The sequence below is a fragment of the Mycobacterium pseudoshottsii JCM 15466 genome (assembly GCF_003584745.1).
Taxonomy (GTDB): domain Bacteria; phylum Actinomycetota; class Actinomycetes; order Mycobacteriales; family Mycobacteriaceae; genus Mycobacterium; species Mycobacterium marinum.
Genome location: NZ_AP018410.1, coordinates 1,382,631 through 1,497,973, shown reverse-complemented (window position 1 = coordinate 1,497,973; position 115,343 = coordinate 1,382,631). Strand labels below are relative to the sequence as shown.

The window sequence follows — 115,343 nt, the reverse complement described above, 5'->3', positions numbered from 1 at the left end:
GCAATGCAAACCGACGGATAGCATCTTCGGGCTGCCCGCACGCCCCTCGGCATACAGCACATCGAACGCGTCGCGCAGATGGGCGAAGAACTCATCGCCGTTGGAGAACCCCGCCGGTGAGGCGAATCGCATGTCGTTGGTATCCAGGGTGTACGGCACGACCAGGTGATCGCTGGCGCCGACCCGCACCCAGTACGGCAGGTCGTCGGCATACGAATCGGAGTCATAGAGGAAACCACCGTGTTCGACCACCAGCTCGCGGGTGTGCGGTGAGTCGCGACCGCCGTACCAACCGCGCGGCGCGGACCCGGTGAGCTCATGGTGGATTCGCACCGCCTCGGACAGGTGGGCCCGCTCGGTATCCCGGTCGATCTCTTGGTAGGACTTCCAACGCAGCCCATGGCAAGCAATTTCATGACCGAGCTCACGAAAAACCTTTGCCACCTCTGGGTTTCGCTGCATCGCCTGGGCGACGGCGAAAATGGTCAGCGGCACGCCGGATTGCTCGCAGACCCGCAGCACCCGCCACACGCCCGCCCGAGATCCGTATTCGTAGAGCGACTCCATGCTCATGTGCCGGTTCGGAAATGACTGTGCGGGCACGATCTCGGACAAGAAGGTCTCTGACCCCGAGTCGCCGTCGAGGACGCTGCTTTCGGCCCCCTCTTCGTAGTTCAGCACGAATTGCACCGCGATCAGCGCACCGCCGGGCCACTGGGGATCGGGCGGCGTGCGACCATACCCGGTCATATCCCGCGGATACCCGGTCACGCCAGGTCCCCGAACAGCCGCAGCCGCGATAGCCCGCCATCCGGATAGATCTCCAAACGAGCCTGATCCACAACATCTTTGGTGCTGACCAGAAACCGGTGCCGGGTGTCGGGCAAGAGGTTGGTGCGCGGTAGCAGCTCGATCCATTCGCCAGTGGGCTGCCGACCAACCACCGCCGCCGCGCCCGGACTATTCCCGACGAAATACGACGTGTCGATTTCGACCAGCCGCACCACGCCGGGGCCGGCCAGCTTGATCAGCACCCAGTCGTTGCCATCGTCACGACGCCGGGCAGTCTCCCAACCGTCACCCATGACTCGCGCCAGGCCCGGGAAGATGACGTGCTGCGGCGAGCTGTAGAAGCGGTTCGAGCAGTCCAGCACCAGCCCGCCATTTTCCAGCGCGGCCAGATCCAGCGGGCCGGCACCTAGGAACCGACGGTCGGGACGTCCCTCTCCGTGTACCCGCAACCGCGCCACGCCGCCGTCCGGATAGATGCTGAGCCGCACATGGGTCCAACGCTTTTCGGAGCTGACCACAAAGGGATTGTCGGCGTCACCGACCACCTTGGCACGGGCCACGATCGTTTCCCAGCCACCGTCGCTGGCCAGCTGCTCGGCCGGCGGATAACCGTCGACCGCTAACGCCTCGATCGAGACTTCGGGCGGGTAGTTGCCCTTGAACCACGCGGTGTCGACCACCACACCGCGGATCACACCCGGGACACCGAGTCGCACGATCGCCTGGTCGTGACCAGGCTCACGGCGACGGCGGGTCTCCCATCCGTCATAGACCTGGCCCTTGTGCCCAAAGGAAGCCGGGCGATAGCTTGCGGGGCCCGGATTGATCAGGTTCTCTTTTTCGGCGAACGACTCATCGTTGGCCCAAATCACCGCGCCGCCAAGCGGTCGCAGCGCCAGATCGGGCAGCCAGGTGAAGTCCGGGGTATCTGTCATGAAGGGTTGTACTCCTGCGGTATTCGCATTTTTAGGGCTCGCAGCACTGACTCAGTGGCGCCAGGTGCGGCGTCGCGCACCTGGTCGGCACTGAAGGCTCCACAATCAAGGCCACGCAGCACGACCGCCGCCAGTGCCTCCGCGGTGGCCGGCTCGTCGATGACACCACCACCGGCGCGCTCGAGATAAGCCTGCAGCCGCGGGGCGGCAACGCCCAGCGCCGCCCGGAAAAAGGTGAAGGTGGCAAGCCATCGGGTGACCAGGTGGCCGGGATGCATGTCCCATCCCTGGTAATAACCGCGTTCCAGCGACCGGGTGACCAACCGGTAGTGACTCCGAAACGCCTGCACCACTTGCTCTTCGGTTCCCTCAGGCACCACGTTGGTGGATCCGTCGGAGACCCGGACACCGGTCTGCGCGGCCGCGGCAAGCATCACCGCCTTGGCGTGGTCGGCCACCGGGTGATCGAGCGCCTGGTGCTGAGGTGCGATCCCGCACGCGGCACTGTAGTCGTAGGTGCCGTAGTGCAGGCCGGTGCAGCGGCGCTGCGACATGTGGATCGCTCGTGCGAGGGTAGCGGCGCCGTCCGGGCCGATGACTGCCTGCGGGCTCTCGATCTGCAATTCGAACTTCAGAGCGCCCGTCGGCAAGCCGTGCGCTGTTTCCAGGGCCTCACACAATTGCACCGCCGCGCCGACCTGGTCCCCGGCGCGAAGCTTGGGCACGGTGAAGACGAAACCGTCCGGAACACCACCCGCACCGTCGAGCACCAGCTCCAGTGTGCGTAGCGCCCGACGCCACTCGGAGCTGGTCAAGCCCTTGATCCGGACGCCGCAGACAGGCAGTCCCAGCGACCGCAACGTCTGTCCGGCGCGCACGGCGTCGTCGTCCTCCACGTCGTCACCGCGTATCCCGTACCCGTCCTCGAAGTCCAGCCGTAGGTCCTCGATGGGGCCGGCGGCCAGACGTCGCTGGACCAACCCAAGTGCCGCATCGTCGCCAAGTTCGCTCAATAGGTCGACATGGCGCTGCAGCAACGCGGCGGCGGCGGCACCCCACTGGGAAGGCGTCTGGGAGGTAGCTTCGGCGGCGCTGACGTACACGGTGTGCACCGGTTGCACGCCGGGGCCGTCGCCCGGGTAGCGAGCCGCCAACTCCTGGTCAACCTGCGCCAATACCGCATCGATGTGTGCGAGAGCCGGCGAGTCGACGGGTCTAGACCCCGATTTGGGGTTTTCGGTCGCTGCTGCCACCCGCCCATCATCACAGATGCCCCGCACCCGGCTGACAGCCAATGGCGGGCAAGCACGACGGGGCGTCCATGAATTGGACGGGGCTTCAGCAAATCATATGAATCACAATCGAAACGCCCGGATGCCACCATGCGCTGTCGATCTTGTTGATGGGGAATCCGACTTGGAGGGCAGCGATGGCGTTTGTGTTGGTGGCTCCGGAGATGGTGACGGCCGCGGCGTCGGATTTGGCGAATATCGGCTCGGCGATCAACACGGCCAATACCGCGGTCGCGGCACCCACCGCGGAGCTGCTGGCCGCCGGGACCGATGAGGTCTCCGAAGCCATCGCCTCGCTGTTTTCCGGCCACGCCCTGGACTATCAGAGCCTCGGCGCCCGGATGACAGCGTTTCACGATCAATTCGTGGCGGCCCTGACCGCGGGTGGCGGCCTGTACTCCAGCGCCGAGGCCGCCGCCGCCACGCCATTGCAAGACCTGCTCAATGTCGTCAACGCCCCCCACCCAAGCACTGTTGGGGCGCCCGCTGATCGGCGACGGCGCCGACGGAACCGCGCCAGGGCAGGCCGGCGGAGCCGGTGGACTGCTCTACGGCAACGGCGGTAACGGCGCCGCGGGCACCAACCCCGGAGTGGCCGGCGGGGCCGGCGGGGCGGCCGGGTTGATCGGCAACGGCGGTGCCGGCGGGATCGGGGGCTGGCTCTACGGCAACGGCGGCGCGGGTGGTGCCGGTGGGGCCGGCGCGCCGGGGCCGGTGAGCTTCAACGGCAACAACGGTGGCAACGGCGGCAACGGTGGCGCGGCCGGCTGGTGGGGCACTGGTGGGGCCGGCGGCGCGGGCGGCGAGGGCGGGGCAGCCGGCGGCGACCCGGCCGATATCGCCTACGGCCAAACGGGCGGGGTCGGTGGCAACGGCGGCAACGGCGGCAACGGCGGATGGTTCGCCGGCAACGCCGGTGCCGGTGGCAACGGCGGAGTCGGCGGAGACGGCAACGCCGCCGACCATGGCCTGGTTGCCGGTGCCGGCGGGGTCGGTGGGGCCGGGGGCGCCGCCGGGCTCTTCGGCGACGGCGGAGCCGGCGGACAAGGCGGCGACGGCGGACCGGCGGGATTAGTCGGCGCGAGCGACGGCGGCGCCGGTGGCGATGGCGGGCGCGCCGGGTGGCTCAGTGGTAACGCCGGGGCCGGCGGGGCCGGCGGGGTCCTGGACAGTACCAGCCCCGTCTTTCCCGGCAACGGCGGCGCGGGTGGCAGCGGTGGTGCCGCCGGATTGTTCGGCGACGGCGCCGCCGGTGGCGCCGGCGGGGCCGGCAGGGCAAGCCAGACGTTTACCGGCGACGGCGGGGCCGGCGGGACCGGTGGCGCTGGCGGGTGGCTCTACGGCAACGGCGGCGCCGGCGGCAGCGGCGGTAATGGCGGCACCGGCAGCATCGGCGGGCTGATCGGCAATGGTGGCGCCGGCGACGCCGGCAATACCAACCAAGTCTCGGGCTACAGCGGCAACGGCGGCAACGGCGGCAACGGCGGCAACGGCGGGGCGGCACAGCTGATCGGTGCCGGCGGTGGCGGCGGGGAGGGCGGGGTCGGCGGAACCGGGGCCGCGGGGGTGACCGGAAGCGCCGGCGCCAGCGGCGTGGGCGGACGACTGTACTCGGGCAACGGGATCCCCGACATCTTTGGCCGCCCACTAATCGGCGACGGCGCCGACGGGGCACCGGGCACCGGGCAAGCCGGCGGCGACGGCGGCTGGCTCTACGGCAACGGCGGCGCCGGCGGCTCCGGCGCCGCCGGGCAAGCCGGGGGGCCGGAGGTGCAGCCGGGTTGATCGGCAACGGCGGCGCCGGTGGCACCGGCGGCTCCGGTGCGGCCGGCGGCAACGGCGGCGCCGGTGGCTGGCTGTTCGGCAACGGCGGAACCGGCGGAGACGGCGGAGACGCCGTCGCCGGCTTGCCCGGTGTCAACGGCGGTAACGGCGGCAACGGCGGAGCCGGCGGAGCCGCCGGCTGGTGGGGCCGCGGGGGCATCGGCGGCCAAGGCGGCACCGGCGGAGAAGCTGGTGGCGGGACTGGAATCCATGCCGGAAATGGCGGCAACGGTGGCAACGGCGGAGGCGGCGGCTGGCTGTCCGGCGACGCCGGGGCCGGCGGGCAAGGCGGCGCCAGCGTGGCGTCAAACTACATCGCCGGCGGTGGCGGGGCGGGAGGCAATGGCGGTGCCGCCGGATTGTTCGGAGCCGGCGGGGCTGGTGGGACCGGCGGAACCGGCGGCAATGGCAACGCCCCCGCCGGTGGCGACGCCGGTCACGGTGGCCAGGGCGGCTACGGCGGTTGGTTGGCCAGCAGCGGAGGTGCCGGCGGGACCGGTGGTGTCGGCGGGTTGGGGGATTCCGCAAGCGGGACCGGTGGTAGTGGCGGTGGCGGCGGGGCCGCAAGGCTATTCGGCGACGGCGGAAGCGGCGGAAACGGCGGAGTAGGGGGGGCCCGGCACCGTAGTGTTCGCCGGCGGCGGCGGCAGCGGCGGCACCGGCGGCGCCGCCGGATGGTTGATCGGCAACGGCGGGGCCGGCGGACAAGGTGGAGTAGCGGGTACCCCGGATGGGGTCGACGGTCTGCTCGGAGGCACTGGCGGAGCCGGCGGCACCGGCGGCACGGCCGGATGGCTCTACGGCTCCGGCGGTAGCGGCGGCGCGGGCGGAGCCGGAACGGCCAGCTTTTACCCGGGTAGCACCGGCGGCAACGGCGGAAACGGCGGAAACGGCGGAGCCGCACAGGTCATCGGCTCCGGCGGCTCCGGCGGAGCGGCGGGGACCGGCGGGGCCGGCGGGCCCGACAGTCCGCCCGACATCCCGGCCGGAAACGACGGACAGGACGGAGTCGGCGGTGCCGGCGGGTCCGGCGGACTGGTGTTCGGCAATTCCGGCGGGTAGCCGCCCGGCTAGCCGATCAGCACCGCGAACCGCGGCTTGATCACCTCGTCGATGATCTCCAGGCGCTCGTCAAAAGCAATGAACGCCGACTTCATGGCATTGATCGTGAAGCGTTGGATATCGCTCCACCCGTAGCCGAACGTCTCCACCAGGCGGTACATCTCCTGGCTCATCGATGTGTCGCTCATCAACCGGTTATCGGTGTTGACGGTGACCCGGAATCGGCTGCGGGCCAACAGGTCAAAGGGGTGCTCGGCGATGCTGGCCACCGCTCCGGTCTGGACGTTGGAGCTGGGGCACAGCTCCAACGGAATCCGCTTGTCCCGCAGGATTGCCGCCAGCCGGCCCAACTTCACATCGCCGTCGGGACCCACCTCGATGTCGTCGACGATCCGCACCCCATGACCCAACCGGTCCGCTCCGCAAAACGCGATCGCCTCGTGGATGGACGGCAGACCGAACGCCTCACCAGCATGAATCGTGAAGCGCGCGTTGTTGTCCCGCATGTACTCGAATGCGTCCAAGTGCCTCGACGGCGGGTAGCCGGCTTCCGCGCCGGCGATGTCGAAGCCCACTACCCCTTTGTCGCGGAACCGGATCGCCAGCTCGGCAATCTCGCGCGACATGGCCGCGTGTCGCATCGCGGTGACCAGCAGGCGCACCTTGATGGGACACCCGGCACCGGCACAGGCCCGTTCGCCGGCGGCAAAGCCCGCCAACACCGCGTCGACGATCTCGTCGAAGGTCAATCCCTGATTGATGTGTAGTTCTGGCGCAAAACGAATCTCGGCATAGACCACCGCGTCGGCGGCCAGATCTTCCACACACTCGTAGGCGACCCGATACAGCGCTTCGGACGTCTGCATCACCGCGACGGTGTGCGAGAACGGCTCCAGGTAGCGCTCCAGCGAGCCGCTGTGCGACTGCGTGCGAAACCAACTCGCCAGCTCCCCGGCATCGGTGGAGGGCAAGCCGTCGTACCCGACCTGGCCGGCTATGTCGAGCACGGTTTCCGGACGTAACCCGCCGTCGAGGTGGTCATGCAGCAGGGCCTTGGGCGCCTGCCGGATTGCGTCTAGCGTCGGCATGTCTGTCATCGGCTGATCCGATCAATGATGAGAGGCCGAGTGGTCGGCGCGCTGTCAGCGACGTTGAAGCCGGCGGCCAGCTCGGCTACCGCGGCGCCGAACCGCTCGGGGGTGTCGGTATAGAGCGTGAACAAGGGCTCACCGGCCGCCACCGGCTCCCCCGGTCGCCGATGGATCCGAATGCCAGCGCCGTGCTGGACCCGTGCGCCGGGGCGGGACCTGCCCGCGCCGAGCCGCCATGCCGCCAACCCCACCGCCATCGCATCGATGTCGCCCATTGTGCCGCCGCGGCCGGCCCGGACGGTTTCCGAATGCGCACCAATCGGCAACGGTTTGGCCAACTCTCCCCCCTGGGCCGCGATCAGCCGGCGAAACCGGTCCATCGCGGAGCCGTCGCGCAGCGTCTCGGCCGGGTCGCGGCCATCGATCCCAACCAGGTCGAGCATCTCGGCTGCCAACCGCACCGTCAGTTCCACCACGTCGGGCGGCCCACCGCCGTCGAGCACCTCCAGCGCCTCGGCCACCTCGAGCGCATTGCCGACGGTCGAGCCCAACGGACAGTTCATGTCGGTCAGCAGCGCTCGGGTGGGCACGCCGTGTGCCGCGCCCAGCTCGACCATGGTGTGTGCCAATTCACGTGATTGGGTTTCGGATTTCAGAAACGCTCCCGAGCCGACCTTCACGTCCAGCACCAGCGCGCCCGCCCCCTCGGCCAGCTTCTTGCTCATGATCGAGCTGGCAATCAACGGCAGCGATTCCACGGTGCCGGTGATGTCGCGCAGCGCGTACAGCTTGGCATCGACGGGCGCCAGCTCACCAGCGGCGAAGATCGCGGCGCCGACATCGCAAAGCTGTTCACGCACCTGCTGGTTGGACAGCGTCGCGGTGAATCCACTGATGGATTCCAGTTTGTCCAGGGTGCCGCCGGTGTGGCCGAGCCCACGACCCGACGCCTGCGGGACAGTGCCCCCACAGGCGACGACGACAGGCACCAGCGGCAGCGTGATCTTGTCCCCCACCCCGCCGGTGGAGTGCTTGTCCACGGTCACCAACGGCGCACCGCCCGCGCGCAGATCGGAGAAGTCCAACCGCGGGCCCGACGCCAGCATCGCCGATGTCCACCGGGCGGTCTCACCTCGGTCCATGCCCTGCAAGACAATCGCCATCAGCAGCGCCGACATCTGTTCGGGCGCGACCCGGCCCTCGGTGTAGGCGTCGATCACCCAGTCGATAGCGGCATCGGACAGCCGACCGCCGTCACGCTTGATGCGGATCACCGTCGGTGCATCGAACTCGAAGTCGGTCAAGTTGGTTCCCCGGTGAGGTCGGCGTGGAAAGGTTCGGGCAGCAGATCGCCGAGCCGGCGAGGCCCGGCGAGATGGTCGACGAGCAGCTCCGGGCCACCGTGCTCGAACAACAGCTGGCGACACCGGCCGCACGGCATCAGCGGTGCTCCGCGGCCGTCGACACATGCCAGCGCGACCAGCCGACCCCCACCCGTGGCATGCAGGGCGCACACCACACCGCATTCCGCGCACAGGGCAAGCCCGTATGAGACATTTTCCACATTGCACCCGGTAACGACCCTGCCGTCGTCGACCAGCGCGGCGGCACCGACCGGGAACCGCGAATAGGGTGCATAAGCCCCGGCCGCAACCTGGGTTGCTTTGTCGCGCAATTGTTTCCAATCAATATCGGGCATTCCCAACCCCGCTCGACGATGGCCTGTTTCAGGTAAGTCACCCTAACTCCCGGTAGCCGACACATGATCTGGATCGCAGAGTGCGGTATCGCGCGCATCGCGGTCAAGATAAGCTCAATTGCCCGACAAGAGCTGTTCGACCGTGGTTTTGAGGGGCTTTTAGGGGTGCTTGAAGGGCTTGGAAGGGGTCAGTAAAAGGTGAGCACAACGGTGACAATCGTGGATCCGGCCGCCGCGAAAAAGGCGCCGGGATCTTCCCGTAAAAGGCGACCGCCACGCACCCTGTATCGGGGCGATCCCGCAATGTGGTCGTGGGTGCTGCACCGCATCACCGGCGCCGCCATTTTCTTTTTCTTGTTTGTCCACGTTCTGGACACCGCCCTGGTGCGGGTGAGCCCACAGGCTTACAACTCGGTAATCGACACTTACAAGACACCGATCGTCGGCCTGATGGAATTCGGGCTGGTGATCGCGGTCTCCTACCACGCACTGAACGGGATCCGGATCATCTTGATCGACTTCTGGTCAGAGGGGCCGCGCTATCAGCGGCTGATGTTGGCGGTCGTCGGCGTGGCCTGGCTGCTGATCCTGGTGCCGTCGGCGGTGGTGCTGGGCATTCACATGGCGGAGCACTTCCTATGAGCGCCCCAGACCACCAGCTCGGCCGGGGCGAGCACGCTCCGGTGTTGCAGCGCAGCCACGACCGGCCCGCCAGCCTGGACAATCCACGTTCGCCGCGTCGCCGCGCCGGCATGCCCAACTTCGAGAAATACGCCTGGCTGTTCATGCGATTCTCCGGCGTAGTGCTGGTGTTCCTGGCGCTGGGGCACTTGTTCATCGGGCTGATGTGGGAAAACGGGGTCTACCGAATCGACTTCAACTACGTGGCGCAGCGCTGGTCGTCCCCCTTCTGGCAGACCTGGGATCTGCTGCTGTTGTGGCTGGCACAGTTGCACGGCGGCAACGGGCTGCGAGTCATCATCGACGACTACAGCCGCAAGGATTCCACTCGATTCTGGCTGAATTCGCTGCTGGTGGTGTCGATCGTGTTCACGCTGGCCCTAGGCAGCTACGTGCTGTTGACGTTCGACGCGAACATCTCCTGAAAGTCCAGAAAGTCCGGAAAGGCAAGCCTTGATCCAGCAACACCGATACGACGTGGTGATCGTCGGCGCGGGCGGTGCCGGCATGCGTGCGGCGGTAGAAGCGGGTCCGCGGGTCCGCACCGCGGTGCTGACCAAGCTGTATCCGACCCGCAGTCACACCGGCGCGGCCCAGGGCGGCATGTGCGCCGCGCTGGCCAACGTCGAAGACGACAACTGGGAATGGCACACGTTCGACACCGTCAAGGGCGGCGACTACCTCGCCGACCAGGACGCCGTCGAGATCATGTGCAAAGAGGCCATCGACGCGGTGCTCGACCTGGAAAAGATGGGGATGCCGTTCAACCGCACCCCCGAGGGCCGCATCGACCAGCGCCGCTTCGGCGGGCACACGCGCGACCACGGTAAGGCTCCGGTGCGCCGGGCCTGCTACGCCGCCGACCGCACCGGGCACATGATCCTGCAGACGCTGTACCAAAACTGCGTCAAGCACGACGTGGAGTTCTTCAGCGAGTTCTATGCGCTCGATCTCGCGCTCACCGAGACCCCGAGCGGTCCGGTCGCCACCGGAGTCATCGCCTACGAGCTGGCGACCGGCGACATTCATATCTTCCACGCCAAGGCCATCGTCCTGGCGACCGGCGGTTCGGGCCGGATGTACAAGACCACCTCGAACGCGCACACGCTGACCGGTGATGGCATCGGCATCGTCTTCCGCAAGGGACTCCCGTTGGAGGACATGGAGTTCCATCAGTTCCACCCGACCGGCCTGGCCGGCCTGGGCATCCTGATCTCCGAGGCGGTACGAGGCGAGGGCGGCCGGCTGCTCAACGGCGAAGGCGAGCGCTTCATGGAGCGCTACGCCCCCACCATCGTCGACCTGGCGCCCCGCGACATCGTCGCCCGCTCGATGGTGCTGGAAGTGTTGGAGGGCCGCGGCGCCGGTCCGCACAAGGACTACGTCTACATCGACGTCCGCCACCTGGGCGAGGACGTGCTGGAGGCCAAGCTGCCCGACATCACCGAGTTCGCCCGCACCTATCTGGGGGTGGACCCGGTGCACGAGCTGGTGCCGGTCTATCCGACCTGCCACTACGTGATGGGCGGCATCCCCACCACCGTCACCGGACAGGTACTGCGGGACAACACTCACGTCGTTCCCGGCCTGTTCGCCGCGGGTGAGTGCGCCTGCGTCTCGGTGCACGGCGCCAACCGGCTGGGCACCAACTCGCTGCTGGACATCAATGTGTTCGGCCGCCGGGCCGGTATCGCCGCGGCTCGCTACGCGCGCGGGCACGACTTTGTGGACATGCCGGCGGAGCCGGCCTCGATGGTGGTCAGCTGGGTAGCCGACATCCTGTCCGAGCACGGCAACGAGCGCGTCGCCGACATCCGCGGTGCCCTGCAGCAGACCATGGACAACAATGCCGCGGTGTTCCGCACCGAGGAAACCCTCAAACAGGCACTCACCGACATCCACGCGCTCAAGGAGCGGTATTCCCGCATCACCGTGCACGACAAGGGGAAGCGGTTCAACAGCGATCTACTGGAAGCCATCGAACTGGGCTTTTTGCTGGAGCTGGCCGAAGTCACCGTGGTCGGCGCATTGAACCGCAAGGAGTCCCGCGGCGGGCACGCCCGCGAGGACTACCCCAACCGCGATGACGTCAACTACATGCGCCACACCATGGCCTACAAAGAAGGCACCGACCTGCTCAGCGACATCCGGCTGGACTTCAAACCCGTCGTGCAGACCCGCTACGAACCCAAGGAACGGAAGTACTGATGTCTTTGGACACTGAGAGGGCCTCCTCCGACGACGTCACCGACTCGCTGGCCCCACCGTTGCCGCCGGTTCCGGACGGTGCGGTGATGGTGACGGTGAAGATCGCGCGGTTCAACCCGGATGCCCCCGAGGCCTTCGCATCGACCGGCGGCTGGCAGAGCTTCCGGGTGCCGTGCCTGCCCAGTGACCGGCTGCTGAACCTGCTCATCTACATCAAGGGCTACCTGGACGGCACCCTGACCTTCCGACGTTCCTGCGCACACGGAGTGTGTGGCTCCGACGCCATGCGGATCAACGGCGTGAACCGGCTGGCCTGCAAGGTGCTGATGCGTGACCTGCTGCCCAAGAAATCGGGCAAACAGCTCACCCTCACCGTCGAACCGATCCGTGGGCTGCCGGTGGAAAAAGACCTGGTGGTCGACATGGAGCCGTTCTTCGACGCGTATCGCGCGGTGAAGCCCTATCTGATCACCAGCGGCAACCCGCCCACCCGGGAGCGCATTCAGAGCCCCACCGACCGCGCCCGCTACGACGACACCACCAAGTGCATCCTGTGCGCGTGCTGCACCACCAGCTGCCCGGTGTTCTGGAACGAGGGCAGCTACTTCGGCCCGGCGGCGATCGTCAACGCGCACCGCTTCATTTTCGACAGCCGTGACGAGGCGGCCGCCGAGCGACTCGACATCCTCAACGAGGTCGACGGCGTGTGGCGCTGCCGCACCACGTTCAACTGCACCGAGGCCTGCCCGCGCGGCATCGAGGTGACCAAGGCGATCCAGGAAGTCAAGCGGGCGCTGCTGTTCTCCCGCTGAGCCGGTCCGTCTCAAGATAGGGAGATGCCGAAGCCACCGGCACCGCCGCCGCCGCCATCGATGCCATTGGCGGCGCCGCCGTATTCGCCTTGCGCACCCGGAATGACCCCCAGAGCACCAGCATTACCACCGTTCCCGCCGCTACCGGCCAGGTAGTCGCCACTCCCAAATGGGGGCGGGACCCCTGGTAGGCCGGTGCCGCCGGCACCGCCCCTACCGCCATCGCCCGAGTGGACGTTGCTGGCCCCGCCGACCCCGCCGTTTCCGCCATTTCCGGCGTTGTGGCCGGCATAGGCGTCGCCGCCCCGGCCGCCGGCGCCGCCGTCGCCCGCTGTCCCGTACAGGCTGTCACCGCCACGCCCCCCACGTCCGCCGGCCTCGCCGCCGGCACCGTCGGCGCCGTTTCCGCCGTTCCCACCGTTGCCCCAGGTACCCGCCGCGCCGGTAGCACCGTTGGCACTTGTGGCTCCGTTACTGTCAGCGCCGCCACTCCCGCCCGCACCCCCTGCACCGGAGGCGCCAGCGTTACCGCCACTAGCGCCGTGGATGTATCCACCCGTTTGCCCGTTGGCGCCGTTGCCGCCGTTGCCGCCGTCGCCGCCCTGGCCGCCGGTTCCACCGACCCCGCCGGCACCCAAGCTGCCCGCGTCGCCGACCGGTGCCGCACCCGCGGCCCCGCCCGCACCGCCGGTGCCACCGGCACCGCCCGCCATTCCGAATACACCGCTGGCACCGGCGGCCGAATTATCGCCACCATCGGCGCCCCGGCCGCCGACCCCGCCCGTGCCGCCGCTACCGCCGGTACCGCCGGAGCCCCCATCACCTGCGAGGCTTCCGCCCATACCACCGTTGCCACCGGCACCGCCGATCCCGCCGGTGCCGCCGTCTTCGCCGTTCGTTGGGCGACCGACGGAGCCATCCGCGCCCGCAGCGCCGGCCACGCCGCTGGCGCCGTTACCTCCGTTTCCACCGTCGCCGCCGTCGCCAGCCAGGCCGCCGTTGCCACCAGCGCCGCCCGCGCCACCGGCGGCCCCGGCAGTAGTGGCGGTTGCGCCGTTGCCGCCGTTGCCGCCGTGATCGGCGGCGGCGCCTGAGACGCCGGACGCACCTCTCACGGAGCCCGCGCCTCCCTTGCCGAGAGCACCACCGGCGCCGGGATCGCCGCCGTTACCACCGGCCCCACCGGCTTGGCCCGGGTTGACGGCATTGGCGCCGTCGCCCCCGTTGCCGGCGATGCCACCGGTCCCGCCGTCACCTCCCACCCCACCGTGGCCCTGTTCGCCGGCATGACCTGCTGCCGCGGTGCCCCCTTTCCCGCCAGCTCCGCCAGACCCGCCAGCCCCGCCGGTCCCGCCGTCACCGCCAGTTCCGCCGCCGATATCGTTCGACAGCGTGTTGCCGACCGTCCCGTCGGCGCCAGTGCCGCCAACACCGCCGTCGCCGCCGGCCCCGCCCGCCCCGCCGTTACCGCCGTTGCCGAACTCGGAACCGCCCTTGCCGCCGGCGCCACCGGAACCGCCGGTCCCGCCGGCCTGACCAGCGCCGCCGCTATCGCCCGCGGCGAGCCCGCCGCTGCCCTCGGCACCGACCCTCCCGGCTCCACCGGCCCCACCGGTGCCGCCGTTGCCGAGCCGCCCGCCATCGCCACCTACCCCGCCGTCACCGCCGTTGGGGGAACTGGCCGACCATCCGGAATCAGCGCCCGCCCCGCCGTTGCCGCCGTTGCCACTGCCTGCAGTGAGCGTGGTCGAGCCGCTGAAACTGATGCCGGAACCGGTTCCGCCCGCGCCGCCGGCCCCGTTATACCCGGAGTCACCGCCGGAGCCGCCGGCGCCGCCCGTGGGGTCGACACCATATGTCCCCCCCCTCCGGATCCGTCTCCCCCGCCGATCAGCCTCGAGTCATAGGTACCCCGGTGGCACCGTCTCCGCCGTCACCAGCAGTCCCGGCCAGTCCACCGTTACCACCGTTGCCGCCATGACCCTGGGTGCCCGCCGCCGCCGTGCCGCCGTTGCCGCCCTTGCCGCCGGAGCCACCAGCGCCGCTGTCTCCACCGTTACCGCCCGCGCCGTTGTGGACCGACATCAACTTGCCGTCAGCGCCGTCCCCGCCGTTGCCGCCGGCCGCTCCGTTGCCGCCGACCCCGCCATCGCCGCCGTTGCCGGCACCGGCGCCGCCCTTGCCGCCGTCCCCGCCGGCACCACCGCTGCCGCCAGCACTGCCATCGCCGCCGGATCCGCCGACAACGGTGGCATCCGCACCCGAAGTTCCCGCCATACCGTCACCACCGGCACCGCCGGCACCGCCAGACCCAATGCGCCCGCCATCGCCGCCGGCCCCACCAGCGCCGCCGGCGCCACCGGCCACGGTCGCGTCGGCACCTCGACCTCCAGCCCCGCTATTACCGCTGATGCCGCGGGTCCCGGTGCCGTCATCACCGGCGGTGGCACCGCTAGCGGCATGGGTGCCGTTGCCGCTGTCACCGCCAATGCCCCCCTTGCCGCCCGCGCCGGGATCACCACCGGCGCCACCAGCGCCACCGGCGCCATCGTTGACCGCCGCGCTACCGGCGGCCCCGGCACCACCGTCACCGGCGGCCCCGCCCAGCGCTCCGTCACCGCCAACGCCGCCCGCGCCATGACCGCCGGAGACATAGCCAGCCGCTACCGCACCGCCGCCAGCCCCACCGGCACCGCCGGAACCACCAGCACCGCCGACGCCACCATCGCCACCATCGTCTCCATTGGCACCGGCCTGCGTACCGGCAGCACCGGTGGCGCCGTGCCCGCCAAGACCGCCGGCCCCGCCCTTGCCGCCGATGCCACCATCTCCGCCGTTGCCGGCATGCGTGCCGCCACTGCCGCCGTCCCCGCCGGCACCACCGCCGCCGCCGGCACCACCGGCCACGGTCGCGTCGGCACCTCGACCTCCAGCCCCGCCATTACCGCTGATGCCGCGGGTTCCGGTGCCGTCATCACCGGCGGTGGCACCGCTAGCGGCATGGGTGCCGTTGCCGCTGTCACCGCCAATGCCCCCCTTGCCGCCCGCGCCGGGATCGCCACCGGCACCGCCGGCACCACCGTCACCGCCCGTCGGTCCCGCGGCGCCGTTGCCGCCGGAGCCACCATCACCAGCAGCCCCGCCCAGGGCACCGTCACCACCGATACCACCGGCACCGGCACTGCCGTGCAGCCCGAACAGTCCGCGCGCACCCCCACGACCACCGGCACCGCCCGCACCACCGTCACCGCCCGCACCACCGGCGCCACCGACACCGCCGTCACCCCCACTGAGACCACTCGAGCCCGTAGCACCGGGGTCAGCGACCACCGCACCGGCCGCCCCCGCTACCCCGGTGCCGCCGACACCCCCGTCCCCGCCCCAACCGAACAGCAGCGCGGCGCTACCGCCAGCGCCGCCGTCACCGCCAACACCACCAGCACCGCCCGCACCACCGAGGCCGAACACCAGCCCGCCGCTACCACCAAAACCGCCGTCACCGCCAACACCACCAACACCGCCCGCACCACCGCGGCCAAGCATCAACCCGCCGTTGCCCCCGCCGCAACCGTCACCGTCCACACCACCAACACCGCCGGCACCGCCCTGACCGATCAACCAACCACCGTTGCCACCGCGACCCCAGCGACTCCATCGACGTCGGAATCCCCACCCTGGCCGCCACTGCCGTACAGTCCCGCGGCGCTGCCCCCGTCACCCCCATTGGCGCCGCCGGCGCCACCATTGCCGATCAGCCAGCCACCGTTGCCGCCGACACCACCCGCACCGGCCGCCCCGCTGAGCCAGTTCCCGCCGTTTCCGCCCAATCCGCCGTTGCCGAACAGTCCGGCGTTTCCACCGGCCCCGGCGTTTCCGCCGATACCGGTGACGCTGTTCCCGCCCCACCCGCCGGACCCTCCGGAGCCGTAGAGCCACCCGCCGGAGCCGCCGGCACCGCCCGCGCCGCCCGGGCCAGCCGCACTCGCGCCACCGGCACCGCCGGCACCGCCGTTGCCGATCAGTCCCGCGCCACCACCCCTACCACCGGCTAGCCCACCCTCGGTTTGGCTGTAGCCGTTTCCGCCGTTGCCATAGAGCAGCCCGCCGGCCTGGCCGTTCGGGCTGGCCGCTGTCCCGTCGGCGCCATTGCCGATCAATGGGCGCCCGATCATGGCCTCGGTTTGCGCGTTGACCGCTCCCAGCAGAGTCTGCAGTGGCGACGCGTTGGCGACCTCGGTGGCCGAATACCACTCGGCAGCCGCGTTCACGGCCTGAACAAACTCGGCGTGAAACCCAGCCGCCTGTGCGCTGATGGCCTGATAGTCACGGGCGTAGGTGCCAAACAGCTCCGCAATGGCTTCCGATACCTCGTCGGCGGCCGCCGACAGCACCGAAACGGTCGGGGTTGTCGCGGCCGCGTTGGCGGCCTGAAGCATCGACCCGATGTTTGCCAGATCAGACGCGGCGACCGACAAAATTTCCGGCGCGGCAACCACATACCCCATTCGGGACCTCCAGGACGTCTTAGCTACTCACCGGAGCCATCCGGTCACTTTGTTGATTAATCAATAGAGTAGACGCGGCGGTCTCGCCCGCAGTACATTTTAGAATTTCATTCTAGAATGCTTGGGATGGCGCGGCCAACGGGCAAGTGACGCAACTGGCCCCGGGGTATCGGAGCCGCTCCGGCACGCACCAACGCACGGCGCTGGTTACCTCATGCGTTCGACGTTTCAGACCTTAGGACGTCCCCGTCACACTCGCGCACCAACTCGTCGACCACCGACTGCCACCCCGGGCCGTCGATGCAGAGTTGGCTGGCGGTGAGCACCAACCGCTCGGGTGCCCCGGGAAGTAGCGACGCAGCGAACAGCCGGCCGGTGCACATGTCGAAGCTGGACCGATGCCGTGCGACCACCTCTGCCACCGCCGCGCCCGGGGGTTCCACCGCCCAACCCCAGCCGCCGCCGGGCCGAGACGTCCAGGTATCCACCCGGGGTTCGAACATGGTGCCGAGGGCGGGATGAGCGTCGAAGACCGTGTCGACCGCGGCTCGTATGCGCGACTGATCCACCCGCGAGTGTGCGACCAACACGTTGGTGTGTGCGCTGGGCTCGATGTCCTCGAGCCGGGGCAGCTCCGCGAAATACGAGTACGACATGACCCGAGGCTCCGGCACAGTCCTCGATGAATTCTTGGCAGATTCTTGGAGCGCCGCCGCGCCGGCCTGTCACATTCGGGCGGCCCGTCTCGTCTGAGGGGTATGACACAGAAAACCCGTATCGAACCCTTGCCCCCAAAGCGAGCCGGCCTGCTGGTCGGCGCCCTTTATCGGATAGCCAAACGGCGCCTCGGCGAAGTTCCCGAGCCATTCAGCGTGGTGGCACAGCACCGGCGTCTGCTGGTTGCCAATGCCGTGCACGAAACCATGGTCGAGCGAGCGTCACGGACGCTGCCGGCCGGCGTGCGAGAACTGGCCGTGTTCTGGACCGCGCGCCAAATCGGCTGCTCATGGTGTGTTGACTTCGGATCGATGCTGCAGCGCCTCGACGGCCTGGACGTGCACCGGCTCGAGGACATCGACGAGTACGCGACGTCACCGCTGTTCAGCGACGACGAGCGCGCCGCTATCGCCTATGCCGAGGCGATAACCACCGACCCGCACACCGTCACCGACGAGCAGGTGGCCGAGCTGCGGAGCCGCTTCGGTGACGCCGGAGTGGTCGAGCTGACCTATCAGATCGGCTTGGAGAACATGCGGGCGCGGATGAACGCCGCGCTGGGCATCACCGAGCAGGGCTTCAATTCCGGTGACGCCTGCCGCGTGCCATGGGCCACCGCCGAGCCGCAGTTCGGGAGGTAAGCGCAGTCAGACGCCGGTGGCACCCGGTGCGCCGGGGCTGCCGCCGCGCTGCCCGCCGTCCCCGCCGGCCCCGCCGGCCGCGCCGGTGCCACCGGGACTTCCGCCATCGCCACCGGCTCCCCCGCTGCCGCCATCTCCGGTCAGCTCGGCGTCCCCGCCGGCCCCACCCGCCCCGCCATTACCCCGGTACCGCCGGAAAGCGCGCTACCACCGTCGCCACCGGCGCCACCCGCACCACCAGTGCCGTTGAGCAAACCACCATCACCGCCGGCCCCGCCGCCGCCACCGGCTCCGCTCTGCAGCCCGACGCTGTCCCCACCGCCGCCGCCTGACCCGCCGGCTCCGCCCAAACCGAACAGACCGGCATCCCCGCCGGACCCGCCGACACCACCATTTCCAGCGTTACCGCCCGCAAGAGGACTGATGTCCCCGCCGTTGCCGCCGGCCCCACCGGCGCCGCCGTTACCGCCAGCCCCGTTCAGCAGGCCCCCGAGGGCGCCGGCACCGCCGGCGCCGCCGGCCCCGCCATTTGCGTTCCCGCCCGAGCTGGACCCGCCGGCCCCGCCAGCCCCGCCAGCCCCGGACAGCAATCCGGCTGCGCCACCAGCGCCGCCGCGTCCGCCGATGCCGCTGTCGGCGCCGTAGCTGTCACCACCGGCCCCGCCGGCCCCACCATTTCCGCCGGCACCGAACCACCCGGCAGCACCGCCGGCACCGCCGGCCCCCCGTAGCCTCCATTCCCGGCATCTTGATCGTTTGGTTGACCGCCGGAGCCGCCGTCGCCACCGGCCCCACCATTCCCGCCGGCGCCGTACAGCGACCCGCCGGCCCCACCGGCCCCGCCCGACTGCACAGTGGCACTTGTCGGTCCACGACCGCCGGCCCCACCGGCCCCACCATCGCCGATCAGCCCCGCTGAGCCGCCGGCACCACCGATGCCGCCGGCGTGCTGGGCAGTGGCGTACCCGCCGGCCCCACCAGCACCACCGTCGCCATACAACGACCCGCCGTGGCCGCCCGCACCGCCGGCCCCGCCGGGCCCGGACACGTTGCCGGTCGAACCTTGGGCGTTCCCACCGGCCCCGCCGGACCCGCCGGCGCCCCATAGCCCGGCGTCTCCCCCGGCACCGGCGGTGCCGCCGCCGCCTCTGTTGCTAAGCCCGCCATCGCCCCCAGCGCCGCCATTGCCATGCACCCAGCCGCCGTGGCCGCCCGCCCCGCCGGCGCCACCGTCGCCGGTTTGGCCGCCGCCGGTCATGGCCCCGCCGGCACCACCGGCCCCTCCTGAGCCCCACAACCCCGCGGCCCCGCCCGCTCCGCCGGCACCTGCGACCACGCCTGCGGAAATTGCGGCGCCCGATCCGCCATCGCCGCCGGCACCGCCGCTGCCGTACAACAACCCGCCCGCCCCGCCATTCGGATTGGCGTCCATCCCGTCGGCACCGTTGCCAATCAGCGGGCGCCCCAACAGCGCTTGGGTCGGCGCATTGATCACAGCCAGCAGGTCCTCCTGCACGGTGGCCAACGGCGACGCGGCGGCCGCCTCGGCGGCCGCATAGGCGCTTCCGGCATTGCTGAGCGCCGACACAAACCGGCTCTGAAACTGCGTCGCCTCGGCGCTGAGCGCTTGATAGTCCTGGGCATGGGCAGAAAACACCGCCGCGACCGCCGCCGACACCTCATCGGCACCCGCGGCCAGCACCCCTGCGGTCGGGACCGCCGCCGTCAGGTTTGCTGCGTCCAGCGCCGCGCCGATTCCCCGCACATCCCTGGCCGCTGAGGTCAGCGCGTCGGGAATCGTTAGAACGTATGACATCGCCGACCTCCGCGCAGGCACTGTTGGCTAGGTACAGAAAGCTCAGGCTAGCCAGCGGTTTGGCGAAGTTTCGGCTTTCAGCCAAGCCTTTACACGCGCGAAAAATCGGCTGCCATGCCGGTCAGGCGGGGCGCGCCGCCGCGACTAGCCGACGAGGTCGCGCAGGGGTGAACCGCTGAACTTGTCCGGGTTGGCGATATCCCAAAGGGCGCATACCTTTCCGTCGCGCACTGTCATCGCGGTGATGCGCGGCAACATCGCCCAATGCCCGCCGTCGCCGGCCGTGCCCAGTGTGTAGGAACCCAATTCGCCGTTGACCAAGGCCAACTGATTCGCCGTGTAGAACGCTGGGCCGTAGCGCCGAGCCAGGCCGAGCATGAACCGGGCCACCTTGTCCGCGCCGCAGATCACCCGAGCCGCGGTGGGGGCGCGGCCATTTGCGTCACCGGTGAAGGTCACATCCGGATGCAGCAGCGACACCACCGAATGCAGGTCACCGGAGGCCATGGCCGCCATGAGCCGACCAACCACCTCGTCGTGGGTGGGGTCGGGCCGAGGCGGGGGCGCCGCCGCCACGGCCTTGCGCGCCCGCGATGCCAGTTGGCGCGCGGCGGCCTCACTGGCCCCGATCACCCCGGCCCCCTCGGCGAACGGCATGGCGAACCCGTCGTGCAACACGAACGCGACCCGCTGATCCGGGCTGAGCCGCTCCAACACCACCATGACCGCAAAGCGGGCATCCTCGGCGGCGACCACCGCCGACAGCGGATCAGCGCCCCCGCGTCCCCGAGCCCGGTGACCACCGGTTCGGGCAGCCAATGCCCGGTGTAGGTCTCGCGCCGCCGGGCCGCCGAACGCAACTTGTCCAGGCCAAGCCGGCTGACCACGGTGGTCAGCCAAGCACGCAGGTCGGCCACGTCGTCGCGGCCCGGTGCCGCGTCCCAGCGCAACCAGGCTTCCTGCACGATGTCCTCGGCGTCGGCGACGGTTCCAGTCAGCCGATAGGCGACCGACATGAGATGCGGTCGCAGCGACTCGAATGTCGACGCCGCCTGCGCCCCAAGCACAGCCATCACCCGAGTGTAACGCTCCCAGAACCCCGGCACTGGGCACCGCAACGGCCAGCTTCGGCCTGTTTGCCAGCCGCGCAATAGCCGGGCCCTGCTGCCCCGCGGAGGGACATTGCGGTAGGCGCGAGCCGCCTCGCCGAGGACGAAGTCCGCACCGTGGTCCAGACGAAAAAGGATCAAGACAATGACTTTGGCGATAGCCACGATCGGCGGCCCGGTCCGCTCTAGGGTGCTAATTAACGAAGATGTCACCGGTGACCGGCCGTTTGCTCGGTGGTGCTGACCCTGTCGGAGGTTTCGGGAATGTCGTTTGTGATCGCAGTACCTGAAGTGGTGGGCTCGGCCGCCAGCGAGGTGGCCGGGATCGGCTCGGCGCTGGGTGAGGCCACCGCGGCCGCGGCCGCCCCGACCGTACAGGTCCTGGCCGCGGCGCAAGATGAGGTATCCCAAGCGATCGCGGCGGTGTTTTCCACCCACGCGCAGGCCTACCAGGCCGCCAGCGCCCAGGCTCAGTCGCTTGGGCAGCGATTCGCCCAGGCCCTGGCCGCCGGGGCGGGCTCTTATTCCAGCGCCGAGGCCGCCGCGGCGGCGGTGTTGGCCAATCCAGCCCAGGTGGTGTCTGGGGATCTGCTCGCGGCGATCAACGCACCCGTGTTGTCGTTGACCGGACGCCCGTTGATTGGCAACGGCGCCAACGGCGCCAACGGCGCCCCGGGCACCGGAGCTAACGGCGCCGCGGGCGGCTGGCTGCTCGGTGACGGCGGAGCCGGCGGCTCGGGAGCACCCGGCATGGCCGGAGGCAACGGCGGGGCGGCCGGGCTATGGGGTACCGGCGGCGCCGGCGGAGCCGGCGGCCGAACCTTCAACGGGGACGGCGGAAACGGGGGCGCCGGTGGGGCCGGAGGCTGGCTGATGGGGACCGGCGGAGCCGGCGGAGCCGGCGGGTTCTCGGGCGCCGGGGATGGCGGGTCCGGCGGAGCCGGTGGCGCCGGCGGACTGTTGGGCGGTGGCGGAGTAGGCGGCGCTGGCGGACTTTCCAACGGCGGGACTGGCGGTGTGGGAGGAACCGGCGGGGCCGGCGGGGTGCTGTCCGGTGTCGTCGGTGCCGGTGGCGGCCATGGCGGTACCGGTGGGTACGGAGCGTTTGATGGTGGCGCTGGTGGAGTCGGCGGCCATGCCGGGTTGCTCGGCGGGCCGGGGGGCGCCGGCGGCGACGGTGGGGACACCTTCGGCGGTGGCTCCGGGGGCGCGGGAGGCGCCGGTGGTGATGGCGGGTGGGCATTCGGCAGCGGCGGCACCGGCGGCACCGGCGGGTACGGCGGTGCCGGTGGTGCGGGTGGGTCCGGTGGGGATGCGGGACTGTTGTTCTCCAACGGAGGCGCCGGCGGTACCGGCGGCTTCGGCGAGACCGGGGGCGAGGGTGGTGCGGGGGGTGGTGCGGGCTGGCTGGGCGACGGCGGCGCCGGGGGCACCGGGGGAGCCGCCAACATCGGGAGTGGCGGTGACGGTGGTGGCGGCGGCACCGGCGGGACACTGCTAGGCAATGGCGGTGCCGGCGGCGCAGGCGGGCACGGCCCCACTGGCGGAGGTGCCGGTGGCACCGGTGGCAATGCCGTGGTAGTCGGCAATGGCGGCAACGGCGGCATCGGAGGAACCGGCCCCACCACCGGCACTACCGGCGCCGGAGGCATCGGCGGGCTGCTATTGGGGCTGGACGGATACAACGCCCCCACCAGCACCTCACCCATCCATGTCGCCCAGCAGCAGGCGCTGGTGGCGATCAACTCCCCCGTCCAGGACCTGACCGGACGGCCGCTAATCGGCAACGGCACCCCCGCACCCGCCGGCAGCGGCGCCGACGGCACCCCCGGCGGCTGGCTGCTCGGCGACGGCGGAGCGGGCGGCTCCGCCGTAGCAGGCTCGGACGGGGCCGGCGGCTCGGGCGGCGCCGCCGGACTATGGGGCACCGGCGGCACCGGCGGGGCCGGTGCGCGATCCACCACCGGTAATGGCGGAGCCGGCGGAGCCGGCGGCTGGCTATCCGGAGACGGCGGCACCGGCGGCACCGGCGGCGCCGCCACCTTCAACGGAGCTACGGGCGGCAACGGCGGGGACGCGGGCAACGGCGGGCTGTTCGGGGCCGGCGGGAACGGCGGCGCCGGCGGGGCCGGCTTGGGCAATCCCGGGTTCGGGGGGCCGGCGGGAACGGCGGGGCAGGCGGGCTGTTGTCCGGGCTGGTCGGCGCCGGTGGAGGCCACGGTGGCGCCGGCGGACTCGGCGTAAGTCCTTCCACACCTGCCGCTCTCGCTGGCGGGGGATTGGCGGCGCCGGCGGGGACGCCGGATTGCTCGGTGGGGCCGGCGGAGCCGGTGGCACCGGTGGATCTGGTGCTTTCGACGTCACATCCACGGGCGGAACGGGCGGGGCCGGCGGGAATGCCGGATTCTTGTTCGGTAGCGGCGGGATCGGCGGGCCCGGCGGGTTCGCCGTCGCCGCGAGCGGGAACGGGGGGCAGGGGGGTCACGCCGGGCTGCTGTGGTCCAGCGGCGGGGCCGGCGGAGCTGGCGCGTTTAGCGTCAGCGGCCCCGCCGGTGCCAGTGGACATGGTGGTGACGCCGGCTGGCTAGGCAACGGCGGTGCCGGGGGCACCGGCGGGATCTCCCGCAACGGCAACGGGGGGATGGCGGGGCCGGCGGCAGCGGTGGAGAACTGTTGGGCGTCGGCGGAGCCGGCGGCCAGGGCGGCCAAGCCAATGCCGGCGGCGGCACAGGCACCGGTGGCGAGGGCGGCGACGGCGGCGACGCAGGCCTGATCGGTGACGGAGGCAACGGCGGTAACGCCGGCACCGACACCGACGGCACACCCACCGGCGACCCCGGCACCGGTGGCACCGGCGGCACCCTGCTGGGCGCCAATGGAAACGCCGGGCTGGGCTAGCAACCCCGCCACTGCCCCATCTACTCCCAGAACCGCAGCTTGCTCACCAGCCGGCCCCGATGTTTGGGAAGGCGCGCATCGACAACCTGCGTGACCACCTCGAGGGCGGTCTTCACCTGCTCGGCGTTTTCCTTCGTGGCGGTGCACAGGTAGCGGTTGAGGGCATCACAGAGCACCGTGAGCGCCGAAGCCAACACCGGATCGGTTGCCCGGTCGCGATGAACGGTCAACGCCGACCAGACGTCGTCGAGTTCCGGGTCGAGTTCGGCGCCGTCGCTACCGATGCCCATCTCCACCCGCCGCAGCAGATCCCGCAGCGAGGGCACCGGAGCAGACTCCGCGGTGGGCATCGGGGCGGCGGCCGGCAAGACCATCGGCGGGCCGGCAGCCCCGCCGCGGGCAACGGCGGCGACCGCCCCGACGAAGCCGCCAGTGACCGGCGCCCACCCGGACGGCAGCTCGACGGGCTGCATGACCTCGGCGATCGGCCCGGCCTCGGACCGTTCGGGGTCGATGGCCACGAACGCGGTGAACCGCGACAACACCCCGAACCGGATGGAGTGCGCGACCAGCCGCTGTTCCAGCTCGTCGGTGCCGCGACCGCAGGCGTAGGCGTCCTCCAGATCGCGGACCACCGAGCGAGCCCAGATCGTCTGTACCGCGAGGGCATCCGTCACCGGCCTGGCGGTCACCGTCGCGGTGTAGCGACCGGTGGCCCCGTCGGCTTCCACGTGCAGCGCGGCGTCGGCGGCGGGCCCGCGATAGCGCCCGGAGATCACGCATGGCACGCCGGCGAAGGCGTCGGGAACCCGGTCTGGGGTGACGGTGTCCTCGATGGCCTCGAATCCTTCGGCGCGCACCCTGATCGAGGTCAGCGCCGGGCGCCCGATGGTGCGAGCCAGTCGGGCCATCACCTCGTCCAGGCGGTCTTCGGACTCGACCAGCTCGGCTCGACCGCTGCCCAATCCGGCCAGCCGCTCCAGGAAGCCGGCGTTGACGGCACGGTCGACACCCACGCAGTAGATCCGGGTTCGCCCCACCGCGGGCGCCAGCGACCGCAACAGGTGGTCTTCCCCGCTGATCTGGCCGTCAGTCACCAAGACCACGCTGGCCTGCCGGTCTTCGCCAGAGTCGGCGAGCATCTCGACGGCATTGGTGAGGGGTTGCGCCATGACGGTGCCGCCGCGGCTGCGCAACGAACCCAGCCACGAGGACGCGGCGAACCGGTTGCGGTCACTGGCTGGCACCAGCCCATCCGGCATCGCCGGCGGCGTTTCGATCCGGTCGTCGAAGGCCAGCACACAAAACCGGTCACCGACATCGAGCATGTCGACGATGCGCCCGGCCGCGCGCCGGGCGGTGACCATCTTCCAGCCGCCCATCGATCCGGAGCGATCCAGCACGACCACCACATCGCGTGGGGCGCTGGACGGTTCGGCCGGCGGCACCAGGGTCAGCGACCAGGTGCCTTCTTCGGCATCGGTGGCATCCGCACCGGCCGCGTCCGCAACCAGCAGCGCCGACGACGACAGCCGGCCCTGGTCCAGGCGGAAACGCAGCACGAAATCGCGGTCGGCCCGCGCACCCGACTCGACGCGCAGCCGGGCCAGGCCGTCGGCCGCGGGCGCCAGCACGGCGGTCGGCAGCGAGGCCCGCAGGTCCGAGACGGGCAGGCCGGCACCGTCCACCGATAGGGAAATCTGCAGATCGGGACGTTCGTCGGCGTCGGTGAGCAGCGGCGGTGTCACCCGCGATGCGTCCGGTACGGCATCGGTGTCGCGGGCCACCCCGGAACCGGTCTGGTCCCCGCCCACCGGGTGGCCGGTGGTGTAGCGCGGCGCGACCACAAGCGGGAATCGGTAGGTGGCCTCGCCGTCCTCGAAGGCCAGCGGGCCGGTCAGGCACATCTCGATGGTGGCCTGCTCGCCCGGCCCGAGATTGCCGACCCGCACCGAAAAGACATCCGGGCGGTCCTCTTCCACGATCGCCGCGCGCTGCCCGGCGGCCAGCGCCTGCTCGTAGTCTTCGCGCGCCTGACCGCGTTCCTCGAGGACGCCGACCACGCGCCGTCCCGCCAGATCGGCGACAAAGTCGGTGACACCCGCGCGCGCCGGCAGCGGGAACACATAGGTGGCCTCGATCGCGGTATCGCCGGTGTTCACGAAGCGCTGGCGCACGGTTGACGTCGCGGTCACGCCGACCACGGCGGTCTGCACACTCACCGCCTTCAGCGGCAGCCGGCGGCCATCGGCCGCGCTGAGCTCACCGCAGGTGGGTGCACCCGTGGCAGCGGGCGCCGCGGGTTCGGAGGTGATCAGTGGCAGTAACTCAACGCTCATGGCGAATCCTTTCCTGGGCGTCGTTGGTGGCACCGTCGGCGCCGTTGGTGGCGGCGGTAAGCAGATCCAGCAGCGGAGCGGCCGCGCGACGCAGACTCTCCAACTCGGGCAACGGGTACGCATGGCCGTCGATCAGCAATGTGACGGTGTCGGAGAGCCGGATGGCCCGCAGATCGGTGACGCTCGGATGCTCGGCCGACCCGTCGGCGACGGCTTGGGTGGCGATGGGTTCGGGGACCTCTCGCCAGAATCGGCCGGCGGCGCGGCTGGACTCGGTGGTCGTCTCCGGGTCGCCCAGGCCGGGCGGCATCGCGCTGGGCGGGATAGCCGCCAGCGACTCCAGCTCCGCCGGTGACAGCGCCTCCAGACGCTCGGCGATCTCCCCAAGCGACAGGCCCTGGCCCTGCAACCGCTTGATCGCCACCAGCCGCAACAGGTGAGTCCGGCCATAGGTGAGCGCGCGTCCGCGGGTTCCGGGACGGGGCAGCAACCCGCGCGCGGTGTAGTAGCGGATCATCCGTTCCGCCGGTATCGGCTTGGCCTGGCGATTGTCGGGCACGGCGCCAGATGCCTGCACGGCCAAGCCAGCCGCCGCGGCGAATTCGGAGAGAGTCAGTAACGATTCTATAGTTATTTGACAGTGTCATACCATTTTCTGACACTGTCAAATAACTATTTATAACTTCCGCCACATCCGTAACAGCGCGGCTCCCCCGGATCGAGGCGGCGATCGCCTAATCTGCACAACGATGTACCTATTACGCGCCGCATCGTGCCTGGCCGCAGCCGTTTTCATGGCGGCCGGGCCGGCTGTGGTGGGCATGCCCGCCGCCCTGCCGTCGGCGTCGGCCGAGCCCAATGCCGAAGCGAACAGCGGAGCCCAGGAGTGCCCATATCGGGTCACCACCCCGCCCGCGGTGGACTCGTCGGAGGTCCCCCAGGCCGGCGAACCTCCCCTGCCGCTGGCGGTGCCCTCGGCGCCGGTCGGCGGCAACGCGCTGGGAGGCTGCGGGATCATCGCGGCGCCGGACACCCCGCCGGTACCCGGCGATGTCTCCGCCGAAGCCTGGCTGGTGGGAGATCTGGATAGCGGCGCCATCATCGCCGCCCGCGATCCGCACGCCCGGCACCGCCCGGCCAGCATCATCAAGGTCCTGGTCGCGATGGTCTCCATCAAGGAGCTGAACCAAAACAAGGCCGTGCCCGGAACCAACGACGACTCGGCGGCCGAAGGCACCAAGGTCGGCGTCAACGCCGGCGGCATGTACACCGTCAACCAGTTGCTGCACGGTCTGCTGATGCATTCGGGCAACGACGCCGCACACGCGCTGGCCATCCAACTCGGCGGCATGCAGACGGCGCTGGAAAAGATCAACATGCTGGCCGCCAAGCTGGGTGGCCGCGACACCCGCGTCGCCACCCCATCAGGCTTGGACGGGCCCGGCATGAGCACCTCGGCCTATGACATCGGCCTGTTCTACCGATACGCCTGGCAGAACCCGATCTTCGCCGACATCGTCGCGACCCGCACCTTCGACTTCCCCGGCCATGGCGAACATCCCGGCTACGAGCTGGAGAACGACAACCACCTGCTGTACAACTACCCGGGCGCGCTGGGCGGCAAGACCGGCTACACCGATGACGCCGGCCAGACCTTCGTTGGTGCGGCAAACCACAACGGCCGGCGCCTGTTCGCGGTGCTGCTACACGGAACTCGCCAGCCGATCGCCCCCTGGGAACAGGCCGCGCACCTGCTGGACTACGGGTTCAGCACCGCCCAGGGCACCCAGATCGGTTCGCTGATCGAACCCGATCCCAGCCTGGTGGCCCCCAAGGAAACTCCCGAAGCGCGCCGCCTCGCCGACGCTCAGGCCGCCGGGCTGGTGTCATCGGCCGACGCCCTGCCGGTGCGAGTCGGTGTCGCGGTGATCGGTGCCATCATCGTGTTCGGTTTGATGCTGGTCGCGCGCTCGCTGAACAACCGGCCGCAGCACTGAAATTCACGGCCGACGGGTTGTTGATTAGCCCCGGCTGCTGTGTCACGGTATCGGGATGACTGCCCTTTGCGAGGATGCCGGCTCAAGCCGGGATGGCGAAGCAATTCGCACCGGCCGCCGCCAATTCGGCTTTGCTTTCACCGATCCGGGCAGCGTTGCTGAGCCGCCCACGGTCCAGGCCACAGCCGGCTGAGCACGGACGTGCAACGGGGCATCCTGGTCGCGCTGACCGCGGCCAGCGTCGGGCTCATCTACGGATACGACCTATCCATCATCGCCGGCGCGCAGCTGTTCATCACCGAAGAATTCGGCCTGAGCACCCACCAGCAGGAGCTGCTGACCACGATGGTGGTGATCGGTCAGATCGTGGGAGCGCTGGGCGCCGGCGTACTGGCCAATGCGATCGGGCGCAAAAAGTCGGTGGTGATGCTGCTCGTCGCCTACACGATGTTCGCGGTGCTGGGCGCGCTGTCGGTGTCGCTACCGATGCTGTTGGCGGCGCGCTTCTTGCTGGGTCTGGCCGTCGGCGTCTCGATTGTCGTGGTGCCGGTCTATGTCGCGGAATCCGCTCCGGCCGCGGTGCGCGGATCGCTGCTCACGGTCTACCAACTCACCACCGTCAGCGGACTCATCGTCGGCTATCTCACCGGGTACCTGCTGGCCGGTACGCACAGCTGGCGCTGGATGCTGGGACTGGCCACCGTCCCCGCAATGCTGTTGCTGCCCTTGTTGATCCGCATGCCCGACACGCCCCGGTGGTATGTGATGAAGGGCCGCATCCAGGAGGCCCGCGCGGCGCTGCTGCGGGTGGACCCCGCCGCCGATGTCGAGGAAGAACTGGCCGAGATCGGCACCGCGTTGAGTGAAGGTAGCGGCGGCGTGTCCGAAATGCTGCGACCGCCCTTTCTGCGCGCCACCATCTTTGTGATCACGCTGGGCTTCTTGATCCAGATCACCGGGATCAACGCCATCATCTACTACAGTCCGCGGATCTTCGAAGCCATGGGCTTCACTGGCGATTTCGCCCTCCTGGGATTGCCGGCGCTGGTTCAGATCGCCGGTGTGGCGGCCGTGATTACCTCCCTGCTGCTGGTGGACCGCGTGGGCCGTCGGCCAATCCTGTTGTCGGGCATCGCCATCATGATCGTTGCCGACGTCGCGCTGATGGCCGTGTTCGCCCGCGGACAGGGCGCAGCGATACTGGGGTTCGCAGGCATCTTGCTGTTCATCATCGGCTACACGATGGGCTTTGGCTCCCTGGGCTGGGTCTACGCCAGCGAAAGCTTCCCCACCCGGCTACGTTCCATCGGGTCGAGCACCATGCTGACCGCCAACCTCATCGCGAACGCGATCGTTGCCGCCGTCTTCCTCACCATGTTGCATTCACTCGGTGGTTCGGGAGCGTTCGCCGTATTCGGGGTGCTCGCGCTGGTGGCGTTCGGCGTCGTCTACCGCTACGCCCCGGAAACCAAGGGCCGCCAGCTCGAGGAAATTCGGCACTTCTGGGAGAACGGCGGACGCTGGCCGGAGAAGCTGACGGAAGCTCCGTGACCCTCATCTGTGCCGGGTCTGTGGTCATCGACGGAGAACTTTGCCGACCCGGCTGGATACGGACGGCGGGCCACAAAATCGCGGATTGCGGCACCGGCACAGCGCCTTTGGCCGACTTCGACTTCCCGGACTCGATCGTGGTGCCGGGGTTCGTCGACATCCACGTGCACGGCGGAGCGGGCGCGTCGTTCGCCGACGCCGACGCCGGTGGCCGGGCCTTGATCCAAGCCAGCGAGTTTCACCTGCGCCACGGCACCACCACGATGCTGGCCAGCCTGGTCACCGCCGCACCCGCGCAACTGCTTTCGGCGGTAGCCAAGCTGGCCGAAGCCATCAGCTCGGGCCGCTCGGGCACCATCGCAGGCATCCATCTGGAGGGCCCGTGGCTGAGCCCCGCACGGTGCGGCGCGCACGACCACACCCAAGTGCGTGCGCCGGACCCCGCCGAAATCGATGCGCTGCTGGCGGCCGCCAACGGCACCATCCGCATGGTGACGCTGGCCCCGGAATTGCCCGGATCCGCCGACACGATAAGGCGCTTCTTGGCCGCCGGTGTGGTGGCGGCCCTCGGGCACACCGATGCGACCTACGAGCAGACCTGCCAGGCCATCGGCCACGGTGCCACCGTCGCCACTCACCTGTTCAACGCGATGGCGCCCCTGGGCCACCGCGAGCCCGGGCCCGCCCTGGCATTGCTGAAGGACCCGGCGGTGACGCTCGAATTGATCGCCGACGGGGTACACGTCCATCCCGCCGTGGTGGCGGCCGTGATCGAGGCCGTCGGCCCCGACCGGGTCGCGTTGGTCACCGACGCGATAGCCGCGGCCGGATGTGGCGATGGCACATATCGTCTGGGATCGGTGCCGATTGAGGTCGAGTCGAACGTGGCGCGGGTGTGTGGCACCCCGACGATCGCGGGCAGCACGGCCACCATGGACCGGCTCTTTCGCGCCGCATTTCGGGCTGGGGCGGGGGCCGCACTCGATGCCGGGGCGTTGGCCGCCGCGGTGCAGATAACCTCGGCGACCCCGGCGCGCGCCGTCGGGCTGGCACGACGGGGCAGCCTGCGGGCCGGCTTTGACGCCAATCTCGTTGTGCTCGATCGCGATCTGCGCGTGGCCGCGGTGATGGCCAACGGCGAGTGGCAGGCCGTCGAGGACTAGCGGCGCCGGCGGAACAGCCGCGATATCGTCAGCGCTCCAACGGCGCCCGCGATCAGCGCGGCCACCGTCTGCCGCACCCCCAGGCCTTCCTCGACCTGTATGCGCGGGCTGATGATCGCGGGGCCGGGTGGCTCAATATGTTCGGAATATGGATCTTTGGTGGCCGCCCACGCGGTGGCGAAGAGCACCAGATAGGCGGTGACATTGGCAAACACCATCAACCCCAACACCGGCCCGAACGCGGCGCCGGCCGGGCTGCGCAGCACCGTTCGCAGGTAGATCGACGCCACCTGTTTGAACAGTTCGAATCCGATGGCGGCCATCAGACCGGCCTGCATCGAGGTGCCCAGACGGCCCGGCTGCCGCGGCAGCCGGGCGATCATCAAGGTGAACATCAACCAAGCCACCAGCACCGATATCAGTATCGAAATCAGTCGGAAGACCACGTTGAAGATCGCAAGCTCAGGTATCCCAAACCAGCTCAGCACCGTGGCCATCGGCCTGAGGTGGCCCAGTGCGGTGAGCGCGATTGTCAGCATGGTCACCAGGAATGTGCCGATCATCGCGGTCAGATCGGAGAGCTTGGTGCGCACGTAGCCCACCCGCTGGACCGGATGAGCCCACATCTCACTGAGCGCCACCCGCAGGTGCGACATCCAGGTCAAGCCCGCCCATGACGCGGTCGCCAGGCCGATCAGGCCGACGGATGCCCGCGCATCGATCGCCGAATTCATCAGCCCGACCAGCTGTTGACTCAAGGCCCCTGAGACCGACTCCCGGATCTTGCCGTCAATCGTCTTGAGCAGGTCGGGATGGCTGGCCAGCACGAAGCCGAATACGGCGAAACCGACCATCAGCAAAGGAAACAACGCGAAAATCGTGTAGTAGGTCAGACCTCCGGCGAAGAAGCCGCCGCGCTGCTCATTGAATCGCTTGGCGGCGCGCATCGCGTGGTCGAACCACCCATACCGGGCTCGCAGCCTGTCCAAAGTTCCTGGTTTGGCCGGCTCAGTCGTCGTGGTCAAACACTTACCCCCGTTGCGGAAGAAAACCCAACCGATCGTAGACACGCTGCACGGTCTTGCTCGCGATGTCGTGGGCCCGTTCGGCTCCTGCCGCGAGCACCGTCTCGAGTTCGCTGAGATCGGCAGTGAGTTCGTCGACACGGGCTTTGATCGGGCTGACGTAGGCGACGACGGCCTCGGCGGTGTCCTTTTTCAGATCGCCGTAGCCCCGTCCCGCGTAGCCGTCCACCAGGGTGTCGATACTGACGCCGCTGACCGCGGACTGAATGCTCAGCAGGTTCGAAACGCCGGGTTTGGCCTCGGGGTCGTAGCGGATTTCGCGTTCGCTGTCGGTCACCGCCGAGCGAATCTTCTTGGCCGACACCGCCGGCGCGTCGAGCAGGCTGATCAACCCGGCGTCGGTGCTGGCCGACTTGCTCATCTTCGACGTCGGATCCTGCAGGTCGTAGATCTTGGCGGTGATCTTGGGGATGAGGACGTCGGGCACCACGAAGGTGTCCGGGAAGCGCCCGTTGAACCGCTGCGCGATGTCGCGCGCCAGTTCCAGGTGCTGACGTTGGTCCCCCCCACCGGCACCAGCTCCGCGTCGTAGGCCAGCACATCAGCGGCCTGCAGCACCGGGTAGGTGAACAGGCCGACCGTCGCGGAATCGGCGCCCTGGCGCGTCGACTTGTCTTTGAACTGCGTCATCCGAGACGCCTGTCCGAAACCGGTGAAGCAGCCCAGCACCCAGGCCAGCTGACTGTGGGCCGGCACGTGGCTTTGCACAAAGATGGTGGCGCGAGCGGGATCGATACCCAGCGCCAGGTATTGCGCGGCGGTGACCAGCGTGCGGCGCCGCAGCGCCTCGGGATCCTGCGGGAGGGTGATCGCATGCAGGTCGACGACGCAGAAGAACGCGTCGTGGTCGTCCTGCAGCGCAACCCACTGGGTGACGGCGCCCAGCGCATTACCGAGGTGAAGTGAGTCAGAAGTTGGCTGCACGCCGGAGAAAATCCGGCGGGATCCGGTCGGGGTGCTCATGGTGTCCCCGATCCTTTCATGCGCAAATTTCGGCGATTCGCAGACACTTGCGATACCGCCGGTACCACCTTGTACTGTCGGTGATATGAGACGTCTGCTTGGCCCTTCACCCTCGGCGCCGACCCGTGCGCCGATCCACTTGGGCTCAGGAGAACCGGTGCTGCTGCTGCACCCCTCCCTGCTGTCCCAGGCGGTGTGGGAGCAAGTGGCCCAGAGATTGGCCGACACCGGCCGCTACGAGGTGTTTGCCCCGACCATGGCCAGCCACAACGGCGGGCCGCGGGCCGGTACCTGGTTCCTGTCGTCGGCGGTGCTGGCCGATCACGTCGAACGTCAGATGGACGAATTGGGCTGGGACAGCGCCCACATCGTCGGCAATTCACTGGGCGGCTGGGTCGCATTCGAACTCGAGCGCCGGGGGCGCGCGCGCAGTGTCACCGACATCGCACCCGCCGGTGGCTGGACGCGGTGGAGCCCGGCCAAGTTCGAGGTGATCATCAAGTTCGTCATGGGCATCCCGCTGCTAGCGCTGGCTTGGCTGCTCGGGCCGCGGGTGATGCGCCTGCCGTTTAGCCGCCGGTTGGCGACCTACGCGATCAGCGCGTCGCCCGACGGCGTCAGCGACGCCGAACTGCTCGGCTGCATCGATGACGTCGCGCACTGCCCCGCCTACCTTCAGCTGCTGGTCAAGGCGCTACTGCTGCGCGGTCTGCGCGAGCTCGCCGAAAATGCCGTCCCGGCGCATCTGGTGATCTGCGGGAAGGACCGCATCATTCCCGCTCCCCGGTACAGCCGCCATTTCACCACCCATCTACCCGACGACCACCGGGTCACCGTGCTCGACAATGTGGGACACGTCCCGATGTTCGAGGCGCCGGCCCGCGTCACCGCGCTGATCAGCGGCTTCATCGAAGAGTGCTGCCCGCACCTCCGCTCCGCCGAACCGCCGGCCAGCTAGCCGTTGCCGGTCAGCCCAGCTTCTTCGCCAAATTCTCGGCGATCGCTTCGAGGAACTCCTCGCTGTTGAGCCAGGCCTGCTGGGGACCCAGGGCTCCGGCGTTGTTGATTAGCAGGCTTGTGAGCTGGGTTGATGATCTTTGGTGCCGCGCTATTGGGGCCGGAGTGTAGGCACGGGCTATCTGGAGAACGATCGAGTTGGTTACTGTTCGTCGTTGGTCTGGAGTTGCCCGTGCCTACCGTTTCAGTATTGCGTGTGTCGTCGGTTCCAGAGGTGTTCGACTGCTGGAGTCCTGGTGAGCGCAGCGAGTTCATCGGATCGGAGTTTCTCGATGTGTTGGCCTCGGTGCCAGACCCGAGGGGCCCACGCGGTCGGAGGTATTCGCTGATGGCTTTGTTGGCGATCGCGGTTCTGGCCACTGCCGCGGGGATGCGCGGCTATGCTGGTTTTGCCACATGGGCGGCCACCGCTCCCGATGATGTGTTGGCCCAATTAGGGGTCCGGTTCCGGCGGCCCAGTGAGAAGACCTTCCGCGCTGTTTTGTCTCGGCTAGACCCCGCCGACCTCAACGCCAGGATGGGCAGTTACTTCACTGCACACGTGGCCAGCAGCGACCCCAGTGGATTGGTGCCGATCGCGTTGGACGGCAAGATGCTGCGTGGTGCTTTACGCGCCAAAGCGACAGCCACGCATCTCGTGTCGGTGTTCGCCCACCGTGCCCGATTGGTGCTCGGTCAACTCGCTGTCGCCGAGAAAAGCAATGAAATTCCCTGCGTACGTGCCCTGCTCACGCTGCTGCCGGGTAGCTTGCGGTGGCTGGTCACCGTGGATGCGATGCATACCCAGGTCGTCACCGCGAAGTTGATCTGCGCCACCTTGAAGTCGCACTACCTGATGATCGTCAAGTCCAACCAAGCCAAAATACTTGCGCGTATCACCGCGCTGCCCTGGGCCGAGGTGCCCACAGCCGCTACCGACGACTCCCGCGGCCACGGCCGTGTCGAGACCCGCACCCTGCAAATCATCACCGCTGCACGAGGAATCGGCTTCCCCTACGCAAAACAAATCATCCGGATCACTCGTGAACGCTTGATCACCGCCACCGACCAGCGCAGCGTGGAGGTGGTCTATGCCATCTGCAGCCTGCCGTTCGAGCACGCCCGCCCTACCGCGATCATGACCTGGATGCGTCAACACTGGGGAATCGAGAACAGCCTGCACTGGATACGCGACGTCACCTTCGACGAAGACCGTCAAAGGGCACATACCGGAAACGGCGCACAGGTCCTAGCAACGCTACGCAACACCGCGATCAATCTGCACCGCCTCAACGGCGCCGACAACATCGCCGAAGCCTGCCGGATCACCGCTTTGACCGCCAACCGCCGCCTAGACCTCCTCAATCCACAATTCCCCAGCTCACAAGCCTGCTAATCAACAACGCCGGAGCCCTGGCTGGGGACCGATCAGGATCGCCAGATCCTTGGTCATCTTTCCGCTCTCCACGGTCTTGATGACGACGTCTTCCAGCGTCTGCGCGAATTGAACGACCTCGGGGGTGTTGTCCAGTTTGCCGCGGTGCGCCAGGCCACGCGTCCAGGCGAAGATCGAGGCGATCGGATTGGTGGAGGTCGGCTGGCCGGCCTGGTACTGGCGGTAGTGGCGCGTGACGGTGCCGTGGGCGGCCTCGGCCTCCACAGTCTTGCCGTCAGCCGTCATCAGCACCGACGTCATCAGTCCCAGCGATCCGTAGCCCTGCGCCACCGTGTCTGACTGGACGTCGCCGTCGTAGTTCTTACAGGCCCAGACGTAGCCGCCCTCCCATTTGAGGCAGGCAGCAACCATGTCGTCGATCAAGCGATGCTCGTAGGTCAGGCCTTCGGCATCGGACCGCTCCTTGAACTCCTCTTCGTAGATTCGCTGGAATTCGTCTTTGAACATGCCGTCATAGGCCTTCAGGATGGTGTTCTTGGTGGACAAGTACACCGGCCATTTGGCGTTTAGGCCATAGGAATAAAGACGCCCGAGCGAAGTCCTGAATGGATTTTCTGAAGTTGTACATGCCCATCACCACCCCGCCGTCCTCGGGGATGGACACCATTTCGTGCACGATCGGCTCGCTGCCGTCAGCGGGTGTGAACGTCAGCGTCACGGTGCCCGGCCGGTCGACTTTGAAGTTCGTCGCGCGGTATTGGTCGCCGAATGCGCGGCGGCCGATGACGATTGGCTTGGTCCAGCCCGGAACCAGCCGCGGAACGTTGGAGATCACGATGGGCTCACGGAAAATCTTGCCCCCCAATATGTTTCGGATCGTCCCGTTCGGCGACAGCCACATCTTCTTGAGGTTGAATTCCCGGACCCTGGCCTCGTCGGGGGTGATGGTCGCGCACTTGACGCCCACACCGTGCTTCTTGATCGCATACGCCGCGTCGATGGTCACCTGGTCGTTGGTGCGGTCCCGGTGCTCGATACCCAAGTCGTAGTAGAGCAGCTTCACGTCCAGATGCGGGAGAATCAGCCGGTCTTTGATGAGCTTCCAGATAACGCGAGTCATCTCGTCGCCGTCGAGTTCCACGACCGGGCCGCTGACCGTGATCTTGGGTTCACCAGACATCTGAGCCCAATTCCTCCCGCGCTGTGAGTTTGGGCGAGCGGTTGCTCATCCGCCCAGATTACAAGGGCTGTTCGCAGGCTCGGGGCATGCGACGGCGATGCCGCCCGCCCAGAGAGTTGGCACGAGCAAGCCGCGATACGGTAGGCTTCAGATCGGTCATGAGCGCCAGCGTCAAGCCCCGGCTTGCTGGCCGGCAACCCTCCAACCGCGGTGGGGTGCCCCGGGTGATGACCAGGTTGAGTAGCCACAGTCGGCTACACGGCAAGCGCGGGTCCGCCATGACGGGCCCCTGAGCAGACAGGGAAAGTAGCCTCATGAGCGCCGAAAACACCAGCACTGACGCAGATCCGACCGCGCATTGGTCATTTGAAACCAAGCAGATCCACGCCGGCCAGCAGCCCGATTCCGCCACCAACGCGCGGGCGCTGCCGATCTACCAAACCACCTCGTACACCTTCGAAAACACGGCGCACGCTGCCGCTTTGTTCGGCCTGGAGGTTCCCGGCAACATCTACACGCGGCTGGGCAACCCCACTACCGATGTGGTCGAGCAGCGCATCGCCGCGCTCGAAGGTGGGGTCGCCGCGCTGTTCCTGTCCTCCGGTCAGGCCGCGGAAACCTTCGCCATCCTCAACCTGGCCGGCGCGGGCGATCACATCGTGTCCAGCCCCCGCCTCTACGGCGGCACCTACAACCTGTTCCATTACTCGCTAGCAAAGCTGGGGATCGAGGTCAGCTTCGTCGACGACCCCGACAACCTGGACTCGTGGCAGGCGGCGGTGCGGCCCAACACCAAGGCGTTTTTTGGTGAGACCATCTCCAACCCGCAGATCGACCTGCTCGACACCCCCGGGGTTGCTGAAGTCGCCCACCGCAACGGGATACCGCTGATCGTCGACAACACCATCGCCACGCCGTACCTGATTCGGCCGTTCACGCAGGGCGCCGACATCGTCGTGCACTCGGCCACCAAGTACCTGGGCGGGCACGGCGCCGCGATCGCGGGTGTGATCGTCGATGGCGGCACATTCGACTGGACGCAGGGCCGTTTTCCCGAATTCACCACACCGGACCCCAGCTACCACGGCGTGGTGTTTGCCGAGTTGGGCGCGCCGGCCTATGCCCTCAAGGCACGCGTCCAGCTGCTGCGCGACTTGGGGTCGGCGGCCTCGCCGTTCAACGCCTTCCTGGTGGCCCAGGGCCTGGAAACTCTGAGCCTGCGGATCGAACGGCACGTTTCCAACGCGCAGCGCGTCGCAGAGTTCCTGGCCGACCGCGAGGACGTCGTCACGGTCAACTACGCCGGACTACCCGGTTCGCCGTGGCATGAGCGGGCAAAGAAGCTGTCCCCCAAGGGAACCGGGGCGGTGCTGTCGTTCGAGTTGGCCGGCGGCGTCGAGGCCGGTAAAGCATTCGTGAATGCGCTCAAACTGCACAGCCACGTCGCCAACATCGGCGATGTGCGCTCGCTGGTGATCCATCCGGCATCGACCACCCACGCCCAGCTGAGCCCGGCCGAGCAGCTGTCCACCGGCGTCAGTCCGGGACTGGTGCGTTTAGCAGTGGGCATCGAGGGTATAGAAGACATCCTGGTCGACCTGGAGCTCGGGTTCGCCGCGGCACGCAAGTTCAGCGGCGATTCACAGGCAGTAGCAGCCATCTGAGGAGCACCGACGTGACGATCTCCGACGTGCCCACCCAAACACTGCCCGCCGAAGGCGAAGTGCGCCTGGTCGATATCGGGTCACTGCGCCTGGAAAGCGGTGCGGTCATCGACAACGTCTGCATCGCGTTGCAGCGCTGGGGCGAGTTGTCCCCCACCCGCGACAACGTGGTGATGGTGTTGCACGCGCTCACCGGTGATTCGCACGTCACCGGCCCCGCCGGCCCCGGGCATTCCACCCCGGGCTGGTGGGACGGGATCGTCGGCCCGGGCGCGCCGATCGACACCAACCGTTGGTGCGCGGTAGCCACCAACGTGCTGGGTGGTTGCCGCGGCTCCACCGGCCCCAGCTCACTTGCCCGGGACGGAAAACCCTGGGGCTCGAGATTTCCCTTGATCTCGGTGCGCGACCAGGTGGAAGCCGACATGGCCGCCCTGGCGGCGCTGGGCATCACCCAGGTTGCCGCCGTGGTCGGCGGATCCATGGGCGGCGCCCGCGCGCTGGAGTGGATTGTCGGCCATCCCGATCGGGTGCGCTCGGCGCTGCTGCTGGCGGTGGGTGCGCGCGCCACCGCTGACCAGATCGGCACTCAGACAACGCAAATCGCAGCCATCAAGGCTGACCCGAATTGGCGAAACGGCGACTATCACGAGACCGGCTGCAAGCCCGAAGCCGGGCTGAAGGTCGCCCGCCGTTTCGCACACCTGACCTACCGCGGCGAGATCGAACTCGACAGCCGGTTCGCCAACGACGGTCAGGGCGGCGAGGATCCCGCGGACGGCGGGCGCTACGCGATCCAGAGCTACCTGGAACATCAGGGCGACAAGCTGCTGGCCCGCTTCGATGCCGGTAGTTATGTGATCCTGACCGAGGCTCTCAACAGACACGATGTCGGCCGCGGCAGGGACGGGATACACGCTGCGCTGCGGGGGTGCCCGGTCCCGGTGGTCGTCGGTGGCATCACCTCCGATCGCCTCTACCCACTGCGGTTGCAGCAGGAGCTGGCCGATCTGTTGCCCGGATGCGCCGGGCTGGAGGTCGTCGATTCCATCCGTGGCCACGACGGGTTTCTGGTGGAGTCCGAGGCCGTCGGTGAATTGATCCACAAGACACTGCGATTGGCCGAAGACCGAAGCTCGCGTCCATGGTGAGCGGGTCCGCCCAGGACCCATCGCTGTCGTTCGGTTCGGCGGCGGCCGCATACGAGCGGGGCCGCCCGTCTTATCCACCCGAAGCGATCGACTGGCTGCTGCCGGCAGGGGCGCGCGATGTTCTCGATCTTGGTGCGGGGACCGGCAAGTTGACGACCCGCCTGGTCGAACGCGGACTCGATGTGGTCGCCGTAGACCCCATTCCCGAGATGCTCGAGGTGCTGCGCGCGTCGCTGCCGAGAACGCTGGCGCTGCTGGGTACCGCCGAAGAGATACCGTTGGAAGACAACAGCGTTGATGCCGTTCTGGTCGCCCAGGCCTGGCATTGGGTGGATCCGGCGCGGGCGATCCCCGAGGTGGCCCGGGTGCTGCGGCCCGGCGGCCGGCTGGGACTGGTGTGGAACACCCGCGACGAGCGGCTCGGCTGGGTACGCGAGTTGGGCCGGATCATCGGGCGCGACAGCGACCCGGTGCGCGACAAAGTCACGCTGCCCGAACCGTTCACGGGTGTGGCGCGCCATCACGTGGAGTGGACCAATTACCTGACCCCGCAAGCGTTGATCGACTTGGTCGCATCGCGCAGCTACTGCATCACCTCACCGGCCGAGGTCCGCACCAAGACCCTCGATCAGGTGCGTGAGCTGTTGGCCACGCATCCGGCGCTGGCCAACTCGGCCGGTCTGGCATTGCCGTACGTCACGGTGTGCGTGAGCGCGACCCTGGCCGCCTAGCCAGGCAGCACCGACACGAAGATCCCGGCCGCCTCCTCCGGCCGGCCTCGCGACCAGCATGGGACTTTCGGCCCTCGTCAGGCAGCTGGTCTGCGCGATGAACTTGATCGCAGTGCTCGACAAACCCGAGGAGGCAGCCATGTCGCTCGCAGCCCCTACCGGATACCGCACGATCGCGGTTGGGATCGCAACCGGGGCGCTGGGCGCCGCGATGCTGCTGGGCAGCGCGGCGATCGCCGTCGCCGATCCCCCACCCAACTGCACGACCGCCGACCTGGCCGGCATCTCCGCCGGCGTTGCCGCCGCGACCTCGACCTATCTGTTCACCCATCCCGATGTCAACGAATTCTTCACCGGGCTCAGGGGGCAGGAACGCGATGCAATGCGTGAGAACGTGCAGAATTACCTCAATGCCAACCCGGACGTGAAAGCCGACCTGGACGGCATCCGTCAGCCCGTGGTCGACTTCAAGGACCGGTGCCAGTAAGCCGAGTCGCCCGTCGTCGCGAGCCGGCACCCCAGCCCGGCCCCGTCGGAAGGAAACCGCCATGCAACTCAGGCGTATCTATCTCTGCACCATCCTCGCGGCTGCCGCCGCTGGTGTGGCGGCGACCCTGGCCGCCTTTCCCGCCAGCTCACCGCACATCCAACCGAGCTCGGCCCCGATCCATGACCTGCCCCTCGATGACCTCGGCATCCCGGGCGTGTCGGTGGACATCGACGCCAAGGTGCCAAACCTCAACTCGGTCGAACAAGTCGTGCCCAACGTCAGCGTGCCGAACATCAACCTGCCCAACGTCAAGGTGAACCCGGGGCATGTCGGTCTGCCGGGGCGTGGGCGCTAGCGTCAGCGGAGTTCCCAAGCCGCGCAATGGCCCCGCCCGCTAACAGTCGATCTCCGCATTCAGACCGAATTCGGCGAAGGTACGTGAAACGACCTCGCGCAGCTCATCTTTGGTGTTGGAATGACCGACAAGATACGCAGAGATTCCGATGCACATCTTGCCGCGGCCCCGCCCCGAAGCCAGCAGCATTCGTCCACCGGTGCCCTCGAGCACGCTTTTGGCGATATCGGGCTCGACCAGTCTGATGTAGGCGAAGTCGGCATCGGTGCCGTCGGGCCGGTTGGCGGCCGGAGGCACGTCACCGACATTGGAGCAAGTGACGGGGAGAGTGGGGCCACCCGCTGCCATCCCAACCAGCCTCCTGGCCACCCACCTCGGAGTTATCGCCGCCAGTGGCAGCGGCGCCAAGAACTCGTTGTCGAGATCCTCCATCCCTTCCAGGATTGCCCGGGTGATCTTGGCGTGCATCTCCCTGAGGTCTGTCGCCGCGTGTGCCGGGTCGACCGCGACGTCAACGGCCGTCAGTGCGTTGCCACGGGTGTCGTCTTGGGTGCGAAGCGACACCACAATGCGCAGGGTGACCGTTCCGTCGCCCTGAACCCGCCCAACCCTCGCCGCCAGTCTGCAGGCAACCCCTCCCACAAGCGAGTTACTCTTCGCACCAAGCCTTTTGGCGCACGCATCCCAGTCCGCCAGGTCGATGTAGGCGGTCACGGCAGGCACCTCGACGGAATGGTCGCCACCGGCCATCCGCGGCGGCGGCGGGGCCGCTTTGATCGAGGATTGCAGTTCCTGGCGATCGCGGCGAAGCCGACGAACCACACCGCCGAACGCGTGCGCGATCTTGGGCAGCTCATTGACGGTTTGCCGGAGATCCTCGCGCAGCGCCCGCCGGAGGATGCGCGACCCCGCAGCCGGATAACCCAGATCCTGGGTCCTCCCCTCGGCCGCATTGACCACCGCCTGGCCGAAAGCGATCGCGTCGGCGATCGTGTGCGAAGCCACCAGGCTCACCGCGGTGCCGCCGTCATCGAGTCCAACGACGCCAAGATGCCAGCCCGGCCCCCACTCCGGATCGATGGGCAGGCGCGCCCGCTCATCGGCCCATGCGCCCACATCTGCGCGCCGTCGTGGCGTTGTGGCGAAGTCGATCTTCTGCGAAACCGGAGCCGAGACCCAGCGATCACGCGCGAACGGCAACGGAGACCGCTCGATCCGGCGTCCCAACAACCCGCATCCGAGATTGCGGTGGAAACGCCGCAACCCCTCGACATCGACGGCCCGGTCGTAGATCCAAATCATCTGGATCAGCGAGCCGTAGCCCGCCCGCAGCCCGAGGAATGCCGCTTGATCCAGGTAGGCGAGCCTATCGTCGGCCGGCTCGGCGGCACGCTTGCCGACCTGAGCCGCCGCGGCCGCGGGCACCGCGGCGACGCTGAGCAGGTCGGCCAGGTGGACGGCAACGCTGGCGGGGCTGGGGTGGTCGAAGATGAGAGTGGCCGGCAGGTCCACTCCGGATTGGGCCGACAGGGCTCCGCGCAGTTCCAGCGCGCTGAGCGAGTCGATACCGAGGTCTTTGAACGGCTGGTCCGGGTCCATGGCGGCCGGGTCCGGGTGTGCCAGCACCGCCGCGGTGGCGGTGAGGACCAGTTTGGTCAGCATGGCGTGTTGTTGCTCGGGGGTCAGTCCCGCCAGCCGGGCGCCGAGCGCGCGTGAGTCGGCCATGGCGGCTTGGGGCCGGGTGCTGATCAGCGCCGAGAAGATCGGGGGCAGGCTGCTCTCGCGGGCCAGGGCCGCCAGCGCTCGGGTGCTCAGCGGGGCCGGGATCAGATTGGGGTGCTGCACGCCAAGGGCAGCGTCGAAGAGAGCCAGACCCGCGCTGGTGGTGATCGGGACCATGCCGCTGCGGGTCAGGCGGGCTTGATCGCGGGCATCGAGGTGGCCGGTCATCCCCGAGGAGGGCTGCCAATACCCCCAGGCCAGACTGGTGGCTCCTGGCCCGCGCTCGCGGGCCAGGGCGTCCAGGACGGCGTTGGCCGCGACGTAGTTGGCCTGTCCCGGGGCCCCCAGGACCCCGGCGGCAGAGGAGAACAACACGAACGCGGCCAGCTCGGTGTTGGCGGTTAACTGGTGTAGGTGCCAGGCGCTATCGGCTTTGGCGGCCAGCACGGTGTCGAGCTGCTGTGCGGTGAGTTGGCTCGTCACCGCGTCGTCGAGCACTCCGGCAGCATGGATGACCGCGGTCAGCGGGTGCTCGGTGGGAATCGAGTCGATCAGGGCCGCCAACTGGGCGGGGTCGGCACAGTCGCAGGCGCTGATGGTGACCTGGGCACCCAACCCATTCAGGCGCTCCGCAAGCTCGGCCGCCCCGACGCCGCTGGGGCCGCGTCGGGACGTCAACAGCAGCCGGCGCACACCGTAGTGAGTGAGCAGGTGTTCGGCGAACAGGCCGCCGAGCATGCCGGTGCCCCCGGTGATCAACACGGTGCCCGCCGGGTCGAGTGCCGCAGGGGCGATGAGCACGATTTTCCCGGTAGGCCGGGCCTCGCTGATATCCCGAAACGCTTGGCGAGCGCGCAGCAGCCCGTAGGCCGTCACGGGCGGGGGCTCGATGACCGCGGCATTGATCAGCTCGCTCACCGCGGCCCAGGTGCGTTGCAGCCGTTCGGGCGTGGCCGTGCTGATGTCGTAGACGACGTATCTCAGGCCGGGATGGGTTTGTGCGACGTCGGTGGCTTCCCGGATGTCGCGTCTGGCGATCTCGACAAAGCACCCGGGCGCGGCCAGTAGCCGCAGCGACGCATCGACAAGATCGCCGCGCAGATCGTTCAAGACCACGTCCATCCCGCGCCCGCCGGTGGCCGCGGCCAAGGTGTCGCCGAAGTCCCGGGCGCGGGAGGAAGCGATGTGATCCTCGGGAATGCCCAACCCGCGCAGGATGTGCTGCTCGGCGGGATCGGCGGTCGCGAACACCTCGGCACCCAGGTGCTGCGCAATGCGGATCGCGGCCCGGCCAACCGCACCGGCGCCGGAGTGGATGAGCACCCGCTGTCCGGCGCGGAGCGCCGCGATATCGATCAGAGCGCTGTATGCGGTCACAAACGCGACCGGGACCGAGGCCGCTTGGGGGCAGGACCAGCCCGGCGGGATCGCCACCACAGCGCGGTGATCGGTGGCCGCGGTGGGGGCGAATGCGTTATTGGGGAAGATCCCCATCACCGCATCCCCCGGCGCGAAGTCGTCGACATCGCCGGCGGTGTCGATGACGATCCCGGCAGCTTCCACCCCAAGCCCTTGGTGGTCTTGTTGGCCCTCACCACCAGCGTCGCGGTGGCTGGTCGCGGCTGACGCGACCGCCACATCATCGGAGTTCAAGCCCGCAGCGCGGATCTGCACTCGGATCTGGCCGGGCCCCAGTTCTGCTGGTGCGGGGGTGGGGGCCAGGGTCAGGTCGGCCAAATCCCCGCTACCGCTGGCGATTAGCCGCCAGTGCGGGGTGGGGGTGGGGTCAACGCCCGGGCCGGGGCCAGCCGGGGCATGTGAGCGACACCGGCGCGCAGGGCCAGCTGGGGTTCACCGCCCGTACCCGTGCAGCTGCCCAGCAGTTGTAGCAGCGTGTCGGTACTGCTGGCGGCGTGGTCGGTGTCGACCAACCGGATCCGGCCCGGGTGCCCGCTTTGGGCGCTGTGCAGCAGCGCCCACACCGCTGCCTGAGCCGGATTCGGCGCCCGCTCAGAGGCGTTGATCGCCACCGCGCGACAGGTCAGAACCACCAGCACCGTCTCGGCCGTGTCGGGGCGGGCCAACCAGGCCGCAACCGCGGCCAACGCGTGTCGGGTCAGCGAATGCATGCTCGACATGACGGCATCGTCATCGCCGCGAAGATCCGGCGGGGACAAGGACCAAATCACCACCGGGGGACATGGCCGCACGGCATCCAAATCGGGGCTCCTGACGCCGTTGCGCAGACCAGCCGAGACGGCATCGGGATCTTCGGCAACCACCACCCACGCCGGCGGCTCGGCCACGGCGGCGGCACCGGGCGCGCCGGCCGAGGACAGCGGTGGCCAGGCCAGCTCCCACAAGCCCCGCCCGGATGACGTCGCCGTCGTGGGTGGGGTGAGAGTCGCCAGGTCGGGTAGGGCCCGCACAACAACCGTGTCGATGCTGATCACCGGCGCGCCGGCGGGATCGCTGGCGTACAGGGTGAAGGTGTCGGCACTGCTGCGGGTCAGCCACACCTGCAGCCGGGTGGCCGCGGTCGCATGCAGGGTGACCCCGCTCAAGACGAACGGAAGCCGGACCGCCGCCGACTCCGAGTCCGCCCCGGCGCCCAGGGCGGCGGCCATCGGATGCAGCGCGGCGTCCAGCAGAGCCGGGTGGATTCCGTAGCCGGTGATGTCGGTTCCGGCGGGCAGGGCCACCTCGGCGTAGATGTGGTCGGGGTCGGCCGGCTCGTGGCCGATCCCGAGCACCGAGCAGAACGGAGGGCCATAGTGCAGACCGCGGTCGGCCAGCCGCTGGTAGAAGTCCGCGACATCGAATTCCGTCACCGGCAAGGCCGCCATGGGAGGTTGGCCGGCAGCGGCTGGTTCGGCGGCCAGGATTCCGCTGGCATGTAACACCCACCCCGTCTCGCCGCGGTGGCCGGTACCGGTGCGGGCATGGACGTTGAACGCGCGCCGTGCACCCCCATCGGCGCCGGCCACGCCGATCTGGATATCGGTCGGCGTGTCTTCGGCAAGCACCAGGGGGGCGTGCAACACCAGTTCGGCAACGGCCGGGCACCCCACGTAATCCCCGACCGCCAACGCCATGTCGACGAAGGCGGTGCCCGGCAGCACCACCACATCGCCCACCCGGTGAGCGCCAAGCCAGCCCTGCACACCAAGAGCCAACCGGCCAGTGGCGATCACCTCGTCTCGGTCCGCCAACGCGGTGATCGCCCCCAACAATGGATGCCCGATGCGATCCAGACCAAGACCAGCCGCGTCATTGCCCGGTCCCGTTGTGAGCCAATACCGATGGTGCTGGAACGGATACGTCGGCAGCGGCACCGGGCGGGCGTGCGGATACACCACCGGCCAGGCCGGGCTACGACCATGAACCTGCAACCGCGCCAGCGTCGTAGTCAGGGCGTCCAGGTCGGGTCGCTCGCGATGCAGGGTCGGAATCACCACCGAGCCGGGGCGTCGCCCGTTGCTGGCGGCCAAGGTGTCGGTGATGGCCGGGGCCAGCACCGGGTGCGGGGATATTTCCACAAACACCTGCTCGGCAGCGGCCAGCAGAACTTTGATGCTGTCGTAGAAGCGGACCGGTTGTCGCAGGTTGGCGTACCAGTAGTCGGCGGTCATCGTGGTGGTGTCCAACGGCTGGTCCGACGTGACGCCATGCACGGTGGAATACAAGGCAATCCGTCCCGGCGCCGGGGTCAACCCGGCCAACTCGCCGAGTAGGCGCTCGCGCGCCGGCTCGACCTGTCCGCAGTGTGAGGCGTAATCGACGGTGATGGAACGGATCTGGATGCCATCGACCTCACCGGCGGCGACGAACGCCTCAATCGCGGGGGGATCACCGCTGATGATGGTGTGGGTGGGGCCGTTGACCGCAGCGACCGTCAGCGCGTCACCGTAAGGCCGCAGCCGCGCCGCCACTTCGTCAGCGCCGAGCAACACCGACGCCATCCCCCCGGTCCCGGACAGATCCGCGAGGGCGGCACTGCGCAGTGCCACGATTTTGGCGGCCTGCTCGAGGGTGAACACCCCGGCGACATAGGCCGCGGCAATCTCGCCCTGGGAATGTCCGATCACCGCGTCCGGTTCGATCCCGTAGCTGATCAGGGTGCGGGCCAAAGACACCATGACCGCGAACAACACCGGTTGGACCACATCGACCCGCTCCAGCGCCATGGCGCTGGGCTCACCGCGCACCACGGCACCTACCGACCAGCCTGTCCAGCCGAACAAAGCCTGATCACACTCGTCAAGCGCACGGGAGAACACCTGGTGACGGCGGTATAGCTCGGCGGCCATGCCCGGGTATTGGCCGCCCTGGCCGGGGAAGACGAATACGGTCTTTCCCGCCGATGTCGACCGTAGGTGGTGTTGGACGAGTTGAGGGTGCGGGTCGCCGGCGGCCAACGCCTGCAGTGCCGCCAACAGCTCAGCCCGGGGATCGGGGCTCGCGGCCGGCACCGTCACGACAGCCCGGTGCGGGTGATGGGTGCGGGTGCAGCCCAGGCTGTAGCCCACGTCGGTGAGATCGAGGTCCCGATGGCGGAGCAGGTGTTGGTGCAGCCGTTCGGCTTGGGCAGCCAACCCTGCCGGGGTTCGCGCCGAAACGGGCCACATGGGCAGCCCGAGTTCGGCACCGTGCTGGGGCCGACCGGCCGGCTCAGGCGATCCGCTCGACGGGGTGGGGGCCTGTTGCAGGATCAGATGTGCGTTGGTGCCGCTGATTCCAAACGAGGACACCGCCGCGGTACGGGGATGATCGGTGACCGGCCAGGGCACCGGCTCGGTGAGGACGCGGACGGTGCCGGCCGACCAGTCGACGTGCGGGCTGGGGCGATCAACGTTGAGGGTCGGCGGCAGACTGTCGTGGTTGAGGGCCGCGATCATCTTGATCAGTCCGGCGACACCAGCTGCGGCTTGGGTGTGGCCGATGTTCGATTTAATCGATCCCAGCCACAGTGGATGGTCTGGGTGATGTGCAGCGCCGTAAGTGGCGATCAAGGCTCCGGCCTCGATCGGGTCGCCCAGCGTGGTGCCGGTGCCGTGGGCCTCCACGGCATCAACCTCATCGAGCCCGACACCCGCGTTGGCGACGGCCTGGGTGATGACCCGTTGTTGAGCGGGCCCGCTGGGGGCGGTCAAACCGTTTGAGGCGCCATCTTGGTTGATCGCCGATCCCGCGATGACCGCCAACACCGGGTGGCCGTTGCGATTTGCATCGCTGAGCCGTTCCAGCACCAGCACCGCGGCCCCTTCGCCCCAGCCGGTGCCATCGGCGGCGGCGGAAAACGCTTTGCAGCGCCCATCTGCGGCCAGCCCGCGCTGCCGGGCGAACTCGGTGAACACCGCCGGCGTGGTCATCACGGTGACGCCCCCGGCGAGGGCAAGAGTCGACTCTCCGGTGTGCAAGGACTGACACGCCAAATGCGCGGCCACCAGCGACGAAGAGCACGCCGTGTCGATGGTGATGGCGGGCCCCTGCAAACCCAGCGCATAGGCGACACGACCGGAAGCCACGCTGGTGGACAGACCGGTCAAGCCGTATCCCTCCCGTATTGCTGTGACCACGCTCCGACGAACACCCCGGTCTTCGAGCGCAGCAACGCGGCCGGATCAATCTGGGCGGTTTCCAACGCTTCCCAACACACTTCCAGCAGCAACCGCTGCTGGGGATCCATGGTTTGGGCTTCCCGCGCCGAGATACCGAAGAATTCGGCGTCAAATCCGGCGACGTCGGCCACAAACGATCCAGCGCGGGCGTAGGTCTTGCCCACCACATCCGGATCGGGATCAAACAACTCCGCCAGGTTCCAGCCCCGGTCCGCCGGAAACTCCCCCACCGCCTCGGTGCCGCCGGCGACCAGATCCCATAGCGCCGCAGCCGAATCCACGCCGCCCGGGAACCGACACGCCATCCCCACCACGGCCACCGGCTCATCGGTGCTCACCCGAGGCTGCACCGGCGCGGCCACCGCAACCGATCCGCTCAACAGCTGGCCCAGGTGGGTGGCCAAGGCGACCGGCGTGGGGTAGTCGAAAGCCAGGGTTGGCGGCAATGTCAGCTCGGTGACCGTTTGCAGACGGTCAAGCAATTCGGTGGCTTTCACCGAATCGAATCCCAGGTCCTGGAACGCCCACTCGGGGTCGATGTCGTTGGGGCTGGGATAGTCCAAAACCGTCGCCGCCTGCGCGCACACCACCCCCACCAGCAGGTCATGTTGCTGGTGGCGCAGCAGCCGCAGCCGTTGCACCAACCCTGAGTCGGCCCCGGCGTCCGCATCCGCAGCCGCGGCATCGGCCACCCGCGGCCCGGGTTCGCGGAGCTGCCCGTCCAAGCGGGTGAACTCGTCGTGCAGATACCGCTGCAGGCACTCCCGTCGTCTGACCTTGCCGCTTGTGGTCAGGGGAATCGAACCGGGCGGCACCAGAACGAGATCCGCCACATTGAGACCGTGTGTCTTCGATATCGCGGCGATGACGTCACGGCGGACGACGCCCATTCGGTGCATCGTGGCCTCGTGCGACGTCTCCCGCGTCTTGAATTCGACAATGACAACCAGCTTCTCGACGCCGCCGTCATCGGGAACCGCTATCGCCACGCAGCGGCCCCGAGTGACCTCCTGGATCGTCGCCTCGATGTCGTCGGGTGAGTGGTTGCGCCCGTAGATGATCAGCAGATCCTTGATGCGGCCGATGATGAACAGCTCTCCTTCGGAGAAGGCGCCCAAATCTCCGATTCTCAGCCAAGGTCCCGGTGGTGTGCCCGGCGACGGGCCGACAAGCGTTGCGCCGAAGGTGCGTTCGGTCTCTTGGGGCCGGTGCCAGTAGCCGGCCGCGACGTTGTCGCCGTGCACCCAGATCTCGCCGACCACGCCGGCCGGACACTCGGTGGCGGTCTGCGGGTCGACGATGCGTACCGTCGGCGATTGCGCTGCGCCGTAACTGATCAGCGCCGTACCGGTCCCGGTTGCGCACCGCTTCGCGTGGCCGGCGGTCAGTTCGTCGGAGTCGAAGTAAACGGTCACCGGCGGTTGGCCCCATTCGCGGGTTGCCACGAACACGGTGGCTTCCGCGAGCCCGTATGACGGCCGTAGTGCCCTGGGATGAAGGTGGAAGCGGGCGAACCGCTGCGCGAAGCGCGCCAGCGTCGCGGGTTGTACCCGCTCGGCACCACTGAGAATGTTGCGCACGCCGCCGAGGTCAAGCCCGGCCAGGTCGTCGTCTGATGTCTTTCGTGCCGCCAATTCGAAAGCGATGTTCGGTGCTGCCGAAAACACCTGACAGTTGCTGGCCAGCAACTGCATCCACCGGGCCGGGCGCTGCAAGAACGATATCGGGCTGGTGAGCACGCTGTGGAATCCCTCCAGCAGCGGCATGATGATTCCGAACATCAAGCCCATGTCGTGAAAAAACGGCAGCCACGACACCGCGGTCGTGTCGGGCGGGGCAGCGCGCCCGTGGTCGCCGAAATAGGCGGACATGCCCTGTTCGACATTGGCCAGAAGGTTTCTGTGCGAGACCACGACGCCCGCCGGCGTCCGGGTCGACCCGGAGGTGTACTGCAGATACGCAATGTCTGACCCGCTGTCGGACTCGGCGGCGGGTCCTTGCCCGGAGTCGGGGTCCAGCAGGTCAACCTCGATGACTGAGGGCGCGCGCTCCCCCGGCGTCAACGTGATGCACTCGGCGACGTCGCCGGCGATCGGGGACGTGGTGAGAATGGCCGAGGGCAACGCGTCGCGCAACACCGAACCAACGCGCTCGTCGCTGGCCCCGCCCAGCGGAGCCGAGAGCGGAACCGCGATCTGACCGGCCTGCAGTGCGCCGAGAAACGCAACGATGTAGTCAAGTCCCTGCGGCGCCAGCACCACGGCGCGGTCCCCGGTCGCCCCGCAGGCTTTGAGCTCCCGCGCGACGTTGCACGTCCGCCGATGCAGTTGTGACCACGTCAGAGTTTCCGCAATCCCCGCCCAGTCCCGTTCGTAATCGATGAAGGTGAATGCGGTCTCGCTGGGCCGCAGACTGGCACGTTCCCGCAACACTGCGGAAATCGAGTGGTCGAGCACAGCTAAGACGTTAGGGGATGATCCGACGGGTGGATAGACCGTTCGGAGAACCAAATCGGCCCAGCGAAAGCCGCCCGCGCACCGGGCGTGGCGCGCACCGCAGGCCGGGCGTACGGCCACGACTGGCAAACCGCACCCAGCCAACCTCTACGGCTTCGCCGGTGAAACCCGTCCCCCACCGGCGGCTACTGGGTCACCAACCCCGTCTGCTGCCCCCCCCCCCCCCCCCCCGAGCGGCCCGATCCCGAGGGGGTAGCCGTCAGAAGTTGAGTCCGGAGTACATCAACCGGCTGGGGTCGTATCGCTGGCGGATTTGGGTCAACCGAGACAGATTCGACCCGAAGTATCGCGAGGGCGCGGTGTTGGCTTCCAGATAGTTGACGTAGCCGCCGACCGAGAACTGTTGCACCGCTTGGTGTGCGGAGTTGATCCATTTGGTGGCAGCGGCCGTTTGCCCACTGCTGGGCGTCTCGACATACCACTGCACGACCGCCGACTGACGCCGCCATGGGAAGGCGGTAGCGGTCGGGTCGATGTCACCCACCGCTCCGGTAAGCGTGTCGACCAGCGCCGACGCCCGCCCCGACGCCGGCGGCCATTTCCCCACCGCCGCGACAATTGCTTGTGCTGCAGCGGAATTCACGGTGCCGATGACATCGGATCCGGCCACGAAGCCACGCGGTGAACTCGCGGAGCTGCCGCCGGCCAGGTACTTCACCAATTCCATGTGGTTGAACGTCTTGGTCTCGATGCCGGTGGGCTGCGCACCGACAACGGACTTGATCGCGTCGGCCACTCCCCGCCCCGCACCCGCCGGACATGTCGCCAGCACATGGCAATTGGCCTGTGCGGCACTTACCGACATGTCGACCAGGCCCCAGGTGTCGCGGTCGGCCGCTGCCAGCCAGGTCTGCCAGCCGGCCAGCACCTGCGCCGCCGACGAAGGAGTGAAGTCGACGCGCACCACATCGGAGTCGGCGACCGGGAACGTCTCGAACGTCATCACCGTGGTAACCCCGAAGTTCCCTCCCCCACCACCGCGCAACGCCCAGAACAAATCGGGATGATCCTCCGCGGAGGCGGTCACCGTTTCTCCGCTGGGCAACACGACGGTAGCCGACCGCAGCGCATCGCAGGTAAGGCCGGCGTGGCGGGAGTCGGCGCCCATTCCGCCGCCGAGCGCCAAGCCGCCCACACCCACGGTCGGGCAGCTGCCGGTCGGAATTGCCCGGCCGGCGCCGGCCAGCACCTGGTGCACGTCGGTCAGACTCACCCCGGCGGGCACCGTGACGGTTCCGCTGCCGGCATCGAAATTCACTCCGCCCGGCAGCCCACGCAGGTCGATCACCATCGCACCGACGGCGGTCGACGCGCCAATGTAGGAGTGTCCGCCGCCGCGCGGGGCGATCTTGAGCTTGTTGGCGGCCGCGAACGCGACCGCCTTCTCCACGTCGGCCTGCGACGTGACTGTCACCACCGCCGCCGGGTTCGAGTTGTTGTAGAGCGAGTTGAAAACCTGCTTGCCGGAAGTAAATGAGGCGCCGTTGCTCGGCAGCAGCACCCGGCCCCCGATGGAGGACGCCAAAGCGCTCCAACCACTGACCGGTTCGGCCACAGCACGTGCGGATCCGAATAGGGCCGAACCCAACCCGGCCGCCGTCGCTGCGGCGGCGCCGCGAAGAAACGTCTGGCGAGAAATCATGGGCCGCATTATTATACACCGCGCGGCCAACCGCACTGCCGCATCACGTGTTGCGTCACGCCGTGACGGGATCGTGTCGTTGCAACACCATCACCTACCGGAAGGCTGGGATACCGGCCGAGATCCAATACACATAGAGCGCAAACTTTTACGGCATCGTGTTCGAAATGTGACAACGAGCGAGCAAGGTTTCTGAGGTTGCTTGAGTGTGCCCGGATGGCCCTGGTGCGCTCCAAATCCGATGGGAGCAAGCATGAGGGCATGGCGCTACCAACCATTGACCGTTCGGCTGCTGGCGGGGGCCGCGGGCTTGCTGACCGCTTCTGCCGCGCTCGCGGCGCCGGCTGAGGCCGACTCCGTCGACGACGCGTTCATCAACGCGTTGAACGCGGCCGGGGTCAACTACGGCGACGCGGGAGGTACGGAGGCATTGGGCCGAAGTGTGTGCCCGGTCCTGTCCGAGCCGGGTGGATCCTTCAATTCGGCGGCGTCGAAGGTCGTCGCCGGCGGTAGCGGCATGTCTCCGGAGATGGCGGCTACCTTCACCAGTATCGCGATTTCCATGTACTGCCCGTCGGTGATGGCCAATGTGACCAGCGGCAATCTCCCCCTGCAGGGCATTCCGGGGGTGCCGGCCATACCCGGCGTACCGGGCGTACCCGGGTTCTAGGGCTCAGCCGGTACCAAGCGGATCGATCGTGGACGCGATGTAGACCATCGCGGCGCCGACCGAGGTCATGGTGATGAAGTCGGTCGCTTTGCTGCGCACCGTCAGCAGGCCGGCCCGGTCGTCGGACAACACCAACCGCAGCGCGGCGGCCACACCCACACCGATTCCGATCAACAACGAACCTCGGCGCCAGAAGTTTGCCCCGGCCAGCGCGAACGCCACCGCGAAGATCAGCCCGACCAGCAGGATTGGCCATTGAGCGCGCAGCGCGCGCCCGGCGAAATCCCGCACGGTCATCGCTGTTCGGCCAGCTCTAGGACGTTGGTCAACAGAAACGCCCGGGTCAACGGTCCGACGCCGCCGGGATTGGGCGAGACGTGGCCGGCGACCTCCCATACGTCGGGATGCACATCACCGGCCAGTTTGCCGTCGACTCGGCTCACGCCCACGTCGACGACCGCGGCACCGGGGCGCACCATGTCGGCGGTCAACATGTGGGGCACCCCGACCGCGGCGACGATGATGTCGGCCTGCCTGGTCAGTGTGGGCAAATCGCGGGTTCCGGTATGGCACAGGGTAACCGTGGCGTTCTCCGAGCGGCGGGTGAGCAGCAGCCCCAAGGGGCGCCCGACCGTCACGCCCCGGCCGATCACCACCACATGTGCCCCCGCAATCGGGACGTCGTAGCGGCGCAGCAGGTGCACGATGCCGCGCGGGGTGCAGGGCAGCGGGGCCGGTGTGTTGAGCACCAGCCGGCCCAGGTTAGTGGGGTGCAGGCCGTCCGCGTCCTTGCCCGGGTCGATGCGCTCCAGTGCGGCGTTCTCGTCCAGATGCTTCGGCAGCGGCAACTGCACGATGTAGCCCGTGCAGTCCGGGTTGGCGTTGAGTTCGTCGATCGTCTCGTTGAGCGTGGCGGTCGAGATGTCGGCCGGCAGGTCGCGGCGGATCGATGTGATGCCCACCTTGGCGCAGTCGGAGTGTTTGCCGCGCACATAGGCCTGTGACCCCGGGTCCTCACCGACCAAGATGGTGGCCAGCCCGGGTGTGCGGCCCGATGCGTTCAGTTCCGAGACCCGCTGTTTGAGATCGACGAAGATCTCGTCGCGGGTGGCCTTGCCATCCAGCGTTATTGCGCCCACGCCAGACAGTCTGGCATGAGCGCATCGGGGCCCGGTCAGGCTGACCCCGCGCCACCCGGCCGGCAAACCCGGGTGCGGCGCTTGCGATCGCCATTACGCTCGCCCTTATGTCCCCCACGCCGGACGTGCTCAGCCCCGCCCAGCTCGGCCCGCTGACGCTGCGCAATCGCGTCATCAAAGCGGCGACCTTCGAGGCCCGGACACCCAATGCGCTGGTGACCGACGATCTGATCGAATATCACCGCCAACCCGCCGCGGGCGGGATCGCCATGACCACCGTCGCCTATTGCGCGGTCTCCCCCGGCGGGCGCACCAGCGGGGAACAGATCTGGATGCGCCGGGAAGCGGTGCCGGGGCTGCGCCGACTCACCGAGGCGATCCACGCCGAGGGCGCGGCGGTGAGCGCCCAGATCGGGCACGCCGGCCCGGTGGCCGACGCCCGTTCCAACAAGGCGACCGCCCTGGCCCCGGTGCGATTCTTCAATCCGATCGCGATGCGGTTTGCCAAGAGGGCGACCCGCGATGACATCGACGACGTGCTGGCCGCGCACGCCAACGCCGCCCGGTTGGCGGTCGAGGCGGGTTTCGACGCCGTGGAAATCCATTTGGGCCATAACTACCTGGCCAGTTCCTTTCTTTCTCCGCTGATCAACCGACGCGCGGACGAGTTCGGTGGTTCGCTGGAGAACCGGGCCAAGGTCGCGCGTGGATTGGTGCGGGCCGTCCGCGGCGCCCTGGACAAGGACGGGATCAGCCATGTCGCGGTGACCGCCAAGCTCAACATGGCCGACGGGGTTCGCGGCGGCATCAGCACCGAGGAGTCGCTGAGAACCGCCAAATGGCTCGAAGAAGACGGTGGGCTGGACGCGATCGAGCTGACCGCGGGCAGTTCGCTGGTCAACCCCATGTACCTGTTCCGCGGCGATGCGCCGGTCAAGGAGTTCGCCGCCGCTTTCAAACCCCCGATGCGCTGGGGGGTGCGCATGATGGGCAAGAAGTTCCTGCGGGAGTACCCCTATCGGGACGCCTATCTGCTGCGGGATGCGCGGCTGTTTCGCTCTGAGTTGTCGATGCCGTTGATCTTGCTGGGCGGCATCACCAACCCCGAGACCATGGATCTGGCCATGGCGGAGGGATTCGAGTTCGTCGCGATGGCACGTGCCCTGCTGGCCGAGCCGGATCTGATCAACCGGATCGCCGCCGAAGGCAACCGGGTGCATTCGGCTTGCACGCACTGCAACCAGTGCATGCCGACCATCTACAGCCGCACCCGCTGTGTGGTCACCGGGGCGCCGGACTGAGCCGATGACCCGATCCGTGTCGGGTGCCGGCAAGGAAATCGGTGCTGCTCGCCCTACCCGCCGATCAACAGCCCACCGGCACCGACAATGCCCGCATTCCCATCTTCCCCGGGGCTTCCCGGCGGATTGCCGGCACTGGCGCCGCCGGTGCCGCCGGTGCCGCCGGTGCCGCCGATGAGACTGCCCGGCATGGGTGTGCCACCGCCGCTGCCGAACAACAAGCCGCCCTGTCCATCGCTGCCCGTCGAGGGTTGCGGTGAGCAAAGCGCAGGCGCCGGAGGGCTCGGTCGGCCGGCGACAACCCGTATCAGGCCCATTGCGGCGCGGATGCTGGTGTTTCCGGTGAGCGCGGCGGAGCAGGGTAACAAGGGAGCTTGGCTAAAGTTGATGCGATGCCTCAGCCTGCGCCGCCGGCGCTGACCGTTCGCTGCGACGGATCAGAACGCACCTTCGCAGCGGGCCACGACGTGGTGGTCGGACGAGACCTGCGCGCCGATATGCGGATCACCCATCCGCTGATCTCGCGTGCTCATCTCCTCCTGCGTTTCGATCAGGGCCGATGGCTGGCGATCGACAACAATTCGTTGAACGAGACGTTCGTCAACGGCCGTCGCGTACCCATGGTCGAGATCTATGACGGCCAGAGCCTGAACATCGGAAACCCCGACGGTCCGCTCCTGAGCTTCGAGGTGGGGCGGCACGTGGGGATGGCGGGACGCCCACCCCAAACCGAGTCGATGCGGGTCACCCCTTCGATGGTCCGCCCCTCCGGTCAGCACCCCGTTGCGCTTGGGCCGACATCGACCGGAAGCCATACCAGCCACGAGGCGCCGCCGACCGCGCGGTTTCACCCCGGGGCTGCACCGCCCGGTCCGGCCAGAACGGGCCAGCCCATGTACCCGAGTAGCTCGGCCCCGTGGCGCCCCACCGGGTATCCCGCCAGCCCGGCACCCCCACCACCGTCGAACTTCCCCCCGCCACCACCGCGTCCCGGACCGCAACCGCCGCAGCAGGCCACCAAGCCTCCCGAGGTGGCCAACCTCGCGACCAAGATGTTCCATGCGCTGCTACCCAGGTCCGGAGGCGCCGAGCGGCCGGCCGGCTCGGTCACCATTAGCCGGGCCACCGATAACGACATCGTCATCCCGGACGTTCTGGCGTCGCGACATCACGCATTCCTGACCCTGACACCGTTGGGCACCGAGATCCGTGACGCGCACAGCGTCAACGGCACCTTCGTCAACGGGGTCCGGGTGGGTTCGGCGGTCTTGAGCGACGGCGACGTCGTCACCATCGGCAACGTCGACCTGGTGTTCACCGGCGGCTCCCTGATCCGCCGCACCGAGGCGGCCACCCGCAGCGGCGGCCTGGAGGTCAAATCGGTCTGTTTCACCGTCGACGGCGGAAAACAGCTGCTCGACCACATCTCGCTGACCGCGCGCCCCGGCACGCTGACCGCCATCATCGGTGGGTCCGGGGCCGGCAAGACCACGCTGTCGCGGCTGATCGCCGGGTATACCAGTCCCAGCTCGGGCACGGTGACTTTCGAAGGCCACAACATCCATGCCGAATACGCGTCCATGCGCAGCCGGATCGGAATGGTTCCGCAAGACGATGTGGTGCATCGCCAGCTGACCGTCAGCCAGGCACTCGGCTACGCGGCCGAACTACGGCTTCCCCCCGACACCAGCAAAGAGGACCGCGCCCAGGTGGTCGCCCAGGTTCTCGAAGAGCTCGAACTGACCAAGCACGCCGAAACCCGCGTCGACAAACTCTCCGGCGGCCAGCGCAAGCGTGCGTCGGTGGCACTGGAACTGCTCACTGGACCGTCACTGCTGATTCTCGACGAGCCGACCACCGGCTTGGACCCCGCACTGGACCGGCAGGTGATGTTGATGCTGCGCCAGTTGGCCGATGCCGGTCGGGTGGTACTCATCGTGACGCACTCGGTTGCCTACCTCGACGTGTGCGACCAGCTTCTGCTGGTGGCACCGGGGGGCAAGACGGCCTTTCTGGGCCCGCCCAGCGAAATCAGCCAGGCCATGGGCACCGCCAACTGGGCCGACATCTTCACCAACGTGGGCGCCGACCCCGACGAAGCCAACCGCCGTTTCCTGGAACAGAAGCAGGAGCAGCCGGCCTTTCCGTCCGAGGCCAGCCCGGCGGTCGACTTGGGCGAACCGGTGCACACCGACGTGCTGCACCAGTTCTCCACGGTGGCCCGTCGCCAGATTCGGCTGGTGATCTCCGACCGGGGTTACACGGTGTTCTTGGCGCTGTTGCCCTTCCTGATCGGCACACTGACCCTCACCGTGCGCGGCAAGACCGGGTACGGCATGTCGGACCCGATGGGCAACAATCCCGCCCAGCCCGACCAGATTCTGGTGATGCTCAATGTCGGCGCGGTGTTCATGGGTACCGCGCTGACCATCCGTGACCTCATCGGAGAGCGTCCCATCTTCCGACGAGAGCAGGCTGTCGGCTTGTCGACGGCGGCCTACATGGGCGCGAAGATCGTGGTCTTCTGCGCCTTTGCGGTCACTCAGGCGGCGATCGCCACCACGATTTCGGTGGTCGGCTGGGGCAAACCGCTGTCGGACCCGGTGCTGCTGGGTGATGTCAGATTCGAGCTGTTCGTCACCGTCGCCGCCACGTGCGTCGCTTCGGCGCTGCTCGGTATGGCCCTGTCGTCGCTGGCCCAGTCCCAGGACCAGATCATGCCGATGCTGGTGGTGTCGATCATGTCTCAGCTGGTGTTCTCCGGCGGCATGATCTGGGTGACCAACCGCTTCCTGCTCGACCAGTTGTCCTGGCTCACGCCCGCCCGGTGGGCTTTTGCGGCGTCGGCGTCGACGATCGACACCCACCGGCTGGTGCCGGGCCCGACCGACCCGAAGGACCAGCACTGGGACCACAAGGCCAGCGCATGGCTGTTCGACATGGCCATGCTCGCGGTGTTGTCGATCGCCTATACCGCCATCGTGTGGTGGAAGATTCGGCTCAAGCGGCGCTGACACCCGCACAACTAGGGTGAAGTGATGACGCGAGCTCAGCGGCCGGTGCTGACGGTCCGGTCGGGCCCGTCGCAGCGCAGCTTTGCCGCCGGCCCCGACGTGATCGTCGGAAGTGATCTGCACGCCGACCTGCGTGTCGCGCATCCGCTCATCGACCGCGCGCACCTGCTGCTGCGCTTCGAGCAGGGCAGCTGGGTCCCGATCGACAACAATTCGCAAAGCGGGATATATGTGGACGGACGTCGGGTCCCGCTGATCGACATCCGTGACGGGCTGGCCATGAACCTGGGCCGAGCCGACGGGCCGCGCATCACGTTCGAGGTGGGACATCACCAGGGGGTGATCGGGCTACTGCCGCCGCCGGAGACCATGCCTGGAGTCGCCCCAGCCGACCGGCCGCCGTCGGGCGGCCCATCCCCCCTCGGGGCCTGGGTACCGGCCAGGGCCGCCCAGCTATCCCAGCCGTCCCAGCTGGCCGTCCCCGCCGCCCGACCGTCCACCCGACCCGGTCGCCAGCGCCCAGCTCACCAGCGCCATACCGCTGCTCCCGCCGCCCGCCCGCCCAGGTGCGCACACCACCGCCTCGCACTACCCGGACCGAACGGTCGACGTCCTGGGCGCCGACTCGGGCCTTGCGCCCGCGCTTGCCGACACCATCTCGATCGGCCGCGCTGCCAGCAACGACATCGTCGTCTCCGACGTGCTGGCGTCGCGCCATCACGCGTTTTCGACACCGACCCGGATCGGCACCGAGATCCGCGACGCGCACAGCATCAACGGCACCTTCGTGAACGGAATCCGCGTCGGGTCAGCGATCCTCAGCGACGGCGACATCGTCACCATCGGCAACGTCGACCTCGCGTTCACCGGGGGCACCCTGGCGCGCCACACCCAGGTGGCCACCCGCGCCGGCGGACTCGAAGTCAACGCGGTCAACTTCAGCATCAACGGCAACGGGCTGCTCGAAAACATTTCGTTGACCGCCCGACCCGGTACCTTGACCGCCGTGATCGGCGGCTCCGGGGCCGGCAAGACCACCCTGTCGCGGCTCATCGCCGGCTACACCAGCCCCAGCTCTGGCACGGTCACCTTCGAGGGCCACAACATCCACGCCGACTACGCGTCCTTGCGCAGCCGGATCGGGATGGTCCCCCAGGACGACGTCGTGCACCGAAAGCTCACGGTCAACCAGGCCCTCGGTTATGCCGCCGAGCTTCGGTTGCCACCCGACACCAGCAAAGAGGACCGCGCCCAGGTCGTCGCCGGTGTGCTCGACGAATTGGGGCTCACCCAGCACGCCGACACCCGAGTCGACAAGCTGTCCGGCGGACAGCGCAAGCGCGCGTCGGTGGCACTCGAGCTGCTCACCGGACCATCGCTACTGATCCTCGACGAGCCGACCTCCGGCCTGGACCCGGCACTGGACCTGCAAGTCATGATGATGCTGCGGCAACTCGCCGACGCCGGGCGGGTGGCGCTGGTGGTCACGCACTCGCTGACCTATCTCGATATCTGCGATCAGGTGCTGCTGATGGCGCCCGGGGGGCAAGACGGCGTTTCTCGGTCCGCCCGATCAGATCGGCCCAGCCATGGGCACCACCAACTGGGCCCACATCTTCGCCAAGGTGGGCGCCGATCCGGACGAGGCCAATCGCCGCTTCCTGGCCCAGCACCGCGCCGCAGCACCCGCGCAGCCGCAGACGCCCACCGACCTCGGTGCGCCCGCCCACACCAGCGTGCGGCGCCAGTTCTCCACCATCACCCGCCGACAGGTTCGGCTGGTGATCGCCGACCGCGCCTACTTCGCCTTCCTCGCTATCCTGCCGTTCATTCTGGGTGCGCTGTCGCTGACGGTTCCGGGTGACACCGGGTTCGGCATTGCCGACGCGACCAGTCAGACACCCGACGAAGCCGCCCAAATTCTGAATCTGCTCAGCATTGCCGCGGTCTTCATGGGTACCGCGCTGACCATCCGCGACCTGATCGGTGAACGCGCCATCTTCCGTCGCGAGCAGGCCGTGGGTTTGTCGACGTAGGCCTACCTCAGCGCCAAGGTGTCGGTGTTCTGTGCGTTTGCCGTCGCCCAGGCGGCGATCGCGACCGGCATCGTGTTGCTGGGCAAGGGCGCGCCGACGCAACCGGCGGTACTGCTCGGCAATCCGAGTTTCGAGCTGTTCACCGCCGTCGCGGCGACCTGCATGGCATCAGCGATTCTCGGACTGCTGCTGTCCCCGATCGCGCGCTCGAACGAGCAGATCATGCCGCTGCTGGTGGTGTCGCTGATGCTCCAGTTGGTCCTCGCCGGCGGTGTCGTGCCGGTGACCGATCGGATCTTTCTTGACCAGCTGTCGTGGCTGACACCCGCCCGCTGGGGCTACGCCGCGTCGGCGGCCACGGTGAATCTGCGGGAACTGGTGCCCGGCTCGATGAGCCCCGAGGACAGCCACTGGACGCACTCGACGACGGCATGGCTGTTCGATATGGCGATGCTTGCCGCGCTGTCGGTAGTCTACTCGGCGGTGGTGTGGTGGCGCATCCGGCTCAAGCGGTGAGCAGCACAGTCGCCTAGTGCATCAGCCCATCCGATGCAGATCCTCATCGGCGCAACTGCTTGATGGCCAGATCCGCCGCCATCTTTCCGGACAGGCACGCCGCGCCGGCGTGTTCGCCGGCGGGACCGACTGAGGTACCGATGAAATAGGTGTCGCGCGCCGCGTCGTAGCTGGGTAGGCCGGCAAAGCCGGTGGGCGGGACAAAGGGGCTCGGCGCACTGTGCAGGCCGAGTCGGCTCGCGTACTCGACTGGGCTCAGGAACCGCTGATACATCAGCGCGTCCTTGAATCCGGGCAGATCTTTGTCGATCGTTGCCACGGCATGGGCGGACAAGTCCTGGCGTCGCCGCGCGGATGGATCACCCTCACCCCGTGGTAGTGGAATGAAGGCGTTGATCGTGTAGTGGTCGCGCGGTTGCGGCAGATCGGATCGAAAGATGTGAAAGCTTGGCCGCGAAATGGGTTGCCCAGCATCGAGTTTGCGGAGTTCTTCGCCGATGTCCTGCTGCAGCCAGGCGATGGTGTGATAACCCCGGGGATAGGTAAAGCCTTTGCGAACCGCAAAAAGCAGCACCGCGAACTCCATCCCGGCCTTGGTGGTTTTCGGGAACTCGCTCCAACGCCCGGCACTGGATAGGACGACTCGCACAGGGACCAAGGCGTCCGAGGTATGAACGCGCTTTTCGGCCCCGACGCGCTCGACTTGCGTGCTGTGACAACCAAGCCACAGCTCGCCTCCGAGCGCCTCGAAGCGTTGGAACATGGCCGCGATCATCGCGGCCGGTCCGCCGACCGCGGTATAGCTCTTCTGGTAGCGGTAGCCGAATTGTTTGGAGTAGGCCTGGCCCACCTGCTCGACCGTCAGGTCATCGGGGGAACGCAGCAGCGCATACGCGAGGATAGCAGCGGCCGCCATCAGAAGCCAGTCTTGAACTGCGCCGTCGATCAGTTGGCCAAGCGTTCGGCCCGGGCCCTTGCGTACGGTTCGGAATGCCGAGAAAAGCGCGGGCAGGCGCCGGGCCACCGTTGCCAGGGTTGGCAGGGTTGGCGGCATTTCAATGCGGTGTTCGCCGAGATGGAATCGCGCCGCGGGCGTGCGGAACTCCGTGCCGACGCCCAGCTCCTCGAGGTGGCGGACCAATCCTCCACCGAAGTCGTTGCAACCGGTGACGAACTCATATCCGTCCAGGGTGAACGTCCCGCACAGCCCGCCGGGAACTTCGCGACGCTCGACGACGAGAGTGCGAATGACATTGCGCTGCAAGTTGATGGCTGCGGTCAGACCAGAAATGCCAGGGCTCCGGCGTTGTTGATTAGCAGGCTTGTGAGCTGGGGGATTGTGGATTGAGGAGGTCTAGGCGGCGGTTGGCGGTCAAAGCGGTGATCCGGCAGGCTTCGGCGATGTTGTCGGCGCCGTTGAGGCGGTGCAGATTGATCGCGGTGTTGCGTAGCGCTGCTAGGACCTGTGCGCCGTTTCCGGTATGTGCCCTTTGACGGTCTTCGTCGAAGGTGACGTCGCGTATCCAGTGCAGGCTGTTCTCGATTCCCCAGTGTTGACGCATCCAGGTCATGATCGCGGTAGGGCGGGCGTGCTCGAACGGCAGGCTGCAAATGGCATAGACCACCTCCACGCTGCGCTGGTCGGTGGCGGTGATCAAGCGTTCACGAGTGATCCGGATGATTTGTTTTGCGTAGGGGAAGCCGATTCCTCGTGCAGCGGTGATGATTTGCAGGGTGCGGGTCTCGACACGGCCGTGGCCGCGGGAGTCGTCGGTAGCGGCTGCGGGCACCTCGGCCCAGGGCAGCGCGGTGATACGCGCAAGTATTTTGGCTTGGTTGGACTTGACGATCATCAGGTAGTGCGACTTCAAGGTGGCGCAGATCAACTTCGCGGTGACGACCTGGGTATGCATCGCATCCACGGTGACCAGCCACCGCAAGCTACCCGGCAGCAGCGTGAGCAGGGCACGTACGCAGGGAATTTCATTGCTTTTCTCGGCGACAGCGAGTTGACCGAGCACCAATCGGGCACGGTGGGCGAACACCGACACGAGATGCGTGGCTGTCGCTTTGGCGCGTAAAGCACCACGCAGCATCTTGCCGTCCAACGCGATCGGCACCAATCCACTGGGGTCGCTGCTGGCCACGTGTGCAGTGAAGTAACTGCCCATCCTGGCGTTGAGGTCGGCGGGGTCTAGCCGAGACAAAACAGCGCGGAAGGTCTTCTCACTGGGCCTCCGGAACCGGACCCCTAATTGGGCCAACACATCATCGGGAGCGGTGGCCGCCCATGTGGCAAAACCAGCATAGCCGCGCATCCCCGCGGCAGTGGCCAGAACCGCGATCGCCAACAAAGCCACCAGCGAATACCTCCGACCGCGTGGGCCCCTCGGGTCTGGCACCGAGGCCAACACATCGAGAAACTCCGATCCGATGAACTCGCTGCGCTCACCAGGACTCCAGCGGTCGAACACCTCTGGAACCGACGACACAGGCAATACTGAAACGGTAGGCACGGGCAACTCCAGACCAACGACGAACAGTAACCAACTCGATCGTTCTCCAGATAGCCCGTGCCTACACTCCGGCCCCAATAGCGCGGCACCAAAGATCATCAACCCAGCTCACAAGCCTGCTAATCAACAACGCCGGAACCCTGCCAGAAATGCCACTACCAATCACCACGGCGTCGAATTGAGGGGGGCATCCGGATCTTGGCATGATATTACTGAGTAACCGCGGCCATCGCCGCCATTACATCCATGGCAAACGTGTCCCGGGTTTGATAGTAGGCCACCTTTTCCGTCTGATCCGCCCCGACCTTCTTTTTCTCTTCGTCGGACGACAGTCCCAAGCTGACGTGCTCGTACCCGAGCAATCGGGCACGCCGCACCGTCTGGTACATGGCCTGGCGGTAAACGCCGAATTTGCGATTGTATTCGTAGTCGATTCCCACAATTACCCAGTGATAGCCCAGCTTGCCGCGGTAATTCCACGAAACAGCTACTGGAAGACGTTCCGCCCGGTCATCGTAGTCCGCGTAAAAACGTAGCACTACGAATTCCCAATTTTCTTGCGCCACCAACGATTTCAAGATGTCCGACGGATATTGGAATATGTTGATGCTCAAGTTGCGCTTCGCCACGTTCAGATACAGGCGGTATGCCCACTCCTGCTCCTCGGGCGACAACTCGGATTTCGTCTCCACTTCGTACATATGCTCGTACGGAATGAACTCCTGCCGCATGTGCCGTCTTCTGCGCGTGCTCGGCAGCGCCTGCAGAAACTCATCGCGGGTCTCCCATCGCATGTTTTCGATGGCGTTACTCAGGGGCATATCAATCTTCACGAAGCCTCCGTCGGTAAGCACTTGACGGATATCATCGTCGGCAGCGTCGAAGTCGCGTAGCAGTAGCGCCGTAGCGTTGCGTTCCCGCTGCCGCACGAGCACGTGACCGAGGAGAAATCGGATTACCTCCGGCCAATCCTCGCGACTGCGATCCACGTAGAGATGCTGCCCCTCGGAGAGCAAGCACCCCATGCCCATCGTCCGGCTGGTGAGATACATCGGATCCTGTTTCCGCTTCTCCTCGATCTGGGCCGAGATCCAGGGCTCCGGCGTTGTTGATTAGCGGGCTTGTGAGCTGGGGAATTGTGGATTGAGGAGGTCTAGGCGGCGGTTGGCGGTCAAAGCGGTGATCCGGCAGGCTTCGGCGATGTTGTCGGCGCCGTTGAGGCGGTGCAGATTGATCGCGGTGTTGCGTAGCGTTGCTAGGACCTGTGCGCCGTTTCCGGTATGTGCCCTTTGACGGTCTTCGTCGAAGGTGACGTCGCGTATCCAGTGCAGGCTGTTCTCGATTCCCCAGTGTTGACGCATCCAGGTCATGATCGCGGTAGGGCGGGCGTGCTCGAACGGCAGGCTGCAGATGGCATAGACCACCTCCACGCTGCGCTGGTCGGTGGCGGTGATCAAGCGTTCACGAGTGATCCGGATGATTTGTTTTGCGTAGGGGAAGCCGATTCCTCGTGCAGCGGTGATGATTTGCAGGGTGCGGGTCTCGACACGGCCGTGGCCGCGGGAGTCGTCGGTAGCGGCTGTGGGCACCTCGGCCCAGGGCAGCGCGGTGATACGCGCAAGTATTTTGGCTTGGTTGGACTTGACGATCATCAGGTAGTGCGACTTCAAGGTGGCGCAGATCAACTTCGCGGTGACGACCTGGGTATGCATCGCATCCACGGTGACCAGCCACCGCAAGCTACCCGGCAGCAGCGTGAGCAGGGCACGTACGCAGGGAATTTCATTGCTTTTCTCGGCGACAGCGAGTTGACCGAGCACCAATCGGGCACGGTGGGCGAACACCGACACGAGATGCGTGGCTGTCGCTTTGGCGCGTAAAGCACCACGCAGCATCTTGCCGTCCAACGCGATCGGCACCAATCCACTGGGGTCGCTGCTGGCCACGTGTGCAGTGAAGTAACTGCCCATCCTGGCGTTGAGGTCGGCGGGGTCTAGCCGAGACAAAACAGCGCGGAAGGTCTTCTCACTGGGCCGCCGGAACCGGACCCCTAATTGGGCCAACACATCATCGGGAGCGGTGGCCGCCCATGCGGCAAAACCAGCATAGCCGCGCATCCCCGCGGCAGTGGCCAGAACCGCGATCGCCAACAAAGCCACCAGCGAATACCTCCGACCGCGTGGGCCCCTCGGGTCTGGCACCGAGGCCAACACATCGAGAAACTCCGATCCGATGAGCTCGCTGCGCTCACCAGGACTCCAGCAGTCGAACACCTCTGGAACCGACGACACAGGCAATACTGAAACGGTAGGCACGGGCAACTCCAGACCAACGACGAACAGTAACCAACTCGATCGTTCTCCAGATAGCCCGTGCCTACACTCCGGCCCCAATAGCGCGGCACCAAAGATCATCAACCCAGCTCACAAGCCTGCTAATCAACAACGCCGGAGCCCTGGGCCGAGATCGAGGCCTGGGCGAAAATATCATCCTTATACACCGAGGTGGTAAAGAACGTCGCCAATAACGGCCGCCCCGAACCGTCCCGCACAATAAAGTAGTCGAAGTCCCAGCGTTCTTCTGGCCGTGTTCGGCCACCAAACGTCTGCTCCAATGCCAGGCAACCGGCGGCGTCAAAAATGCCCGCACTGGCGAGCAGGCTGTTCCATTCGTCAGCATCAATTTCTCGGATGCTCGTGGCATGGTCCAGTCGATGCGTAGTTTCGCGCGTCGAATGGGCATGGGATGCCCCATTGATCTTGTGCGTCGGCGGCTCCAGACCGAATTGTCGCCGAACGTCCGCTTCGCTCACGCACTCGTCCTTCAAACCGGCCCGAAAATTCCGTGCGACCGCCGCAACAAACTGCTCAATGTCATCGGGCTCCAGCTGCCGCTGGATGGTGAATCTCAGTCCGGTGTTCTTGACCGGAACCACGGGAAATGTACTGAGGTTGCAGTAGTAGCCATCATCGAGCATCCGCTTGACCACATTAATGCCCAGCTTCGGGGTACCGACACAGACAAAATTAATCGGCGTATGTGTATCGGAGAGAATCGGAAGGTCGTATTCCTGGAGCAGCGCACTGCAGCGGCTGATATTGTCCGCCAACGCCCGCTGCATATCGTAGATTTCGCCGCTGAGATGAATGCGGGCACAGGCGATCGCGGCCCCTGTCACCGGTGGTGACAACGGGTGTGAGTAGCTGAACGGCCCCCCGAACATCCGCACCTTACGTTGTGCCTCGGCATTGGGGAAGACCGCAAATCCCCCGGGTACAGCCGAAACCCTTGGCCAGAGTGGAGACAACGATGGTGCGCGGGTGCATGCCGAAGTCACCATAAACACGTCCGGACCCATGGGTGCCATACCAACTCATCCCGTGCGCATCATCGATGTAGAGATGCAGCTGTTCGTACTCATGCATCAATTCATGAAGTTTCAGCATGGGCGCGACATCACCGTACATGGAATAGACGCCGTCGATCAGGTACCAGATTTGGCGGCGCTTGTTGCCAAATTCCTTCAGCTTGTCCTCGAGCATGTCGAGATTGCTATGCCGAATCATCTCGACCGGAACGCCTTTAGCTCGCGCAATATTCGCCGCGTGCTGCACACTGAAGTGGACGCTTTGATCGAGGATTATCGCATCGTTGGCCGTAAGAAGCGTCGGCAAGATGGAGATATGACAGGCGGAGGTGGAACAATAGACCAGGACGGGTTTGTCGTCATAGATTTTGCTCAGGTCGTGCTCTAAAACCTCATTGATACCCGCAGACAAATAGCCGCGTGATACCGAGAACTGCAGGCCATAGCGATCCAAGAAGGCGAACCCCGCCTCCTTTAACCTCGGATCCTGCCCCAGGCTCATGTAGCTGCAGGTGCCAAAGTTCAGTAATTTGCGTACACCAATTTCGAGATGCCTCTCGATGGGAACGTCGGTGTCGGTGACAAAGTACATGACACCGCGATTTTTCGCATCCGTGAGTATTTCATCGACGACATCGTAGGGATCTTGGTGGCGGATCTGCGCCATCGATTCCTCCTGGAGAAGATGTGTGATTTCTAATTGACTAGTTGGCGAGCGTATCCACGAGATCTCTGATGGTCAGGAGCGGCAATATTTCCATCGGGACTTCAATGTCCCAGTCAGCCTTGATTTTCTTAGCCAAAGCTGCGCCATCGATGGAATCAAAACCATAGGCGGCTAGATTGTTGCCGCTCTCCAGTTCTTCGGGACTCAGATTCAACAGCTCGAGGAGGTACTGCTCCATCGCGCGATACTTTGGCGATCGCGCGCCACCATCAGGTTGCTGCGGCGTCGGCGATATCGTCGCGGTACTGACACGGTCGCCGAGAATCGGCAGCTGATCGATCAACAGCAGCTGTTTGCACAGTTGCCGCTGGATCTTGCCACTGGAGGTCTTGGGAATGGCGCCGCGGGCCAAGAGAACCAGCCGGTAGGGCACCACCTCGTGGTGGCCGATAATGGCCTGAAGAATCGAGTCCATCGCACTTTCCAGGGTGTCTTGCGCCGGATCGTCTGCCGCGATTTCCGCGGCGACGCCCAGTCGCTCTTCACCATCGACCTCCAGCGTGAAGGCGGCGCAGTATCCGGGCCGGATCGCGGGGTGGGATTGCTCGACCGAGAATTCGATGTCTTGCGGGTAGTGGTTGACTCCGCGCACGATCACCAGGTCCTTCAGCCGACCCGTCACGTACAGGTCGCCATCTTGCACAAAACCCAGGTCGCCCGTACGCAAGTACTGTCCTTGGCCCGCGACGTTGCCGAAGCAGTCTTGGCTTGCGCCGGCACCGTTGAAGTAGCCCCGGCTGATATTGGGCCCCCGCACCCAGATCTCGCCCACTTCGTCGGCAGCGCATGGCTGTTGGGTCTGCGTCGAGACAATGGCCAGCTCCACTTCGGGGCCCGCCGGACCGCAGCAAACGACCTCCGTCAAAGGCGTTGCGGCAACGTCACATTCCACGACCCGGCCCTCGTTGAGCTGGCGCTGGTCCAGCGTCAACGTCTTGACTGCGGGCCCGCGCCAGCCGGTCACGAACACCGTGGCTTCGGCCAGACCGTAACCGGGCCGAAGGGCATCCGGCCGCAGCCCGAACGGGGCAAACGCGGCCAGGAAACGGCGCATCGTCTCCGCCCGCACCGGCTCAGCGCCGCAGTTCAACGCCTTGACGCTACGCAGGTCCAGCCCCTCGCGCTGAGCCGGCGTGCTTTGCTCCACGCAGAGATCGAAGGCGAAGTTGGGCGCGCCGCTGTTGGTACCGCGGTACTGGGTGAGGCAGCGAAGCCAACGCAGCGGGTCCTGCACAAAGGCGGAGGGGGGCATCGAAACCAACGTGGCCCCCAGATAGAGCGCTTGTAGCGCCATGAAGATCAGCCCAAAGTCGTGATACTGAGGGAGCCAGGAGACAAGCAACTCATTTTGGTCTTGTTCCCAATGCCGCTCGATCTGGTGGGCATTGGACAGCAAGTTGGCCTGGGTGAGCATCACCCCTTTGGGCTGCCCGGTCGAGCCAGAGGTGTACTGCAGCAGCGCCGCGCTCTCGGGCGCATACCGCGGGGGTTGCCAGTCGGCCCGGTCGGCGCTGGCGTCGTCGGTGTTCAGCCAGGTCAGCTCCGAAAGCCCGTCGGGCAGAGTGCGCACGTTTGATTGAGAGTCCACCGACGGCAGGTCGGTCAAGAAGACGCGCGCCTGTGCATCTCGCGCAATGGCCTGCAGTCGCAGCAATGCCGGCCCCGACTTGTTCATATTCGGAACCGGCACCGGCACCGCTACCGCGCCGCTGTACAGGCAGGCGACCAGCCCCGCTGTCATCTCGATGTTGTCGCGACTGGCCAGGATCACCCGCTCGCCTTGCGCCCCCCGCGCCTGCAGCACCGCCGCCAGATGGGCGGCGCGCGCGTGCAGCCCTTCGTAGCTGATCACCGTGCCGGGCCCCTCACCTCGGGGCAAAAAGCGCACCGCGTCGGTGGCCGGGTTGGCCTGTATGGCGCACATGACGGCCTCGGCGGCCGTCCGATCTTTGGCTGTCGGTCTCGACATATCTGCTCATTTCTCTGCGGTTGGAGTGTGGCGCCGCCAGCACTACCTTCGAGCGGCTCTACGCTCGAGATCACGAGATTTCCGAACCACCGCGCCGGAGCCGATCGGGTCTGGGCGACAACCGATTCCGGCGAAATGTCTGGCGGCGTTTCCGGCTAGGCCAGGCGAGCGGGCAGTGCCCGTAGGGTGGGCAACACATCAGGACGCCCCGTTGAGTCGAATTGCGGGTGCCGCGATTCGGATCAGTGGTGCGCGGGGCCCCGTATCCACACCGGGGCGAAACCGCCATCGTGAATCGCCCACGCCAACACCCGGTGGTAAAGCCCAAAGACACTACGGGAGAATGCATTCCAGCAGCTCCCGAACAAACCTGCAACGACCCCAATCCCCATGCGTATGGAGTTAACCGCACCAGGATTGACACTGTCAAGCGATGTGAAAGAACTTGAGGATCCCGCACGTTGCGCCACGGTCTCCGCGTCCTCGTAATGGTCAGACTTTCGCTGCGGACAACCATGTTTCACATCCGGGCGGCCGGAGCACGTCTCAAAATTGAGATGAACCGGTGTCCGGCAGTGGCGACTCGCACCCATTGCGTTTCGTGCGCTCGCCCCAAGGACGGCCCCGGGCCGTCCGGTGAGGTCACGAGTCCAGGCGAAGGCCGTGCGCCAAGGCGAAGGACAACGCTTGCGGCACGTCGATACGCGCACCCGCCAACGAGGCGCTTCGCCACAACGACGGGTCCAGGTTCGCACCGCGCAGATCCGCGTCGTCGAGCTTGGTGCCGTTGGTGCGTGCCCCACGTAGGTCGGCGCCGCGCAGCACACTCTTGCGCAAGTCGGTCTCGACCAGGCTGGCCTCGCGCAACCGGCAGCCACTCAAATCGACGCCCCGCAGGTCGTTACCGCCGAGCACCGCCAGGGTGAAGTCGACCTCGTCGAGAACCAACGGCCGCATCCGGCAGCTGACGAACACCGAGCCCAGCATGCTGCATTGGGCAAATGTGCTGTGCCACAGCGTGGTGCGCTCAAAGCTGCAGTTGCGAAACGCTGACCCTCGGTGTTCGGATTCGGTGAGATTGACTCCGCCGAAGTTGCATTCGCTGAACACAACTCGTTCGGTGCGCAGCCGGCTCAGATCCTCGTCGCGAAAGTCCCGGCCGGTGAATTCGCAGTCGACCCAATGCTCCACTTGCGGTTTCAAGGACGCTGGCCGCCTGCTGCTGTCAGGCTGGCCAATGCGTATTCGCTCAGCGCGATCAGCGCGTCGGTGGCTGACCTGCGGTCGCGGGCGTCGACGGTGATCACCGGTACCTCGGCCCGCAACATCAGCGCTTTGCGCACCTCGGCAACGGGATACTTTTGCGCACCGTCGAATTCGTTGATCGCAATCAGGAATGGCAGGTTGCGGTGCTCGAAGAAGTCCACTGCGGCGAAGCTGTCCTGCAGCCGACGACAGTCGACCAGGACAATCGCGCCGATAGCGCCGCGCACCAGGTCGTCCCACATGAACCAGAACCGGCGCTGGCCCGGGGTCCCGAACAGGTAGAGCACCAGGTCCTCGCCCAGGGTGATGCGGCCGAAGTCCATGGCGACTGTCGTGGTCCGTTTGTCCGGGGTGGCCTCGAGCATGTCGACACCGACCGACGCATCGGTAACCATCGCCTCGGTGCGCAGCGGCATGATCTCCGAAACCGCGCCGACGAACGTGGTCTTGCCGGACCCGAATCCGCCCGCAACGACGATCTTCGTCGATGCGGTGCCGCGCGCCGCAGAGTGCGCCTCAGAGTGCTTTAAGGCCACGCAGGGTCCTTCCTATGAGTTCGTGGCGCTCATCGCGGGTCGAACGCTCGGTCAAGGTCGCATGCACCCGAAGGTAATTGGAGGTGACCAAATCACCCACCAAGACTCGCGCGACACCCACTGGCAGATCCAGACGGGCGGAGATTTCCGCCACCGAAGGACTGGTGAGGCACAACTGGACAATCCTGCCCCGCACGTCGCTGGGTTGCCACCGGCGCGCCAGACCCGCGCGCGATGTCTGCACCGGCGCTTCCAACGGAAGGTCGATGTCGGTTCCGGTACGGCCGGCCGTCAGCGCGTACGGGCGGACCAGGCTGGCCTCCCGCGCGGCTTCCGGCGCGGCTAGCGGCGGGTCGCGTCTGTCCATTGCGGCGCGGGCCTCGCGCGGCGGGAGGACTGCACGACGCTGCCGACCCGCTCGGCCAGCAGCGCCATTTCGTATCCGATCTGGCCGATGTCGCATCCGGTCACCGCCAGCGCCGCCAGATGCGAGCCGTCACCGACGCGCATCAGCAACAGAAAGCCGTTCTGCATCTCGACCACCGATTGCAGCACCTGTCCGCCCTCGAACAGCTGGGCGGCGCCGCTGGCCAGGCTGGACAGCCCGGAAGCCACCGCGGCCAGCTGGTCGGCGCGCTCGCGCGGCAAGTACTCGCTGGCGGCGACGGGAAGACCGTCGACCGACACCAACAAGGCGTGTGCCACCCCGGGAACCTCACGGGCGAACTTGGACACCAGCCAGTCCAGCGGGCTGTCCGACAAACGGGTGTTCATTGTTGATCCGGTTCCTGACTGGCTCTATGGGCATGTGCCCGTCCAGTGTGCACACCGCCGAAATGACTGCTCATGGATGCCCGAACCGCATTGGGGTCACGCATGGCGGCCGTGTGCTGGGCGGGCTGATCGGGTGGTAGTCCGCGGTCGGACGCCGGCGGCCGATCCGCCTCGTCCTGAGTGGGCTCGTCGGAGTCGGCGGCACCCGGCACCAGCCGAGCACCCGGGGTACGCACCGGCAGGCCGTGATCCGTCCGGGACTGCACCGGTGTTTCCTGGGCCTCGGCGGCCGCCGACCAGCCGCGGTCCCATACCGACCGCCAATCCAGGTCGGCGCTATTGGCCAGCTCATGCGGATCACTGGTCATCTCGGACAACATTTTTTGGTAGATCGAGTCGTCGCGGACGGGGTCGGCCGGTGCCGACTGCGGCCCGGGTTTGACCGAAGGTGCCGGTTCATCGGGCCCCGCGCCGGCGGCCGGCGATCGCCTGGCAAAAAATGCGGCGGTGTCGGATTGTTGCGGCGCCGCTTGTTCCGGTCGCCCCGCGGGTTGCGCGGTTTCCCACCAGGGTGTCTTCAGCTCACGGCGGCGCCGTGGCGGCTGCTGTTGTTCGGGCTGCTGGCCGGGGACGTCGGCAATGCCACTAGATCCGGGATTGCGCCGCGGCAGCAAACTGACCGGGGGAAGCGGTGGGACGGCGGTGCTGTCGCCGGTGGGCGCGGACCCGGCGGCATCCGGCGCGGGGGCAGGCTCCGAACTCGGAGGTCTGACCACAAACGCGCTCCGCTGCGGCGGCTGACCGGCCGCGGATCCCGGCCGCTGGCCGTCCACCAAGACGGTCCGCGGCAGGTAGACCTCGGCAGTGGTGCCGCCGCCGGCCTCCCCGGTTGACGGGCCGCGCAACCCCACCCGAATCCCGTGCCGCGCAGCCAACCGGCCCACCACAAAAAGGCCCATGTGTCGAGCGTTGGCGGGAGTCACCTCGCCACCGGAGTGCAGTCGCATGTTGGCCATGCGCCGATCCGACTCGGTCATGCCCAGCCCGGAGTCCGCGATCCGCAGCAGGACCCCTCCCTCACTGCCACGCACCGCCGATACTCGAACCGGCGCGGTCGGCGGCGAATAGTTCAGCGCGTTGTCGATCAACTCGGCGAGAAGATGAATCACGGCACCCGCCGCGGCACCGATCACCGTGCAGTCGGCCACTCCCCCGGTTTCGACGCGCCGGTAGTCCTCGACCTCGGAGACGGCGGCGCTGATCACTGTCAACAGCGGCACCGGCTCACGGTGGTCACGCGAAATCTGCGCACCCGCCAGCACCAGCAGGTTCGCACTGTTGCGACGCAGCCGAGCGGCCAGGTGATCCAGCCGGAACAGGGTGTCGAGGCGGTCGGGATCCTCCTCGTTGCGCTCCAGCCCGTCGATGAGCGACAACTGCTGATCCACCAGGGACCGGCTGCGCCGCGACATGGTCTCGAACATGTCGTTGACTAGCGATCGCAGTCGCGCCTCGTCCCCCGCCAGCACCAAGACCTGGGCGTGCAGCTCATCGACCGCGTGCGCGACCTGACCGATCTCCTCGGTGGTGTAGACCGGCAGTGGCTCCGGAATCGGCTCGGCGCCCTCCCGCACCTTCGCGATCTCACCCTCGAGGTCGGTGTGAGCGACCTTCAACGCACCGTCGCGCAGCTGGCGCAGCGGCCGGACCAACGCACGCGCCACCAGGAGCACCACGACCACCGCGACCAGGATGGCGCCCAACACCAACACGGTGTCGCGAATCGCGGCGTCACGCCGAGCGCTGGCCCTGGCCTGCACCGCCTTGGTGACCGACTCGGTGGCGTCGTTGATGACCTGCTCGGCGATCCCGCGGGTGATCTGGATCGACTGCAGCAGCTGGGGGTTACCCGCCAGCACGCTGTCCGGATCCGAGATGATCGCCATCCGGCTCACCATCTGCTGGTGCAGGGTCTTGGCGTCCGGTGAACCGACGCCGAGCACCTCGGTCATTCCGAACAGCGTCGAAGGTTCGGTGCCGGCGAGGGTGATCATCGAGTTGCGCAACTGCGCCTCGGGAGCTTCAGCGCCGCGAGTCACCAGGATTTCTTGCAGGGTCATCTGCCCGCGGGCGCCAACGGCCCTGCTCAAACCCTGAACTTCGGCCCGGATCTGCTCGTTGTCGACGCGTACCGAGGCGTTGATGGCGTCCTCTGCCGTCAGCAGCAGCGGCACATAGGCCGTGACGCGATCGCGCAAACTGCTGGTGTTGGCCAGCGTCTGGTCCAGCAGCGCCTGCCCGCCGTTCAGCACGGAGTTGACCCCGGAGCGAACGTCGCTGAGCACGTTGGTGTTCGCCAACCTGGTCTGTAGCTCGTTTTTGCGGGCCGCGAAGTTCTTCTTGGGTCCCTCGACATCGCGTCCGGTGGAACTGGCCAGCAACGCGACATCGAGTGCCGACATGTACTTGGTGATGGCCGGTATGACGTCGGCACGAGCATCCGCCAGCCGCAGACCGCTGGAGTTGGCCATCCCGCCATGGATCCGCAATCCACCCAACACCATCGCCAGCAGCAGCGGCACCACCGCGATGGCGACGACCTTCCACCCCACCGGCCAGTTGCCCAACGACCAGGCGGGCGGGCGTTTGGGTGGAGCAGATTCGGCGCCGCTGGCAACGGGTGCGCCGGGGGCCGCCTCGACCGGTGTGGTCGGGCGGGCAAACATTGTCATGGGATTACGGCCGTGCTACCGGCCGCAGCCCCGATGTGTCCTGCTCGCACAAACCAGAGAACCATGCAAACTTCCCGCTTAATTTCGCCCGCCCGAACAGCTGGGCGCCAAGCAACGCCTGGCAATTCGACGAGTATGACAGCCCAGAGCCGTGGTCTCCATAATTGTTACCGAGCAGATAACCTCGGCCGCAACAGGCCCGCGGGCCGCCGGAGCCTAGGCCGGGCGAAGCAGCGCGACCAGGAAGTCGCAGTCATCGGTGAACGGTCGCAGATCCCAGGTGGATAGCAGCAGATCGGGCACCAACCCGGCGGCTTGCGCGTCGTCGAGGAAGTCGGCGAACGCGTAGTCGCGGCCCGCGCCGAAGCCGATCACCGCTCGGCCGTCGCTGCACAGGTGCGCACGTAGCCGGCCGAGCACTCGAGCCCGGGTGCTCGGGGCCAGGAATGTCATCACGTTGCCGGCGGAGACGATTACGTCGAACGGCTCGGCAATGCCGCGCGCGGGCAAGTCAAGCTCGGCGAGGTCGCCGACGAGCCACTGCGGGCCGGGATAATCCTGCTCGGCCGCTTCGATGAGCGCCGGATCGACGTCCACGCCGACCACCCGGTGACCGGCCGCGGCCAGATGACGACCCAACCGGCCGGGGCCGCAGCCCGCGTCAAGAATGTGGGCACCGCGCGGCGCGATCGAGTCCACCAGGCGTGCCTCGCCGACCAGGTCTTCGCCCGCGCGGGCCATGGCCCGGAACCGCTCGATATACCAGCGCGAATGTCCGGGATCGGCAGCAACCTTCTGCATCCAGATGCTCTGCTCGACCATGCGAGCATTATCGCCCGGGTGCGAGCGCTGGGCGTGGGCGGCCGGCTTAGCGGAAGGATGGCGTGTTGTGTTCAAGCTGCTGTTCTACTCGCCTCGCATCGCCCCCAACACGGGCAACGCCATCCGGACCGCGGCCGCGACCGGCTGTGAGCTGCATTTGGTAGAACCGCTGGGCTTCGATCTGTCCGAGCCCAAACTCCGGCGAGCCGGGCTCGACTATCACGACTTGGCCTCAGTCACCGTCCACGGCTCCCTCACGCAGGCGTGGGACGCACTGCTACCGGCGAGGGTGTTCGCCTTCACCGCCGGGGCCAGCGTCACGTTCTCCGACGTCGACTTCCGGCCCGGCGATGTGCTGATGTTCGGGCCCGAGCCCACCGGCCTGGACGCGGCGACGCTGGCCGACGCGCATATCACCCAACAGGTGCGTATCCCCATGCTGGCGGGCCGGCGCTCGCTGAATTTGGCCAACGCCGCGGCCGTCGCGGTGTATGAGGCGTGGCGGCAGCACGGCTACCCGGGAGCGCTCTAGCGGCACGTCACGAGGCAGACCGGGCTGCAACCGGCCGGACTTCGACGCTCCGCCATCCGCCGACCTGTGAGTTTTCTGCCAATCAGCTGCAGAAATCCCGTAAGGGCAATCGGGTGCCCCCAACCGCCTTACCGTGCGGGAAATTTCCGGCTCCGGATGTGACGTCCCGAAAGGACAGCAATGTCGTCAATAGCGGTATTCCCCGAGGCGGTATCGGCTGCGGCGGCTGACGTAGCAAACATCGGCCGGGCGCTGAGCGCGGCAAATGCGGCCGCAACGGTTCCCACCACCAACCTGCTGGCCGCCGGCACCGACGAGATATCGACGGCGGTGGCATCCCTGTTCTCCGGCCACGGCCAGGCCTATCAACGGCTCGCCAACCAGCTGATGGCCTTTCACGACCAATTCGCCCAAGCGCTCACCGCCGGCGCGAGCGCCTACACCGGCGCCGAGGCAACCAACGCCTCACCCCTGCAGACCGTGGAACAAAACGCCCTGGGCCTGATCAACGCGCCCACCCAAACCTTGCTCGGCCGCCCCCTGATCGGTGACGGCGCCGCCGGCACCGCCACCAACCCCAACGGCGGCGCCGGCGGCCTGCTCTACGGCAACGGCGGTGTGCCGGCTTCAACAACGGCGCCACCGCCGGAGCCGCCGGCGGCAACGGCGGCAACGCCGGACTGATCGGCAACGGCGGGGCCGGCGGCAACGGCGGTGCCGGCGCGGCCGGGGGAACCGCGGCAACGGCGGCTGGCTCTACGGAAGCGGCGGTGACGGCGGCACCGGAGGCAACGCCCTGGTCGCCGGCGGCACCGGAGGCAACGGCGGCGCCGGCGGCGCCGCCGGACTATGGGGCAACGGCGGCGCCGGTGGACACGGCGGCAGCGGCCTAGCCGGCAACAGCGGCGTCAACCCCACCCCCACCCATGACACGGCCCTCAACGGCGCCGACGGCGACAGCAACATCTACGACGCCGCCACCAACACCGTCTCCGCGACCCCGGGCACCGACGGCACTCCCGGCGGAGCCGGTGTCACCGGTGGAAATGGCGGGGCCGGCGGCTCCGCCTCCCAACCCGTCACCAGCCTTACCGCGACCGCCAGTGACGGCGGCAACGGCGCGCAAGGCGGCCAGGGCGGTGCCGACGGTGGCACCAGTGGTGTCGCCGGCGTCGCCGCCTCCTACAACGGTGTCGCCATCGGGGGCAACGGAGGCAACGGCGGCACCGGCGGCACCGGCGGCACCGGTACGGACGGCCTAGCCGGCAGCGGGGGCGGTTCTGGTGGCGCGGGAGGACGCGGCGGCTGGCTGATCGGCAACGGTGGTGCCGGTGGCGCCGGCGGTGCCGGTGGCGCCGGTGGCGCCGGCGGTGCCGGTGATGCCGGCGGTAACGGTGCCATCGGTGGCGACGGCGGAGCCGCCGGCTTTACCGGCTCCAACAACGACAGCGCGGCCTCCACCTTGTACGGGGCCCACGGCGGCACCGGCGGTGATGGCGGTGCCGGCGGCACCGGTGGGCATGGCGGAGCCGGCGGTGACGGTGGCGCCGGCGGCGACGGCGGATGGTTGATCGGCGACGGCGGTGCTGGCGGACAGGGCGGTGTCGGCGGCATGGGCGGCACCGGTGGCGCGGGGGGTTCCGGCGTCGCCGGCGCCCATAGCGGCAACGCCACGAGCGCGGTAGCGGCATTCGGTGGCGATGGCGGGGCGGGCGGCGATGCCGGTCATGGCGGCACGGGTGGCGACGGCGGCAACGGCGGCCAGGGAGCCAGCGGTGGCCGCGGCGGGCTACTGAGCGGCGCACAGGGCGTCACCGGAACCGTCGGTGACGGCGGTACCGGCGGTGACGGCGGTCTGCATGGCGCCTTCGGCGCGGGCGGCGATCCGGGCACCGGTGGCGGTCAAGGGTCTGATGGCAACCGCGGTGCCGACGGCCTCGGGGGCCCCGCCTTCGACGGCGCCCGCGGCGCCGACGGCAACCCGGGCTGACGCGGCGCCGACTACCAGCTGTTCCAGTGCGTCAGGCGGTCGGCGGGCAGCCGCTTGGCCGGGCGGAAGTCGGTGCCTTTGGTGTAGGCGATCGGGAACAGCCCGCCCTGGCTGTAGTCGTCGTAGGGGATGCCAAGGACGTCGGCTACCTGCCGCTCACCGTCGGCCAGCAGATGCAGTGTTGTCCAGCATGAGCCCAATTCGCGGGACCGTAGCGCCAGACAAAAGCTCCAGACCGCCGGAAACAGCGAGGCCCAGAAGGACACTCCGCCCAACGGCGATTTGTCTTCCCGGCCCTGGATGCACGGGATCATCAGGACCGGCGCCTCATGCATGTGCTCGGCGAGGTAGGTCGCGGAATCCCTGACCTTGCCCATCCGCTCACCCCGAGTGTCACCCTCGGCGTACTCGGGTGCCGGCATGCTCAGGTAGCTGCGGGCCCGGGCCAGGTAGACGTCGGCGATCGCCTTCTTCTTGTCCGCATTTTCGACAAACACCCACTGCCAACCCTGCGAGTTGGAACCGGTGGGCGCCTGCAGCGCCAGATCGAGGCATTCCATCAACACTTCGCGCGACACCGGCTTGTCGAAATCGAGTCGCTTGCGGACCGAGCGGGTCGTGGTCAGGACTTCGTCGACGGACAGGTTGAGGGTCATGTCGCGGAGATTACCCCCCTATATTCAGCTTCATGGGTATCGAACTGACTCAAGAGGTTTCTGGCAGGCTGGCCTCCGACCACTACGGGCGGCTGACCACCGTCGCCAAATCTGGACAGCCAGTGCCGCGACTGATCTGGTTCTACTTCGACGGAGCCGACCTCACGGTGTACTCGATGCCCAAGGCGGCCAAGGTCGCCCATATCCTGCAGCGCCCCCACGTCAGCCTGAATCTCTATTCCGACGGCAACGGCGGGGGCATCATCGTGGTCGGCGGGACGGCTGACGTGGCAGCCACCGATGTCGACTGCCGCGAAGACGAGCCGTACTGGGCCAAGTACCGCGACGATGCCGCGAAGTTCGGTCTGACCGAAGCGATGGCTTCCTACAGCACCCGACTCAAGATCACCCCGACCCGAGTGTGGACGACGCCGACGGGCTGAGGTTCGACTCGCCAAGGTGCGGGTCTGCACAACGACACGCCGCTTTGGCGGGCATTCTGCGCACGTTCGGGCGCACTAGCGGAAGTCACGGGAACGCGAGCCGACCGCCAGGCTGATGCGCCCCATCCGCTCCGCCACGACGGTGACTGCGCCACTGGCGTTTTGCACCTGACCACGGATGAGCAGTGCGGGCGCCGTATTCGCCAGTTTGCGATGCCGCATCCACACCCCCGGCGTACAGAGCACATTGACCATCCCGGTCTCGTCTTCCAGGTTGATGAACGTCACCCCCTGGGCCGTCGCGGGTCGCTGTCGATGGGTCACCGCGCCGGCGATCAGCACCCGCTCCCCGTCGGGCACCGAGAGCAGCGCAGCTGCGGCCAACACCCCCAAGGCGTCCAGGTCTGCTCGCAGAAACTGGGTCGGGTAGCTGTCCGGGGAGATGCCGGTGGCCCACACGTCGGAGGCGGCCAACTCCAGCTCACTCATTCCCGGCAGCGTCGGGATGTGCGATGACGAGCCCACCCCGGGCAACCGGTCCGGCCGTTGGGTGGCCGCGGCCCCGGCCGCCCACAGCGCCTCCCGCCGCGACATCCCGAAACAGCCCAGCGCTCCAGCCGTCGCCAGCGCTTCGGTCTGCGGCACGCTGAGCTGCACTCGCGATGTCAGATTCAGCAGGGAAGCGAACGGCCCGTTGTCGTTTCGTTCCGCGACCAGACTTTCGGCGAGGTCATCTCCGATATGGCGGACGGCTCCCAGACCGAGGCGGACCTGCATTCCGGCATTCTCCAGAGTGGCGTGTGCCAGGCTCGCATTGACATCGGGCCCGTGCACCAATACACCGTGCCGGCGGGCGTCGGCCACCAGCGACTGTGGTGAATAGAAGCCCATCGGCTGAGCCCGCAGTAACGCGGCGCAGAACGCCGCGGGGTGGTGCAACTTGAACCACGACGAATAGAACACCAGCGACGCGAAGGACAGTGCATGGCTTTCGGGGAAACCGAAATTCGCGAACGCCTCCAGCTTTTCGTAGATCCGATCGATCACCTCGTCCGGGGCGCCATGCAGCGCGCGCATACCGTCGTAGAACCGGCCGCGCAGTCGGCGCATGCGCTCGGTCGAGCACTTGGATCCGATGGCACGCCGCAGCTGGTCGGCCTCGGCGGCGGAGAAGCCCGCGCAATCGACGGCCAACTGCATCAGCTGTTCTTGGAAAAGCGGCACTCCCAGCGTCTTACGCAACGCCGATTCCATGGACGGGTGCTCGTAGACGACCGGGTCGATACCGTTGCGCCGCCGGATGTAGGGGTGTACTGACCCGCCCTGAATGGGCCCGGGCCGGATCAGCGCGACCTCTACCACCAGGTCATAGAACACTCGGGGCTTGAGTCTGGGCAACGTGGCCATCTGAGCCCGTGACTCCACCTGGAACACACCGACGGAATCGGCACGGGCCAGCATCTCGTACACCGCCGGTTCGGAAAGGTCCAGCCGGGCCAGATCCACTTCGATACCTTTGTGCTCGGCCACCAGGTCTCTCGCGTAATGCAGAGCCGAGAGCATGCCCAGCCCGAGCAGGTCGAACTTCACCAACCCGATTGCCGCGCAGTCGTCTTTATCCCACTGCAAAACAATGCGATCGGCCATGCGCGCCCATTCCACCGGGCACACGTCGGCGATCGGGCGGTCGCAGATCACCATGCCACCGGAATGAATACCCATATGCCGTGGCAGATTCCGAATCTGGGCTGCCAGATCGATCACCTGCTCGGGAATGCCCTCGACATCGTCGGGCGTCGCGTTCCAGTGGCCGATCTGTTTACTCCAGGCATCCTGCTGGCCCTGCGAGAAGCCCAGCGCGCGAGCCATATCGCGCACCGCGCTGCGCCCCCGGTAGGTGATGACGTTGGCGACTTGAGCGGCATAGTCCCGGCCATATTTGTTGTAGACGTACTGAATGACCTTTTCCCGCTGATCCGACTCGATGTCGATATCGATGTCGGGCGGTCCGTCGCGCTCGGGTGACAAGAAGCGTTCGAACAGGAGCTCGTTGGCTATCGGATCCACAGCGGTGACACCGAGGGCATAACAGACCGCGGAGTTGGCCGCCGATCCCCTGCCCTGGCACAGAATGTCGTTACGTCGGCAAAACTGGGTGATGTCGTGTACTACCAGGAAATAGCCCGGGAAGCTCAGTTGTGCAATGACTTTCAGCTCATGCTCGATCTGGGCGTAAGCTTTCCTGGCCCGCGGCGACCGCTCGGTCGAACCGTAGCGCTCGCGGGCACCCGACATGACCAACGACCGCAACCAACTGTCCTCGGTGTGCCCGTCGGGCACATCGAACGGCGGCAGCCGCGGCGCGATGAGCGCCAGCCCGAACGCGCACTGCTCGCCGAGTTCGGCGGCGGCGGTCACCACGTCGGGCCGCTGCGCGAACAGCCGGGCCATTTCCGCGCCGGAGCGCAGATGCGACCCGCCCAGCGGCGCCAGCCACCCGGCCGCGGAGTCCAGGGACTGGCGGGCCCGGATGGCCCCCATCGCCATGGCCAGCCGGCTGCGCGCCGGATGGGCGAAATGCGCCCCGGTCGTGGCAACGACGCCAACACCAAAGCGGGGCGCCAGCCCGGCCAGCATCGCGTTGTTCTCGTCGTCGAGCGGGTGACCGTGGTGGGTTAGCTCGACGCTGACCCGGCCGGCCGTGAACCGGTCCACCAGATCGGCCAGCGCCCGCTCCGCCGCATCCGGCCCACCTTGACGAAGGGCCTGGCGCACATGACCTTTCCGGCATCCGGTCAGGATGTGCCAGTGCCCGCCCGCGGCCTCGGTCAGCGAGTCGAAGTCGTAGCGTGGCTTGCCCTTCTCACCGCCGGCCAGATGCGCCGCGGCCAGTTGCCGTGACAGCCGCCGATAGCCTTCCGGACCTCGGGCCAGCACCAGTAGATGCGGTCCGGGCGGATCCGGCTGCTCGGTGCGGGCCTCCGGCCCCAGCGACAGCTCGGCACCGAACACGGTGCGCACGCCGAGCCCGCTGGCCGCTTCGGCGAACCGCACCGCCCCGTACAGGCCGTTGTGATCGGTCAGCGCCAGGGCGCGCAGATCCAGGCGGGCAGCTTCCTCGACCAACTCTTCCGGCGTGCTGGCGCCATCGAGAAAGCTGTACGCCGAATGCGCATGCAACTCGGCGTATGCGATGGACGAGTCGACCCGGTTGGCGTCCGGCTTGGGCGCATACGTCTCGCGCTTGCGCGACAACGGACCGTCCCACCCGGCCTCGGCCGTGGGGCCGGCCGCATCCGGCACGCCGGCATGACGCGGCTTGCCATCCAGCACCCGCTCCATTTCCGCCCAACTCGGCGGGCCATTGCCCCAGCCCACACCCACAGCTTATCGAAAATATGTTCGAATGCCGAGGGGGGTCGGAGCGAGCGATCGCTCAGCATAAAAGTGAGACATATCACCGCTGTTAAACACATCTTTAACTGAAAAACACGTTCTTAACCTGGCAGGCCTATCGCGCCCAACGCATCGGGACAGATACTGGTACTGATTCACAAACTGACGGGTGGGGACTTGTGATAGCACAATTGACGACACTGGACGCTGGCCTGCGCAGGGCCCAAGAACCGGACTGGGACGCAAGCCTGGCAATCGGCGCAGTCGCCGTGATCAACGGCGCCGTTCCCGACTTCGAACTTCTCAAAACGACTCTGGCACAGCGGCTTAGGTGAATCCCCCGGCACGCGCAGGTGCTGCGGACGCAATGGATCGACCAACCCGAATTCGATTTTGACGCGCACATCCAACGGGCGGCGCTGCCCGGGCCGGGCGACGAAGCGGAACTGTTTCGGGCCATCGCACACGCCCTGGAACGCCCCCTCGACTTGGACCGTCCGCTCTGGGAATGCTGGGTAATCGAGGGCCTCGAGCACAATCGGTGGGCGATCCTGCTCAAGCTCCACCACAGCAGCTGACGGTATTTTGGCGGTCCAGATCCTGACCAGACTCTGCGACGACGCCGACCACACCGGCGCAAATCATGTTGCCGTTAAACCGGTTCCGGATTCAGATGCGGGCGCGCGCAGCTGGCCGGACTCCCTGGCCACAGACATCGTCAAGGCGGCCGCGCGTGCCGTCAGCTGGCCCACGATGTGGTTGTCGTCGGCCGATTCGCCGATCACCATGCGCCACTACACCGCGGTTCGCTTTGCGCTCGCCGACGTGGACCGGGTGTGCCGCAAGTTCGGGGTAACCGCCAACGATGTTGCGCTGGCAGCCATCAGCGAGGGCTTTCGGACGATGCTGCTGCACCGCGGTGAACAGCCCCGCGCCGACTCACTGCGCACGCTGGAGAAACCCGCCAACCAGATCTCGGCCCTGCTGCCTTACCTGCCGGTCGACCAGAACGACCCGATCACCCGACTGCGCACCGTGCACAGCCAGCTGAACCCGGCCCCGGCCGCGGTCCGCACAAAATCCGCCAGTCTTGCCGATTACACGCCTCTTGCATTGTGCACCAAAGCTATTCAGACCTTGGTACGTCTCCCCCAGCGAAGTGTCGTGACGCTGGCAACCGATGCACCAGCGCCGCGCCACCGGCTCCAGCTGATGGGACAACCGATGGAGCAGGTGCTGCCGATCCCGCCGACTGCTCTGCAGCTGAGCACCGGAGTTGCCGTGCTCTGCTACGACGACGAGCTGGTATTCGGTATCACCGCCGACTACCAGGCCGCGACCGACCTGCGACAGCTTGCCGCCGGTATCGAACGGGGGATGGCGCAGCTGGTGGCACTCAGCCAGGACTCCGTTCTGCTGTTCGGCAAAGATCGCCGCAAGCGCAGGCACCGTAGCCGGCCCGGCGGGGTGGCGGGGCGGACGTTGGTGTCGCCGGCCCGGGTGCGACGCTGACCCGAAGCGACCCGTAAGAGACGGCATTGCCCACCATGAGAAGGTGGGATCATGTCGGTCACCATCGACCCGCGCCGCCATGATGCCGTCTTGTTCGACACCGCATTGAACTCGACACAAGCACTGGTCCGGCAACTTCAGCAAGCCCGCGTCGGCACCGCCACCTTTGCCTCCGGCGGTGGCGGGCACGACGCCGCGATCCAGGCCCTGACCGAATCGGCCGACCGCGTCGGCGCGCGGCCCGGCCGCTGCGTGGTCATCACCGCAGACGCGGCGAGCGTAGCCGCCGCCCGCGACAGCGGATTCGCGCTGGTGATCGGGGTGGACCAGGCCGGGCACCGCGACGCGCTACCTGACCACGGCGCCGACACCGTCCTCGCCGATCTGGACGAGGTGCGGGTGCGCGCCGGCGACCGGCACATGTCCGAGCTTCCCGACGCATTGCAGGCACTCGGACGACCCGACGGCCTGACCGTGCCGCGGCCCGCGGTCTTCTTCGATTTCGATGGCACGTTGTCCGAGATCGTCGACGATCCGGATGCGGCCACGCCGACGGCCGGCGCCGTGGCGGCACTGCAACAGTTGGCCGCGCAGTGTCCGGTAGCGATACTCAGCGGCCGCGACCTCGCCGACGTATCCCAACGCGTGGGACTGCCCGGAATCTGGTATGCGGGCAGTCATGGGTTCGAGCTGACCGCGCCGGACGGAACGCATCACCAGAACGAGGCCGCCGCGGCGGCGATACCGGTGCTCGAACAGGCGGCCGCCCAGCTTCGCGACCGGCTCGGGTCCATCCCCGGGGTGATGGTGGAGCACAAGCGGTTCGGCGTGGCCACCCACTACCGCAATGCCGCCCGCGACCGGGTGGGCGAGATCGCTGCGGTGGTGCGTGCCGCGGGCCAGCGCGACGGGCTGCGGGTGACGACCGGCCGCGAGGTGATCGAACTGCACCCGGACATCGACTGGGACAAGGGCAAGACGCTGCGCTGGGTAATCGATCACCTGCCTGATCAGCGGGCCGCTCCCCTGGTGCCGATCTATCTCGGTGACGACATCACCGACGAGGACGCGTTCGACACGGTAGGCCCCAATGGCGTTGCGATCATGGTGCGGCACAACGAAGATGGCGATCGCGCCACCGCCGCACTGTTCGCGCTCGAGAGTCCGGCTCGGGTTGCCGAGTTCACCGGACGGCTGGCGAGCCAGCTGTCGACGCTTGGGTGAAACGGCTGACGACTCAGCCCTGCACGTATTCCACCGCACCGTCATCGAGCACCACCCGGGCGTCGGACCCATCGGTGCCGGCCACCACGGTGCGATACGCCGCCTTGCCCGGCTCGGTGCGCCAGATCAGCGTGGTCAGCGTTTCGCCGGGAAACACCGGCTTGGTGAACCGCGCGTCGATCGAGGTGATGTTGGCGGCCACCCCGCCGCCCAGCTCGGCCACCAGCGCCCGCCCCGCCACGCCGTAGGTGCACAGCCCGTGCAGAATCGGCTTGGGGAACCCAGCCAATTCCTTGGCGAACCAGGGGTCACTGTGCAGCGGATTACGATCGCCGGAGAGCCGGTAGATCAGTGCCTGGTCTTCCCGGGTCGGCAGGACAACCCGGGCATCAGGCTCGCGATCGGGAATTTCCGGTGCGGCCGGACGCTCACCCGGCACTCCCCCGAACCCGCCCGCCTGGCGAATGACCAGCGTGGTGAACGTCTCGGCGATCAGGGTTCCGGTTTCTGGATCGGTGCCACGGCCGCGCAGCATGATGACCGCGTTCTTGCCCTCGCCCTTGTCCTGGATGTCGGCAACCTCGGAGACCACCGACAGCTTTCCCGCGGCGGGCAGGGGCGCATGCAGGCGGATGCCCTGGGAGCCGTGCAAGAGCATGGCGTGGTTGAACGTGCCGATCTTGCCCGCCGCCCCGAATGCCGGGCAACAGATCACCGCGTAGGTTGGCAGCACCTGCTGCGCGATGTCGTGGCTGTTCTCAGTGGTGAACGACAAGTCGTCGATACCCGCGCCGACGCCCAGTGCGTAGAGCAGCGTCTCCCGGTCTTTCCACTCGAACGACATCGGCTCGGTCGTCGCGCCAACGGCACCCGGATCGATCGCCATGCGGGTCTCCTCTCGATTGGGAAATTCGAGCCTTTTCTGCAGTCAACCATCGCAAACCCTTCCCACCGGTGCGGTCGGCAGGGCAGGCTATCGCCATGTCCAAGCGCAGCATGATCTGGAACACCTCCAAAGTCCTAGCTCTACTCGCCACGGCAATGCTGCTCGGCGCCTGCGGCGGCGGAAGCCCCCAGGCCCGCAGCATCACGCTGACCTTCATTCGCAATGCACAATCGCAGGCCGACGCCGAGGGGATCATCGCTACCGAGTTGCCTGGAACCGGACTGAGCTCCGACGGTAAAGATCAAGCGCAGCAGCTGACCCATCAGTTTGGGCGCAGCGAATTCGACAGCATCTACACATCGCCGATGGAGGCCGCCCAGCAGACCGCCGCTCCCCTGGCCAGAGAGTTGAGCAAGCAAGCCGAGATCGTTCCGGGCCTGCAGTCCATCGATGCCGGCTGGTACAACGGCAAACCCGATTCGATGGCCGACCGCACCTACATGGTGGCGCCGGTCAGCTGGATCGACGGCAACGTCGAAGCCAGCATCCCCGGGTCAACCTCGGGCAGCGATTTCAACAGCCGATTCACCGGCGCCATCCGCAAGATCTACGACGGCGGCCACAACAAGCCGGTCGTGTTCTCCCAAGGCACGGCGATCATGGTGTGGACGCTGATGAACGTGAAAAACCCCAAGACCAACCTGCTCAACACCCATCCCCTACCGAACATCGGCCGCGTGGTGATCAGCGGCAATCCGGCAACCGGCTGGAAGCTGGTGGACTGGGACGGCATCCGTAACTTCGGCTGACCGGTTGACGGGTGCGGCCGCGGCCGCCACCATGGCTGCATGCGGTATGTCGTTACCGGCGGTACCGGGTTTATTGGGCGCCGCGTCGTGTCCCGTCTGCTACAGAGCGACGCCGACGCACGGGTGTGGGTCCTGGTACGGCGCCAATCGCTGAGTCGTTTCGAACGCCTCGCCACCGACTGGGGCGATCGGGTCAAACCCTTGGTCGGCGAGTTACCTGAGCTGCCGGTGACCGAGCAGATCAGCGCCGAACTGGGGCAGATCGACCATGTCGTGCACTGCGCGGCGGTCTACGACATCACCGCCGGGGAGGACCAACAGCGGGCCGCCAACGTCGATGGAACCCGCGCCGTGATCGAGCTGACCCGGCGACTGGACGCGACATTGCACCACGTGTCGTCGATCGCCGTGGCCGGCGACTTCGCCGGCGAGTACACCGAGGCCGACTTCGACGTCGGCCAGCAGCTGCCCAGTCCGTACCACCGGACCAAGTTCGAGGCCGAATTGCTGGTGCGCTCCAGCACCGGGCTGCGGTACCGCATCTACCGCCCGGCGGTCGTGGTCGGCGACTCACGCACCGGCGAGATGGACAAGATCGACGGCCCGTACTACTTCTTCGGCGTACTGGCCCGGCTGGCCGCGCTGCCGTCACTGACCCCGATCCTGTTGCCCGACACCGGACGCACCAACATCGTCCCGGTCGACTACGTGGTGGATGCGCTCGTCGCCCTGATCCACGAGGACAACATGGCATTCCCGAACGGGCGGACCTTCCATCTGACCGCACCACAATCGGTGGGATTGCGCGGCATCTACCAAGCAGTGACCAAGGAGGCCGGACTGCCCCCGGCGCGGGGGGTACTCCCCGGCTCGGTGGTCACCCCGGTGCTCAAGGCACGGGGCCGCGCGAAGGTGCTGCGCAACATGGCGGCCACCCAGCTGGGGATTCCCTCCGAAATCTTCGACGTCTTGGACCTCAAGCCCACCTTCATCAGCGACGAAACGCAGAAAGCGTTGCGCGGCAGCGGTGTGCGACTGCCCGACTTCGCCGGCTACGCCCCCAAGTTGTGGCGCTATTGGGCCCAACACCTTGACCCCGACCGTGCCCTCCGCGACGATCCAAGGGGCCCGCTGGTGGGCCGGCACGTCATCATCACCGGGGCATCCAGCGGCATCGGGCGAGCTTCGGCGCTCGCGGTCGCGCAACGGGGCGGATGCGTATTCGCGTTGGCCCGCAACGCCGACGCGCTCGACCAACTGGTCGCCGAGATCCGCGCGGGCGGCGGCCAGGCCTACGCTTTCACCTGCGACATCACCGACTCCACCTCCGTCGAACACACCGTCAAAGACATCCTGGGCCGCTTCGGACATGTCGACTACCTGGTCAACAACGCCGGCCGGTCGATTCGCCGCTCGGTGGTCAACTCCACCGACCGCTTGCACGACTACGAACGGGTGATGGCCGTCAACTATTTCGGCGCGGTCCGGATGGTGCTGGCGCTGTTGCCACACTGGCGCGAACGACGTTTCGGGCATGTCGTCAACGTTTCCAGCGCCGGGGTGCAGGCTCGCAACCCCAAGTACAGCTCGTATCTGCCCAGCAAGGCGGCGCTGGACGCGTTCGCCGACGTGGTCGCCTCCGAGACGCTGTCCGACCACGTCACCTTCACCAACATCCACATGCCTCTGGTAGCCACCCCGATGATCGTGCCGTCGCGACGGCTCAACCCGACGCCCGCGATCAGTGCCGAGCACGCGGCCGCCATGGTGGTGCGCGGACTCGTCGAGAAGCCGGCGCGAATCGATACCCCGCTGGGCACGCTCGCCGAAGTCGGCAACTACGTCGCACCGAAACTGTCCCGGCGGATTCTGCATCAGCTCTATCTGGGCTACCCGGATTCTGCTGCAGCACGAGGAATCTCGCCGCTCAATGACGCTCAGGAGCACCGGCCGGTGCGCCGCCCCAAGCGGCCGGCCCTAGCCGTGACGGGCATGCGGATCCCCAGACCCGTCAAACGGCTCGTTCGGTTGGCACCCGGCGTGCACTGGTAAGCGGACTCCCGATTCCGGCCCGGCCGCGGCGTATCGTTGCCGCGGTGAACCCCGTGTTCGTCGACGCCGACACCGGCATCGACGACGCGCTGGCGTTGATATATCTGTTGGCCAGCACCGACGCCGATCTGGTGGGCATCGCATCGACGGGTGGAAACACCTCGGTCGATCAAGTGTGCACGAACAACCTCGGTGTGCTCGAACTGTGCCGGGCCGGTGACATACCGGTGGCAAGAGGCGCCGACCAACCACTAACCGGGCAGTGGCCGCATCGGGCAAACACGCACGGCCCCAAAGGTTTAGGGTATGCCGAGCTACCCCCGACCAACCGGGAGCTGGCCACCTATGACGCCGCGGCGGCTTGGGTGCGAATGGCACACGCCTATCGCGGAAAACTGACCGGACTGGTCACCGGACCGCTGACCAACCTGGCGCGAGCGCTGCGCGCCGAACCCGCATTGCCGGCGATGCTGAGCCGGCTGGTGATCATGGGCGGGATGTTCGACGCGGACGGCAACGATGTCGGGGCCGACTGGAACATCAGGGTGGACCCGGAGGCCGCCAGCGAGGTGTTCGCGGCCTGGACAGGGCAACAACGACTTCCAATCGTGTGCAGCTTGAACCTGACCCGCAAGGTTGCGATGACACCGGACATCCTCGCCAGGCTGACCTGCGCCGCCGGCCCGTCCGCGTTGACCCGGGTGATCCAGGACGCGATGCGGTTCTACTTCGAGTCCCACCGGGACCGCGGATTTGGATATCTGGCGTATCTGCACGATCCGCTGGCGGCCGCGATTGCACTCGACCCGCAGCTGGTGACGACCCAGGTGGCGACGGTGGACGTGGTGTTGGCGGATATTCCGACGCGCGGCATGACGGTTGCCGACCGGTCGGGGAAGCACCCTCCCAACGCGCGGATCGGGGTCAGCGTCGACCCGGCCGTATTCTTCGAGAGGTTCATCCAACGAGTCGCAGCGTTCGCGCGCCGAGCGTGAACTGGCTGCGAGACTACGGCCGGATTTTCACACCGGCGTCACGCTGGACACGGTTAAGACTGGTCTGCGGTGTCACTCGTAACTCCCTTCGAGGTACCACCGCCGCTGCCGATAGCACAGCAGTAGCGCGCGCTCGTCCCCCAGCAGCACCTGGGCGCGGGCGGTGCGGCCTTTACCGAGATCGGGGTCCCACCACCGTTCGTCGACTGGCCAAGGTCCGGCCCACCAGTGCAGCCGGTCATCACGGCCGCCGACGACCAGTCTCGCGGGGGCAGTGGAGAACATCCCCCGGCTGGTTACCCGTACCGGATTTCCTTGGACATCAAGCAATTCCACCGGGTCGTCGAGCAATACCGCCGGCGAGGGCGCGGGTAACTGCCCTGGCCAGGGCTGCCCCGGATCGGCCTGCGGCACCGGCTCATCGCCCAGCGCGGTCAACGTGATGCGCTCGGTCGGCCCGCGACCGCCGGACAGCACCGGCACCTGAACCGCCTCCGGACCGAGCAGGCCTTGCGCCCGTACCAGCGCGCGACGGGCCCGAAGCCTGTCCTCTTCGCCCAAACCACCCCACAACGGCAACTGCAGCGCTTCAGCGGACACCACTTCGAGCGCCTGCAGACGCAACTGCGTCACTGGCGCGGTGGGCCGGTCCCTGGCGTTGCGACTGCTCAGCCATCCGTCCAGCTGCCAGCGCACCCGGTCCGCGGTGGCCTCCTCGGTCAACGGCTCGGCACACCGCCACACCCGGGTGCGCTCTTCACCGCTGTCGGTGACGGCGTGAATGGCCAGCCGGGTGCACCCCACTCCGGCGGCCAGCAACGCCTGGTGCAGCTCACTGGCCAGCGCCCGGCCGGCGAATGCCGCGGCGTCGACCCGATCGATCGGCGGATCGCAGCGCAGCACCGCCCCGAGTTCCGGCGGTGGTTCGCACCCGGAGGGAAGGCGTTCGGGCTCGCCGCGGGCGAACCGGTGTGCGGCCACCGCGTCAGCGCCGAACCGGGAAGCGACGTCGGTGCGGGAGAGCGCGGCAAATTGTCCGACGGTACGAATCCCCATCCGCCACAACAAATCCGTCAGTTCGTCACGCCCGGGTCCGGACAGGCTCGGCTCGGCGGCGAGCTGACGGACCGAAAGGGCCGACAGAAACCGTGCATCGTGTCCCGGTTCCACCACACGCCCGGCCCGCGCGGCGAAGACCGCGGTGGACAACCGATCGGCAATCCCGACCTGGCACTCGGCGCCGGCGGCGGCCACCGCGTCGATCAACCGCTCGGCCGCCTGCTGCTCAGAACCGAAGAATCGCGCCGCTCCTCGCACCGGCAGCACCAGGAGCCCGGGACGCAGCACCTCGGCGCGGGGCACCAGATCGTCTACCGCCGCGACCACCCCTTCGAAGAAGCGAGCATCACGGTCGGCGTCGGCGGTCGCGATGTGCAGTTGCGGGCAACGGGCCGCCGCCTCCCGGCGCCGCAGCCCGCGCCGCACTCCAACCGCACGTGCTGTCGACGAGCAGGCAATCACCCGGTTTGCCAAAGTAACCGCGACCGGCGCCGTCACGGGCTGATCCGCGGCGGCCGCGGCCGCGACGGCGGGCCAGTCCATGCACCAGATCGCCAACACTCGGGAAGGGGGCCCTGAATTCACCCGAACTCACCCCGTTCGCACCCGGCCGATCGATCGTCCCGCACATATCCCGCTGACCTGTAACCGCACGGCGCTGATGCGCCCGAATCCCGGTGTCGGCGCGCCCCGGTTACCCACCGTGATCTCATAGCCGCAAACCCGGGCCTCCAACCGCGTCGGTGCCCCCTCCCAGTCACCGTCGGTGACTAGCAGGGTGCAACCTCTATGACGGGCCCGGGCCACCACCGCCCGCGCCCGTGTCCGTGACACCCGCTGGCCATCAAGGCCGAGCACCACCAGGTCCATGCCATCGACGAGCACCGCCGCCACCTCCACCGGATCCGTTCCGGGATCCGGGATGACCGCGAGCCGGCTCAGATCGGCCCCTATCTCCACGGCGGCGAGCAGTCCGATATCCGGCTGGCCGACAATGGCGGCGTTGCCACCGGCCGCCGTCACCGCGGCCACCATGTTCAGCAGCAGTGACCGGGCCCCGGACAGCACCGCTACCGTGCCCCGGGGCAGGGCCACCCCAGCCACCCCAGCCGGAATCGCCAGCGGGTCAGCGGAAGGCTCGACGGCTTTCCCAGCCGGCTTCCCGGACAACACGGCGATCTGCCGACGCAGCGATTCCAGCTGTTCAGCGCGGTTTTCGTGCCGCCGATCGGAGGCCAAAGCCGTGGTCATGACAGGCCTCCTACCGACTTTCCAACCGAGCATTTTCGAAAGTATGTTCGATAGAGTCGAGTAAACACCGGGGCCACGAACCCCGTCAAGACAGCCCTCAAACGCCCATGAGACGCTGCATTGTGCGGTCCCGAAGAACCCTCTCAGCGCTGGCGGCGCTCTTGGTGGCGTGCGGCGGCTCGTCTTCCTGGGTGGCGCCGGCCCCGCCAGAGGCGAGGAACCAGCATGCCGGCCGGCGGAGATATTCGCCACCAACAACACCGCCGTCAGCACCGATCCCGACTCCAGCCAATCGCACGACCAGTTGCAGCTGTTCGAGATGCAAGCTGCCGCCACGATCGCGCAAAACGGTGCGGCGATGACGGGATCGAGACTGGTCAATGGGGTGCTGTGGTCAGACGAGCTGCACCAGAACACCTACGAACGCTCGCGCGAATTCCACGTGTGCGTTGTCGATGCACCCACGTTGCACAACGTCGCCGAGGCGCTGCGCAACCAATTCGACCAGGGATCTGTGCTGACCTTCGAATACCTACCGCAAGGTGCGCCCGCGGCGGCGAATGCCTTCACCATTGACGTGCCGGACATCGATGCCCCGCGCTTGGGCCAGGCGCTGATGGCAGATGCGGTTGCCCGGGACCGACTGCTGGGCGGATCGATCAGCACTGACGACCACACCCTGATCCTGGTCGCCGGCAACGATGATGTGGATATCGCACGTCGGCTCGTCAACGAGGCCGGGGGCTGCTGGCGCGCCGCGACCATCACCTACGGCAGGCGCGAACTCGTCGAGACTTAAACCACCGCGACTCGCGCCGGCGCGTCTTCGCAACCGGTTAAGTGTCGCGGCACTCTTATTCCCACTCTTATTCCCACTCGATGGTGCCCGGCGGCTTGCTGGTGACATCCAGCACCACGCGGTTGACCTCGGGCACCTCGTTGGTGATGCGGGTCGAGATGCGCTCGAGCACCTCGAAGGGCACCCGGGTCCAGTCAGCGGTCATGGCGTCCTCGCTGGACACCGGCCGCAGCACGATCGGATGCCCGTAGGTGCGGTTGTCGCCCTGCACTCCGACCGAGCGGACATCGGCCAGCAGCACCACCGGACACTGCCAGATCTGGTTGTCCAGGCCCGCCGCGGTCAACTCCTCGCGCGCGATCGAGTCGGCGCGACGCAGCGTGTCCAGCCGCTGCCCGGTGACCTCCCCGACGATCCGGATGCCCAAGCCCGGCCCCGGAAAAGGTTGGCGCGCAACGATCTCCTCCGGCAGACCCAACTCCCGCCCGACCGCGCGCACCTCGTCCTTGAACAGCAGCCGCAACGGCTCGACCAGGGTGAACTTCAGATCGTCGGGCAGACCGCCGACATTGTGGTGGCTCTTGATGTTGGCGGTGCCGCTGCCTCCGCCGGATTCCACCACGTCCGGATACAGCGTGCCCTGCACCAGAAACTCGATGTCGCGGCCATCCAGCACATCGCGCACCGCGCCCTCGAACGCCCGGATGAACTGGCGACCGATGATCTTGCGCTTGCCCTCGGGGTCGGTCACACCCGACAGGGCCGCCAGGAAGGTGTCGGCCACGTCGACGGTGACCAGATTGGCCTTGGTCGCGGCCACGAAGTCGCGCTCCACCTGCGCACGCTCGCCGGCACGCAACAACCCGTGATCGACGAAGACACAGGTCAACCGGTCACCGATGGCGCGTTGCACCAGCGCCGCGGCCACCGCGGAATCCACCCCACCGGACAGTCCGCAGATGGCGTGGCCATCGCCGATCTGCGTGCGTACCTGCTCGATCAGCGCATTGGCGATATTGGCGGGGGTCCACCGGGCGCCGATCCCGGCGAAGTCATGCAGAAACCGGCCGAGGATCTGTTGCCCGTGCGGGGTGTGCATCACCTCCGGGTGATATTGCACCCCGGCCAGGCGTCGCTCCCGGTTCTCGAAGGCGGCCACCGCGGCACCGGCGCTGCTGGCCACGACCTCGAATCCGTCCGGGGCCGCGGTGACCGCGTCACCGTGGCTCATCCAGACCGGCTGGATGTCGGGCAAGTCTGAATGCAAGTCGCCGCCAAGGACTTTCAGCTCCGTCCGGCCGTACTCGCTGGTCCCGGTATGAGCGACCGTTCCGCCGAGCGCCTGTGCCATCACCTGGAAGCCATAGCAGATACCGAACACTGGCAGACCCAGGTCGAACAGCGCCGGATCAAGCTGCGGAGCGCCCGGCGCATACACGCTGGCCGGCCCCCCGGAAAGCACCAGCGCCAGCGGGTCACGGGCCTTGATCTCCTCGATCGAGGTGGTGTGCGGGATCACCTCCGAGAACACCCGCGCTTCCCGGACCCGGCGGGCGATCAATTGCGCATACTGCGCACCGAAATCCACCACCAACACCGGCCGGCCCACCGGTCCAGCCACATCGAGGTCAACGGGTTCTGCCACGGGCAATCAGTCTAGAGGCTGAGCACCAGCGGGTTCGCCGACCGGTGCTGCCTCACCCGCCGGCACCGATTCCCGACACTAGGACCGGCCGTCGGCGCCCCTGGCTCGCGGCGAATTCCCCGACAACGAAAACGCGGTGCACAGCGCGTCGATGGCGCCGGGGTCGCCATCGAAGTCGATCCGCCCCAGGGCCGCTTTTCGGGTGGCTTCGTCAGCCCCCAAACGGGCCGTGACAAGGTCTAGCGCAGCGGCGCTGATCGTCACCGTCGGGGCCCCGCGGGCGGGCCCGAGGCGACCGCGCTCCACCGCGAACTCGAAACGGCGCCCGTCGATCTCGGCACGGTAGGTCGCAGCCAACCCCGGGGCGCGGGCCGGGTCGAAGCCCAGCAGGATTCCGGCGAGGAAGCCGTTCAACGGCGAAACCACGCTCGAGTCGTCGATCGGATCAATGAGGTCCAGGCCGAACCACGCGAGGGTCTGCAAGACCGGCAACACCCGCCGCCAGCCGCCGTCGCTGAGGGTGTAGACGGTCCGCCCGATCGGCGGGGGCAATTCGGTTCGGTCGACGAGCCCGCGCTCTTGGAGCTCGGCGAGTCGCTGCGCCAGCAAGTTGGTGGCAATGCCGGCCAACTCGGCGCGCAGGTCGCCGTAGCGGCGGGGCCCGCCGACCAACTCGCGCAGGATCAGCAAGGTCCACCGCTCCCCGAAGATGTCGAGCCCGCGAGCGATGGGGCAGTTCTGGTTGTAGTTGCGGGCAGACACTGCGTCACGGTACCACCGTAGACACTTTATTCAAATTTCTACTTGATTTATTTGTCTATCAGCTTTAGCGTCTTGTCCATGCGTATTCAGCCCGTCTTCCGGGATCACCCGATCCTCGCGCTTGCCGTTATCTGCCTATCCGTCTTCGTGATCAGCGTGGACGCCACCATCGTCAACGTCGCCCTGCCCACGCTGTCGCGCGAACTGGGGGCAGATACCGCACAACTGCAGTGGATCGTCGACGCGTACACCCTGGTCATGTCGGGACTGCTGCTGTCGGCCGGCAGCCTTAGCGACCGCTACGGCAGGCGAGGCTGGCTCAGCGCCGGCCTCATCTTGTTCGCGCTCACTTCCGCCCTTGCCGCACAGGTGAATTCGGCGGATACGTTGGTTGCGGCGCGCGCCGCCATGGGCGTCGGAGCCGCGGTCATCTTTCCGACCACGCTGGGATTGATCACCAACATCTTCACCGACCCGGTTCCGCGCGCCAAGGCGATCGGGCTGTGGACGGCCATGGTGGGCGTCGGGGTCGCCGTCGGACCGATCACCGGCGGCTGGCTGCTCGAACACTTCTCCTGGGGCTCGATCTTTTTGGTGAACGTTCCGATTGCGGTCGCAGCCATGGCCGGCGCCATCCTGTTCGTACCGACCTCCCGCGACCCGGCGGCACCCCGCGTCGACGTTCCCGGCCTGATGCTGTCCGCGGTCGGCATCACGGCGCTGGTCTACACCATCATCGAAGCGCCCAACTGGGGATGGACCAGCACCCGCGCCAGCGGCGGCTTCATCGCGGCGGCAATCGTTCTGGTGGGATTCGCGCTGTGGGAGCGGCGCAGCAGCAATCCGATGTTGGACGTATCGGTGTTCGCCAACCGCCGGTTCTCCGGTGGCAGCCTGGCGGTGACCGCGGGCTTTTTGACGCTGTTCGGGTTCATCTTCGTCATCACCCAGTACTTCCAATTCATCAAGGACTACACGGCATTGCAGACCGGGGTGCGGTTGCTACCGGTCGCCCTCTCGATTGCACTGGCCGCCATCCTGGGACCCCGCCTGGTGGAACGGGTGGGCACCACCGCCGTGGTCGCCGCCGGCTTGGCGGTGTTCGCCGCCGCGCTGGCGTGGGCGTCCACGGCCGATGCGACAACCCCGTATACCCAGATCGCACTGCAGATGCTGCTGCTGGGCGGTGGCCTGGGCCTCACCACCGCGCCGGCCACCGAGGCGATCATGGGATCGTTGCCGGCCGACAGGGCCGGAGTCGGCTCGGCGGTCAACGACACCACCCGCGAACTCGGCGGCACCCTCGGCGTCGCCATCGCGGGCAGCGTCTTCGCATCCGTCTACTCCGGCCAGCTCGGCTCGGCGTCGGCCTTGGCCACCCTCCCGTCCGACGTGCGTTCGGCCATGAAAGGTTCGATGGCGGTGGCGCACAAGGTGATCGACCAGTTGCCGGCCGGACCGGCCGCCGGGGTACGCGACGCCGTCAATCATGCGTTCCTGGACGGCCTGCAGGTCGCAACCCTGGTTTGCGCCGGCATCGCACTGGCAGCGGCGATCGTTGTCGGCTGGCTACTGCCGGCCCGGGCCGGGCAACCGACACCAGCACAGACCGAGCCGGCACTCGCGCAGGTCTAACCGGCCGGGCCGGCCCGCAGGCACAACCACGCCGCGTCGGCAAGGATCGCCGCGTCAGCGGCATTCGGGGGGGCGGCGAGGTTGCCGAGCAACCAGGCCCGCACCAACTCCTGGGCCGGTCCCAGCCAGAGCGCCTGGCTGTGCGCCGGGCTCAGGGGGCGTAGCGCCCCGTAGTGAGCGTGCGGGCGCCACCACGTCTGCACGGCGGTCGCGAAGCGCTCGTTGTGCGACCTCAGCTCGTCGACGGCCGCGCGGTGCACGGCGGGCTCGGTCATCGTGATGAGAAATCGCGCCATCTCCGGGTGCTCGGTGCACCAGCTCAGGTGCATGCCGACAATCCCGCGCACCGCCGACTCCGCATCCGGGTAGCGCGCCAGATCCTTGAGCAACGCCTGCTGGTAACGCGTTACGCAGTCGACGTAGACGGCCGCCGCCAGCACTTCCTTGCTCGGGAAATGGTGGAAAAAACTGCCATTGCTGACACCGGCATCGCGCTGGATCTGCCGCAGTGCGGTGGCGTCGATGCCTTGGCTGAGAAACCGATTCAGCGCGGCCTCGATGATCGCCGCGCGCCGATCACCGCCGGCACGGGTGGTTGTCCGGGTGGCGGCCATGCTGCTAGCAGTAACACTCTAGAAAACTAGAGAATTACTCTAGGAGTGCCCATGCACCGAGAACAGGCCATCGAGCTGGCCGAGCGGCTCCTGCAAGCCTGGAACACCCAGGAAGTGGACCGCGTCGTCGGCTGCTACACCGCCGACGTTCGCTATCGCGACCCGAACACCCGCGGCTTCGTGGAGGGGCCTGAGGCCCTGCGCCACTACTTGACGAAGCTTTTCGACCGCTGGCGGATGCACTGGACCTTGCGAGAGGCCTATCCCCTGCGCCACGAGGACGGCGCCGCGGTGCTCTGGCGGGCCAGCTTTCGGTTCATCGGTCGTGATACCGAGGTCGAGATCGACGGCATGGATCTGGCTTTGACGCACGGCGATCGACTGAGCCGCAATGACGTCTACTTCGATCGCACGCCATTGCAGCGCCTGGCCGCCCTCGCCGCCTGACCCCACCAGACAACGCATTTCCGGGCTTTTCCGGATCGTTGCACCAGTGACCTGCGCGAGCGCCCGAAGCCGACGCGACGCACCTGCACGTAGCGGCCGCGTTTGGTACACCGGTGGGCAGTAACCCTGCGCGGTACCCGAGCGGGCATGGTGAACTGGTAGCGCCCGAACAACCCGGAAGCGAGGTCCCCCGTGCTGGGTCTCCCAGAGAAGGTCCGCGCCTGTCTGTTTGACCTGGACGGTGTGCTCACCGACACCGCCAGCGTCCATACCAAGGCCTGGAAAGCCATGTTCGACGCATACCTCTCCGAGCGTGCCGAGCGCACGGGCGGGCAGTTCGTCCCCTTCGACCCAGCCGCCGACTACCGGCAGTATGTGGACGGCAAGAAGCGAGAAGACGGGGTGCGCTCCTTTCTGAGCAGCCGGGGTATCCAGCTTCCCGACGGCAGTCCCGATGATCCCGGCGACCTCGAAACGGTGTACGGCCTGGGCAACCGCAAAAATGACATGTTCCAAAAGGTGCTGAAGAAGGACGGCGTGGACGTGTTCGAGGGTTCCCGGCGCTATCTCGAGGCAGTCTCGGCCGCGGGCCTGAGCATCGCCGTGGTGTCGTCGAGCGCCAATACCCGCGACGTGCTCGAGATCACCGGCCTGAGCCGGTTCATCCAACAGCGGGTGGACGGCGTGAGGCTGCGCGAGGAACACATCGCGGGCAAGCCGGCTCCCGACTCCTACCTGCGGGGAGCGCAGCTGCTCGACACCGCCCCGGATGCGGCGGCGGTGTTTGAGGACGCAATTTCGGGCGTGCAGGCCGGTCGAGCCGGTAACTTCGGCTACGTGGTGGGTGTTGACCGAGTGGGCCAGGCCGAAGATTTGCGGCGCAACGGCGCCGACGTCGTAATAACCGATCTCGCCGAACTGCTGCAATCATGATCAGCGAAGAAGCCTTTCCCGTCGAACCATGGCAGGTTCGCGAGACGCGGCTGGACTTGAATCTGCTGGCCCAGTCCGAGTCGATCTTCGCCCTGTCCAACGGGCATATCGGCTTGCGCGGCAACCTCGACGAGGGTGAGCCCTACGGCCTGCCGGGCACCTACCTGAACTCGTTTTTCGAGATCCGCCCGCTGCCCTATGCCGAAGCCGGGTACGGCTACCCGGAGGCCGGCCAGACCGTCGTCGACGTCACCAACGGCAAGATCCTGCGACTGCTGGTCGACGACGAACCCTTCGACGTGCGCTATGGCGAATTGCTCTCCCATGAGCGCGTTCTCGATCTGCGTGCCGGGACACTGACCCGCAGCACCCACTGGCGCTCGCCGGCGGACAAGCAGGTCAAGGTCGTATCGACCCGGCTGGTATCGCTGTCGCATCGCAGCGTCGCGGCCATCGAGTACACCGTGGAGGCCGTCGACGATTTCGCCCGGATAACCGTGCAGTCCGAACTGGTCACCAACGAGGACCAGCCGGAAACCTCGGATGACCCGCGCGTGTCGGCAATCCTGGAGCACCCGCTGCAGGCCGTCGACCACGAGAACACCGAGTGCGGAGCGCTGCTGATGCACCGCACCCGCAGCAGTGCCTTGATGATGGCCGCCGCGATGGACCACGAGGTCGAGGTGCCCGGGCGGGTCGAGATCACCACCGACGCACGTCCCGACCTGGCCCGCACCACGGTGATCTGCGGACTACGGCCCGGACAGAAACTGCGCATCGTCAAGTACCTGGCGTATGGCTGGTCGAGTTTGCGTTCGCGCCCCGCGCTGCGCGACCAGGTCGCCGGGGCACTGCACGGTGCCCGCTACAGCGGTTGGCAGGGACTGATCGACACGCAGCGCTCCTACCTCGACGAATTCTGGGACAGCGCGGACGTCGAGGTGGAGGGCGACCCGGAGTGCCAGCAAGCGGTACGGTTCGGGCTTTTCCACCTGCTGCAGGCCAGCGCCCGCGCCGAGCGCCGGGCGATCCCGAGCAAGGGGCTCACCGGAACCGGCTACGACGGCCACGCTTTCTGGGACTCGGAAGGCTTCGTGCTGCCCGTGCTGACCTATACGGCACCACACGCGGTGGCCGACGCATTGCGGTGGCGGGCCTCGACGTTGGACCTCGCCAAGGAGCGCGCGGCCGAGCTCGGTCTGGACGGGGCGAGCTTTCCCTGGCGCACCATCCGCGGGGAGGAATGCTCTGCCTACTGGCCGGCCGGAACGGCCGCCTGGCACATCAACGCCGACATCGCCATGGCATTCGAGCGGTACCGCACCGTCACCGGCGATCACTCGCTGGAAAAGGATTGTGGCCTAGCGGTTTTGATCGAGACCGCCCGGCTGTGGATCTCGCTCGGGCACCACGACCGCCACGGTATCTGGCACCTGGACGGGGTCACCGGCCCCGATGAGTACACGGCGATCGTTCGAGACAACGTCTTCACGAATCTGATGGCGGCCCACAACCTGATCACCGCGGCCGACGCCTGTCTGCGCCACCCCGAGGCCGCCCAGGACATGGGTGTCACCACCGAAGAGATGGCGGCCTGGCGGGATGCGGCCGACGCGGTGAACATCCCCTACGACGAAGAGCTGGGCGTACACCAGCAGTGTGAGGGGTTCACCACCCTGGCCGAGTGGGACTTCGAAACCAATACGACCTACCCGCTGCTACTGCACGAGGCCTATGTGCGCCTCTACCCCACCCAGGTAATCAAGCAGGCCGACCTGGTGCTGGCAATGCAGTGGCAGAGCCACGCGTTTACCGCGGAACAGAAGGCCCGCAATGTCGACTACTACGAGCGTCGCATGGTGCGCGACTCGTCGCTGTCGGCGTGCACCCAGGCGGTGATGTGTGCCGACGTCGGTCACCTGGAGCTGGCCCACGACTACGCCTACGAGGCGGCCTTGATCGACCTGCGCGATCTGCACCGCAACACCCGTGACGGCCTGCACATGGCGTCGCTGGCCGGGGCCTGGACCGCGCTGGTCGGCGGCTTCGGCCGCCTGCGCGACGACGAGGGCATCCTGTCCATCGATCCGCAACTGCCCGACGGCATTTCGCGATTGCGGTTCCGGCTGCGCTGGCGCGGCTACCGGCTGACCGTCGACGCCAACCACTCCACCGTCACCTTCACCCTGCGCGACGGGCCGGGTGCGGAACTGACCATCCGCCATGCCGGCAAGGATCTCGAGCTCAGCTCGACCAAGCCGACCACCATTTCGGTGCACAAGCACAAGCCGCTATTGCCGCCACCGCCACAGCCGCCGGGCCGTGAGCCGGTGCACCGGCGCAACATGGCTGCCAAGGTGTGGGCGTCAACCGCGACCTGAGGGCTCGATGATGCGCGCGACCTCATCGGTCACCGCCTGCCGCAGATCGGCGTCGGCCAGTTCGTCCAGACCGGTCGCCGAGCGCAGCATGGGTTCGAACAGGCGCCAGCCCAGGCACAGCGCGATGGCATTGGCGACCGCCAGCCGCGCGGTGGTGTCGTCGCCGTGATGGACACGCACCTGGCCGAGTAGCTCGGCGACGTTGGGAAAGCGCGTCTGCAGCTGCTCGGCCGGATATCCGTCGAGCAGGGTGCGCGCCCACACTCTCATCTGCCGATCCAGCGCCCGCTCGAGGTCATCGGCGGGTGTCCCGGCACGCAACAGCTCCGTCAGGTGGGTGCCCAGGTAGTCAAGGACGGCCCCGACCAGTTGTTCTTTTGCGCCGAAGTGGCGAAACACCAACCCGTGGTTGACCTTTGACCGGGCCGCGATATCGCGGATGGACGTCGCCGCCGGGCCCCGCTCGGCGAACAGATCCGCGGCGGCTTCCAGCACCGCCGCGGCTACCTCTTCCCGTCCGGTGGGGGTCTTTCGAGAACGGATTGCCGAACCTGTAGTCACACGACTACACTAGCCGATGTAGTCAACTGACTACACCCTACGTTTGCTTAAGGAACAGCAATGACAGACCTGATAACAGTCAAGAAGCTCGGCAGCCGGATAGGCGCCCAAGTCGATGGGGTGAGCCTGGGAGCCGATCTCGACGCGGCCGCCGTCGACCAGATCCGCGCGGCACTGCTCGAGCACAAGGTGATCTTCTTCCGCAACCAACACCACCTCGATGACCAGCAACAACTCCAGTTCGCCGGGTTGTTGGGCACTCCGATCGGCCACCCGGCCGCGACGGCCGCGCTGCCCGATGCGCCGATCATCACGCCGATCAACTCCGAGTGGGGCAAGGCCAACCGCTGGCACACCGACGTCACCTTCGCCGCGAACTATCCGGCGGCCTCGATCCTGCGCGCGGTCACTCTGCCCAACTACGGCGGGTCGACCCTGTGGGCAAACACCGCGACGGCCTACGCCGAACTACCCGAACCGCTCAAGTGCCTCGTGGAGAACCTGTGGGCACTGCACACCAACCGCTACGACTACGTGGCCAACGAGGCGGTCCAGGCATTGACCGACACCCAACAGGCGTTCCGGCAGGCATTCCAGAAACCCGATTTCCGCACCGAACATCCGGTGGTGCGGGTGCACCCCGAAACGGGCGAACGCACGCTGTTGGCCGGCGACTTCGTCCGCGGTTTCGTCGGTCTGGACAGCCAGGAATCGAGCGCGCTGTTCGAACTGCTGCAACGGCGAATCACCTCGCCAGAGAACACCATCCGCTGGAATTGGGAATCAGGTGACGTGGCCATCTGGGATAACCGGGCAACCCAGCATCGGGCCATCGACGACTACGACGACCAGCATCGGCTGTTGCACCGGGTGACGCTGATGGGCGACGTTCCGGTCGACGTGCACGGGCAGCGCAGCCGAGTGATCAGCGGAGCGCCGCTGGCGCTGGCCGGCTAGCCGCCGGCCTGCGCGCCGCCCGGCGTCAGCCCGCGCTGCTGACCCGGCTGACCGGATCGATGGGCAGCCAGCGCAGCGCGCCGGGCGCGTCGGCGGGCACCACCGGGTGTTCCGGCTGAACCGGGGACAGCCGACTGTAGCCGTCGCCCTGCAGCGGCCGCTCATCGTTTTGGCCCTTGTTGGGCCAGAGCGAGGCGGCACGCTCGGCTTGTGCGGTGATGGACAGCGAGGGGTTGACACCAAGGTTCGCCGAGATCGCGGCACCGTCGACCACGAACATGGTCGGGTAGCCGTAGACGCGGTGATACGGGTCGATGACCCCGCTGTCGGGGTTGTCGCCGATCACCGCACCACCCAGGAAGTGCGCGGTCAGCGGGATGTTGAACAACTCACCCCAGGTACCGCCGGCCACCCCGTCGATCTTCTCGGCAATGCGGCGGGTCACCTGGTTGCCGACCGGGATCCAGGTCGGGTTCGGTTCGCCGTGCCCCTGCTTGCTGGAATACCAGCGGATGCCCAACTTGCCGCGCTTGGTGAACGTGGTGATCGAGTTGTCCAGGTGCTGCATGACCAGCGCGATCACCGTGCGCTCGCTCCACTGCCGGGGGTTGATCAGCCGGAACATCCTGCGCGGACTTTCCCCGGCCTGGTCGAGCAGCTGGCGCCAACGCGCCACGTCGGTGCCGCTGGGACCGGAACCGTCGGTCATCAGCGTCTGCAACAACCCCATCGCGTTGGAGCCCTTGCCGTAGCGGACCGGCTCGACGTGGGTATCCGGCGTCGGGTGAATCGACGACGTGATCGCCACCCCGTGGGTCAGGTCCAGGTCCGGATTCACCTTCAACGTCGCGGCGCCGACGATGGATTCGGAGTTGGTTCGGGTCAGCACGCCCAGCCGCTTGGAGAGCCTGGGCAACTTGCCCTTGTCGCGCATCTTGAACAGCAGATGCTGGGTCCCCCAGGTACCGGCGGCCAAGATCAGGTACGAGGCGGTGAAGGTACGCCGGTCCCGTCGTGCCCAACTGCCGGTGCGAACCGTCCGAACCTCCCACAACCCGTCCGGCCGCTGCTCGAAGCCCTTCACCGTGGTCATCGGAATCACCTCGGCACCAGCCGATTCCGCCAGACCAAGGTAGTTCTTTACCAGGGTGTTCTTGGCGCCATGGCGACAGCCGGTCATGCACTCGCCGCATTCGGTGCAGCCGGTTCGCGCGGGGCCGGCACCGCCGAAGTAGGGGTCGGGCACCGTCTTGCCCGGCGTCTTGGTGCCGTCGGGACCGAAGAACACCCCGACCGGGGTGGGCACCCAGGTGTCACCGAATCCCATCTCGTCGGCGACTTCCTTGACGATGCGGTCCGCGTCGGTGAACGTCGGGTTTTTCACCACGCCCAGCATCCGCTGCGCCTGCTGGTAGTGCGGCATCAGCTCGTCGCGCCAGTCGGTGATGTGTTTCCACTGCTGGTCGTTGAAGAATGGGTCCGGCGGAACGTAGAGCGTGTTGGCATAGTTCAGCGATCCGCCGCCCACCCCCGCGCCGGCCAGGATCATCACGTTTTTCAGCGGGTGGATGCGCTGGATGCCGTAGCAACCCAGCTTGGGCGCCCACAGGAATTTGCGCAGATCCCAGGATGTCTTGGCGAATTCGGCATCACTGAAGCGCCAGCCGGCCTCCAGCACGCCGACCCGGTAGCCTTTCTCCGTCAGGCGCAGCGCACTCACACTGCCCCCGAAACCCGAACCGATAATCAAGACGTCGTAATCCGGCTTCATGGCTGCAGTATGACCTTCTTTACATTCGATCCGCTACGGGGCACCCGATACTTCACTACACGCTATTCGCACGCCGGTGCGGCCGCGCCTAGTTGAAGAAACCCGACTGGTCATCGCCGGTGTTGAAACCGCCCGAGCTGTTGGTGCCCGAGTTCGAGATGCCCGAACTCAACGCACCCGAGTTGGCGATGCCGAAGGTGGCGTTGCCCGAGTTGGCGATTCCCGCGTTGCCAAAGCCCGTGTTGAACAGGCCCACCTGGTAGTCGCCCACGTTGTTGATTCCCGAGGTAAAACCGAAGGTTGTGGCGACGTTCATAAAGCCCGAGGTGGCGTCCCCCGAGTTATTGAAGCCCGAGACGCCCGCGCCGGTGTTACCGAAACCCGAGATCGAACCCGGTTGGGTATCGGGACTGCCGATGCCCGTGTTCACGCTGCCCGCGTTGAACAGACCCGTATTGGTGGAGCCGGAGTTGAAAAAGCCGGTGTTCACGTAGCCGGAATTGAAGCTGCCGGTGTTTCCGCCGTTGGGGCCATTGTCGCCGCCAGAGTTGAAGCTGCCGGTGTTCTCGGTGCCCGAGTTCCCGAAGCCCAGGTTGCCGCCACCGCCGTTGCCGACGCCGACGTTGCCGACGCCGACGTTGGCGGCACCCCCATTACCAAACCCGAGGTTGAAGTTGCCCCCGTTACCGAAGCCGGTGTTGACCCGGCCGGCATTCCAAAAGCCCGTGTTGGTGTCACCCGCGTTCGCGAAACCGAAGTTCCGATCCCCGGAGTTGAAGAAACCCACGTTGTTGCTGCCCGAGTTGAAGAACCCCACGTTGTTGTCACCGGAGTTGCCCAAGCCGATGTTTCCGATGCCGCCGTTGAGTCCGGCGAAGTTGATGCCCACCTGGTTGTTTCCGGTCAGGCCGAAGCCGATGTTGTTGTCGCCGTTGTTCCCGAAGCCCAGATTGTTGCTGCCGAGGTTGCCAAAGCCCACGTTGGAAAAGCCGTTGTTACCGCTACCCAGGTTGGTGTCACCAAGATTTCCGTTGCCGAAGTTGGCGTTGCCAAGGTTGCCGCTGCCCAGGTTGGCATCGCCGACGCGGTTTCCGAAGCCGAAGTTTCCCTGGCCGAGAAAGTTTCCGAAGCCCACGTTTGCGTTGCCTAGATTTCCGCTGCCCCAGTTCAGATTCCCGCGGTTACCGTTGCCGAAGTTGGTGTTGCCGGTGTTACCGCTACCCAGGTTGAAGAAGCCGTTGTTCCCGCTACCCAGGTTGGCATTTCCGGTGTTTCCGCCGCCCAGATTGAGGTTGCCGGCGTTTCCACCGCCCAGGTTGAAGTCGCCGATGTTGCCGATGCTCAGGTTTCCCACGCCGGTGTTGCCAATGCTCAAACCCGGGATGACCGACGCGGCCGGGCCGGCCAGCCCCTGCAGCGCCTGCTGCCACGACGCCAATCCCGACGCCGCGGCGGATGCCCCGCCGTGATAGCCCAGCATCGCGGCGACGTCGGCGGCCCACATCTGCTCATAGCTGCCCTCGGCCGCCGCGATCGCCGGGGCGTTCTGCCCGAACAAGTTCGTCAGCACCAGCTGCACCAGCGCATTTCGATTCGCCGCAACCGCCAACGGATGGATCATGGCCGCCCGCGCGGCCTCAAACGCGCTGACCACCTCTTTGGCCTGAAGCGCTGCCTCACCAGCCCGCACCGCCGCAGCATTGAGCCAGCTCACATAGGGCGCGGCAGCGGCCGACATCGCCGCTGCCGCCGCCCCTTGCCACGACGAACCCACCAGCCCCGACGTCACCGAGCCAAACGATTCGGCGGCCGATCCCAACTCGACCGCCAGCCCATCCCAGGCCATGGCCGCGCTCAACATCGGCCCCGACCCGGCACCAGCAAACATCCGCGCCGAATTGATCTCGGGGGGCAACATCGGAAAGTTCATTTCAGCAGTCCCTTCCCGGAACCGAGCCGTCGGCGCACGAGCTTGTTTGCTGGCCGCAGCCCATTGCGCTAACTGCGGACCATACTCGGATACCAGCCCAATGTTGGTGGTTTGCGCGGACCATCGGTGACGAGACCGATCGGCGAGTGCGTCCGGGCGCTCCAGCCGATGCGGGTGGCGTCAGCCGCCGACTGCCAAACCGACCTTCTGGAACTCTTTGAGATCGCAGTAACCGGCCTTGGCCATCGATCGGCGCAACCCGCCGACCAGGTTGAGGGTGCCGAACGGGTCGTCGGAGGGCCCATTGAGGACCCGCTCCAGCGACGGCCGCTCGCCCATCGCGATCTGCAGCAATGCCCCGCGCGGCAATGACGGGTGCGCGGCGGCGGCCGGCCAGAACCAGCCCTCGCCGAGCGCCTCGGCGGACTCGGCCAGCGGCGTACCCAGCACCACCGCATCGGCGCCACAGGCGATTGCCTTGGCCAGCTCGCCGGAGGTGTGGATGTCGCCATCGGCGAGCACGTGCACGTAGCGGCCGCCGGTCTCATCGAGGTATTCGCGCCGTGCGGCGGCGGCGTCGGCGATCGCGGTGGCCATCGGCACACTGATGCCGAGCACCTCGTCGCTGCTGGTCATCCCCTCGGTGGACCCATAGCCGACGATGACCCCGGCGGCCCCGGTCCGCATCAGGTGCAGGGCCGTGCGGTGGTCCAGGACGCCACCGGCAACCACCGGGATGTCGAGCTCGGAAATGAAGGTCTTCAGGTTCAGCGGTTCGCCATCGCTGGAAACATGCTCGGCCGAGACGATGGCGCCCTGGATGACCAGCAGGTCGATGCCGGCCTGCACCAGCACCGGCGTGAGCGCCTGAGCATTCTGCGGGCTGACCCGCACCGCGGTGGTCACACCGGCTTCGCGAATCCGTGCCACCGCCGCACCCAGCAGTCCGGGGTCCAGCGGTGCCGCGTGCAGCTCCTGCAGCAGCCGGATCGCCGCCGTCGGCTCGGGTTCCTTGCTGGCGGCCTCGACGAGCTGGGTGATCTTGGCCGCAACGTCGGCATGCCGACCGATCAGACCTTCCCCGTTGAGCACCGCCAGCCCGCCCAGGCGGCCGAGCTCGATGGCGAACTCCGGGGACACCAGGGCGTCGGTCGGGTGCGCCACCACCGGAATTTCGAACCGGTATGCGTCGAGCTGCCAGGCCGTGGAGACGTCCTTGGACGAGCGCGTCCGGCGCGACGGGACGATGCTGATCTCGCTGAGTTCATAGGTGCGACGGGCGGTGCGGCCCATGCCGATTTCAACCATCATCTGCCGTCAGCGTGCGTAGTAGTTGGGCGCTTCGACGGTCATGGCGACGTCGTGCGGATGGCCCTCTTTGAGGCCAGCGGGCGTGATACGGACAAACTGCGCCTGTTGCAGCACCTCGATGGTGGGCGAGCCGGTGTAGCCCATCGCGGCGCGCAAACCGCCGGTCAACTGATGGATCACCGAGGCCAGCGGGCCGCGGAACGGCACCCGGCCCTCGATGCCCTCGGGTACCAACTTGTCCTCGCTCAGGGCATCGTCGGCGAAGTAGCGGTCCTTGGAGTAGGACTTCGCCCCGCCCCGGCCCTGCATGGCACCGAGGGAACCCATACCGCGATAGCTCTTGTATTGCTTGCCGTTGACGAAGATCAGTTCACCGGGCGCCTCGGCGGTACCGGCCAGCAGTGACCCCAGCATGGCCGTCGATGCACCGGCGGCCAGCGCCTTGGCGATGTCACCGGAGTACTGAAGCCCCCCATCGGCGATCACCGGGATGCCCGCCCGCCGGCACACCGCGACCGCTTCCAGGATCGCGGTGATTTGCGGGGCGCCGACACCGGCCACCACCCGGGTGGTGCAGATCGACCCCGGGCCCACGCCAACCTTGACCGCGTCGGCGCCGGCGTCGACCAGGGCCGCGGCCGCCGACCTGGTGGCCACATTGCCGCCGACCACTTCGACCCGCTCACCGACTTCGAGTTTGAGTTTGCTGACCATGTCGAGCACCAGCCTGTTGTGGGCGTGCGCGGTGTCGACGATCAGCACGTCGACCCCGGCGTCCACCAGCATCATGGCGCGGACCCAGGCGTCGCCCCCGACACCGACGGCCGCGCCCACCAGCAGCCGGCCGTCGCTGTCCTTGGTGGCCAGCGGATGTTGCTCGGTCTTGACGAAGTCTTTGACCGTGATCAGCCCGGTCAACCGGCCGCTTCCGTCGACGACCGGCAGTTTCTCGATTTTGTGCCGGCGCAACAGGCCCAGGGCCGCCGACGCACTGACCCCCTCCTGCGCGGTGATCAGCGGGGCCTTGGTCATCACCTCGGCGACTTGCTTGGACTGGTCGACCTCGAAGCGCATGTCCCGGTTGGTGATGATGCCCACCAGCGCACCCGCGTCGTCGACCACCGGCAGGCCAGAAATGCGGAACCGGGCACACAACGCGTCGACCTGGGCCAGGGTGTTGTCCGGCCGGCAGGTCACCGGATCGGTGACCATCCCCGCCTCCGAGCGCTTGACCGTCTCGACCTGGCTGGCCTGCTCGGCCACCGGCAGGTTGCGGTGTAGCACCCCCATGCCGCCGGCCCGGGCCATCGCGATCGCCATCCGGGACTCGGTGACGGTGTCCATCGCAGAGCTGACCAGCGGCACCTTGAGCCGGATCTTCTTGGTGAGCTGACTGGACGTGTCAGCGGTGCTGGGCACCACGTCCGAGGCGGCCGGCAGTAGCAAGACGTCGTCGAAAGTCAGCCCGAGCATCGCCACCTTGTGCGGATCGTCGCCGCCGGTGGGCACCGAGTCGCCGGACAGGTCCCCAACACGGGCATCGCGCATGTAGGGGCTGTCGACCAGGTCGGAACTGTCTTCCAAGTGGGACATGCCACGGGACATCGGTGGGGCCTCCATACGCATGGCGGAGTGAAAGACCCATCCTATCGGCTCCCAGACTGTGACCGAGCCGCAGCTTGGGGTGTGGCGCGAGTCCAAAACAGACCGCAAGGCGCGCCCACGCAATTTCTGGCGCGATGGCTGCCTGCCTGCGTAGGCTAGGGGGGTGCGCGACCACCTCCCGCCGGGTTTGCCGCCCGATCCCTTTGCCGACGACCCCTGCGATCCGTCGGCAGCCCTGGAAGCCGTAGAACCCGGCCAGCCGCTGGATCAGCAAGAGCGGATGGCGGTGGAGGCCGATCTGGCCGATCTCGCGGTGTACGAGGCGTTGTTGGCCCACAAGGGAATCCGTGGACTCGTGGTGTGCTGCGACGAGTGTCAACAGGATCACTATCACGACTGGGACATGCTGCGCGCGAACCTGCTGCAGTTGTTGATCGACGGCACCGTCCGCCCACACGAGCCGGCCTACGACCCCGAGCCGGACGCTTACGTCACCTGGGATTACTGCCGCGGTTACGCCGATGCCTCGCTCAACGAAGCGACATCCGACGCGGACGGGTTCCACCACCGCCACTGAGCGAGTGTTGCAACGGCTGGACGCGAGCCGTATCCGCTACTGAGCGCCCCCGCCAGCCCGTCAGGAAACTGGGCCTGCTGGTGCGGGTTCCACCGGTTCTGGCTGTCCGGACGTTTGAACCACCGGACTTCCCGGGTTGGTCGCGTCGCCGGGTGCTGCCGACTTAGCCGGCCCCGGTGCCGCAACGCCGGCGGCCGCCGGCGAGCCAGGCGCCACCACAGACGTGTCGGCGGGCGTCTCGCCTGAGACAACCGCCGAAACGGGCGGCGTTGGGACCGACGTGGGCGCCGGACTGGTCGCGGTCGCGCCCGCGGGCGGTAGCGATGCCGACGGCTTGGCCCCCGTCGTGGTTGGCGACGCACTGGGCGCCGGTGCCGATTCCGGTGCGCCCGATTCGTTCGGCGGCACGGGCGACACCGTTTCCGGAGCCAGGGGTGTCAGCGAGTTGCCCGGAGGAACCTGCGGTGCGAGCACCCCGGTGGGCCCGGACTCTGGCGGCCCGCCAGCTGGCAGAGTCGCATTCGGATCGCGCTTTTCGACCTTGGTGTTGAGCTGATTCAGCTCGTTTAGCAGGTGCTGTCGGCGGCTGCCGTCGTTGACGGTCTGCAGGGTGCTGCTGACCTCGGCCAGCTGGCTCTCGGCTTGGTCCCATTGCCCCTGCGCGATCATCTGCTCGGCCTTGGCGAGATCGGCCTTGGCGGACAACATGATCTGGTCTTCACTGACCCGCGGCTCGTTGAACAGCATCGCGTGCAGGCCATAGAGCAGGTCGCCGGGACGGGCGTCGGCCACCACGGCGCCAAGCCCGCTCAATGCCAGCAATGTCGCCGCAACCGAGCCGATCGCTGCCCACGCGCGGCGCGACCGGCGGCGTTCGGAAAGCCCCAGGATCAGCGCATCAACGGCCTCATTCTGCGACACCAGCGCGCTGGCCGGCGGCCAGCGCAGGTCGTCGCGCCATTCGCCCATCAGGGCGGCCAGCGCGTCATCGTCGGGATCGTTGAGGCTGAACCGTTCGCGGCCGGCGAGCGCATCGAGAAGCAGATCGGTGCGAGCCACCTCGTCCAACCCCGGCTGGTCGCCGAGAGTAAATCCAGATTCAGGCATAGTCACCCGCCGCGACGATTTCGTCCTTGAGCCGTTGAAGTGCGCGGTGCTGGGCCACCCGGACCGCCCCGGTGGTGCTACCCACAGCGGCCGCGGTTTCCTCGGCGGACAGACCGACAACCACGCGCAAAATCAGAATTTCACGCTGTTTGGCCGGCAGTATCTCGAGCAATTCGTTCATCCGGGTGACCGAATCGGCCTCGATGGCGAGTTGCTCGGGACCGGCATCGGCGGATCGGCGCTCTGGAACCGATTCGGCCGGGTAGGCAAGATCGCGCCCGGCGGCGCGATGCGCGTCGGCAACCTTGTGTGCCGCGATGCCGTACAGAAAGGCCAAGAAGGGGCGCCCTCGGTCCCGATAGCGCGGCAACGCCGTAATGGTGGCCAAACAGACCTCCTGTGCCACATCATCTGCTGAGAGGCCACTGCGCTCGACCGTGCCGACGCGAGCTCGGCAATACCGCACAACGATCGGACGAATGGTCTCCAGCACCTCCCGAAGCGCGTTCCGGTCTCCTGCCACGGCCTCCGCAACCACAGCGTCGAGACGTTCCCCTTCAATTGTCATCGACGGCGATATCTCCAACGTTACGAACCGGACACATCCCGGGCTAACTAACGGGGCTAGCTAACGGATTGACAATAACGGTCGAAAAGCAATTCAAGCGGGACGCCAGGTTCCACCGGCGCGCCACACCTGATCTGCGCAGATATCGCGAATCTCGCGCAACTGACTTACCGGAAGCGTGACGCTTTCGGTATCGATCAGCAAGCAAGCCAGCGCCCAGCGCAGCGGGATCAGCCCCAGCCGTCCGGCATCGTCGAGGGCCGCCTCGCCGATCACGCGCGCTTTATCGATGACGCCGGCGCTGCATAACGCCGCCGCCAGCACCACATCACTTTTGACCCGATGCCTGGCCGACGCACCGCCGCTGGTGCGAGCCAGCTCGACCCCCCGCTCGGCAAGACCCACCGCGGTACGGCCGTCGCCGGAGAACATGGCCAGCTCCGCCCCGACCCAGCAGCGGCGCACCGCCAGCCGGTCGGCCACCTGGGGCGGCAATTGCGCGGCGACGACGACGGTGTCGGCACGACTCAGCAGCGCCGCCGACGCGGCGAAGCGGCCGACACCCAGCGCGTCGGCAGCAAGGCCCACCAGCGCATCGGTTGCGGCCTCGGGATCGGCACCGGCCAGCGCTAGGGCACGACCGTCCCAACGGCGCGCCCGCGTGTGCCACCCCAGCTGGCGCAGAAATGACGCGTGCGTGCTGTGTGCCAGCGAGGACCAGCGATCGGCCGGCACCCGGCGCCGCAGCAGCGCCAGATCGCTATACGCACTGCCGTAGCGGCCCTGGCCGCCGGCGGCGACGGCACGCAGCCACAGCTGACGCGGCGTGATCGCCGCAGGCAGCGGCCAGCGGTCTGGCCTACTTCCGAACGCGGCATCGTCGAGCGTTGACTCGATCGCCGACGCGACGACCGCGAAGTTTCGATCATCGCTCTCGGTGATGCCGGGCCCCACACATGCGCCCATTGATCCTTGAAGTTATCGGAGGTGTTGGCGCCCCGACAATGCCGGCACCCGGGGCGACCGGCGGCGTCCGCGACCTGCGCAACACGACTCACCTGGATGACAAGCGCTCGAGCGAATATGGTAAAGGCACGCGGTACGCCTCGAGTGCCGAACAAGACTGTGATATTCGACCATCCACTCGACGTCAATGGTAAAAAGTTTGTGCTTTCCATGTTACGGCAGTATTACTCACAGCTATCTTCAGAATAATTACAGGTAGCCCACAGTAGGCCAGTGACCTGGGGGAATCGGGATATCTAGGTCGTCTTCTTAGCACGCTTTGTCTTCCACAAATGCGAGGCAGATGAACGCGGAGTTAATTCTCATCCAACGCCCAGGTATTTCACGGGCAACGGTGGCTATTGACGGAAATTCGGCAACGCCCCTAGCGTTTACCTTTGTTCGGGTAGTCATCGTTGACGCCTCTGAAAAGTCAGTGCACAACTCGCGAGTCGCGAACCTAAAACCTCGGGTGTGCCGTGCAGAGAGGGAATCAGCAATGCCACAGCCAGAGCAACTACCTGGGCCCAACGCCGACATCTGGAACTGGCAGTTGCAGGGCCTATGCCGCGGTGTCGACTCATCGATGTTCTTCCACCCCGACGGCGAGCGCGGCCGGGCCCGCATGCAACGCGAACAGCGCGCCAAAGAGATGTGCCGGCGCTGCCCGGTGATCGAAGAGTGCCGCTCCCATGCACTCGATGTGGGCGAGCCCTACGGCGTTTGGGGCGGTTTGTCCGAGTCCGAGCGTGACCTGCTGCTCAAGGGCGGCATCGGACGCACTCGGGGGATCCGCCGCACTGCCTGATCGTCCCGGCTCTCCCCCGGGTTGGCCCGCTATCGCGGCCTGGGCCTACGACGACTGCGTCGCGGGCTCGCGATAGATCGTGCGCCCCTCTTTGATGGTCTCGAGGACCGCGATGTCCTTTAACTTCATCGGATCCACGGTCAGTGGATTGTTGTCCACGATCACCAGATCGGCGAGCTTGCCCACCGTGATCGAACCCTTGGACTGCTCCTCGGAGTACTGATATGCGGCGTTGATGGTGATCGCCTTCAGCGCCTCGAGCGCTGTTACGCGCTGATCCGCCCCAATGACTTCCCCACTGCGCGAGACGCGATTGACCGCCGTCCACAACACGAACATCTGGTCCAGGGGCGTGACGTTGAAGTCGGTGTGGTAGGTCGGACGTAGCCCCATGTCGATGGCGGCCCGCATCGGGCTGAGGAAATGGGCCTGCTCCTTGCCGCGCAGCCGCACGTGGGTGTCGCCGAAGTAGAACGCGTGCTCGGTGAACAGTGAGGGAATCAGGTTGTACTCGACATACTTCGCGAGCTGATCCCGCCGCACGAACTGGGAATGAATCACCGTGGTGTGGCGGTCTTTGGTGGGGTCATCGGCGGCCGCGTACTCATGCGCGGCCAGCAGGACGTCAATCGCCCCATCTCCGTTGGCGTGGATGTTCAGCGGCAAACCGAGGTCGTAAACCCGTTTGAACCACCCGTTGACGGTCTCCTGTGAGAAGGGCAGCTCGCCGGACAAGTTCTTTTCGCCGCCGGGCCCATCGGCCAGGTAGGGGGTGGTGAAGAACGCGGTTCGGCCCTGCGGCGAGCCGTCGAGAGTGATTTTCACGCCGCCGAGCTTGAGCCGGTTGTGGTACGTCCCGAATGTGTCGGCCGGATTTTCCGGCAGTACCTCGTCGAGTTCGAGGATGAACGGGTACGCGATGACGTCAATGAGGTCGGCGCCACCGGCGGCCGCCCGCCGCAGCAAGGCAATGTCGGCCGCGTGGGTCAATCCCTCGTGCGCGGTGGTGATACCGACCGCCGCGTACAGCAGTTGACCGGCAATGCTCCATTGCACCTCTTGCTCCGGCGTGGGCTTGGGCAGCGAAGCGAAA

General features: G+C 67.3%; 80 protein-coding genes, 12 pseudogenes and 1 riboswitch (2 of these 93 cut by a window edge). Of the genes and pseudogenes, 41 read left to right on the top strand and 51 right to left on the bottom strand.

Annotated elements, in window-relative coordinates; translation table 11 throughout:
* The 3 genes in view from puuE to MPSD_RS06775 are tightly spaced (at most 17 nt apart) and all read right to left on the bottom strand, a layout consistent with a single transcriptional unit that may run on beyond the window.
* A protein-coding gene (gene puuE / locus MPSD_RS06785; RefSeq protein WP_085979794.1) for an allantoinase PuuE crosses the window boundary here: on the bottom strand, nucleotides 1-750 show its 5' portion. It extends 141 nt beyond the left edge of the window; the window shows 750 of its 891 coding nt (coding positions 1-750); it begins with the start codon at nucleotides 748-750; its stop codon lies off the left edge, out of view.
* 17 nt (nucleotides 751-767) lie between these two features.
* Entirely contained in the window at nucleotides 768-1,727 is a 960-nt protein-coding gene (gene alc, locus MPSD_RS06780; protein ID WP_011740617.1) for an allantoicase, read from the bottom strand.
* Complete coding sequence (locus tag MPSD_RS06775; RefSeq protein ID WP_015354793.1) at nucleotides 1,724-3,007, bottom strand: DUF6986 family protein; 1,284 nt, start codon at nucleotides 3,005-3,007, stop codon at nucleotides 1,724-1,726. The genes alc and MPSD_RS06775 overlap by 4 nt, the downstream gene beginning before the upstream one ends.
* A gap of 149 nt (nucleotides 3,008-3,156) precedes the next feature.
* Here MPSD_RS06775 and MPSD_RS31030 point away from each other — a divergent pair.
* From MPSD_RS31030 to MPSD_RS29005, 3 genes and pseudogenes are all read left to right on the top strand, one after another.
* Nucleotides 3,157-3,805 (top strand): annotated as a pseudogene (locus MPSD_RS31030) (PE family protein); the annotation flags it as partial.
* Between the two features lie 849 nt (nucleotides 3,806-4,654).
* Nucleotides 4,655-4,854, top strand: a pseudogene (locus tag MPSD_RS29010) (PGRS repeat-containing protein); the annotation flags it as partial.
* Nucleotides 4,855-5,521: 667 nt separating this feature from the next.
* Entirely contained in the window at nucleotides 5,522-5,905 is a 384-nt protein-coding gene (locus MPSD_RS29005) for a hypothetical protein (protein ID WP_264000832.1), read from the top strand.
* An 8-nt stretch (nucleotides 5,906-5,913) separates the two neighbouring features.
* On the opposite strand, the gene MPSD_RS06765 is transcribed toward MPSD_RS29005, so the two are convergent.
* From MPSD_RS06765 to MPSD_RS06755, 3 genes are read right to left on the bottom strand one after another with little or no spacing between them, the layout of a single operon-like run.
* Nucleotides 5,914-7,002 carry an adenosine deaminase gene (locus tag MPSD_RS06765; protein ID WP_086084678.1) on the bottom strand — a complete coding sequence of 363 codons (1,089 nt, stop codon included), beginning with the start codon at nucleotides 7,000-7,002 and terminating at the stop codon, nucleotides 5,914-5,916.
* Nucleotides 6,999-8,300, bottom strand: coding sequence for a thymidine phosphorylase (locus MPSD_RS06760; RefSeq protein WP_020788438.1), 1,302 nt, complete (start codon nucleotides 8,298-8,300; stop codon nucleotides 6,999-7,001). The genes MPSD_RS06765 and MPSD_RS06760 overlap by 4 nt, the downstream gene beginning before the upstream one ends.
* On the bottom strand, nucleotides 8,297-8,695 hold the full coding sequence (locus MPSD_RS06755) for a cytidine deaminase (protein ID WP_012393084.1): 399 nt from the start codon (nucleotides 8,693-8,695) through the stop codon (nucleotides 8,297-8,299). The genes MPSD_RS06760 and MPSD_RS06755 overlap by 4 nt, the downstream gene beginning before the upstream one ends.
* Nucleotides 8,696-8,998: 303 nt before the next feature.
* Here MPSD_RS06755 and sdhC point away from each other — a divergent pair, with 303 nt between their 5' ends.
* Genes sdhC through MPSD_RS06735 form a run of 4 tightly spaced genes read left to right on the top strand, consistent with a single transcriptional unit; the run spans nucleotide 8,999 to nucleotide 12,396 of the window.
* Nucleotides 8,999-9,337, top strand: a complete 339-nt coding sequence (gene sdhC, locus MPSD_RS06750) for a succinate dehydrogenase, cytochrome b556 subunit (RefSeq protein ID WP_012393083.1) — start codon at nucleotides 8,999-9,001, stop codon at nucleotides 9,335-9,337.
* Nucleotides 9,334-9,801 (top strand): succinate dehydrogenase hydrophobic membrane anchor subunit, encoded by a 468-nt coding sequence (locus MPSD_RS06745; RefSeq protein ID WP_012393082.1) that lies wholly within the window; start codon nucleotides 9,334-9,336, stop codon nucleotides 9,799-9,801. Before sdhC ends, MPSD_RS06745 begins: the two co-directional genes overlap by 4 nt.
* A 28-nt stretch (nucleotides 9,802-9,829) precedes the next feature.
* The gene (gene sdhA / locus MPSD_RS06740; RefSeq protein ID WP_020788439.1) at nucleotides 9,830-11,584 is read left to right on the top strand and encodes a succinate dehydrogenase flavoprotein subunit; all 1,755 of its coding nucleotides are present in this window, start codon (nucleotides 9,830-9,832) and stop codon (nucleotides 11,582-11,584) included.
* Nucleotides 11,584-12,396, top strand: coding sequence for a succinate dehydrogenase iron-sulfur subunit (locus tag MPSD_RS06735; protein ID WP_020788440.1), 813 nt, complete (start codon nucleotides 11,584-11,586; stop codon nucleotides 12,394-12,396). The genes sdhA and MPSD_RS06735 overlap by 1 nt, the downstream gene beginning before the upstream one ends.
* An 11-nt stretch (nucleotides 12,397-12,407) precedes the next feature.
* Here MPSD_RS06735 and MPSD_RS30165 read toward each other — a convergent pair whose 3' ends face one another.
* Complete coding sequence (locus MPSD_RS30165) at nucleotides 12,408-13,658, bottom strand: hypothetical protein (RefSeq protein ID WP_165601441.1); 1,251 nt, start codon at nucleotides 13,656-13,658, stop codon at nucleotides 12,408-12,410.
* A gap of 6 nt (nucleotides 13,659-13,664) precedes the next feature.
* On the opposite strand from MPSD_RS30165, the gene MPSD_RS28035 reads away from it, so the two are divergent.
* Nucleotides 13,665-14,303, top strand: a complete 639-nt coding sequence (locus MPSD_RS28035) for a hypothetical protein (protein WP_167470893.1) — start codon at nucleotides 13,665-13,667, stop codon at nucleotides 14,301-14,303.
* Here MPSD_RS28035 and MPSD_RS28030 read toward each other — a convergent pair.
* Both MPSD_RS28030 and MPSD_RS06705 read right to left on the bottom strand, forming a co-directional pair.
* Nucleotides 14,287-16,901 (bottom strand): annotated as a pseudogene (locus MPSD_RS28030) (PE family protein). The gene MPSD_RS28035 and the pseudogene MPSD_RS28030 sit on opposite strands and share 17 nt — an antisense overlap.
* Before the next feature lie 212 nt (nucleotides 16,902-17,113).
* Complete coding sequence (locus MPSD_RS06705) at nucleotides 17,114-17,557, bottom strand: condensation domain-containing protein (protein WP_015354785.1); 444 nt, start codon at nucleotides 17,555-17,557, stop codon at nucleotides 17,114-17,116.
* Nucleotides 17,558-17,626: 69 nt separating this feature from the next.
* Between MPSD_RS06705 and MPSD_RS06700 the strand changes: the two are divergent.
* Nucleotides 17,627-18,259, top strand: a pseudogene (locus MPSD_RS06700) (carboxymuconolactone decarboxylase family protein); the annotation flags it as partial.
* Nucleotides 18,260-18,265: 6 nt separating this feature from the next.
* Here MPSD_RS06700 and MPSD_RS06695 read toward each other — a convergent pair.
* Nucleotides 18,266-20,075: pseudogene (locus MPSD_RS06695) on the bottom strand (PE family protein).
* Between the two features lie 144 nt (nucleotides 20,076-20,219).
* Nucleotides 20,220-21,148: pseudogene (locus MPSD_RS06690) on the bottom strand (sigma-70 family RNA polymerase sigma factor).
* Between the two features lie 300 nt (nucleotides 21,149-21,448).
* Between MPSD_RS06690 and MPSD_RS06685 the strand changes: the two are divergent.
* Together MPSD_RS06685 and MPSD_RS28990 are read left to right on the top strand one after the other, a co-directional pair.
* On the top strand, nucleotides 21,449-23,428 hold the full coding sequence (locus MPSD_RS06685) for a PE family protein (protein WP_232022773.1): 1,980 nt from the start codon (nucleotides 21,449-21,451) through the stop codon (nucleotides 23,426-23,428).
* 429 nt (nucleotides 23,429-23,857) lie between these two features.
* Entirely contained in the window at nucleotides 23,858-24,082 is a 225-nt protein-coding gene (locus MPSD_RS28990) for a PE-PGRS family protein (RefSeq protein WP_259594188.1), read from the top strand.
* Between the two features lie 20 nt (nucleotides 24,083-24,102).
* Here the strand turns inward: MPSD_RS28990 and MPSD_RS06680 are convergent, their stop codons facing one another.
* Both MPSD_RS06680 and MPSD_RS06675 read right to left on the bottom strand, forming a co-directional pair.
* On the bottom strand, nucleotides 24,103-26,421 hold the full coding sequence (locus tag MPSD_RS06680) for a VIT domain-containing protein (RefSeq protein WP_119571707.1): 2,319 nt from the start codon (nucleotides 26,419-26,421) through the stop codon (nucleotides 24,103-24,105).
* Nucleotides 26,411-26,980 carry a helix-turn-helix domain-containing protein gene (locus MPSD_RS06675; protein ID WP_020727327.1) on the bottom strand — a complete coding sequence of 190 codons (570 nt, stop codon included), beginning with the start codon at nucleotides 26,978-26,980 and terminating at the stop codon, nucleotides 26,411-26,413. The genes MPSD_RS06680 and MPSD_RS06675 overlap by 11 nt, the downstream gene beginning before the upstream one ends.
* Nucleotides 26,981-27,170: 190 nt before the next feature.
* On the opposite strand from MPSD_RS06675, the gene dacB1 reads away from it, so the two are divergent.
* The 3 genes from dacB1 to nagA all read left to right on the top strand — a co-directional run bounded on the left by dacB1 (nucleotide 27,171) and on the right by nagA (nucleotide 31,132).
* Entirely contained in the window at nucleotides 27,171-28,418 is a 1,248-nt protein-coding gene (dacB1, locus tag MPSD_RS06670; protein WP_012393072.1) for a D-alanyl-D-alanine carboxypeptidase DacB1, read from the top strand.
* A 201-nt stretch (nucleotides 28,419-28,619) separates the two neighbouring features.
* Nucleotides 28,620-29,969 (top strand): sugar porter family MFS transporter, encoded by a 1,350-nt coding sequence (locus MPSD_RS06665; protein ID WP_011739596.1) that lies wholly within the window; start codon nucleotides 28,620-28,622, stop codon nucleotides 29,967-29,969.
* Nucleotides 29,966-31,132, top strand: coding sequence for an N-acetylglucosamine-6-phosphate deacetylase (nagA, locus tag MPSD_RS06660; protein WP_086085848.1), 1,167 nt, complete (start codon nucleotides 29,966-29,968; stop codon nucleotides 31,130-31,132). Before MPSD_RS06665 ends, nagA begins: the two co-directional genes overlap by 4 nt.
* On the opposite strand, the gene yhjD is transcribed toward nagA, so the two are convergent.
* Both yhjD and trpS read right to left on the bottom strand, forming a co-directional pair.
* On the bottom strand, nucleotides 31,129-32,157 hold the full coding sequence (yhjD, locus tag MPSD_RS06655; protein ID WP_036426871.1) for an inner membrane protein YhjD: 1,029 nt from the start codon (nucleotides 32,155-32,157) through the stop codon (nucleotides 31,129-31,131). The genes nagA and yhjD overlap by 4 nt on opposite strands.
* Nucleotides 32,158-32,161: 4 nt before the next feature.
* Nucleotides 32,162-33,180 (bottom strand): annotated as a pseudogene (gene trpS / locus MPSD_RS06650) (tryptophan--tRNA ligase).
* Nucleotides 33,181-33,340: 160 nt separating this feature from the next.
* Between trpS and MPSD_RS06645 the strand changes: the two are divergent.
* Both MPSD_RS06645 and MPSD_RS06630 read left to right on the top strand, forming a co-directional pair.
* On the top strand, nucleotides 33,341-34,138 hold the full coding sequence (locus tag MPSD_RS06645) for an alpha/beta fold hydrolase (RefSeq protein ID WP_174524142.1): 798 nt from the start codon (nucleotides 33,341-33,343) through the stop codon (nucleotides 34,136-34,138).
* Nucleotides 34,139-34,369: 231 nt separating this feature from the next.
* Complete coding sequence (locus MPSD_RS06630; RefSeq protein WP_420811879.1) at nucleotides 34,370-35,572, top strand: ISAs1-like element IS2404/ISMul1 family transposase; 1,203 nt, start codon at nucleotides 34,370-34,372, stop codon at nucleotides 35,570-35,572.
* A gap of 21 nt (nucleotides 35,573-35,593) precedes the next feature.
* Here the strand turns inward: MPSD_RS06630 and MPSD_RS06625 are convergent.
* Nucleotides 35,594-36,752 (bottom strand): annotated as a pseudogene (locus MPSD_RS06625) (NADP-dependent isocitrate dehydrogenase); the annotation flags it as partial.
* A gap of 154 nt (nucleotides 36,753-36,906) precedes the next feature.
* A riboswitch (SAM riboswitch) is annotated at nucleotides 36,907-37,026 on the top strand.
* Between the two features lie 40 nt (nucleotides 37,027-37,066).
* On the opposite strand from MPSD_RS06625, the gene MPSD_RS06620 reads away from it, so the two are divergent.
* From MPSD_RS06620 to MPSD_RS06600, 5 genes are all read left to right on the top strand, one after another.
* Nucleotides 37,067-38,416 (top strand): bifunctional o-acetylhomoserine/o-acetylserine sulfhydrylase, encoded by a 1,350-nt coding sequence (locus tag MPSD_RS06620; RefSeq protein WP_086085627.1) that lies wholly within the window; start codon nucleotides 37,067-37,069, stop codon nucleotides 38,414-38,416.
* 11 nt (nucleotides 38,417-38,427) lie between these two features.
* Nucleotides 38,428-39,567: a homoserine O-acetyltransferase MetX gene (gene metX, locus MPSD_RS06615; protein ID WP_020788455.1), complete on the top strand. Its 1,140-nt coding sequence runs from the start codon at nucleotides 38,428-38,430 to the stop codon at nucleotides 39,565-39,567.
* Nucleotides 39,561-40,298, top strand: coding sequence for a class I SAM-dependent methyltransferase (locus tag MPSD_RS06610; protein ID WP_011739589.1), 738 nt, complete (start codon nucleotides 39,561-39,563; stop codon nucleotides 40,296-40,298). The genes metX and MPSD_RS06610 overlap by 7 nt, the downstream gene beginning before the upstream one ends.
* A 139-nt stretch (nucleotides 40,299-40,437) precedes the next feature.
* The gene (locus MPSD_RS06605) at nucleotides 40,438-40,785 is read left to right on the top strand and encodes a heme-binding protein (protein ID WP_015354773.1); all 348 of its coding nucleotides are present in this window, start codon (nucleotides 40,438-40,440) and stop codon (nucleotides 40,783-40,785) included.
* 61 nt (nucleotides 40,786-40,846) lie between these two features.
* Nucleotides 40,847-41,143, top strand: coding sequence for a hypothetical protein (locus MPSD_RS06600; protein ID WP_011739587.1), 297 nt, complete (start codon nucleotides 40,847-40,849; stop codon nucleotides 41,141-41,143).
* A gap of 39 nt (nucleotides 41,144-41,182) precedes the next feature.
* Here MPSD_RS06600 and MPSD_RS30505 read toward each other — a convergent pair.
* Both MPSD_RS30505 and MPSD_RS06590 read right to left on the bottom strand, forming a co-directional pair.
* A pseudogene (locus tag MPSD_RS30505) lies at nucleotides 41,183-50,942 on the bottom strand (fatty-acid--AMP ligase).
* Between the two features lie 259 nt (nucleotides 50,943-51,201).
* Entirely contained in the window at nucleotides 51,202-52,653 is a 1,452-nt protein-coding gene (locus MPSD_RS06590) for an FAD-dependent oxidoreductase (protein WP_086085626.1), read from the bottom strand.
* Between the two features lie 244 nt (nucleotides 52,654-52,897).
* On the opposite strand from MPSD_RS06590, the gene MPSD_RS06585 reads away from it, so the two are divergent.
* Nucleotides 52,898-53,314, top strand: coding sequence for a DUF732 domain-containing protein (locus tag MPSD_RS06585; protein WP_020788461.1), 417 nt, complete (start codon nucleotides 52,898-52,900; stop codon nucleotides 53,312-53,314).
* Between the two features lie 3 nt (nucleotides 53,315-53,317).
* Here MPSD_RS06585 and MPSD_RS06580 read toward each other — a convergent pair whose 3' ends face one another.
* Together MPSD_RS06580 and MPSD_RS06575 are read right to left on the bottom strand one after the other, a co-directional pair.
* Complete coding sequence (locus MPSD_RS06580) at nucleotides 53,318-53,611, bottom strand: DUF3017 domain-containing protein (protein ID WP_011739583.1); 294 nt, start codon at nucleotides 53,609-53,611, stop codon at nucleotides 53,318-53,320.
* On the bottom strand, nucleotides 53,608-54,453 hold the full coding sequence (locus MPSD_RS06575; protein WP_086085625.1) for a bifunctional methylenetetrahydrofolate dehydrogenase/methenyltetrahydrofolate cyclohydrolase: 846 nt from the start codon (nucleotides 54,451-54,453) through the stop codon (nucleotides 53,608-53,610). The genes MPSD_RS06580 and MPSD_RS06575 overlap by 4 nt, the downstream gene beginning before the upstream one ends.
* Nucleotides 54,454-54,560: 107 nt before the next feature.
* Here MPSD_RS06575 and MPSD_RS06570 point away from each other — a divergent pair, with 107 nt between their 5' ends.
* Nucleotides 54,561-55,754, top strand: coding sequence for an NADH:flavin oxidoreductase (locus tag MPSD_RS06570; RefSeq protein ID WP_086085624.1), 1,194 nt, complete (start codon nucleotides 54,561-54,563; stop codon nucleotides 55,752-55,754).
* Nucleotides 55,755-55,807: 53 nt separating this feature from the next.
* Here MPSD_RS06570 and MPSD_RS28360 read toward each other — a convergent pair whose 3' ends face one another.
* Nucleotides 55,808-55,945, bottom strand: a complete 138-nt coding sequence (locus tag MPSD_RS28360) for a hypothetical protein (protein WP_174714225.1) — start codon at nucleotides 55,943-55,945, stop codon at nucleotides 55,808-55,810.
* A gap of 201 nt (nucleotides 55,946-56,146) precedes the next feature.
* Between MPSD_RS28360 and MPSD_RS06560 the strand changes: the two genes are divergently transcribed.
* Nucleotides 56,147-58,768: an ATP-binding cassette domain-containing protein gene (locus MPSD_RS06560; protein WP_086085623.1), complete on the top strand. Its 2,622-nt coding sequence runs from the start codon at nucleotides 56,147-56,149 to the stop codon at nucleotides 58,766-58,768.
* Nucleotides 58,769-58,792: 24 nt separating this feature from the next.
* Nucleotides 58,793-61,320 (top strand): annotated as a pseudogene (locus MPSD_RS06555) (ATP-binding cassette domain-containing protein).
* A gap of 43 nt (nucleotides 61,321-61,363) precedes the next feature.
* Here the strand turns inward: MPSD_RS06555 and MPSD_RS06550 are convergent.
* The 13 genes from MPSD_RS06550 to MPSD_RS06490 form a co-directional block, all read right to left on the bottom strand.
* Nucleotides 61,364-62,584 (bottom strand): phytoene desaturase family protein, encoded by a 1,221-nt coding sequence (locus MPSD_RS06550; RefSeq protein WP_020788468.1) that lies wholly within the window; start codon nucleotides 62,582-62,584, stop codon nucleotides 61,364-61,366.
* A 49-nt stretch (nucleotides 62,585-62,633) separates the two neighbouring features.
* Nucleotides 62,634-63,836, bottom strand: a complete 1,203-nt coding sequence (locus MPSD_RS06545) for an ISAs1-like element IS2404/ISMul1 family transposase (protein ID WP_420811878.1) — start codon at nucleotides 63,834-63,836, stop codon at nucleotides 62,634-62,636.
* Nucleotides 63,837-64,045: 209 nt separating this feature from the next.
* Nucleotides 64,046-64,888 carry a GNAT family N-acetyltransferase gene (locus tag MPSD_RS06540; RefSeq protein ID WP_020788469.1) on the bottom strand — a complete coding sequence of 281 codons (843 nt, stop codon included), beginning with the start codon at nucleotides 64,886-64,888 and terminating at the stop codon, nucleotides 64,046-64,048.
* Between the two features lie 60 nt (nucleotides 64,889-64,948).
* Nucleotides 64,949-66,151, bottom strand: a complete 1,203-nt coding sequence (locus MPSD_RS06535) for an ISAs1-like element IS2404/ISMul1 family transposase (protein ID WP_420811877.1) — start codon at nucleotides 66,149-66,151, stop codon at nucleotides 64,949-64,951.
* Between the two features lie 119 nt (nucleotides 66,152-66,270).
* The gene (locus tag MPSD_RS28965) at nucleotides 66,271-67,059 is read right to left on the bottom strand and encodes a PLP-dependent aminotransferase family protein (protein WP_232022769.1); all 789 of its coding nucleotides are present in this window, start codon (nucleotides 67,057-67,059) and stop codon (nucleotides 66,271-66,273) included.
* Between the two features lie 7 nt (nucleotides 67,060-67,066).
* Entirely contained in the window at nucleotides 67,067-67,870 is an 804-nt protein-coding gene (locus MPSD_RS28960) for an aminotransferase class I/II-fold pyridoxal phosphate-dependent enzyme (RefSeq protein ID WP_232022768.1), read from the bottom strand.
* Nucleotides 67,871-67,907: 37 nt separating this feature from the next.
* The gene (locus MPSD_RS06520) at nucleotides 67,908-69,782 is read right to left on the bottom strand and encodes an AMP-binding protein (protein WP_232022767.1); all 1,875 of its coding nucleotides are present in this window, start codon (nucleotides 69,780-69,782) and stop codon (nucleotides 67,908-67,910) included.
* A 759-nt stretch (nucleotides 69,783-70,541) separates the two neighbouring features.
* A complete protein-coding gene (locus tag MPSD_RS06515) occupies nucleotides 70,542-71,090 on the bottom strand; it encodes a pentapeptide repeat-containing protein (protein ID WP_020727342.1) in 549 nt (182 codons plus the stop codon).
* 8 nt (nucleotides 71,091-71,098) lie between these two features.
* Nucleotides 71,099-71,701: a GTP-binding protein gene (locus tag MPSD_RS06510; protein WP_015354765.1), complete on the bottom strand. Its 603-nt coding sequence runs from the start codon at nucleotides 71,699-71,701 to the stop codon at nucleotides 71,099-71,101.
* The gene (locus tag MPSD_RS06505) at nucleotides 71,682-72,068 is read right to left on the bottom strand and encodes a DUF742 domain-containing protein (RefSeq protein WP_036426872.1); all 387 of its coding nucleotides are present in this window, start codon (nucleotides 72,066-72,068) and stop codon (nucleotides 71,682-71,684) included. The genes MPSD_RS06510 and MPSD_RS06505 overlap by 20 nt, the downstream gene beginning before the upstream one ends.
* Nucleotides 72,044-72,475, bottom strand: a complete 432-nt coding sequence (locus MPSD_RS06500; RefSeq protein ID WP_011740748.1) for a serine protease inhibitor — start codon at nucleotides 72,473-72,475, stop codon at nucleotides 72,044-72,046. Before MPSD_RS06500 ends, MPSD_RS06505 begins: the two co-directional genes overlap by 25 nt.
* Entirely contained in the window at nucleotides 72,472-75,207 is a 2,736-nt protein-coding gene (locus MPSD_RS06495; protein WP_174714224.1) for an ATP-binding protein, read from the bottom strand. Before MPSD_RS06495 ends, MPSD_RS06500 begins: the two co-directional genes overlap by 4 nt.
* A 216-nt stretch (nucleotides 75,208-75,423) precedes the next feature.
* Nucleotides 75,424-76,029, bottom strand: a complete 606-nt coding sequence (locus MPSD_RS06490) for a class I SAM-dependent methyltransferase (RefSeq protein WP_011740750.1) — start codon at nucleotides 76,027-76,029, stop codon at nucleotides 75,424-75,426.
* A gap of 67 nt (nucleotides 76,030-76,096) precedes the next feature.
* On the opposite strand from MPSD_RS06490, the gene MPSD_RS06485 reads away from it, so the two are divergent.
* Nucleotides 76,097-76,561, top strand: coding sequence for a tRNA (cytidine(34)-2'-O)-methyltransferase (locus tag MPSD_RS06485; RefSeq protein ID WP_012393046.1), 465 nt, complete (start codon nucleotides 76,097-76,099; stop codon nucleotides 76,559-76,561).
* A gap of 180 nt (nucleotides 76,562-76,741) precedes the next feature.
* A pseudogene (locus MPSD_RS06480) lies at nucleotides 76,742-78,551 on the top strand (PE family protein).
* 11 nt (nucleotides 78,552-78,562) lie between these two features.
* On the opposite strand, the gene MPSD_RS06475 reads toward MPSD_RS06480, so the two are convergent.
* On the bottom strand, nucleotides 78,563-79,207 hold the full coding sequence (locus MPSD_RS06475; protein WP_020788477.1) for a nitroreductase family protein: 645 nt from the start codon (nucleotides 79,205-79,207) through the stop codon (nucleotides 78,563-78,565).
* 32 nt (nucleotides 79,208-79,239) lie between these two features.
* On the opposite strand from MPSD_RS06475, the gene MPSD_RS06470 reads away from it, so the two are divergent.
* Nucleotides 79,240-79,650, top strand: a complete 411-nt coding sequence (locus MPSD_RS06470) for a TIGR03667 family PPOX class F420-dependent oxidoreductase (RefSeq protein WP_020788478.1) — start codon at nucleotides 79,240-79,242, stop codon at nucleotides 79,648-79,650.
* Nucleotides 79,651-79,725: 75 nt separating this feature from the next.
* On the opposite strand, the gene MPSD_RS06465 is transcribed toward MPSD_RS06470, so the two are convergent.
* Nucleotides 79,726-83,028: an error-prone DNA polymerase gene (locus MPSD_RS06465; RefSeq protein ID WP_179953029.1), complete on the bottom strand. Its 3,303-nt coding sequence runs from the start codon at nucleotides 83,026-83,028 to the stop codon at nucleotides 79,726-79,728.
* A gap of 200 nt (nucleotides 83,029-83,228) precedes the next feature.
* Here MPSD_RS06465 and MPSD_RS06460 point away from each other — a divergent pair.
* Nucleotides 83,229-84,558, top strand: a pseudogene (locus MPSD_RS06460) (wax ester/triacylglycerol synthase domain-containing protein).
* 51 nt (nucleotides 84,559-84,609) lie between these two features.
* Nucleotides 84,610-85,782: a trehalose-phosphatase gene (gene otsB, locus MPSD_RS06455; protein WP_020788482.1), complete on the top strand. Its 1,173-nt coding sequence runs from the start codon at nucleotides 84,610-84,612 to the stop codon at nucleotides 85,780-85,782.
* A 13-nt stretch (nucleotides 85,783-85,795) separates the two neighbouring features.
* On the opposite strand, the gene MPSD_RS06450 is transcribed toward otsB, so the two are convergent.
* Nucleotides 85,796-86,668, bottom strand: coding sequence for a MaoC/PaaZ C-terminal domain-containing protein (locus tag MPSD_RS06450; RefSeq protein ID WP_020788483.1), 873 nt, complete (start codon nucleotides 86,666-86,668; stop codon nucleotides 85,796-85,798).
* A gap of 95 nt (nucleotides 86,669-86,763) precedes the next feature.
* Between MPSD_RS06450 and MPSD_RS06445 the strand changes: the two genes are divergently transcribed.
* The 3 genes from MPSD_RS06445 to MPSD_RS06435 are packed head-to-tail and all read left to right on the top strand — an operon-like array spanning nucleotide 86,764 to nucleotide 90,524.
* The gene (locus tag MPSD_RS06445; RefSeq protein ID WP_020788484.1) at nucleotides 86,764-87,477 is read left to right on the top strand and encodes a histidine phosphatase family protein; all 714 of its coding nucleotides are present in this window, start codon (nucleotides 86,764-86,766) and stop codon (nucleotides 87,475-87,477) included.
* A gap of 39 nt (nucleotides 87,478-87,516) precedes the next feature.
* A complete protein-coding gene (locus MPSD_RS06440) occupies nucleotides 87,517-89,529 on the top strand; it encodes an SDR family oxidoreductase (RefSeq protein WP_020788485.1) in 2,013 nt (670 codons plus the stop codon).
* Nucleotides 89,530-89,573: 44 nt separating this feature from the next.
* A complete protein-coding gene (locus tag MPSD_RS06435) occupies nucleotides 89,574-90,524 on the top strand; it encodes a nucleoside hydrolase (RefSeq protein WP_015354755.1) in 951 nt (316 codons plus the stop codon).
* Nucleotides 90,525-90,596: 72 nt separating this feature from the next.
* On the opposite strand, the gene MPSD_RS06430 is transcribed toward MPSD_RS06435, so the two are convergent.
* Nucleotides 90,597-92,126 (bottom strand): DNA polymerase Y family protein, encoded by a 1,530-nt coding sequence (locus MPSD_RS06430; protein WP_020788487.1) that lies wholly within the window; start codon nucleotides 92,124-92,126, stop codon nucleotides 90,597-90,599.
* A 48-nt stretch (nucleotides 92,127-92,174) separates the two neighbouring features.
* A complete protein-coding gene (locus MPSD_RS06425; protein ID WP_020788488.1) occupies nucleotides 92,175-92,834 on the bottom strand; it encodes a hypothetical protein in 660 nt (219 codons plus the stop codon).
* A gap of 169 nt (nucleotides 92,835-93,003) precedes the next feature.
* Here MPSD_RS06425 and MPSD_RS06420 point away from each other — a divergent pair, with 169 nt between their 5' ends.
* Nucleotides 93,004-93,633: a hypothetical protein gene (locus MPSD_RS06420; protein WP_020788489.1), complete on the top strand. Its 630-nt coding sequence runs from the start codon at nucleotides 93,004-93,006 to the stop codon at nucleotides 93,631-93,633.
* A gap of 67 nt (nucleotides 93,634-93,700) precedes the next feature.
* Here the strand turns inward: MPSD_RS06420 and guaA are convergent, their stop codons facing one another.
* Together guaA and MPSD_RS06410 are read right to left on the bottom strand one after the other, a co-directional pair.
* Nucleotides 93,701-95,278 (bottom strand): glutamine-hydrolyzing GMP synthase, encoded by a 1,578-nt coding sequence (guaA, locus tag MPSD_RS06415; RefSeq protein ID WP_020727355.1) that lies wholly within the window; start codon nucleotides 95,276-95,278, stop codon nucleotides 93,701-93,703.
* 78 nt (nucleotides 95,279-95,356) lie between these two features.
* Nucleotides 95,357-96,040 carry a winged helix-turn-helix transcriptional regulator gene (locus tag MPSD_RS06410; protein ID WP_020788490.1) on the bottom strand — a complete coding sequence of 228 codons (684 nt, stop codon included), beginning with the start codon at nucleotides 96,038-96,040 and terminating at the stop codon, nucleotides 95,357-95,359.
* A 78-nt stretch (nucleotides 96,041-96,118) separates the two neighbouring features.
* Here MPSD_RS06410 and MPSD_RS06405 point away from each other — a divergent pair, with 78 nt between their 5' ends.
* Nucleotides 96,119-97,675, top strand: a complete 1,557-nt coding sequence (locus MPSD_RS06405; RefSeq protein ID WP_020788491.1) for a DHA2 family efflux MFS transporter permease subunit — start codon at nucleotides 96,119-96,121, stop codon at nucleotides 97,673-97,675.
* Here the strand turns inward: MPSD_RS06405 and MPSD_RS06400 are convergent.
* Nucleotides 97,672-98,289: a TetR/AcrR family transcriptional regulator gene (locus MPSD_RS06400; protein ID WP_086085243.1), complete on the bottom strand. Its 618-nt coding sequence runs from the start codon at nucleotides 98,287-98,289 to the stop codon at nucleotides 97,672-97,674. The two genes, MPSD_RS06405 and MPSD_RS06400, sit on opposite strands and share 4 nt — an antisense overlap.
* Nucleotides 98,290-98,340: 51 nt before the next feature.
* Here MPSD_RS06400 and MPSD_RS06395 point away from each other — a divergent pair, with 51 nt between their 5' ends.
* The 3 genes from MPSD_RS06395 (at nucleotide 98,341) to MPSD_RS06385 (ending at nucleotide 102,050) form a co-directional block, all read left to right on the top strand.
* A complete protein-coding gene (locus tag MPSD_RS06395; RefSeq protein ID WP_020788493.1) occupies nucleotides 98,341-98,736 on the top strand; it encodes a nuclear transport factor 2 family protein in 396 nt (131 codons plus the stop codon).
* A 192-nt stretch (nucleotides 98,737-98,928) separates the two neighbouring features.
* A complete protein-coding gene (locus tag MPSD_RS06390) occupies nucleotides 98,929-99,669 on the top strand; it encodes a beta-phosphoglucomutase family hydrolase (protein WP_020788494.1) in 741 nt (246 codons plus the stop codon).
* Nucleotides 99,666-102,050 carry a glycoside hydrolase family 65 protein gene (locus MPSD_RS06385; RefSeq protein ID WP_015354747.1) on the top strand — a complete coding sequence of 795 codons (2,385 nt, stop codon included), beginning with the start codon at nucleotides 99,666-99,668 and terminating at the stop codon, nucleotides 102,048-102,050. The genes MPSD_RS06390 and MPSD_RS06385 overlap by 4 nt, the downstream gene beginning before the upstream one ends.
* Here MPSD_RS06385 and MPSD_RS06380 read toward each other — a convergent pair.
* On the bottom strand, nucleotides 102,036-102,611 hold the full coding sequence (locus MPSD_RS06380) for a TetR/AcrR family transcriptional regulator (RefSeq protein WP_011739157.1): 576 nt from the start codon (nucleotides 102,609-102,611) through the stop codon (nucleotides 102,036-102,038). The genes MPSD_RS06385 and MPSD_RS06380 overlap by 15 nt on opposite strands.
* 60 nt (nucleotides 102,612-102,671) lie before the next feature.
* Between MPSD_RS06380 and MPSD_RS06375 the strand changes: the two genes are divergently transcribed.
* The gene (locus tag MPSD_RS06375) at nucleotides 102,672-103,568 is read left to right on the top strand and encodes a TauD/TfdA dioxygenase family protein (protein WP_086085242.1); all 897 of its coding nucleotides are present in this window, start codon (nucleotides 102,672-102,674) and stop codon (nucleotides 103,566-103,568) included.
* A gap of 25 nt (nucleotides 103,569-103,593) precedes the next feature.
* Here MPSD_RS06375 and MPSD_RS06370 read toward each other — a convergent pair whose 3' ends face one another.
* From MPSD_RS06370 to guaB, 4 genes are all read right to left on the bottom strand, one after another.
* Nucleotides 103,594-105,339, bottom strand: a complete 1,746-nt coding sequence (locus MPSD_RS06370; protein WP_086085241.1) for a GMC oxidoreductase — start codon at nucleotides 105,337-105,339, stop codon at nucleotides 103,594-103,596.
* Nucleotides 105,340-105,427: 88 nt separating this feature from the next.
* Entirely contained in the window at nucleotides 105,428-107,269 is a 1,842-nt protein-coding gene (locus MPSD_RS06365) for a PPE family protein (protein WP_020788495.1), read from the bottom strand.
* Nucleotides 107,270-107,449: 180 nt separating this feature from the next.
* A complete protein-coding gene (locus MPSD_RS06360) occupies nucleotides 107,450-108,577 on the bottom strand; it encodes a GuaB3 family IMP dehydrogenase-related protein (protein ID WP_036427498.1) in 1,128 nt (375 codons plus the stop codon).
* A gap of 9 nt (nucleotides 108,578-108,586) precedes the next feature.
* The gene (gene guaB / locus MPSD_RS06355) at nucleotides 108,587-110,185 is read right to left on the bottom strand and encodes an IMP dehydrogenase (RefSeq protein ID WP_020788497.1); all 1,599 of its coding nucleotides are present in this window, start codon (nucleotides 110,183-110,185) and stop codon (nucleotides 108,587-108,589) included.
* Between the two features lie 163 nt (nucleotides 110,186-110,348).
* Here guaB and MPSD_RS06350 point away from each other — a divergent pair, with 163 nt between their 5' ends.
* Nucleotides 110,349-110,762, top strand: coding sequence for a DUF5319 domain-containing protein (locus MPSD_RS06350; RefSeq protein ID WP_012393020.1), 414 nt, complete (start codon nucleotides 110,349-110,351; stop codon nucleotides 110,760-110,762).
* Between the two features lie 60 nt (nucleotides 110,763-110,822).
* Here MPSD_RS06350 and MPSD_RS06345 read toward each other — a convergent pair whose 3' ends face one another.
* From MPSD_RS06345 to MPSD_RS06335, 3 genes are all read right to left on the bottom strand, one after another.
* Entirely contained in the window at nucleotides 110,823-111,869 is a 1,047-nt protein-coding gene (locus MPSD_RS06345) for an anti-sigma-D factor RsdA (protein WP_086085240.1), read from the bottom strand.
* On the bottom strand, nucleotides 111,862-112,437 hold the full coding sequence (gene sigD, locus MPSD_RS06340; protein ID WP_015354741.1) for an ECF RNA polymerase sigma factor SigD: 576 nt from the start codon (nucleotides 112,435-112,437) through the stop codon (nucleotides 111,862-111,864). The genes MPSD_RS06345 and sigD overlap by 8 nt, the downstream gene beginning before the upstream one ends.
* 93 nt (nucleotides 112,438-112,530) lie before the next feature.
* Nucleotides 112,531-113,391: a hypothetical protein gene (locus MPSD_RS06335; protein ID WP_086085244.1), complete on the bottom strand. Its 861-nt coding sequence runs from the start codon at nucleotides 113,389-113,391 to the stop codon at nucleotides 112,531-112,533.
* 550 nt (nucleotides 113,392-113,941) lie between these two features.
* Between MPSD_RS06335 and whiB3 the strand changes: the two genes are divergently transcribed.
* Nucleotides 113,942-114,250: a redox-responsive transcriptional regulator WhiB3 gene (whiB3, locus tag MPSD_RS06330; protein ID WP_012393017.1), complete on the top strand. Its 309-nt coding sequence runs from the start codon at nucleotides 113,942-113,944 to the stop codon at nucleotides 114,248-114,250.
* Between the two features lie 45 nt (nucleotides 114,251-114,295).
* On the opposite strand, the gene MPSD_RS06325 is transcribed toward whiB3, so the two are convergent.
* On the bottom strand, nucleotides 114,296-115,343 hold the 3' portion of the coding sequence (locus MPSD_RS06325) for an amidohydrolase (protein WP_086085239.1). It continues 608 nt past the right edge of the window; only the last 1,048 of its 1,656 coding nucleotides appear in the window; the start codon falls outside the window, past its right edge; the stop codon is at nucleotides 114,296-114,298.

What these genes read in the sequence shown, in the direction of transcription:
- alc (WP_011740617.1), bottom strand. Translation starts at nt 1,727, where the DNA reads ATGACAGATACCCCGGACTTCACCTGGCTGCCCGATCTGGCGCTGCGA.
- MPSD_RS06765 (WP_086084678.1), bottom strand. Translation starts at nt 7,002, where the DNA reads ATGACAGACATGCCGACGCTAGACGCAATCCGGCAGGCGCCCAAGGCC.
- MPSD_RS06755 (WP_012393084.1), bottom strand. Translation starts at nt 8,695, where the DNA reads ATGCCCGATATTGATTGGAAACAATTGCGCGACAAAGCAACCCAGGTT.
- sdhC (WP_012393083.1), top strand. Translation starts at nt 8,999, where the DNA reads ATGTGGTCGTGGGTGCTGCACCGCATCACCGGCGCCGCCATTTTCTTT.
- MPSD_RS06745 (WP_012393082.1), top strand. Translation starts at nt 9,334, where the DNA reads ATGAGCGCCCCAGACCACCAGCTCGGCCGGGGCGAGCACGCTCCGGTG.
- MPSD_RS06735 (WP_020788440.1), top strand. Translation starts at nt 11,584, where the DNA reads ATGTCTTTGGACACTGAGAGGGCCTCCTCCGACGACGTCACCGACTCG.
- MPSD_RS06705 (WP_015354785.1), bottom strand. Translation starts at nt 17,557, where the DNA reads ATGTCGTACTCGTATTTCGCGGAGCTGCCCCGGCTCGAGGACATCGAG.
- MPSD_RS06685 (WP_232022773.1), top strand. Translation starts at nt 21,449, where the DNA reads ATGTCGTTTGTGATCGCAGTACCTGAAGTGGTGGGCTCGGCCGCCAGC.
- MPSD_RS06680 (WP_119571707.1), bottom strand. Translation starts at nt 26,421, where the DNA reads ATGAGCGTTGAGTTACTGCCACTGATCACCTCCGAACCCGCGGCGCCC.
- dacB1 (WP_012393072.1), top strand. Translation starts at nt 27,171, where the DNA reads ATGTACCTATTACGCGCCGCATCGTGCCTGGCCGCAGCCGTTTTCATG.
- MPSD_RS06620 (WP_086085627.1), top strand. Translation starts at nt 37,067, where the DNA reads ATGAGCGCCGAAAACACCAGCACTGACGCAGATCCGACCGCGCATTGG.
- MPSD_RS06610 (WP_011739589.1), top strand. Translation starts at nt 39,561, where the DNA reads ATGGTGAGCGGGTCCGCCCAGGACCCATCGCTGTCGTTCGGTTCGGCG.
- MPSD_RS06605 (WP_015354773.1), top strand. Translation starts at nt 40,438, where the DNA reads ATGTCGCTCGCAGCCCCTACCGGATACCGCACGATCGCGGTTGGGATC.
- MPSD_RS06600 (WP_011739587.1), top strand. Translation starts at nt 40,847, where the DNA reads ATGCAACTCAGGCGTATCTATCTCTGCACCATCCTCGCGGCTGCCGCC.
- MPSD_RS06590 (WP_086085626.1), bottom strand. Translation starts at nt 52,653, where the DNA reads ATGCGGCCCATGATTTCTCGCCAGACGTTTCTTCGCGGCGCCGCCGCA.
- MPSD_RS06585 (WP_020788461.1), top strand. Translation starts at nt 52,898, where the DNA reads ATGAGGGCATGGCGCTACCAACCATTGACCGTTCGGCTGCTGGCGGGG.
- MPSD_RS06580 (WP_011739583.1), bottom strand. Translation starts at nt 53,611, where the DNA reads ATGACCGTGCGGGATTTCGCCGGGCGCGCGCTGCGCGCTCAATGGCCA.
- MPSD_RS06570 (WP_086085624.1), top strand. Translation starts at nt 54,561, where the DNA reads ATGTCCCCCACGCCGGACGTGCTCAGCCCCGCCCAGCTCGGCCCGCTG.
- MPSD_RS28360 (WP_174714225.1), bottom strand. Translation starts at nt 55,945, where the DNA reads ATGCCGGGCAGTCTCATCGGCGGCACCGGCGGCACCGGCGGCACCGGC.
- MPSD_RS06560 (WP_086085623.1), top strand. Translation starts at nt 56,147, where the DNA reads ATGCCTCAGCCTGCGCCGCCGGCGCTGACCGTTCGCTGCGACGGATCA.
- MPSD_RS06540 (WP_020788469.1), bottom strand. Translation starts at nt 64,888, where the DNA reads ATGTATCTCACCAGCCGGACGATGGGCATGGGGTGCTTGCTCTCCGAG.
- MPSD_RS28965 (WP_232022769.1), bottom strand. Translation starts at nt 67,059, where the DNA reads ATGTTCGGGGGGCCGTTCAGCTACTCACACCCGTTGTCACCACCGGTG.
- MPSD_RS28960 (WP_232022768.1), bottom strand. Translation starts at nt 67,870, where the DNA reads ATGGCGCAGATCCGCCACCAAGATCCCTACGATGTCGTCGATGAAATA.
- MPSD_RS06505 (WP_036426872.1), bottom strand. Translation starts at nt 72,068, where the DNA reads ATGGACAGACGCGACCCGCCGCTAGCCGCGCCGGAAGCCGCGCGGGAG.
- MPSD_RS06500 (WP_011740748.1), bottom strand. Translation starts at nt 72,475, where the DNA reads ATGAACACCCGTTTGTCGGACAGCCCGCTGGACTGGCTGGTGTCCAAG.
- MPSD_RS06495 (WP_174714224.1), bottom strand. Translation starts at nt 75,207, where the DNA reads ATGACAATGTTTGCCCGCCCGACCACACCGGTCGAGGCGGCCCCCGGC.
- MPSD_RS06490 (WP_011740750.1), bottom strand. Translation starts at nt 76,029, where the DNA reads ATGGTCGAGCAGAGCATCTGGATGCAGAAGGTTGCTGCCGATCCCGGA.
- MPSD_RS06475 (WP_020788477.1), bottom strand. Translation starts at nt 79,207, where the DNA reads ATGACCCTCAACCTGTCCGTCGACGAAGTCCTGACCACGACCCGCTCG.
- MPSD_RS06470 (WP_020788478.1), top strand. Translation starts at nt 79,240, where the DNA reads ATGGGTATCGAACTGACTCAAGAGGTTTCTGGCAGGCTGGCCTCCGAC.
- otsB (WP_020788482.1), top strand. Translation starts at nt 84,610, where the DNA reads ATGTCGGTCACCATCGACCCGCGCCGCCATGATGCCGTCTTGTTCGAC.
- MPSD_RS06450 (WP_020788483.1), bottom strand. Translation starts at nt 86,668, where the DNA reads ATGGCGATCGATCCGGGTGCCGTTGGCGCGACGACCGAGCCGATGTCG.
- MPSD_RS06445 (WP_020788484.1), top strand. Translation starts at nt 86,764, where the DNA reads ATGTCCAAGCGCAGCATGATCTGGAACACCTCCAAAGTCCTAGCTCTA.
- MPSD_RS06440 (WP_020788485.1), top strand. Translation starts at nt 87,517, where the DNA reads ATGCGGTATGTCGTTACCGGCGGTACCGGGTTTATTGGGCGCCGCGTC.
- MPSD_RS06430 (WP_020788487.1), bottom strand. Translation starts at nt 92,126, where the DNA reads ATGGACTGGCCCGCCGTCGCGGCCGCGGCCGCCGCGGATCAGCCCGTG.
- MPSD_RS06425 (WP_020788488.1), bottom strand. Translation starts at nt 92,834, where the DNA reads ATGACCACGGCTTTGGCCTCCGATCGGCGGCACGAAAACCGCGCTGAA.
- MPSD_RS06405 (WP_020788491.1), top strand. Translation starts at nt 96,119, where the DNA reads ATGCGTATTCAGCCCGTCTTCCGGGATCACCCGATCCTCGCGCTTGCC.
- MPSD_RS06400 (WP_086085243.1), bottom strand. Translation starts at nt 98,289, where the DNA reads ATGGCCGCCACCCGGACAACCACCCGTGCCGGCGGTGATCGGCGCGCG.
- MPSD_RS06395 (WP_020788493.1), top strand. Translation starts at nt 98,341, where the DNA reads ATGCACCGAGAACAGGCCATCGAGCTGGCCGAGCGGCTCCTGCAAGCC.
- MPSD_RS06385 (WP_015354747.1), top strand. Translation starts at nt 99,666, where the DNA reads ATGATCAGCGAAGAAGCCTTTCCCGTCGAACCATGGCAGGTTCGCGAG.
- MPSD_RS06375 (WP_086085242.1), top strand. Translation starts at nt 102,672, where the DNA reads ATGACAGACCTGATAACAGTCAAGAAGCTCGGCAGCCGGATAGGCGCC.
- MPSD_RS06370 (WP_086085241.1), bottom strand. Translation starts at nt 105,339, where the DNA reads ATGAAGCCGGATTACGACGTCTTGATTATCGGTTCGGGTTTCGGGGGC.
- MPSD_RS06365 (WP_020788495.1), bottom strand. Translation starts at nt 107,269, where the DNA reads ATGAACTTTCCGATGTTGCCCCCCGAGATCAATTCGGCGCGGATGTTT.
- MPSD_RS06360 (WP_036427498.1), bottom strand. Translation starts at nt 108,577, where the DNA reads ATGGTTGAAATCGGCATGGGCCGCACCGCCCGTCGCACCTATGAACTC.
- guaB (WP_020788497.1), bottom strand. Translation starts at nt 110,185, where the DNA reads ATGTCCCGTGGCATGTCCCACTTGGAAGACAGTTCCGACCTGGTCGAC.
- MPSD_RS06345 (WP_086085240.1), bottom strand. Translation starts at nt 111,869, where the DNA reads ATGCCTGAATCTGGATTTACTCTCGGCGACCAGCCGGGGTTGGACGAG.
- sigD (WP_015354741.1), bottom strand. Translation starts at nt 112,437, where the DNA reads ATGACAATTGAAGGGGAACGTCTCGACGCTGTGGTTGCGGAGGCCGTG.
- whiB3 (WP_012393017.1), top strand. Translation starts at nt 113,942, where the DNA reads ATGCCACAGCCAGAGCAACTACCTGGGCCCAACGCCGACATCTGGAAC.